Source organism: Pseudarthrobacter sp. 1G09 (assembly GCF_050038305.1).
GTDB lineage: Bacteria > Actinomycetota > Actinomycetes > Actinomycetales > Micrococcaceae > Arthrobacter > Arthrobacter equi.
This window is the reverse complement of sequence record NZ_CP188306.1, coordinates 787,473-897,513: the sequence shown is the minus strand read 5'-3', so window position 1 is coordinate 897,513 and position 110,041 is coordinate 787,473. Positions and strand designations below refer to the sequence as shown.

The 110,041-nt window shown below is 66.4% G+C and carries 109 protein-coding genes, 1 tRNA gene, 1 other RNA gene, 2 pseudogenes and 1 riboswitch (2 of these 114 only partly in view); of the genes and pseudogenes, 54 read left to right on the top strand and 59 right to left on the bottom strand.

Annotation, left to right across the window (positions count from 1 at the left end):
- Positions 1–1,905: the 5' portion of a glycoside hydrolase family 32 protein gene (locus ACP3TD_RS04280; protein ID WP_426765708.1), read on the bottom strand. Its footprint begins 90 nt before the window's first position; the window shows 1,905 of its 1,995 coding nt (coding positions 1–1,905); the start codon lies at positions 1,903–1,905; the stop codon falls past the left edge of the window.
- A 181-nt stretch (positions 1,906–2,086) separates the two neighbouring features.
- Positions 2,087–2,695: a YdeI/OmpD-associated family protein gene (locus tag ACP3TD_RS04275; protein WP_426765707.1), complete on the bottom strand. Its 609-nt coding sequence runs from the start codon at positions 2,693–2,695 to the stop codon at positions 2,087–2,089.
- A gap of 152 nt (positions 2,696–2,847) precedes the next feature.
- Between ACP3TD_RS04275 and ACP3TD_RS04270 the strand changes: the two genes are divergently transcribed.
- The 6 genes from ACP3TD_RS04270 (at position 2,848) to ACP3TD_RS04245 (ending at position 8,572) form a co-directional block, all read left to right on the top strand.
- Positions 2,848–3,582, top strand: a complete 735-nt coding sequence (locus ACP3TD_RS04270) for a VOC family protein (RefSeq protein WP_426765706.1) — start codon at positions 2,848–2,850, stop codon at positions 3,580–3,582.
- 9 nt (positions 3,583–3,591) lie between these two features.
- Positions 3,592–4,131: an NUDIX hydrolase family protein gene (locus tag ACP3TD_RS04265; protein WP_015935952.1), complete on the top strand. Its 540-nt coding sequence runs from the start codon at positions 3,592–3,594 to the stop codon at positions 4,129–4,131.
- Between the two features lie 87 nt (positions 4,132–4,218).
- Complete coding sequence (locus tag ACP3TD_RS04260; RefSeq protein WP_426765705.1) at positions 4,219–5,280, top strand: DUF6707 family protein; 1,062 nt, start codon at positions 4,219–4,221, stop codon at positions 5,278–5,280.
- A gap of 48 nt (positions 5,281–5,328) precedes the next feature.
- The gene (locus tag ACP3TD_RS04255; RefSeq protein WP_426765704.1) at positions 5,329–6,054 is read left to right on the top strand and encodes an SRPBCC family protein; all 726 of its coding nucleotides are present in this window, start codon (positions 5,329–5,331) and stop codon (positions 6,052–6,054) included.
- A 108-nt stretch (positions 6,055–6,162) separates the two neighbouring features.
- A complete protein-coding gene (gene tgt, locus ACP3TD_RS04250) occupies positions 6,163–7,467 on the top strand; it encodes a tRNA guanosine(34) transglycosylase Tgt (protein WP_426765703.1) in 1,305 nt (434 codons plus the stop codon).
- 172 nt (positions 7,468–7,639) lie between these two features.
- Positions 7,640–8,572: a type IV toxin-antitoxin system AbiEi family antitoxin domain-containing protein gene (locus ACP3TD_RS04245; protein ID WP_426765702.1), complete on the top strand. Its 933-nt coding sequence runs from the start codon at positions 7,640–7,642 to the stop codon at positions 8,570–8,572.
- A gap of 108 nt (positions 8,573–8,680) precedes the next feature.
- Here the strand turns inward: ACP3TD_RS04245 and ACP3TD_RS04240 are convergent, their stop codons facing one another.
- Positions 8,681–9,406 carry a queuosine precursor transporter gene (locus ACP3TD_RS04240; RefSeq protein WP_426765701.1) on the bottom strand — a complete coding sequence of 242 codons (726 nt, stop codon included), beginning with the start codon at positions 9,404–9,406 and terminating at the stop codon, positions 8,681–8,683.
- Positions 9,407–9,596: 190 nt separating this feature from the next.
- Here ACP3TD_RS04240 and ACP3TD_RS04235 point away from each other — a divergent pair, with 190 nt between their 5' ends.
- The 4 genes from ACP3TD_RS04235 (at position 9,597) to ACP3TD_RS04220 (ending at position 12,556) form a co-directional block, all read left to right on the top strand.
- A complete protein-coding gene (locus ACP3TD_RS04235; RefSeq protein WP_426765700.1) occupies positions 9,597–10,253 on the top strand; it encodes a TetR/AcrR family transcriptional regulator in 657 nt (218 codons plus the stop codon).
- 41 nt (positions 10,254–10,294) lie between these two features.
- Positions 10,295–11,206, top strand: coding sequence for a TIGR01777 family oxidoreductase (locus tag ACP3TD_RS04230; protein WP_426765699.1), 912 nt, complete (start codon positions 10,295–10,297; stop codon positions 11,204–11,206).
- Complete coding sequence (locus ACP3TD_RS04225) at positions 11,203–11,628, top strand: hypothetical protein (RefSeq protein ID WP_426765698.1); 426 nt, start codon at positions 11,203–11,205, stop codon at positions 11,626–11,628. The genes ACP3TD_RS04230 and ACP3TD_RS04225 overlap by 4 nt, the downstream gene beginning before the upstream one ends.
- 70 nt (positions 11,629–11,698) lie before the next feature.
- Positions 11,699–12,556, top strand: a complete 858-nt coding sequence (locus ACP3TD_RS04220) for a hydroxymethylpyrimidine/phosphomethylpyrimidine kinase (RefSeq protein ID WP_426765697.1) — start codon at positions 11,699–11,701, stop codon at positions 12,554–12,556.
- Between the two features lie 112 nt (positions 12,557–12,668).
- On the opposite strand, the gene ACP3TD_RS04215 is transcribed toward ACP3TD_RS04220, so the two are convergent.
- Together ACP3TD_RS04215 and ACP3TD_RS04210 are read right to left on the bottom strand one after the other, a co-directional pair.
- Complete coding sequence (locus ACP3TD_RS04215; RefSeq protein WP_426765696.1) at positions 12,669–14,417, bottom strand: pyruvate dehydrogenase; 1,749 nt, start codon at positions 14,415–14,417, stop codon at positions 12,669–12,671.
- 170 nt (positions 14,418–14,587) lie between these two features.
- Positions 14,588–15,220 (bottom strand): TetR/AcrR family transcriptional regulator, encoded by a 633-nt coding sequence (locus ACP3TD_RS04210; RefSeq protein WP_426765695.1) that lies wholly within the window; start codon positions 15,218–15,220, stop codon positions 14,588–14,590.
- Positions 15,221–15,319: 99 nt separating this feature from the next.
- Between ACP3TD_RS04210 and ACP3TD_RS04205 the strand changes: the two genes are divergently transcribed.
- Positions 15,320–15,607: a hypothetical protein gene (locus tag ACP3TD_RS04205; protein WP_426765694.1), complete on the top strand. Its 288-nt coding sequence runs from the start codon at positions 15,320–15,322 to the stop codon at positions 15,605–15,607.
- Between the two features lie 161 nt (positions 15,608–15,768).
- Here ACP3TD_RS04205 and ACP3TD_RS04200 read toward each other — a convergent pair whose 3' ends face one another.
- Entirely contained in the window at positions 15,769–17,187 is a 1,419-nt protein-coding gene (locus ACP3TD_RS04200) for an MFS transporter (RefSeq protein WP_426765693.1), read from the bottom strand.
- A 238-nt stretch (positions 17,188–17,425) separates the two neighbouring features.
- On the opposite strand from ACP3TD_RS04200, the gene ACP3TD_RS04195 reads away from it, so the two are divergent.
- The 4 genes from ACP3TD_RS04195 (at position 17,426) to ACP3TD_RS04180 (ending at position 21,242) form a co-directional block, all read left to right on the top strand.
- Positions 17,426–18,094 (top strand): response regulator transcription factor, encoded by a 669-nt coding sequence (locus ACP3TD_RS04195; RefSeq protein WP_426767127.1) that lies wholly within the window; start codon positions 17,426–17,428, stop codon positions 18,092–18,094.
- The gene (locus ACP3TD_RS04190) at positions 18,091–19,533 is read left to right on the top strand and encodes a sensor histidine kinase (RefSeq protein WP_426765692.1); all 1,443 of its coding nucleotides are present in this window, start codon (positions 18,091–18,093) and stop codon (positions 19,531–19,533) included. Before ACP3TD_RS04195 ends, ACP3TD_RS04190 begins: the two co-directional genes overlap by 4 nt.
- The gene (locus ACP3TD_RS04185) at positions 19,520–20,557 is read left to right on the top strand and encodes a TAXI family TRAP transporter solute-binding subunit (protein ID WP_426765691.1); all 1,038 of its coding nucleotides are present in this window, start codon (positions 19,520–19,522) and stop codon (positions 20,555–20,557) included. The genes ACP3TD_RS04190 and ACP3TD_RS04185 overlap by 14 nt, the downstream gene beginning before the upstream one ends.
- 334 nt (positions 20,558–20,891) lie before the next feature.
- Positions 20,892–21,242: a hypothetical protein gene (locus tag ACP3TD_RS04180; RefSeq protein ID WP_426765690.1), complete on the top strand. Its 351-nt coding sequence runs from the start codon at positions 20,892–20,894 to the stop codon at positions 21,240–21,242.
- Between the two features lie 43 nt (positions 21,243–21,285).
- Here ACP3TD_RS04180 and ACP3TD_RS04175 read toward each other — a convergent pair whose 3' ends face one another.
- Positions 21,286–22,770 carry a helix-turn-helix domain-containing protein gene (locus ACP3TD_RS04175; protein ID WP_426765689.1) on the bottom strand — a complete coding sequence of 495 codons (1,485 nt, stop codon included), beginning with the start codon at positions 22,768–22,770 and terminating at the stop codon, positions 21,286–21,288.
- 176 nt (positions 22,771–22,946) lie between these two features.
- Here ACP3TD_RS04175 and aceA point away from each other — a divergent pair, with 176 nt between their 5' ends.
- Positions 22,947–24,263, top strand: coding sequence for an isocitrate lyase (gene aceA, locus ACP3TD_RS04170; protein ID WP_426765688.1), 1,317 nt, complete (start codon positions 22,947–22,949; stop codon positions 24,261–24,263).
- Positions 24,264–24,359: 96 nt separating this feature from the next.
- Positions 24,360–26,012: a malate synthase A gene (aceB, locus tag ACP3TD_RS04165; protein WP_426765687.1), complete on the top strand. Its 1,653-nt coding sequence runs from the start codon at positions 24,360–24,362 to the stop codon at positions 26,010–26,012.
- 139 nt (positions 26,013–26,151) lie between these two features.
- Here aceB and ACP3TD_RS04160 read toward each other — a convergent pair whose 3' ends face one another.
- The gene (locus ACP3TD_RS04160) at positions 26,152–27,348 is read right to left on the bottom strand and encodes a CynX/NimT family MFS transporter (protein WP_426765686.1); all 1,197 of its coding nucleotides are present in this window, start codon (positions 27,346–27,348) and stop codon (positions 26,152–26,154) included.
- 145 nt (positions 27,349–27,493) lie between these two features.
- On the opposite strand from ACP3TD_RS04160, the gene ACP3TD_RS04155 reads away from it, so the two are divergent.
- Positions 27,494–28,453 carry a D-2-hydroxyacid dehydrogenase family protein gene (locus ACP3TD_RS04155; protein WP_426765684.1) on the top strand — a complete coding sequence of 320 codons (960 nt, stop codon included), beginning with the start codon at positions 27,494–27,496 and terminating at the stop codon, positions 28,451–28,453.
- A gap of 15 nt (positions 28,454–28,468) precedes the next feature.
- Positions 28,469–29,002: an N-acetyltransferase family protein gene (locus tag ACP3TD_RS04150; protein WP_426765682.1), complete on the top strand. Its 534-nt coding sequence runs from the start codon at positions 28,469–28,471 to the stop codon at positions 29,000–29,002.
- Between the two features lie 20 nt (positions 29,003–29,022).
- On the opposite strand, the gene ACP3TD_RS04145 is transcribed toward ACP3TD_RS04150, so the two are convergent.
- Both ACP3TD_RS04145 and ACP3TD_RS04140 read right to left on the bottom strand, forming a co-directional pair.
- Positions 29,023–31,203: a glycogen debranching N-terminal domain-containing protein gene (locus ACP3TD_RS04145; protein ID WP_426765680.1), complete on the bottom strand. Its 2,181-nt coding sequence runs from the start codon at positions 31,201–31,203 to the stop codon at positions 29,023–29,025.
- A gap of 53 nt (positions 31,204–31,256) precedes the next feature.
- Positions 31,257–32,318, bottom strand: a complete 1,062-nt coding sequence (locus tag ACP3TD_RS04140) for a glycosyltransferase family 4 protein (RefSeq protein WP_426765678.1) — start codon at positions 32,316–32,318, stop codon at positions 31,257–31,259.
- A 219-nt stretch (positions 32,319–32,537) separates the two neighbouring features.
- Here ACP3TD_RS04140 and ACP3TD_RS04135 point away from each other — a divergent pair, with 219 nt between their 5' ends.
- A complete protein-coding gene (locus ACP3TD_RS04135) occupies positions 32,538–33,236 on the top strand; it encodes a DsbA family oxidoreductase (protein ID WP_426765676.1) in 699 nt (232 codons plus the stop codon).
- Between the two features lie 56 nt (positions 33,237–33,292).
- Positions 33,293–33,943: a TetR/AcrR family transcriptional regulator gene (locus tag ACP3TD_RS04130; protein ID WP_426765674.1), complete on the top strand. Its 651-nt coding sequence runs from the start codon at positions 33,293–33,295 to the stop codon at positions 33,941–33,943.
- Positions 33,944–34,009: 66 nt separating this feature from the next.
- Here the strand turns inward: ACP3TD_RS04130 and ACP3TD_RS04125 are convergent, their stop codons facing one another.
- Together ACP3TD_RS04125 and ACP3TD_RS04120 are read right to left on the bottom strand one after the other, a co-directional pair.
- Positions 34,010–34,687 (bottom strand): LytR C-terminal domain-containing protein, encoded by a 678-nt coding sequence (locus ACP3TD_RS04125; protein ID WP_426765672.1) that lies wholly within the window; start codon positions 34,685–34,687, stop codon positions 34,010–34,012.
- On the bottom strand, positions 34,680–34,979 hold the full coding sequence (locus ACP3TD_RS04120; RefSeq protein WP_171908923.1) for a type II toxin-antitoxin system VapB family antitoxin: 300 nt from the start codon (positions 34,977–34,979) through the stop codon (positions 34,680–34,682). Before ACP3TD_RS04120 ends, ACP3TD_RS04125 begins: the two co-directional genes overlap by 8 nt.
- Positions 34,980–35,126: 147 nt before the next feature.
- Here ACP3TD_RS04120 and ACP3TD_RS04115 point away from each other — a divergent pair, with 147 nt between their 5' ends.
- Positions 35,127–36,056 (top strand): hypothetical protein, encoded by a 930-nt coding sequence (locus ACP3TD_RS04115; protein ID WP_426765670.1) that lies wholly within the window; start codon positions 35,127–35,129, stop codon positions 36,054–36,056.
- A 107-nt stretch (positions 36,057–36,163) separates the two neighbouring features.
- The gene (locus ACP3TD_RS04110; protein WP_426765668.1) at positions 36,164–37,801 is read left to right on the top strand and encodes a stealth family protein; all 1,638 of its coding nucleotides are present in this window, start codon (positions 36,164–36,166) and stop codon (positions 37,799–37,801) included.
- A gap of 67 nt (positions 37,802–37,868) precedes the next feature.
- On the opposite strand, the gene ACP3TD_RS04105 is transcribed toward ACP3TD_RS04110, so the two are convergent.
- The 4 genes and pseudogenes from ACP3TD_RS04105 to ACP3TD_RS04090 form a co-directional block, all read right to left on the bottom strand.
- Positions 37,869–38,798: a phosphodiesterase gene (locus ACP3TD_RS04105; protein WP_426765666.1), complete on the bottom strand. Its 930-nt coding sequence runs from the start codon at positions 38,796–38,798 to the stop codon at positions 37,869–37,871.
- A gap of 164 nt (positions 38,799–38,962) precedes the next feature.
- Positions 38,963–39,475, bottom strand: coding sequence for a glutathione peroxidase (locus ACP3TD_RS04100; RefSeq protein ID WP_045729997.1), 513 nt, complete (start codon positions 39,473–39,475; stop codon positions 38,963–38,965).
- Positions 39,460–40,161 carry a hypothetical protein gene (locus tag ACP3TD_RS04095; RefSeq protein WP_426767320.1) on the bottom strand — a complete coding sequence of 234 codons (702 nt, stop codon included), beginning with the start codon at positions 40,159–40,161 and terminating at the stop codon, positions 39,460–39,462. Before ACP3TD_RS04095 ends, ACP3TD_RS04100 begins: the two co-directional genes overlap by 16 nt.
- Before the next feature lie 113 nt (positions 40,162–40,274).
- Positions 40,275–40,628, bottom strand: a pseudogene (locus ACP3TD_RS04090) (M23 family metallopeptidase); the annotation flags it as partial.
- 633 nt (positions 40,629–41,261) lie between these two features.
- On the opposite strand from ACP3TD_RS04090, the gene ACP3TD_RS04085 reads away from it, so the two are divergent.
- The gene (locus ACP3TD_RS04085; protein ID WP_426765664.1) at positions 41,262–42,182 is read left to right on the top strand and encodes an oxygenase MpaB family protein; all 921 of its coding nucleotides are present in this window, start codon (positions 41,262–41,264) and stop codon (positions 42,180–42,182) included.
- A gap of 81 nt (positions 42,183–42,263) precedes the next feature.
- On the opposite strand, the gene ACP3TD_RS04080 is transcribed toward ACP3TD_RS04085, so the two are convergent.
- Positions 42,264–42,351 (bottom strand) — tRNA-Ser (locus ACP3TD_RS04080).
- 380 nt (positions 42,352–42,731) lie between these two features.
- Between ACP3TD_RS04080 and ffs the strand changes: the two genes are divergently transcribed.
- The 3 genes from ffs (at position 42,732) to recR (ending at position 47,275) form a co-directional block, all read left to right on the top strand.
- Positions 42,732–42,828, top strand: an RNA gene (ffs, locus tag ACP3TD_RS04075) — signal recognition particle sRNA small type.
- Positions 42,829–42,849: 21 nt separating this feature from the next.
- Positions 42,850–46,602 (top strand): DNA polymerase III subunit gamma and tau, encoded by a 3,753-nt coding sequence (locus ACP3TD_RS04070; protein ID WP_426765662.1) that lies wholly within the window; start codon positions 42,850–42,852, stop codon positions 46,600–46,602.
- A 73-nt stretch (positions 46,603–46,675) separates the two neighbouring features.
- Complete coding sequence (gene recR, locus ACP3TD_RS04065; protein ID WP_091718033.1) at positions 46,676–47,275, top strand: recombination mediator RecR; 600 nt, start codon at positions 46,676–46,678, stop codon at positions 47,273–47,275.
- A gap of 73 nt (positions 47,276–47,348) precedes the next feature.
- On the opposite strand, the gene ACP3TD_RS04060 is transcribed toward recR, so the two are convergent.
- The 3 genes from ACP3TD_RS04060 to ACP3TD_RS04050 form a co-directional block, all read right to left on the bottom strand.
- Positions 47,349–48,299 (bottom strand): hypothetical protein, encoded by a 951-nt coding sequence (locus ACP3TD_RS04060; RefSeq protein ID WP_426765659.1) that lies wholly within the window; start codon positions 48,297–48,299, stop codon positions 47,349–47,351.
- A gap of 351 nt (positions 48,300–48,650) precedes the next feature.
- On the bottom strand, positions 48,651–49,784 hold the full coding sequence (locus ACP3TD_RS04055) for an ABC transporter permease (RefSeq protein WP_426765657.1): 1,134 nt from the start codon (positions 49,782–49,784) through the stop codon (positions 48,651–48,653).
- On the bottom strand, positions 49,781–50,740 hold the full coding sequence (locus tag ACP3TD_RS04050; protein WP_426765655.1) for an ABC transporter ATP-binding protein: 960 nt from the start codon (positions 50,738–50,740) through the stop codon (positions 49,781–49,783). The genes ACP3TD_RS04055 and ACP3TD_RS04050 overlap by 4 nt, the downstream gene beginning before the upstream one ends.
- A gap of 206 nt (positions 50,741–50,946) precedes the next feature.
- Here ACP3TD_RS04050 and ACP3TD_RS04045 point away from each other — a divergent pair, with 206 nt between their 5' ends.
- Positions 50,947–52,305, top strand: a complete 1,359-nt coding sequence (locus ACP3TD_RS04045; RefSeq protein WP_091718027.1) for an aspartate kinase — start codon at positions 50,947–50,949, stop codon at positions 52,303–52,305.
- Between the two features lie 102 nt (positions 52,306–52,407).
- Here ACP3TD_RS04045 and ACP3TD_RS04040 read toward each other — a convergent pair whose 3' ends face one another.
- Together ACP3TD_RS04040 and ACP3TD_RS04035 are read right to left on the bottom strand one after the other, a co-directional pair.
- Positions 52,408–52,623: a hypothetical protein gene (locus ACP3TD_RS04040; protein WP_426765653.1), complete on the bottom strand. Its 216-nt coding sequence runs from the start codon at positions 52,621–52,623 to the stop codon at positions 52,408–52,410.
- 164 nt (positions 52,624–52,787) lie between these two features.
- Positions 52,788–53,030 (bottom strand): hypothetical protein, encoded by a 243-nt coding sequence (locus ACP3TD_RS04035; protein WP_015935909.1) that lies wholly within the window; start codon positions 53,028–53,030, stop codon positions 52,788–52,790.
- A 76-nt stretch (positions 53,031–53,106) separates the two neighbouring features.
- On the opposite strand from ACP3TD_RS04035, the gene ACP3TD_RS04030 reads away from it, so the two are divergent.
- The 4 genes from ACP3TD_RS04030 (at position 53,107) to ACP3TD_RS04015 (ending at position 55,567) form a co-directional block, all read left to right on the top strand.
- A complete protein-coding gene (locus ACP3TD_RS04030) occupies positions 53,107–53,574 on the top strand; it encodes a MarR family winged helix-turn-helix transcriptional regulator (protein WP_426765651.1) in 468 nt (155 codons plus the stop codon).
- Between the two features lie 101 nt (positions 53,575–53,675).
- Positions 53,676–54,263: an SSI family serine proteinase inhibitor gene (locus ACP3TD_RS04025; protein ID WP_426765649.1), complete on the top strand. Its 588-nt coding sequence runs from the start codon at positions 53,676–53,678 to the stop codon at positions 54,261–54,263.
- Positions 54,250–55,212: a 3-methyladenine DNA glycosylase gene (locus ACP3TD_RS04020; RefSeq protein ID WP_426765647.1), complete on the top strand. Its 963-nt coding sequence runs from the start codon at positions 54,250–54,252 to the stop codon at positions 55,210–55,212. The genes ACP3TD_RS04025 and ACP3TD_RS04020 overlap by 14 nt, the downstream gene beginning before the upstream one ends.
- Entirely contained in the window at positions 55,190–55,567 is a 378-nt protein-coding gene (locus tag ACP3TD_RS04015; RefSeq protein WP_426765645.1) for a serine protease inhibitor, read from the top strand. The genes ACP3TD_RS04020 and ACP3TD_RS04015 overlap by 23 nt, the downstream gene beginning before the upstream one ends.
- Positions 55,568–55,675: 108 nt before the next feature.
- On the opposite strand, the gene ACP3TD_RS04010 is transcribed toward ACP3TD_RS04015, so the two are convergent.
- Together ACP3TD_RS04010 and ACP3TD_RS04005 are read right to left on the bottom strand one after the other, a co-directional pair.
- Positions 55,676–59,005, bottom strand: a complete 3,330-nt coding sequence (locus tag ACP3TD_RS04010; RefSeq protein WP_426765643.1) for a S8 family serine peptidase — start codon at positions 59,003–59,005, stop codon at positions 55,676–55,678.
- Positions 59,006–59,119: 114 nt separating this feature from the next.
- Positions 59,120–59,305: a hypothetical protein gene (locus ACP3TD_RS04005; RefSeq protein ID WP_426765641.1), complete on the bottom strand. Its 186-nt coding sequence runs from the start codon at positions 59,303–59,305 to the stop codon at positions 59,120–59,122.
- 267 nt (positions 59,306–59,572) lie between these two features.
- Between ACP3TD_RS04005 and purS the strand changes: the two genes are divergently transcribed.
- The 3 genes from purS to purL are packed head-to-tail and all read left to right on the top strand — an operon-like array spanning position 59,573 to position 62,917.
- Positions 59,573–59,824, top strand: a complete 252-nt coding sequence (gene purS, locus ACP3TD_RS04000; protein ID WP_015935902.1) for a phosphoribosylformylglycinamidine synthase subunit PurS — start codon at positions 59,573–59,575, stop codon at positions 59,822–59,824.
- A gap of 1 nt (position 59,825) precedes the next feature.
- Entirely contained in the window at positions 59,826–60,611 is a 786-nt protein-coding gene (gene purQ / locus ACP3TD_RS03995; RefSeq protein ID WP_426765639.1) for a phosphoribosylformylglycinamidine synthase subunit PurQ, read from the top strand.
- Positions 60,608–62,917 carry a phosphoribosylformylglycinamidine synthase subunit PurL gene (purL, locus tag ACP3TD_RS03990; protein ID WP_426765637.1) on the top strand — a complete coding sequence of 770 codons (2,310 nt, stop codon included), beginning with the start codon at positions 60,608–60,610 and terminating at the stop codon, positions 62,915–62,917. The genes purQ and purL overlap by 4 nt, the downstream gene beginning before the upstream one ends.
- 116 nt (positions 62,918–63,033) lie before the next feature.
- Here purL and ACP3TD_RS03985 read toward each other — a convergent pair whose 3' ends face one another.
- From ACP3TD_RS03985 to ACP3TD_RS03970, 4 genes are read right to left on the bottom strand one after another with little or no spacing between them, the layout of a single operon-like run.
- Positions 63,034–63,327 carry a DUF503 domain-containing protein gene (locus tag ACP3TD_RS03985; protein WP_426765635.1) on the bottom strand — a complete coding sequence of 98 codons (294 nt, stop codon included), beginning with the start codon at positions 63,325–63,327 and terminating at the stop codon, positions 63,034–63,036.
- A 15-nt stretch (positions 63,328–63,342) separates the two neighbouring features.
- Positions 63,343–63,663, bottom strand: a complete 321-nt coding sequence (locus ACP3TD_RS03980) for a putative quinol monooxygenase (RefSeq protein WP_426765633.1) — start codon at positions 63,661–63,663, stop codon at positions 63,343–63,345.
- Positions 63,660–64,214 carry a DUF1990 family protein gene (locus ACP3TD_RS03975; RefSeq protein ID WP_426765631.1) on the bottom strand — a complete coding sequence of 185 codons (555 nt, stop codon included), beginning with the start codon at positions 64,212–64,214 and terminating at the stop codon, positions 63,660–63,662. Before ACP3TD_RS03975 ends, ACP3TD_RS03980 begins: the two co-directional genes overlap by 4 nt.
- The gene (locus ACP3TD_RS03970; protein ID WP_426765629.1) at positions 64,207–64,614 is read right to left on the bottom strand and encodes an MmcQ/YjbR family DNA-binding protein; all 408 of its coding nucleotides are present in this window, start codon (positions 64,612–64,614) and stop codon (positions 64,207–64,209) included. The genes ACP3TD_RS03975 and ACP3TD_RS03970 overlap by 8 nt, the downstream gene beginning before the upstream one ends.
- 45 nt (positions 64,615–64,659) lie before the next feature.
- Here ACP3TD_RS03970 and ACP3TD_RS03965 point away from each other — a divergent pair, with 45 nt between their 5' ends.
- On the top strand, positions 64,660–65,691 hold the full coding sequence (locus ACP3TD_RS03965; RefSeq protein ID WP_091717997.1) for an isopenicillin N synthase family dioxygenase: 1,032 nt from the start codon (positions 64,660–64,662) through the stop codon (positions 65,689–65,691).
- Positions 65,692–65,704: 13 nt separating this feature from the next.
- Here ACP3TD_RS03965 and ACP3TD_RS03960 read toward each other — a convergent pair whose 3' ends face one another.
- The 6 genes from ACP3TD_RS03960 to ACP3TD_RS03935 all read right to left on the bottom strand — a co-directional run bounded on the left by ACP3TD_RS03960 (position 65,705) and on the right by ACP3TD_RS03935 (position 71,203).
- A complete protein-coding gene (locus tag ACP3TD_RS03960) occupies positions 65,705–66,130 on the bottom strand; it encodes a CoA-binding protein (protein WP_426765627.1) in 426 nt (141 codons plus the stop codon).
- 45 nt (positions 66,131–66,175) lie between these two features.
- Complete coding sequence (locus ACP3TD_RS03955) at positions 66,176–67,099, bottom strand: hypothetical protein (protein WP_426765625.1); 924 nt, start codon at positions 67,097–67,099, stop codon at positions 66,176–66,178.
- Complete coding sequence (locus ACP3TD_RS03950; protein ID WP_426765623.1) at positions 67,096–67,647, bottom strand: RNA polymerase sigma factor; 552 nt, start codon at positions 67,645–67,647, stop codon at positions 67,096–67,098. Before ACP3TD_RS03950 ends, ACP3TD_RS03955 begins: the two co-directional genes overlap by 4 nt.
- A 308-nt stretch (positions 67,648–67,955) precedes the next feature.
- On the bottom strand, positions 67,956–68,312 hold the full coding sequence (locus ACP3TD_RS03945; protein ID WP_426765619.1) for a DUF1508 domain-containing protein: 357 nt from the start codon (positions 68,310–68,312) through the stop codon (positions 67,956–67,958).
- Between the two features lie 274 nt (positions 68,313–68,586).
- The gene (locus tag ACP3TD_RS03940; protein ID WP_314215561.1) at positions 68,587–69,876 is read right to left on the bottom strand and encodes an adenylosuccinate synthase; all 1,290 of its coding nucleotides are present in this window, start codon (positions 69,874–69,876) and stop codon (positions 68,587–68,589) included.
- Positions 69,877–70,117: 241 nt separating this feature from the next.
- Positions 70,118–71,203 carry a M14 family zinc carboxypeptidase gene (locus ACP3TD_RS03935; protein ID WP_426765616.1) on the bottom strand — a complete coding sequence of 362 codons (1,086 nt, stop codon included), beginning with the start codon at positions 71,201–71,203 and terminating at the stop codon, positions 70,118–70,120.
- Between the two features lie 182 nt (positions 71,204–71,385).
- Positions 71,386–71,491: riboswitch (SAM riboswitch) on the top strand.
- An 11-nt stretch (positions 71,492–71,502) separates the two neighbouring features.
- Between ACP3TD_RS03935 and ACP3TD_RS03930 the strand changes: the two genes are divergently transcribed.
- Together ACP3TD_RS03930 and ACP3TD_RS03925 are read left to right on the top strand one after the other, a co-directional pair.
- Positions 71,503–72,711, top strand: coding sequence for a cobalamin-independent methionine synthase II family protein (locus ACP3TD_RS03930; RefSeq protein ID WP_426765614.1), 1,209 nt, complete (start codon positions 71,503–71,505; stop codon positions 72,709–72,711).
- A gap of 218 nt (positions 72,712–72,929) precedes the next feature.
- Entirely contained in the window at positions 72,930–73,562 is a 633-nt protein-coding gene (locus tag ACP3TD_RS03925; protein ID WP_426765612.1) for a uracil-DNA glycosylase, read from the top strand.
- Positions 73,563–73,753: 191 nt separating this feature from the next.
- Here ACP3TD_RS03925 and ACP3TD_RS03920 read toward each other — a convergent pair whose 3' ends face one another.
- From ACP3TD_RS03920 to ACP3TD_RS03910, 3 genes and pseudogenes are all read right to left on the bottom strand, one after another.
- On the bottom strand, positions 73,754–74,176 hold the full coding sequence (locus ACP3TD_RS03920) for a DUF3151 domain-containing protein (RefSeq protein WP_091717983.1): 423 nt from the start codon (positions 74,174–74,176) through the stop codon (positions 73,754–73,756).
- Positions 74,177–75,199 (bottom strand): annotated as a pseudogene (gene fbaA / locus ACP3TD_RS03915) (class II fructose-bisphosphate aldolase); the annotation flags it as partial.
- Between the two features lie 140 nt (positions 75,200–75,339).
- On the bottom strand, positions 75,340–76,017 hold the full coding sequence (locus ACP3TD_RS03910) for a TrmH family RNA methyltransferase (RefSeq protein WP_426767125.1): 678 nt from the start codon (positions 76,015–76,017) through the stop codon (positions 75,340–75,342).
- Between the two features lie 92 nt (positions 76,018–76,109).
- Here ACP3TD_RS03910 and ACP3TD_RS03905 point away from each other — a divergent pair, with 92 nt between their 5' ends.
- Entirely contained in the window at positions 76,110–76,940 is an 831-nt protein-coding gene (locus ACP3TD_RS03905) for an HAD-IIA family hydrolase (protein ID WP_426765610.1), read from the top strand.
- Here ACP3TD_RS03905 and ACP3TD_RS03900 read toward each other — a convergent pair.
- The 4 genes from ACP3TD_RS03900 to pyrE all read right to left on the bottom strand — a co-directional run bounded on the left by ACP3TD_RS03900 (position 76,937) and on the right by pyrE (position 80,353).
- Entirely contained in the window at positions 76,937–77,977 is a 1,041-nt protein-coding gene (locus tag ACP3TD_RS03900; protein ID WP_426765608.1) for an alpha/beta fold hydrolase, read from the bottom strand. The genes ACP3TD_RS03905 and ACP3TD_RS03900 overlap by 4 nt on opposite strands.
- An 84-nt stretch (positions 77,978–78,061) precedes the next feature.
- Positions 78,062–78,703: a hypothetical protein gene (locus tag ACP3TD_RS03895; protein ID WP_426765606.1), complete on the bottom strand. Its 642-nt coding sequence runs from the start codon at positions 78,701–78,703 to the stop codon at positions 78,062–78,064.
- A 131-nt stretch (positions 78,704–78,834) separates the two neighbouring features.
- Entirely contained in the window at positions 78,835–79,602 is a 768-nt protein-coding gene (locus ACP3TD_RS03890; RefSeq protein WP_426765604.1) for a GAF and ANTAR domain-containing protein, read from the bottom strand.
- A gap of 166 nt (positions 79,603–79,768) precedes the next feature.
- Positions 79,769–80,353 carry an orotate phosphoribosyltransferase gene (gene pyrE / locus ACP3TD_RS03885; RefSeq protein ID WP_426765602.1) on the bottom strand — a complete coding sequence of 195 codons (585 nt, stop codon included), beginning with the start codon at positions 80,351–80,353 and terminating at the stop codon, positions 79,769–79,771.
- Positions 80,354–80,427: 74 nt separating this feature from the next.
- Here pyrE and nadE point away from each other — a divergent pair, with 74 nt between their 5' ends.
- A complete protein-coding gene (gene nadE, locus ACP3TD_RS03880; RefSeq protein WP_426765600.1) occupies positions 80,428–81,282 on the top strand; it encodes an ammonia-dependent NAD(+) synthetase in 855 nt (284 codons plus the stop codon).
- 101 nt (positions 81,283–81,383) lie between these two features.
- Here the strand turns inward: nadE and ACP3TD_RS03875 are convergent, their stop codons facing one another.
- Positions 81,384–82,175, bottom strand: coding sequence for an IclR family transcriptional regulator (locus ACP3TD_RS03875; RefSeq protein WP_426765598.1), 792 nt, complete (start codon positions 82,173–82,175; stop codon positions 81,384–81,386).
- Between the two features lie 175 nt (positions 82,176–82,350).
- On the opposite strand from ACP3TD_RS03875, the gene ACP3TD_RS03870 reads away from it, so the two are divergent.
- The 4 genes from ACP3TD_RS03870 (at position 82,351) to ACP3TD_RS03855 (ending at position 86,499) form a co-directional block, all read left to right on the top strand.
- Positions 82,351–83,067, top strand: a complete 717-nt coding sequence (locus ACP3TD_RS03870; RefSeq protein WP_426765596.1) for a CoA transferase subunit A — start codon at positions 82,351–82,353, stop codon at positions 83,065–83,067.
- Between the two features lie 68 nt (positions 83,068–83,135).
- The gene (locus tag ACP3TD_RS03865; protein ID WP_426765594.1) at positions 83,136–84,575 is read left to right on the top strand and encodes a short-chain fatty acid transporter; all 1,440 of its coding nucleotides are present in this window, start codon (positions 83,136–83,138) and stop codon (positions 84,573–84,575) included.
- A gap of 56 nt (positions 84,576–84,631) precedes the next feature.
- Entirely contained in the window at positions 84,632–85,315 is a 684-nt protein-coding gene (locus ACP3TD_RS03860; RefSeq protein WP_426765592.1) for a CoA transferase subunit B, read from the top strand.
- Positions 85,312–86,499 (top strand): acetyl-CoA acetyltransferase, encoded by a 1,188-nt coding sequence (locus ACP3TD_RS03855; protein WP_426765590.1) that lies wholly within the window; start codon positions 85,312–85,314, stop codon positions 86,497–86,499. Before ACP3TD_RS03860 ends, ACP3TD_RS03855 begins: the two co-directional genes overlap by 4 nt.
- Before the next feature lie 126 nt (positions 86,500–86,625).
- Here the strand turns inward: ACP3TD_RS03855 and ACP3TD_RS03850 are convergent, their stop codons facing one another.
- Positions 86,626–87,339, bottom strand: a complete 714-nt coding sequence (locus ACP3TD_RS03850; protein ID WP_426765588.1) for an ankyrin repeat domain-containing protein — start codon at positions 87,337–87,339, stop codon at positions 86,626–86,628.
- Positions 87,340–87,348: 9 nt separating this feature from the next.
- Positions 87,349–87,918, bottom strand: a complete 570-nt coding sequence (locus ACP3TD_RS03845; protein WP_426765586.1) for a GlcG/HbpS family heme-binding protein — start codon at positions 87,916–87,918, stop codon at positions 87,349–87,351.
- Between the two features lie 197 nt (positions 87,919–88,115).
- Between ACP3TD_RS03845 and ACP3TD_RS03840 the strand changes: the two genes are divergently transcribed.
- The 5 genes from ACP3TD_RS03840 (at position 88,116) to ACP3TD_RS03820 (ending at position 91,598) form a co-directional block, all read left to right on the top strand.
- Positions 88,116–89,318 (top strand): sensor histidine kinase, encoded by a 1,203-nt coding sequence (locus ACP3TD_RS03840; RefSeq protein ID WP_426765584.1) that lies wholly within the window; start codon positions 88,116–88,118, stop codon positions 89,316–89,318.
- Positions 89,315–89,941, top strand: a complete 627-nt coding sequence (locus ACP3TD_RS03835; protein WP_426765582.1) for a response regulator — start codon at positions 89,315–89,317, stop codon at positions 89,939–89,941. Before ACP3TD_RS03840 ends, ACP3TD_RS03835 begins: the two co-directional genes overlap by 4 nt.
- Before the next feature lie 132 nt (positions 89,942–90,073).
- The gene (locus tag ACP3TD_RS03830; protein ID WP_013599688.1) at positions 90,074–90,277 is read left to right on the top strand and encodes a cold-shock protein; all 204 of its coding nucleotides are present in this window, start codon (positions 90,074–90,076) and stop codon (positions 90,275–90,277) included.
- Between the two features lie 136 nt (positions 90,278–90,413).
- Positions 90,414–90,734 carry a hypothetical protein gene (locus tag ACP3TD_RS03825; protein ID WP_426765580.1) on the top strand — a complete coding sequence of 107 codons (321 nt, stop codon included), beginning with the start codon at positions 90,414–90,416 and terminating at the stop codon, positions 90,732–90,734.
- Positions 90,735–90,812: 78 nt separating this feature from the next.
- Entirely contained in the window at positions 90,813–91,598 is a 786-nt protein-coding gene (locus ACP3TD_RS03820; protein WP_426765578.1) for a MerR family transcriptional regulator, read from the top strand.
- Positions 91,599–91,614: 16 nt separating this feature from the next.
- Here the strand turns inward: ACP3TD_RS03820 and ACP3TD_RS03815 are convergent, their stop codons facing one another.
- Positions 91,615–92,805, bottom strand: a complete 1,191-nt coding sequence (locus ACP3TD_RS03815) for an acyl-CoA dehydrogenase family protein (RefSeq protein ID WP_426765576.1) — start codon at positions 92,803–92,805, stop codon at positions 91,615–91,617.
- 66 nt (positions 92,806–92,871) lie between these two features.
- On the opposite strand from ACP3TD_RS03815, the gene ACP3TD_RS03810 reads away from it, so the two are divergent.
- A complete protein-coding gene (locus tag ACP3TD_RS03810) occupies positions 92,872–93,384 on the top strand; it encodes a MarR family winged helix-turn-helix transcriptional regulator (protein ID WP_426765574.1) in 513 nt (170 codons plus the stop codon).
- A 6-nt stretch (positions 93,385–93,390) separates the two neighbouring features.
- On the opposite strand, the gene ACP3TD_RS03805 is transcribed toward ACP3TD_RS03810, so the two are convergent.
- Positions 93,391–94,044 (bottom strand): DedA family protein, encoded by a 654-nt coding sequence (locus ACP3TD_RS03805; RefSeq protein ID WP_426765572.1) that lies wholly within the window; start codon positions 94,042–94,044, stop codon positions 93,391–93,393.
- A gap of 97 nt (positions 94,045–94,141) precedes the next feature.
- Positions 94,142–94,738 (bottom strand): helix-turn-helix domain-containing protein, encoded by a 597-nt coding sequence (locus ACP3TD_RS03800; protein ID WP_426765570.1) that lies wholly within the window; start codon positions 94,736–94,738, stop codon positions 94,142–94,144.
- A 66-nt stretch (positions 94,739–94,804) separates the two neighbouring features.
- On the opposite strand from ACP3TD_RS03800, the gene ACP3TD_RS03795 reads away from it, so the two are divergent.
- The gene (locus ACP3TD_RS03795) at positions 94,805–95,779 is read left to right on the top strand and encodes an NAD(P)/FAD-dependent oxidoreductase (protein WP_426765568.1); all 975 of its coding nucleotides are present in this window, start codon (positions 94,805–94,807) and stop codon (positions 95,777–95,779) included.
- Here the strand turns inward: ACP3TD_RS03795 and ACP3TD_RS03790 are convergent.
- From ACP3TD_RS03790 to ACP3TD_RS03775, 4 genes are read right to left on the bottom strand one after another with little or no spacing between them, the layout of a single operon-like run.
- Positions 95,766–96,542, bottom strand: coding sequence for an enoyl-CoA hydratase (locus tag ACP3TD_RS03790; protein ID WP_426765566.1), 777 nt, complete (start codon positions 96,540–96,542; stop codon positions 95,766–95,768). The two genes, ACP3TD_RS03795 and ACP3TD_RS03790, sit on opposite strands and share 14 nt — an antisense overlap.
- Positions 96,539–97,498, bottom strand: coding sequence for a 3-hydroxyisobutyrate dehydrogenase (mmsB, locus tag ACP3TD_RS03785; protein WP_426765562.1), 960 nt, complete (start codon positions 97,496–97,498; stop codon positions 96,539–96,541). Before mmsB ends, ACP3TD_RS03790 begins: the two co-directional genes overlap by 4 nt.
- Entirely contained in the window at positions 97,491–98,603 is a 1,113-nt protein-coding gene (locus ACP3TD_RS03780) for an enoyl-CoA hydratase/isomerase family protein (RefSeq protein WP_426765560.1), read from the bottom strand. Before ACP3TD_RS03780 ends, mmsB begins: the two co-directional genes overlap by 8 nt.
- Positions 98,603–100,102 (bottom strand): CoA-acylating methylmalonate-semialdehyde dehydrogenase, encoded by a 1,500-nt coding sequence (locus ACP3TD_RS03775; RefSeq protein WP_426765558.1) that lies wholly within the window; start codon positions 100,100–100,102, stop codon positions 98,603–98,605. The genes ACP3TD_RS03780 and ACP3TD_RS03775 overlap by 1 nt, the downstream gene beginning before the upstream one ends.
- A gap of 197 nt (positions 100,103–100,299) precedes the next feature.
- Between ACP3TD_RS03775 and ACP3TD_RS03770 the strand changes: the two genes are divergently transcribed.
- Both ACP3TD_RS03770 and ACP3TD_RS03765 read left to right on the top strand, forming a co-directional pair.
- Positions 100,300–101,106 (top strand): exodeoxyribonuclease III, encoded by an 807-nt coding sequence (locus ACP3TD_RS03770; protein WP_268159479.1) that lies wholly within the window; start codon positions 100,300–100,302, stop codon positions 101,104–101,106.
- Positions 101,107–101,140: 34 nt separating this feature from the next.
- Positions 101,141–102,028 carry a hypothetical protein gene (locus ACP3TD_RS03765; protein ID WP_426765555.1) on the top strand — a complete coding sequence of 296 codons (888 nt, stop codon included), beginning with the start codon at positions 101,141–101,143 and terminating at the stop codon, positions 102,026–102,028.
- A 44-nt stretch (positions 102,029–102,072) separates the two neighbouring features.
- Here ACP3TD_RS03765 and ACP3TD_RS03760 read toward each other — a convergent pair whose 3' ends face one another.
- From ACP3TD_RS03760 to ACP3TD_RS03740, 5 genes are all read right to left on the bottom strand, one after another.
- Complete coding sequence (locus tag ACP3TD_RS03760) at positions 102,073–103,125, bottom strand: LacI family DNA-binding transcriptional regulator (RefSeq protein WP_426765553.1); 1,053 nt, start codon at positions 103,123–103,125, stop codon at positions 102,073–102,075.
- 127 nt (positions 103,126–103,252) lie between these two features.
- Entirely contained in the window at positions 103,253–103,501 is a 249-nt protein-coding gene (locus ACP3TD_RS03755) for a hypothetical protein (RefSeq protein ID WP_426765551.1), read from the bottom strand.
- Positions 103,498–104,394: a carbohydrate ABC transporter permease gene (locus ACP3TD_RS03750; protein ID WP_426765549.1), complete on the bottom strand. Its 897-nt coding sequence runs from the start codon at positions 104,392–104,394 to the stop codon at positions 103,498–103,500. The genes ACP3TD_RS03755 and ACP3TD_RS03750 overlap by 4 nt, the downstream gene beginning before the upstream one ends.
- A complete protein-coding gene (locus ACP3TD_RS03745; RefSeq protein WP_015935848.1) occupies positions 104,391–105,428 on the bottom strand; it encodes a carbohydrate ABC transporter permease in 1,038 nt (345 codons plus the stop codon). The genes ACP3TD_RS03750 and ACP3TD_RS03745 overlap by 4 nt, the downstream gene beginning before the upstream one ends.
- 6 nt (positions 105,429–105,434) lie before the next feature.
- The gene (locus tag ACP3TD_RS03740) at positions 105,435–106,721 is read right to left on the bottom strand and encodes an ABC transporter substrate-binding protein (RefSeq protein WP_426765547.1); all 1,287 of its coding nucleotides are present in this window, start codon (positions 106,719–106,721) and stop codon (positions 105,435–105,437) included.
- Between the two features lie 139 nt (positions 106,722–106,860).
- On the opposite strand from ACP3TD_RS03740, the gene ACP3TD_RS03735 reads away from it, so the two are divergent.
- Positions 106,861–108,702 (top strand): glycoside hydrolase family 13 protein, encoded by a 1,842-nt coding sequence (locus ACP3TD_RS03735; protein WP_426765545.1) that lies wholly within the window; start codon positions 106,861–106,863, stop codon positions 108,700–108,702.
- A gap of 30 nt (positions 108,703–108,732) precedes the next feature.
- Here ACP3TD_RS03735 and ACP3TD_RS03730 read toward each other — a convergent pair whose 3' ends face one another.
- The 3 genes in view from ACP3TD_RS03730 to ACP3TD_RS03720 are tightly spaced (each overlapping or abutting the next) and all read right to left on the bottom strand, a layout consistent with a single transcriptional unit that may run on beyond the window.
- Positions 108,733–109,344, bottom strand: coding sequence for a hypothetical protein (locus tag ACP3TD_RS03730; RefSeq protein WP_426765543.1), 612 nt, complete (start codon positions 109,342–109,344; stop codon positions 108,733–108,735).
- Positions 109,341–109,997, bottom strand: a complete 657-nt coding sequence (locus tag ACP3TD_RS03725; RefSeq protein ID WP_426765541.1) for a hypothetical protein — start codon at positions 109,995–109,997, stop codon at positions 109,341–109,343. Before ACP3TD_RS03725 ends, ACP3TD_RS03730 begins: the two co-directional genes overlap by 4 nt.
- Positions 109,994–110,041: the final stretch of a hypothetical protein gene (locus ACP3TD_RS03720; protein ID WP_426765539.1), read on the bottom strand. The gene runs 330 nt beyond the window's last position; the window shows 48 of its 378 coding nt (coding positions 331–378); its start codon lies off the right edge, out of view; it ends in the stop codon at positions 109,994–109,996. The genes ACP3TD_RS03725 and ACP3TD_RS03720 overlap by 4 nt, the downstream gene beginning before the upstream one ends.

The following is a 110,041-nucleotide window of genomic DNA, read 5'->3' as shown; positions in this document are numbered from 1 at the left end:
CGGCGGGAACACCAGGGACGTCAGCGTCTGCCGGCCCCCGTCCGCGAAAACCTCTACCGAGGACCGGTCCACGTACACGGTCAAGTGCACCGTGTCACTGCCGGAACCCGCTGCCCTTGCAGGCCCGGATGAACCGCCGGCTCCGGTCCGGACCTGGCTGTAGGCCGCGTCCACCTTGGACTCGGCGGTGGCGACAGCATCCCCGTCGCGGGCCACGAACGCCCTGCCTGCCCTGAAGTCGTAGCCCACGGTGGCGTAAGTCTTCCCGGCACTTTGCAGGAGGACCCGGGCTTCCCCCGCTCCGTTGGCGGGCTTTTCCAGCTCAACGTCCACCTTGAACGCGTCGCTCTCCGGAACCGGCAGTGCCTTCCCGGCGCCCAGGCTCCCTGCCGGCACCTCGCCGGCCTCCCCCTCCAGCGACTGCAGCGCCGGGGTGGGTGCCGAGACCAAAGCCGGGCGGCCGCCGTCGGACTCCAAACGGATGTCCCGCACCACGGACGCCGCACCGAACCAGCCTTCCGTGGGCAGGTCCCGGGCGTAGGCCCAGTTGTTCATCCAGCCGATGGCATGCCGGGAGGCCTTGCGCTGGGCGTCCGTCAGGCGGGGATCGTCCCAGGTGACGGCGGCGTAGAAGTCCGCGCCGTCGTCGAGCCACTGGTGGCCGCCCTCCGGCGTGAAGGCCTCCCCGTCAAATCTTCCGGTCCAGTACGCCAGGCCGGTGGTGCGGCCTTCCCCCGCCCCGTTGGCGCCGGCGGCGAGGACCCAGGTGCGCTTGGCGGGGTCCCCGTCCACGTCCATCTGGAAGAAGTCCGGGCATTCCAGAATGCCCATACCGTCCTGCTCGAACGCGGAAACGTACGTCCACTTCTTCAGGTCCGGCGAGGTATAGAAGCCGATCTTGTGGCCTTCGGCGAGCAGCATGAGCCACCGCTTGTTCGCGTCGTCCCACACGATCCGCGGGTCTCGCCAGTGCTCGGCCCCGGGGTTGTCCATGACGGGATTGCCGTCGTAGCTCGTGAAGCTGTAGCCGTTGTCCGTGGAGTAGAACAGCGACTGGCGCTGCACGCCGGCATCCTGCTGCGTGAGGACGGCGATCACGGCGCCCTTGCCGAAGCCTGCGGTGCCCTCGGCGTCCACCACCGCTGAGCCCGTCTCAATGTCGCCCAGTCCGTTGCGGAACTTCCCGATGGCAACGCCCTCGTTCTTCCAGTGCACCAGGTCGGTGCTGGTGGCGTGGAACCACTCGGTGCCGTTCCCTTCCGGGTAGTCGGCGTTGTAGAGGTAGTAGTAGTGCCAGAGCCCGTCCTTGAGGAACGGCCGCTGCGGGTCGTTCATCCAGCGCTGGTCCGGGGCGAGGTGGTAGGCGGGCCGGTAGCCGGGATCCTTCGCCGGGGCCGCGAGCGCGGCGGCGTCGGGCGCCGGGAAAGTCCTGCTGTTGCCCAAATCCGTAAGGAGGGCGTCGCGGGCCTCCGCGCTGATGCAGTCCGGCAACCGGAGACTGCCGGCGTCCGCGGACACCGTGTCCGATGCGCTGCTCCGCAGGTAGACCTTGCCTTCCACCCGCGCCCCGGCTAGCCAGCCTGCGCCGCACTCGATGCTCCGGACATCCTCTGCGCCGTCCGCCGGGACTTCTTCCCCGCGCTCGAACAGCGTTCGGTCATTGCCCTTGAGCCACAGCGTGGCGTAACCGCCGGACCGGTCCTTCGACGCCTCCTGGGCGGCCGCCACCCCGTCCAGCACCCGCCCGGCCGTGGCTTCCGGGCCGGTGCGCGCCTGCCCGGCCAGGACCAGGGAGAGGACCAGCACGACGACGGCCGCCACAGCCACCGCGGCCCACAGGACGGGGCGGCGCTTCACAGCCGTGGCCAGCGCAGGGAGGACAGTACGGGGTGATTCTGGGGGCATGGTTTCAATCCGTCGCTGAACGCGCAAGTGCCGTCCCCCGGGCAGGGGAACGGCACCAGCGCAAGTAAGCCATCAAATTTACCGGTCCGCTGCCCGGAACCCAACTGCGCAGGCATCGCCGCACGTCAGTGGCGTAACGGTTTGGCACCACCTGCTACAGGGACATGGGTCTATGGCCCGCTTAGGGCTGCGGAGCGTCCCCGGGACGCTTCTTCTGCGGGTACGGTGCCTCGCCGCGGGCCAGCATCTCAACGAATCCCGCGATCTTCCGCTCCCGCGTGGCCGCCTGCTTCACCGAGTTGGTCCGGTAGATCAAGGCAAAACGGTTGGTCCTGGTCAGGACATCGAACATCGCCTGCGCTGCCGGAACCGCGGCAATAGCGGCGGCCAGGTCCTCGGGAACTTCGGCCGTGGCCTGCCCGCCGTAGGCGTTGTCCCAGCGGCCATCCGCTTTCGCAGACTCCACGGCCTGCCTGCCGGCCTCGGTCATCCTGCCCGCCTCCTCCAGCCGGGCAATGTGGCCCACATTCCGGGCGGACCAAGGGCTCCGTGGACCCCGGTGGGTCATGCGCTGGAAGGAAGTTTCGTCGTCGCGCCTCCTGCCCTGCCCGTCGATCCAGCCAAAGCACAGGGCCTCGTCCAGCGCCGCGGCATAGTCGAGTTCCGTCACCGTGCCGCCCTTCTTATTCAGCACCAGCCACACCCCCGGGCTGCTCCGATGGTTCTCCTCAAGCCAGGCGCGCCAGGCAGCGGCATCAGGCACCAGCAGTTCGTCGAGTTCAACAGCCATGGCCCTATTGTGCTCCCGCCCTCCGACATCACAGGGCCGGCACCACCGCCCGCGAATGCACCAGCCCAACAGTCACGTCCGCCGGCGCGGCGCCGGCGGGCCCTGTGCCATCATGGGCGTATACCCCCGATTCCGAGCTTAAGGACCCCCAAATGCTCCGCGTCCGCCCCCTGCATTTCACCTCACGCATCGACCACTGGGAACGGTTCCTCACGGCGTTGGGGCTGGTCCTGACCGAAGGGGACGGCGGCTTCCGCGTGTTCGACTCCGCGGCCGGGCGGCTGGCCCTGCACAGCGTCCCCGAGGGAGATCCGCTGGACGGCACCACCACCCTTGGGGTGGAGGTGGGCGACCTTGCGGAATTCGCCCGGCGCACCAATGAGTCCGCGGCAGAGGACGGCAGCACCCCCGCAGAACGGGTCACCGCGGACCACGGTGACGCTTGCCGGATTACCGGGCCGGACGGTTTCAGCTTCCTCGCGGACCCTGCCGGGCACGGCACCCAGGGAGTCGACGCCGATCAGGCGCTGGCCGTCGTCGCGGTCTGGTTCACCCAGGACGCCGACGGCGCCGTCCGGACGCTGCGCCACGTCGGCGCCCGCCCGCGGCCCGTGCCGGACGACGACGAAACCGCCGACTTCACCGCCAAGAACGGTGGAGTCCTGATGGTCCGCCCGGCCACCGGGCCGTCCCGTTCAGGGCTGGGCTTCGAGTACCACGGCGGCCTGGAACCGGTGCGGGAACGGCTCGCCTCCGCGGGGTTCCAGGTGAGCGTGACGGAGGAAGCGTTTGGCAGCACCCTGCACGTGGCCAACCCGGACGCCACCGTGTTCGCCGCCAGCGTGCCCGCCACGGTGTGGATCTCCGAGCGCCGCCCCATGGGGTAGAACTTAACCATGAACGTGCGCACCCCTGACCCGAATCCCGGCTGGCTCTCCGAAGAAGACCTCTTTGAGGCGCGGGGCCGGCTGCCCATGGTTTATGTGGAAGCGGTCCCGGTCAGGCTGGACCCGCTGGGTTACGTCAACGAAGTGGGCACGCTGCTGCAGGCCGACGACGACGGCACCATGGTCCGGTCCCTGGTGTCCGGCCGGGTGATCTACCGGGAAACCATCCGCGCCGCACTGCTGCGGCACATGGAAAAGGACCTGGGCCCCCTCGCGTTCCCGCAGCTGCCCATCAGCCCGGTGCCGTTCACCGTGGCCGAATACTTCCCGGCACCGTCCCAGACCGGTTTTACCGATGAGCGGCAACACGCCGTGTCCCTGGCCTACGTCATCCCGGTCACCGGCGAATGCGAACCGCGCCAGGACGCCCTGGAACTGACATGGATGACCCCTGACGAAGTCCTCAGCCCGGGTGTCCAGCTGGAGTTCAGCGGCGGCCGCGGCGGCCTCATCCGCCAGGCACTGGCTTTCGCGGGCGTCGGCTTCTGACATCCCGCCGGGACGTGGGGGTCCCCGGTTTCAGGCACCCGCCTTTGTAGACTGTAGGGCGGACCGCAAGAGAACTTAAGGACTCCCATGACCGAAACACCGGCCCGGCAATATCGCGAGCAGCAGGCTGGATCACTGACCACCGGCAGCCACATCCTCCTGCCCGGCGGTGAACGGACAGCGGAAATCCACCAGCTGGAGCTGCAGCGGGATGACTTTGGCGTGCCTGCCCTGGTCCTCGCCAGCCTGACCGGAGGGGGAACCCTCCGCATCGCCGCCGGCAGCACAGTCACCCTCGTTGACTCAGCGCACGACGCCGTCACGCACCTTCCGCGGGCCGTTGCCGGCGTTCCGGCTGCCACGGCGGCGGACACCCCGGTGCCGGAGGCCACGCACCCGGCCAGTGCCGCGGCTGGCACGGAACCCGGGCAGGAGCAGCCCGGCGGTGAGCCGGCCACCAACGCCCCGGTGCCCGCCGTCGTCGTACCTCCCCTTCCGGCGGCTCCGCCGGCTGCCAACGGGCCCAGCGAAGAGGAACTGGCGCTGATCCCCACCCCGGACGGCACCCCGGAGTCCGTGGTGGAAGCCGCTGCTGAAGCGCACCCGGATGCCGTGGGCGTCCTGCTGCTGACGGACCGCCTGTCCAAGGGCGTGAACTTCAAGTCGGGCAGCTGCCTGAAGGACCTCACCGACCTCGCGCACGAACTGTTCGTCGCGCTGAAGGACGCGGAGGCAGCGCTGTCCATCGCTGACCTCCTCACGGTCCTGCCCTACGACGGAAACCCCGGGCGCTGGGCATCCGTGGAGGCATCCCTGGCGCTGGCCAGCTACATCTGCCGGCAGGGCGGCCAGGACGAACGCGCGGCGGTGTACGAGAAACTCATCCGCACCCCGGAAAGCCAGGAAACGGATCCGTTCAAGGCCCGGATGGCAGCCAAGGTACGGCAGCGCTCGCTCAACGAGCCCAACCTGTACGACAAGGAAATCTTCCGTTCCATCGACAACTCCAACCACGACGCCGAGCGTGAATGGCGGCTGCTGCGGCTGGAGTCGCTGCTGTTCCTGCGGGCGCACGGCGGGTCCGAAACCATCGGCATGTCCGAGCTGGAGCGCCGGATCGGCAACGAACTTGAGGCCGTCCGCGCCTGAATAAATTAGCCCTACCCGGGCCCCGGACTGAGTTGTAGATTCGGGGCTATGACGAACAATCTCAGCGTAGTGATCAACGCCGATGCACCGCAGGTCTGGAACATGCTGCGTGAACCGTCCCGGGTGGCCCAGTGGCATGGCTGGCAGGCCGAAGACCTTGACGCCGAAATCAAGGAAATCTACTTCGCCGACAATGTGCAGGAAGCACCGGACCACACCAGCCTGACCGTGCACGGCGGCGACATGTTCGAGCTGCATCCCGTGGCCGGCGGGACACGGGTCAACGTCACCCGCGCGGCGCTGGACCACAACTCCGAATGGGCTGCCTGGGACGAGGACATCACCCAGGGGTGGCTCACGTTCCTCCAGCAGCTCCGCTTCGCCCTGGAGCGCCACCCCAATGGCACGCGGCACACACTGTTCCTGCAGCTTCCGGGCGGCCCCGGCTCCGCGATTGAGAAGCTCGGCCTCACCGACGTCCCGGCTCCGGGCGAGGACTACCGCCTCACCCTGGCCACCGGAGAGGAGATCTTCGGAAAGGTCTGGTACCGCAGCAACCACCAGGTGGGGCTCACCGTCCACCACTACGCCGCGCACGGCGAGGGGCTCCTGGTGGTGACGGACCAGCCGGTCATCGAGGACCTGCGGCCCGATGGCGGGTCCATGGTGATTGCCTCCACGTACGGCCTGGGCGCCGCGAAGGTGGACGCCATCCGGTCCTCCTGGGATTCGTGGCGGCAGGCCCAGTACCCCGAATCGGAGCCGGTCAGCTGACGGGCTGGTTGCCGGAAATGCGAGCCCGGCTGAGGCGTTCGGCTGACCGGGCGCTTACCTGCGGGCCCGCTTTGTTGGTGTCGGCCGGTTTGCTGGCACACTGGTACGGTGCCAGCCAACCCCGCCCCCGCAACCACGTCTGATCCTGCGCTTCCCGCGGAGCAGTCCGCATTCTCGTTCACGGTGGGGACCCGGCTAAGTGAATCCTGCCCGCCGTCGGCCGCCCAGGTCTCGGAGAACGTCGGCGAATTCCTGGGCCGCACCGGCACCATCACCACCCCGCACGGCGAGATCCGCACTCCGGCGTTCATCGCCGTCGGGACCAAGGCCACCGTCAAGGCCGTCCTGCCGGAGTCCATGGCGGACCTCGGCGCGCAGGCCCTTTTGGCCAACGCCTACCACCTCTACCTGCAGCCGGGCGCGGACATCCTTGACGAGGCCGGCGGCCTGGGCGCCTTCATGAACTGGGCCGGCCCCACCTTCACCGATTCCGGCGGGTTCCAGGTGATGAGCCTGGGCTCGGGGTTCAAGAAGGTCATCGACATGAAATCCGTTGATGCCTCCGGACCTGACGATGCCGTGGCGCCCGGCAAGGAACGCCTGGCGCACATCGACGATGACGGCGTCTGGTTCAAATCCCACCTCAACGGGGACCGGCACCGCTTCTCCCCCGAGATTTCCATGCAGGTCCAGCACCAGATCGGCGCGGACATCATGTTCGCCTTCGATGAGCTGACCACGCTGCAGAACTCCCGCGGCTACCAGGAGGAGTCGCTGGAGCGCACCCGGCTGTGGGCCGAGAGGTGCATCGCCGAGCACTTCCGGCTGACCGGCGAGCGGGTGGGCAAGCCGTACCAGGCGCTGTTCGGCGTGATCCAGGGCGCCCAGTACGAGGACCTGCGCCGGAAGGCCTGCCGCGACCTGGGGGCCATGCCGTTCGACGGATTCGGGATCGGCGGGGCACTGGAGAAGGAAAACCTGGGCACCATCGTCCGCTGGTGCAACGAGGAACTTCCCGAGGACAAGCCACGCCACCTGCTGGGCATCTCGGAGCCGGATGACATCTTCACGGCCATCGAGAACGGCGCCGACACCTTCGACTGCGTCTCCCCCACCCGCGTCGCCCGCAACTCAGCGTTCTACCACCCCACCGGCCGTTACAACCTGTCCGGCGCCAAGTACAAGCGCGATTTCGGCCCTCTGCAGGACGGCTGTGACTGCTACACCTGCCAGAACTACTCGCGGGCGTACATCCACCACCTGTTCAAGGCCAAGGAAATGGTGTCGGCCACGCTGATCTCCATCCACAACGAGCGGTTCGTCGTGAAGATGGTGGACGACGCCCGCCTGGCCATCGAGTCCGGCACCTTCTTCGACTTCAAGGCCGAAACCCTGGCCAACTACTACTCCTAAGGGCAGTGTCGCGGCCTCCCGCCGTCTCGTGCCAGTGTCTACCCGTTTCGACGGTTCCCTGCTCACTCGACGTGTGTCAACATCGGGCGCGCAGCCAATCGTCGAAACGGCGTTGTCCACACAGCCGCATCCAGCGCTGGGCGGCGGGAGGCATTCCGGCAACGCTTGAACCATGACTGGGATCCCTGCTTTTGGCCAGGCAAATTTCTGGCGGACCGCCGAATTGCTGGAACAGGGTTTGAACGCCCGGGCCATCTCCACGCTGTTGCGCAGCGGGCAGTTGGTCAGGATTCGCCGCGGCTGCTACGCCCGCGGTGACTGGTGGAACGGTTTGACGGAGCCGGATCGCCGTCGTCAACGCGATTACGGCCACGCACACGGAACGCTGACGACGTCGGCAGGAAGTTTTGTCTATAGCCACACCTCGGCCGCTGCCCTACGCCGGCTCCATCTCTGGAACGTCGATGACACAGTTCACCTGACGCAACCGGGCCGCCCTTCCGGAATTTCCCACGGATATGGCGTTGCCGCCCACACGGGGACAATTAACCGACGTGAACTTTCCCTCGTTGACGGCCTGCCGTGCAGCTCGCTGGAACGGACAGTGGTGGACTGCTGCATGATGTTCAACGTCAGGCAGGCGGTAATTCTGGTGGATCACGCCGCCAGGCTCGGCGCAGACGTCCCGCTCCTTCGGGAAAGATGCGCGGCACTGGCAGGCCGCAACGGAGTAGTGGCACTCAGAACGGCTCTTGACCTGGTGGATCCGCGCTCCGAGTCAGCCGGCGAAAGCCTCACCCGCGAACTCATCCACAGGCTGAAACTTCCCACGCCGGACCTTCAGTTTCCGGTGTACACGGCCAGCGGAACCTATCGCTTGGACTTCGCATGGCCTGCCCGCAAGGTGGCACTCGAATTCGACGGCAAGTCCAAGTACTTCGACTTCCATCCAACTGACGAGGTGATCTACAACGAAAGGCAGCGGGAAAAGGCACTCACCGAGGACGGCTGGATCGTACTGCGGATCGAGTGGAAACATCTCTTCAGCGAGGCGGAGTTCAAGTATCGCGTACTGCGCGCGTTCGCCAGAAACTGCGAACCCTGACCTCTACGCCCGTTTCGACGGTTCCCTGCCTACGCGTGGCTTCGGAACATCGAGCATGCAGGGAACCGTCGAATCGGCGGGCCAGGCGGCCGCAGAATCAAGCTGCCTCTAGGAGGCAGCAACCCCGTAGCTCGGTTCGCGCTTCTTGACCCACCCGATAACGAGGGCGGTGACGGGGACGAAGAGGAACTCCACCAGCGTCTTGTAGAGGAACCCCACCAACACGTAGTTGAGGAACATGCCGGCATCGGTGATGCCGATGACGGACGCGGCGATACTGCAGAAAATCAGGGTGTCCACGAATTCACCGGCCCCGGAGGACCCCATCAGCCGGGCCCACAGCGACTTCTCGCCCGTGCGCGCTTTCATCTTCACCAGGATCCACGAGTTGATGGTCTGGCCGGCGAGGAACGCCAGGAGCGAGGCCAGCACGATCTGCGGCACGGGGCCGAGTGCCCCCTCCAGCGCGGACTGTTTGGCGATGCCGTACTCGTCGTCGAACCCGGGCAGGGCGATGATCACCCAGTAGCAGAGGGACGCGAAGACGGACAGTGCGAACGTGGTGAGGATGGCCTTGCGGGCCACCTTGAAGCCATACACCTCGCTGATGACGTCACCCAGGATGTAGGCGAGCGGGAACAGGAAGAAGCCGCCGTCCGTCACGATGGGACCGATCGCCACACCCTTGGATGCACCGATGTTGGACAGGATGAGCACCACCGACATGAAGGCCAGCATGATGCCGAAATACGGCGATCCTATCGAGGCGAATCTCGCAGGGGATCCCGGCGAGATGGTTTGGGGCGCGGCGTTGTGTCCTGGGGCAGCAGGCATGGAGGAGATCCGTTCGGAGTGGTTCGCTCGGCGGCCGCGGAACCGGGCCGCCGGCTGTATTAGCACTGGGGTCAGTCCATTCTCCCATCGCCACCGTCCACGGACGCGCGAGGGGGCACAGCAGAAACTGAACACGTTCAAAAGATGTGCGATACTTATTCTTGAACACGTTCAAATTTGGGGGGAACAATTGGCTGCGAAGAGTGAGCAGACCCGGCAGAAACTGGCAGAAGTTGCCCTGCGGATGTTCCGCGAAATCGGCTTCGAGAAGACCACCATGCGGGCCATCGCGGCCGAGGCAGGCGTCTCTGCCGGCAATGCGTACTACTACTTCGAGTCCAAGGACGACTTGGTCCACGAGCTCTACGTCCAGGTCCAGATGGAGCACGCCGAGCGCGCGGCCGGAGCGCTGGACACCACGGGCGGGCTGGCAGAGCGGCTCAAGGCCGTCCTCCACGCAGGCCTGGACGTCATGGCTCCCTACCACCGGTTCGGCGCCGACTTTGTGGCCACGGCCATCCGCCCCACCTCCCCCGTCAACCCGTTCTCCACAGCCTCCACCCCCGCCCGGGAGGCCTCATTGGAGATTTTCCGGCAGGCCGTGGACGGCGCCCGGCCGGCTGTTCCCAAGAAGCTGCGCGGCGACCTGCCCGAGCTGCTGTGGCTCTGCTACATGGGCGTCACCCTGTTTTGGGTCTACGACACTTCGGACGGACAGCAACGCACCAGGCGGCTGGTGGATGGGGCAGCGCAGCTGATCGCCCGCGGACTGGGGCTGGCCCGCGTTCCAGGCGTAGGCAGGGTCCTGGATGAAGTCCTCAACCTCAGCCGCAGCGTCCGCAGTTAGGCAGGCGGCAACACATCGTGGAAAACCAACAAGGGGGAACAATGCGCAGAACCAAGACGGTGGTACTCGCCGGCGCTTCGGGCTTCATCGGCAGATACGTTCGGTCGCGTTTCGAGCAGGACGGCTGGGACGTACGGACCATCGGGCGCAAGGGAGCGGGGGGTTCCTCGGCAAGCTGGAACGACGACGACGCCCTCACCAGGGTGCTCAACGGCGCCGACCTCGTGGTCAACCTCGCCGGACGCTCGGTGTCCTGCCGGTACAGCGCCCGGAACCGGACCTCGATTCTTGAGTCACGGGTCCGGACCACCGAGGCACTGGGCCGCGCCATCGCCCGGTGCCAGGAACCGCCGTCGACGTGGCTGAACGCCAGTACGGGGACCATCTACCGGGACGCCCGGGACCGGCCGCAAGCCGAGAACGACGGCGAGCCGGGCACCGGATTTTCCGTGGACGTGGCCCGCGCCTGGGAGACCGCACTGGATGCTGCAGCCACGCCGAAAACCCGGAAAATCCCGCTGCGGATCTCTATTGTTCTCGGCCCCGGCGGCGGGGCGCTGCGGCCGCTCGCCAACCTCGCACGGCTGGGCCTGGGCGGACACATGGGCGACGGCAACCAGAAGTTCAGCTGGATCCACGTGGAGGACCTGTACCGGTGCATGCGCTTCCTGCATGCCCGGACGGACATCACCGGACCAGTCAACGTGGCTTCGCCGGACGTGGTGAGCAACCACGAGCTGATGCGACTGGTCCGCCGTGCCTACGGGAAGCGCTTTGGCCTGCCCACCCCCGCGTGGCTCCTGCATGCGGGCGCCGTGTTGATCCGCACCGAAACGGAACTCGTGCTCAAGAGCCGCTGGGTCCTGCCGCAAAAACTCCTGTCAGCCGGGTTCATCTACCGCCAGCCGGAACTGGGCGGGGCGCTCCAGCAGGTTGCCAAGGGACGGGTGTGACCAGGCCGCGCCGCGTGGTCCTGGGTACATCAGCCCTGGCTGCAGGCGCGCTGGCCAGCCTGTTGTGCCTGGCCATCGCATTAGCTGTCACGAACGGCGGCAACTGGTTCCTGCCCACGTTCCTGGCAACCCTTATCTGGGGAGCCATCCCGGCGACGGTCCTCGCCTTCTGCGCCGGGGCGCCGCTGGGAATCCTGCTCCAGCCCGTACGGAACCAGTGGCTGCACGTTGCCGCGTTCGCCGGCCTGGGCGCACTCATCGGCACGGGTCTCGCCGCCTTGAGGCCCTGGTCCGGTTCCAGCGCCGGCTTCATGTTGTCCGCGGCACTCATGATGGGCGGCGCCCTGGCTATCGGCCGCCTGGCTGTTTGGCGGCTGGTCAGTGTGGATCCCGAAGGGCATCAGGACCCCTTGTCGGCCTGAACACGGAAGCGCCGCGTCCCCTGTTCAGCAACACAAGGCAACGCACGACGCCGGATGGCAGGATGGTGGGATGACTTCCGTTTCCACGGGCGCATCGCCCTCCGCCGCCACTCCGGCCGTCGTCCTCACCATTGCAGGGTCCGAAGCTACGGGCGGTGCCGGCGCCCAGGCCGACCTGAAGACCTTCCAGGAACTGGGCGTCTTCGGCATCGCCAACCTGACCTGCATCGTGTCCTTCGACCCGAAGGACAACTGGAACCACCGCTTCGTCCCGGTGGACCAGCAGGTGATCGCCGACCAACTGGAGGCGACGGCGGCGGCGTACGGACCGGCGTCGGGCGCTCCCTCAGTGCTGGACACCGTGAAGATCGGCATGCTGGGCAGCCCGGCCACCATCAGCACCGTGGCCGGCTCCCTGAAGGCCAACGACTTCGGCAACGTGGTGCTGGACCCGGTGCTGATCTGCAAGGGCCAGGAGCCCGGCCATGCCCTCGATACGGACCAGGCACTGAAGGCCGAGATTCTGCCGCTGGCCACCTTCGTGACCCCCAACCACTTTGAGGCAGAATCCCTCAGTGGCTTGGAGATCACCGACGTCGAGTCCCTCAAGGCCGCCGCTGTCCGCATCCACGAACTGAGCGGCGCAGCAGTCCTGGCCAAGGGCGGGGTGCGGCTGGAAGGCCCGGACGCCGTCGACGTCTTCTTTGACGGCGAAACCCTCGAAGTCCTCAGCGCCCCGAAGGTGGGCGAGGTGGCCGTCTCCGGCGCCGGCTGCTCGCTGGCGGCGGCCGTGACCGCCGAACTCGCCAAGGGCGCCACCCCGCTGGAGGCGGCGCGCACAGCCAAGGCGTTCGTGACCGAGGGCATCCGCAACCGCGTGGCCTCCGGTGCACCGTTCGATGCCCTGTGGCAGGGCGGCGCCCGCTAGAGAGCCCCAAAACGCCCCACCACTTTTCGCACGAAAATCCGGAACGCGTCTGCACTCCATGCAGACGCGTTCCGGGTCTAGAGGCGGTATCTGATGGCGCGTCCGGGAGGGGTCAGCGCCGGGGGATGTTCCGCAGGTTGCTGCGGGCCATGCTGACGGCCTCGCCCGCTCCCCTGTTCAGGACCACCTTGGACATGGCCGTGGCAAACCCGATGACCTGCGAGCCTGAGATCTTGGGCGGAATGGACAGCGCCTTGGGATCGGTGATGAGTTCCACCAGCGACGGGCCCGGGTGCGCGAACGCTTCCCGGTAGGCCGCCTCGATCTGCGCGGGATCCGTAACGCGGACAGCATGGAAGCCCAGCGCCTGGGCCACGGCGGCGTAGTTGGCGTCCGGCACGTCCACCCCGAAATCGGGGAGTCCGTCCACCAGCATCTCGAGCTTGACCATGCCCAGGGTGGAGTTGTTGAACACCACCACGTTGACAGGCAGCTTGTAGGCGGCGGCGGTGATGAGCTCACCGAGCAGCATGGACAGCCCGCCGTCACCGGACACAGAGATGACCTGCCGCCCGGGGTACGCCAGCTGCGCGCCGATGGCATGCGGCAGGGCGTTGGCCATGGAGCCGTGCAGGAAGGACCCGATCAGCCGCCGCGTGCCCAGCGGGTTGATGTACCGTGCCGTCCAGACGTTGCACATGCCCGTATCCGCGGTGAAGATGGCGTCCTCTGCGGCTATCTGGTCCAGCAGGGAGGCCGCGTATTCCGGGTGGATGGGCTGCTTCTTCTCCACCTTGCGGGTGTAGGCGCCCACGGCCTTGTTCATCAGCCGGTCGTGCTTCTTGAGCATCTGGTCCAGGAACCGGCGGCTCCTTTTTGCCTTCACCAGGGGCAGCAGGGCGCGCAGGGTTGGCAGCACGTCGCCGTGCACGGCAATGTCGACGTCGGTCCGCCGGCCCAGCCGGTGCGCCACCCGGTCCACCTGCGCAGTCCGGGTGTCCGGCAGGAACTGGTCGTACGGAAAATCGGTGCCCAGGAGGACCAGGAGATCGGCGTCCTCGATGCCCTCGGCGGCGGCGCCGTAGCCCAGCAGCCCGGTCATGCCGATATCGAACGGATTGTCATATTGGACAAAGTCCTTGCCGCGCAGGGAATGGCCGATGGGCGCCTTCGCGAGTTCCGCGAGTGCCATCAGTTCACTGTGGGCACCTTCGACGCCGGCGCCCGCGAAAATGGCGACCTTGCCGGCGTCGTTGATGGCGTCCGCCAGGGCCTGGATGCTGGCCGGGTCCGGGACGAGGCTGGCGGGACGGAAGGTGGCAGGCAGCGGCGTCGGCGCGCTGGCTTCGAGCCCGGCAATGTCGCCGGGAAGGGTCACGACGGCGACTCCGCCCAGTCCCAGCGCGTGCTGGATGGCACTGTGCATGACGCGCGGTGCCTGCTCGGCGGTGCTGACCAGTTCCGAGTAGACCGAGCATTCGTTGAAGAGCCGGTCCGGGTGGGTTTCCTGGAAGAAGCTGCTGCCAATCTGCTTGCTGGGGATGTGGGAAGCGATGGCCAGCACCGGGGCGCCGCTGCGGTTGGCGTCGTACAGCCCGTTGATCAGGTGCAGGTTGCCGGGGCCACAGGAACCGGCGCACACGGCGAGGCGGCCCGTGAGCTGTGCCTCCGCGGCGGCTGCAAAGGCGGCGGCCTCCTCGTGCCGGACGTGGACCCAGTCGATGCCGCCCTTGGCCGAACCGCCGGTTTGCCGGACGGCGTCCACAAGGGGGTTGAGGCTGTCCCCCACGATCCCATAGATCCGCTGCACGCCGGCAGCCTGGAGTTGTTCGATGAGTTGGGTGGCAAGTTCCTTGGCCATGGGTGCAGACTCCCGCGGTGGTGGTGGTGTGCTGACACGCCCCAATATAGTCCGCGCGGCTCACCGGCCCCTGTTAAGTGGCGCCGCCCACCTGCGCGGTGACGGCCGGATTCCGCTTCAGCAGACTTTACCCGGCCTTCAGGCCGGGGCCATGGGGAGTTCTGCCCGCTTCAGTCCGCGGCTGCCGCCACCGCCGGCACAGCGGAGCGGCCTCCTGCGGCGTCCTCCAGCAGGGCGCCGGCCATCAGCGTTGCGGTCCGCACGATGAACGACCGACGGCGGGCGGCCCGGTCCGGGCCGCTGCCCGCCAGGAGCGCGTCGATCTGGGGCAGGACCGGCCACCCGTCGCAGAGGGTGACCACGGTGATCAGCAGGTCTGCTGCGTCTTCGCGGCCCACACCGGGGAGCACCTCCATCACCTGCCCCACCTTGATGGCGCAGTGGTCCGTGCGGGTGGCCCTGCTGACGGTTTCCCTGCCCCGCTCCAGGCCTTCCCAGAACACCAGCCGCGGCAGCACGCCGTCGGTGGTGTGCCGGTCGAAGAGCCTGCCGGCATAGTCGCCAAAGGCCTCAGGACCGTGGCCCTGGATGGGGACCTCTGTCATGACGCGGATCATTTCGGCGGCGAGGACGGCGTCGAACAGCTCATCCTTCTTGCCGAAGTACTGGTAGATGCGCTCCTTGTTGACGCCGGCTGTGGCGGCAATGCGGTCCACCCGTGCACCAGCCAGTCCGTTCGCGCTGAATTCCCCGGTGGCGGCCGCCAGCAGCAGCTCCTTGGTGCGGTCAGTGTTCCAGGCCATGACCCCATTCTACGCAATTCCAACCAGGTAGTTGCAATTGCTGTCCGGCGCGCATATTCTCGGTTCACAGCAAAAGCAACTAACTAGTTGGAGATTTTCATGGAGACCGTTCCCGGCACCGCCGTCCTGACCCCCGCAGCGCCGGCACCGGCCGCGCCGCCGGCCGTACCGTCCGTCCACGTCCGGGCCATCATCACCTGGCTGGCAATCTTTCCGCTGGTGGCCCTGGGCATGATGGCCTCCGCTCCGCTGACCGAGGGGTGGCACCCGGTATTCAAGGCCCTGACGCTCACGCTGGTGGTGGTTCCCACGGCCGTCTATCTGGTGGTTCCCCGCATGATGCGGGCGCACGCATCCTTGGCCGGGCGCCGCGGCGGGCGCAGCTAGGCGCACCGGCAGCACCGGACAGCGCACGACGGCGGTCCCCACCCCGGGCCGCTCACGGCACCTGAGCCTGCCGGCACCGGGGCACGGCCGCCGCGACGCTTAACGACGGCGGCGCCCGTCCCCCTGAGCAGGGAACGGGCGCCGGTGCGTGCTGCGGAAGCTCAGCGCTTGGCGGCAGCCAGGCGATCGTCGTCGTCCGTGCCGGAAGCCGCGCCTGCGTCCCAGGCGTGGCCCTGTTCCTGGTCCAGGTGCGTCGACTTCTTGTTCTTGAGCGCGAAGATGTAAACCAGCAGCGATACCCCGATGGCCACCGTGACGTAGGTGAAGAGCAGTTCCACCTGGCCGGTCTTCTGCAGGGCTGCGCCGATCAGCGGGACGGTGCCGCCGAACATCGAGTTGGCGAGCGCGTAGCCCAGTCCCACGCCGAGCGCTCGGATCGAGGCGGGGAAGAGCTCGGCCTTCACCAGGGCGTTGATGGAGGTGTAGCCCCCCACGATCAGCAGGCCGCCCATCATCAGCAGGAACGCGACCATCGGGTCCTTGGTGCCGGCGAGGGCGGACATCAGCGGCCAGGTGAACAGCACGCCTGTGATGCCGAACCAGAGCAGCAGCGGCTTGCGGCCGATCTTGTCCGAGATGATGCCGTAGACGGGCTGCAGCAGCATGAAGATGAACAGGGCCCAGAAGTTGATGACCGAGGTTGTTTCCTTGGGGATGCCGCTGGTGTTGTTCATGAAGCTGAGGATGAAGTTGGTGTACGTGTAGAACGCCACGGTGCCGCCCAGGGTGACGCCGATGCAGATCAGCAGCGCCCTCCAGTGCTTGGTGAAGAGCAGCTTCAGCGTGCCGGGCTGTGCCTCGCCGGATGATTTGGCGTTTGCGGCGGCTTCCACCTGGCTGGCGGAGACGGTTTCCTCCATGGAACGCCGAAGCCAGAGGACCACCAGGGCGGCCACGCCGCCGATGGCGAACGGAATGCGCCAGCCCCATTCGGTCAGTGCGTCCTTGCCCAGGGCGCTCTGGAGGATCACCAGGACCAGCAGGGCCAGCATCTGGCCGCCGATCAGGGTGACGTACTGGAAGCTGGAGAAGAAGCCACGGCGCTTGGCGGTGGCGGCCTCGGACATGTAGGTGGCACTGGTGCCGTACTCGCCGCCCACGGAGAAGCCCTGCACCAGGCGCGCCAGGACCAGAAGGACCAGGGCCCAGACGCCGATGACGTCCTTGGTGGGCAGGATGGCGATGAAGAAGGAACCGGCGGACATCATGGTCACGCTCAGCGTCAGGGCGGCTTTCCGGCCCCGGCGGTCGGCGAACCGGCCGAAGAACCAGCTGCCGATGGGCCGCATCAGGAAGGTGACGGCGAAGACGGCCATGCCTTCGAGGGCCCCCTGCAGCGGGTCCTTGGAATTGAAGAAGTGCGGCTGGAAGTAGGCCAGGAACGCCGTGTAGATGTAGACGTCGTACCATTCCACCAGGTTTCCGGCGGAGCCCTTGAGAATGTTGCCCACGGCCCGGCGGGTCTGTGCCGCCTCGGACCGGGCTGCCCCCGTCAGCGGCGCTGCTTGTTCGGTGCTCATCATGAACCTTCCTTGGTGTGACGGTCTCCCGAAAGCGCGGAGGACCTCCACCAAACTATGGGTGATCCACGGCACAGCCAATGCGGAAGCGGGTTTCCTAACACTTCCTTAGGAATGGGCAATTCCCCGTTCCCAAGCGCCGGTTCCCCGTGAGGCGGTAATCTCCAAAGGCGGGCTGGTCCCGCACCCTACCCTTGTCCTGCCCCACGCCCCGCCCCCAAAGAGAAGGAACATGGCCATGGAAGTGCTCATCGTCGAGGACGACGACGCCATGGCAGGCGCGCTGGCGGCGGGTGTTGCGACGGCGGGCCACAAGACCACCAGGGTGGCGCGCGGAGCTGACGCCCTGCTGGTCCACCGGGACTTCGAAGTGATCCTCCTGGACCTCGGGCTGCCGGACATGGACGGCCTGGACGTCCTCCGCAAGCTCCGCCAGATCACCGACTGTCCCATCCTCATCCTCACCGCCCGCGACGACGAACGCAGCGTGGTGCTGGGACTTCGCTCCGGCGCTGACGATTATCTGGTCAAACCCGTGAAACTCGTGGAACTGCTGGCACGGATCGAGGCCGTCACCCGCAGGGCCGGGCGCCGCACCGGGAGCGTTCCGGACACCATCGTCCTGGGCGACCTCGACATTGACCTGGGCCGCCGGATCGCATCCAGGGACGGCACTGTCCTGCCGCTGACGGCCACGGAATTCGAACTCCTGGCCCTTCTGGCCCGGCATGCCGGCTCGGTGGTGACCCGGGAGCAGATCCTCGATGCCCTGTGGGGTGATGCGTTCCTGGCCTCGTCCAGGTCCCTGGATGTGCACCTGACCGGGTTGCGGGCCAAACTGCAGAAACCCGGTTTCATCATCAACGTCCGGGGCGTGGGCTACCGGGTGGAGGCGGATCCGGCATGAGGTTGCGGGTCCTTGGCGTCCTCAGCGTGCTGTGCCTGGCGGTGGTGTTCCTGGTGTCCGGGACCATCCTGTCCTCGGCGGCGCGGGAGCTGACGCAGGAGGTCCAGATCAACCGGGTGGCGTCCCTGAACCGGCTGGCCCAGGTGGCCTTCGATGCGGCCGGTGACGGCGATACCGCGCGGCTGCAGCGGGAAATGGACACGTACTCGGCCCTCTATGCCGAGGGGATCGTGGTCCGGCTGCAACAGGAGACGCTCAGCTCGGGAGGGCTCAGTGAATCGCGTCCCGACGTGCAGGACGCGCTGTCCCTGGCCCGGCTGAACGTCAACGGCACCGCACTGGCGCCGTTGGAGCCGCTCCGTTCCGGCTCCGAGGTGATCTTCCGCCCCTTCGGCAGCGCCAACCAGGTGCTGGGCGGCGTGGCCATGGACGTTAATCTCGACGCCGCCAGGACGAAGCTGCAGCAGCGCTGGCTTGTGGTGGGGGCCGCCGCCGTCGCCCTCGCTGCGGTCCTGCTGCTCGCCGCCGCACGCGTGACCGGCTGGGTGCTCCGGCCCGTCCTGCGGCTGAATTCCGCCGTGACCGAGCTGGGCCGCACGGGCCGGGCCGGGCGGCTGCCGGAGGACGGTCCGCCGGAGCTGCGCGAACTGAGCAGGTCCTTCACGGCCATGGCGCGGACGGTCAGCGACAGCATCGAGTCGCAGCGCCAGCTGATCGCCGACACGTCGCATCAGCTGCGGAACCCCATCGGCGCTCTGCGGCTGCGGCTGGACGTCCTCCAGCTTGAACTGAAGACCGAACGGGAACACGACGCCGCCGCCAGTGCCGTGGCCGAGCTGGAGCGGGTGGAGGAGATCCTGGACGACGTCTTGAAGCTGGCCGCCGCCGAGCACCGGGCCAGTGAGGACGCCGTCAGGGCCTTCAACAGCCCGGAGGCCAGGCCCGTTGCTGCGCCGATCGACCCCTACCCCGTCCTGCAGGAGGAAATGGAGCGGGCTGCCCCGGCTGCGGGCCGCGCCGGTGTGCGGCTGGTTCTCGCTCCCCCGCCGCCGTCCCCGGACCTGGTGGCGTGCGAGCCGGCCGAGCTTGCCCAAATGGTGGGCGAGCTCGTGGGCAACGCGGTCAAGTACGCCCCCGGGGCCACGGTCACTGCTTCCGTCAGGGCGGAGTTTTCCACGGTCACGGTGGAAATTTACGACGACGGACCGGGGCTTTCCGAACAGCACCTCGCCCAGGCCTCCACAAGGTTTTGGCGGGCGCCGCAGCACGCCTCGGTCCGGGGTACAGGCCTGGGCATGACGATCGTGGGTGAACTGGCGGCGGCCAACGGTGGCCGACTGGTCCTGGGCACCGCCGCACCGCATGGACTGTCAGCCCGGCTCGAATTTCCTGTTCCGGTCCTGCAGCGCCCCTCCGAAGGCGGGGATGGACGTGGTTGAGGCCAGGGCGTCCGGCCGTACCGGTGCCGGCCTGCCCAGGCGGTCCATCCTGAAAACCGGCGCAGGCCTGGCGGCAGCGGCCCTCATCCCGTCCGTACTGTCCGCCTGCAGCGGGAACCGGCCCGGGCTGCTGACCGTGGCGGGCGGTGAGGCGGGCGGCTTTTACCTTGAGTTTTCCACGCTGCTGGCCGCTTCCCTGGAACGCCACGGTGTGGCCCAAAAAGCTGTAGCCGTGGCCACCGGCGGCAGTTTGGACAACCTGGCGCAATTGCGGGATGGAACGGCCACGCTTGCTGTGTCCCTGGCCGATGCGGTTGCCGACCCTGCTAACGATGCGGGCACAACGGCCGGCGAGGGCGCCGCGCCACTGGCCGCGTTGGGGAAGGTCTACGAAAACTACGTCCATTGCGTGGTGCGGAAAGGCAGCGGCGTCACCGCCCTGTCACAGCTGTCCGGGCGGACCGTGGCAGTGGGCCAGCCGGGTTCGGGGACATCCCTCACCACACCGCGGCTGCTCGCGGCAGCGGGCCTTGGCACCTCGGCGGAGGCCGGGCCGGCGGCGCAAGGCAGCGTCGCCGTCGTAAGCCTGGGCCTGAACGACGGCCTCGCAGCCCTGAAAGCCGGTACGGTGGACGCTTTGTTCTGGTCCGGCGGCGTACCCACGGCAGCCATCTCCGCCGCACAGAGGGAGGTGCCGCTGGCGCTGCTGGACCTCTCGTCCCTGTTGCCGGAGCTGCGCGCCCGGCACGGTGCCCAGTACGACCGCGTGTTCATCCCCGCGGAAAGCTACCCGGGCGTACCCGCCGTCTGGACCGTGGGGGCAGCCAACCTGTTGCTGTGCCGCGCCGACCTGGACGCCGGCACCGTCGAGCGGACCGTCCAGCTGCTGGTGAACCACGCCGGAGAACTGATTCCTCAGTCCAGCCTGGGTGTGCAGTTCCTCAGCCCGGAAACGCTGATCAACACCGCCGGCATCCCGCTGCACCCGGCCGCGGCTGCAGCCTACAGAGCCCTCCACGGCTAGCGGCGCGCGCTCACTCGTGGCGGCACACACCCAAACGCCCGCCCACTGTCCCCAGGAAAGTGAGCGCGCGTCGCGGGGAACCCACCACAACTGAGCGGGTGCTGGATCAGGGTTTCGGTGCCTTATCCACATACGCGCTTCCGGTGATAGCAAGCCGTACCGCGCCCTTCCTACTGTTTGGGATACCCGGACAAAAAGCGAAGCGAGGATCAATGTGGACAGGAATCAGCGCCGACGGGCCGCGCGAACGAACAAGGTGCGGAACCAACCTGGAGACCCATTCAAAGCCGCCATTCCCAGGATGGTTATCCCGTCACCCGGAAACATCCGGGAGTTGGAAGCCCTGACTCCGGACTTCATTTCCTGGTATGCCCAGCGCCAATTCAGTGCAGACATCGAGGAGGTGCTGGAGAGCCTAAAGCTCTTTTTCCGCTTCTACCCTGAGACTGGCGACAACCGGCCCATCACTGCCCTGGATCCAGCGGAGGTGTGCGCAAGGTTGTCGTCCCTCATCACGCATACCCTCTTCGAAGGCGTCATGGCCTCCTACTCCCTGATGCGGTTCCTGGACTTCCTCCATGATGCTGGCCGCTGGTCCGGCAGCCAGGAATCGTTCCTGGTTGTGCACGCCGTCCTGGAGGACATCTCCAACTCCAAGGTGCGCGTAAGGATCAGCTGCTGGTAGATCCCGGAACATGCCACCACCGGAACCGTCGAATGGGTGTAGCTCAGCTCCCCGAGTGGGCCTGCAGGAAGCTGTACACCTCGGTTTCGTCGACGCCGGGGAAGGCGCCGGGCGGCATGGCCGCCAGCAGATGCGAGTGGGCCCGCGCGGAGGGCCAGGCGTTCCCGGCCCACTCCGAAGTCAGGGCGGCCGGCGGACGCTTGCAGCAGTTCGGGTCGGGACAGTTGGAGGTGGCCCGGGCGGTAGTCTCCCGCCCGCGGAACCATTTCACATGCTGGTAGGGCACCCCGATGCTGAGCGAAAACTCGCCGCTGGCGGACCGTTCGGTGCGGGCGGTGCACCAGTACGTGCCCGACGGCGTATCGGTGTACTGGCTGTAGGCACTGAACTTGTCCGGCACATCGAAGACCGCACGTGAGGTCCAGGCCTTGCACGACGGCTGGCCCTCGATGGCACCGGTGTGGTCCTGGGGGAAGTTCACGCCATCGTTCTCGTAGGCCTTGTAGATGATCCCGCTCTGGTGCGTCTTCTGGAAATGCGTGGTGATGCCCAGGTGCTTGGTGGCCAGGTTGGTGAACCGGTGCGCCGCGGTCTCGTAGGAAACGGCGAACGCATCCCGGATGTCCTCCACCGCGATTTCCTTGGCTGCTTTGGCTTTTTGCAAAAATTCCACGGTGGCCTGCTCCGGGAGTAGCAGCGCCGCAGCGAAATAGTTGGTCGCCACCCGCTGGGCCAGGAAGTCTCCGTAGTTGCGGGGCGTTTCGTGGCCCAGGACGTAGTGTCCCAGGGCCTGGAGCAGCACGGACCGGGGATCGTGGTCCTGCCGCTGACTCTGCGTCAGGTAAATTCTGCGGTTCTTCAAATCGGTCACGGACCGGGTGGAATGCGGCAAATCGCTGACGTGGTACAGGGCAAATCCAAGGTGGGCGGCAATGTCCGCAATGACGTGCTGGCTCAGCGGACCGGCGGTGTAGCCCACCTCCCTGAGGACCTTCTGCGCCTCGGCCTCGTACTCCGGGAAGTAGTTGCCACGTTCCCGCATCATGGCCCGCAGTTCACCGTTGGCGCGGCGGGCCTCCTCGGGGGTGGCCACTTGCTCGTTCATCTTCCGTTCGAGTTCGTGCAGCAGGCCTATCTGGGCCTCCAGCACATCCAGCGGAAGCCGCGAACTGATGCGGATTTTCGGCAGGTTGAGGGACTCGTACAGCGGTCCGCGCTGATACCGCTCCAGCTCGATCTCCAGCGCTGCGCGCCGGCTGGGCGGTTCGGCGCCCAGGAGCTGGTCGATGCTGACGTTCAGTGCCGCTGCCAGGTGCTGCAGAAGGGTCAGTTTAGGCTCGCGCTTGCCGTTTTCAATCAGGCTCAGCTGGCTCGGAGCGGTGCCGACGGCGGCACTCAGGTCATCGAGCGTGAGCTTGGCTTGCTTGCGGAGATGGCGGACGCGGCGGCCCAGCGCAATGACGTCCAGCTCCGCTGCGGCGGCGGACGGTGGCTGGGAAACGTCCCTGTTCCAGCTTGAAGGCGACATTTCTGAAGAATACGTGAAGAAGTGCGTTTCTTTCCATAGTTTTCATCTAGAAAGGGGGTTGAAAGTGCTGAAAAGTAGTTCTCACGGAAAGAAACACCGCACCGGAAAAGCCGGTGGGAACCTCAATGACGCGGTTCCCACCTACCCGCTCCGGAGCTCAATCAAGGAGATCAACGATGACTGCAGCATTTGAGCCCACCTCGCAGACGCCCGAAGAGCAGGCCGCCGCCCTGGAGCTCGAGTGGGCCGCCAACCCCCGCTGGGAAGGTGTGACCCGGGACTACTCAGCCTCCGACGTCGTCCGCCTCCGCGGCCGCGTCACCGAAGAGCAGACCCTGGCCCGCCGCGGTGCGGAGAAGCTGTGGAAGCAGCTCACGGAAGAGCACAAGACCGGCGGCTACACCAACGCATTGGGCGCCCTCACCGGCAACCAGGCAGTGCAGCAGGTCAAGGCCGGCCTCCGCGCCATTTACCTCTCCGGCTGGCAGGTGGCGGCCGACGCCAACAACTCCGGCCACACCTACCCGGACCAGTCCCTCTACCCGGCAAACTCCGTCCCCACCGTGGTCCGCCGCATCAACAACGCCCTTCTCCGCGCAGACCAGATCGAATTCTCCGAAGGCATCCAGACCGTTGAGGACTGGCTGGTCCCGATTGTTGCCGACGCCGAAGCCGGCTTCGGTGGCCCGCTGAACGCCTACGAGCTCATGAAATCCATGATCCAGGCCGGCGCCTCCGGCGTGCACTGGGAAGACCAGCTCGCCTCCGAGAAGAAGTGCGGCCACCTCGGCGGCAAGGTCCTCATCCCCACCCAGCAGCACGTCCGCACCCTGAACGCCGCCCGCCTGGCAGCCGACGTCGCCGGAACCCCCACGGTGGTCATTGCCCGCACCGACGCCGAAGCGGCCACCCTGATCACCTCGGATGTGGACGAACGGGACCAGGAATTCATCACCGGCGAGCGCACCGCCGAAGGCTTCTACAAGGTCCGCAACGGCATCGAACCCTGCATTGCCCGCGCCAAGGCCTACGCCCCGTACTCCGACCTCATCTGGATGGAAACGGGCACCCCGGACCTGGAACTGGCCCGCAAGTTCGCGGAGTCCGTCAAGGCGGAGTTCCCGGACCAGATGCTCTCCTACAACTGCTCGCCCTCGTTCAACTGGCGCAAGCACCTGGACGACGCCACCATCGCCAAGTTCCAGCGCGAACTCGGCGCCATGGGCTTCACGTTCCAGTTCATCACCCTGGCCGGATTCCACGCCCTGAACTACTCGATGTTCGATCTCGCCCACGGCTACGCCCGGGAAGGCATGAGCGCCTACGTCGAACTCCAGGAGAAGGAATTCGCCTCCGAATCCCGCGGCTACACCGCAACCAAGCACCAGCGCGAAGTCGGCACCGGCTACTTCGACACCCTCTCCACCGCGCTCAACCCGAACGCGTCCACCCTGGCCCTGGTGGGATCCACCGAAGAGGGCCAGTTCCACTAGTACATACCTCCCCAAGTAAGTAGCAGTAGGTGTCGTTTTGGAGGCTCAAAGCGACACTTACTGCTACCCAGTTGGGACCTTTCAAGGAGAACTCCCATGAACAGCTTCACCGATAGCTTCACGATCAACGGCATCACCATGACTGCCCAGCCCATTTGCCGGCAGGATGAAGTGCTCACGCCGGACGCACTGGCCTTCATTGCCAAGCTGCACCGCGCCACCGCGGAACGCCGGCAGGAACTGCTGCAGGCACGAAGGACCCGCCGCGCCAACATCGCCGCCGGACAGGATCCGAGGTTCCTCCGCGAGACTGAGCACATCCGCAACGACGCATCATGGCGGGTGGCTCCCCCGGCCCCGGGCCTGGAGGACCGCCGGGTGGAAATCACCGGCCCGGTGGACAAGAAGATGACCATTAACGCCCTGAACTCCGGTGCCAAGGTCTGGCTGGCGGACATGGAAGACTCCTCCACCCCCACGTGGCGGAACGTCATCAAGGGCCAGCTGAACCTCACCGACGCCCTGGAACGCCGGATCGACTTCACCAGCGAAGAGGGCAAGGAGTACAGGCTGAAGCCTGCCGGCGACCTGCCCACCATCGTGGTCCGCCCCCGCGGCTGGCACCTGCCCGAAAAGCACATGCTCATCGACGGCACACCCATCGCCGGCGGCATCGTGGACTTCGGCCTGTTCTTCTTCCACAACGCCCGCCGCCTCCTGGCCCAGGGCAAGGGCCCGTACTTCTACCTGCCGAAGATCGAGAACCACCTCGAAGCCCGGCTTTGGAACGACATCTTCATCCTGGCCCAGGACCTGCTCGGCATTCCGCAGGGCACCATCCGCGCCACGGTGCTGATCGAGACCATCACCGCGGCCTTCGAAATGGAGGAGATCCTTTACGAACTGCGGGACCACGCCTCGGGCCTGAACGCCGGCCGCTGGGACTACATCTTCTCCATCATCAAGAACTTCCGCACCCGCGGCCCCCGCTTCGTCCTCCCGGACCGCGGCCAGGTGACCATGACCGCCCCGTTCATGCGCTCCTACACCGAGCAACTGGTCCGGGCCTGCCATAAGCGTGGCGCCATGGCCATCGGCGGCATGGCCGCGGCCGTCCCCAACCGCAAGGATCCCGAAGCCAACGCCAACGCCCTGGAGAAGGTCCGGGCGGACAAGACCCGCGAGGCCGGCGACGGCTTCGACGGCTCCTGGGTGGCCCACCCCGACCTGGTGCCCATCTGCCGTGAAGTGTTCGACGCCGTCCTCGGCGAGCGCTCCAACCAGCTCGGCAAGCTCCGCGAGGACGTCACCCCGGACGACCGCGCCCTCATCGATATCGCATCCCTGCACGGCACCATCACGGAGCAGGGCATCCGCAACAACATCGAAGTGGGCATCCGCTACATCGAGTCCTGGCTCCGCGGCAACGGTGCCGTGGCCATCCACAACCTGATGGAGGACGCCGCCACCGCCGAGATCTCCCGCTCCCAGCTCTGGCAGTGGATCTACGCCCGGGCCATCACCGACCACGGCGAGATCATCACCCACGAATGGGTGGAGGAGCTGCTGGACGGCGAATTCGCCCGGCTGGAACGCTTCGACGGCGACCGTTTCGAGGACGCCCGGGACATCTTCGAGGAAGTCACCCTCGCCACGGAGTTCCCGTCCTTCCTCACCCTCCCGGCCTACGCCCGCTACCTCACCGAAGCCCGTGAGAAGGCCACCGTGGAGGAGCTCGCAGCGGCCTGACCCGCAGCTGCACAGACTTCCGTCTGCCGGGCCGGCACGCCCTTCGCAACAGGCCCCCCGAAATCCGGGGCGCCGGCCCGGCAACGGAACCCCTTTACACGCCCGGGTGTTGAAGGGACGTCCGACGGCGGCCCGCGCCTTAGCGGCCCCGCGGCACCTTGCGGACGGAGAGGGTGGTGCTGACAAAGAAGGTCAGCACCGAGCCGAGGATGACCAGCAGCGCCGGCGTCCACGATTCCGAGGCGTCGTGGACAAAGCCCACCAGTGGCGGGGCAAGCGCGGCGAGGCAGTAGCCCAGGCCCTGAACGGTGGCGGACATCCTGCCGGCCATGGCCTGGTTCCGGGCCAGCCGGATGATGGCGATGAAGATGATGGTGATGCCGCCGCCCTGGGCAATCCCGCCGCAGGTCGACCACAGCCACCACAGCTGTGGCATCAGCAGCAGCCCGGCCGGGACCGCCGTCCACAACACGCCCAAGGTGACCGCCACCGCCGTCGTACTCATGTATTTTGCGGCGAACGGCACGCCGAGCCCGCCCACGATGGCGAGGATCTGGAAGATGGAGGACGCCGCACCGGCTTCCGCGGCGGACATGCCCAGCTCGTCGTGCAGGTAGCTGGGCAGCCAGGCGGTGACCCCGTAGTAGGAGAAGGCCTGGCCGCCGAACCCGGCCGTCAGGCCGAAGGTGATCCAGCCGGTGCCGGCCACCGGCGGGAGCTTGGCCTCGCCGGCGTCCTCGGCAGCGGAGGCGATGAACGCGGTCCGCGGCCCCACTGCCAGCGTCCACACCACGATGGCGGCCACGGCCAGGAAGGCCACCGATGCCAGGGCTGCACGCCAGCCGGTCCATTCAGCCAGCGGCGCCATGGCCACAGACGTCAGGAACGAGCCGATGTTCAAGGCAGCGGTATAGATGCCCATGGCGGTCCCCTGCCGCCAGGGCGAGAAGTCGCGGCGGATGATCAGCGGCACGGCAATGTTGCCCACCGTGATGGCCAGGCCAATGATCACCGTCCCGGCAACCACCAGGGCGGGTCCCCCGGCGGACCGCACCAGCACGCCCGCCAGGACACCCAGGATGGTGAGGCTGACTGCGAACTCGGCGCCGAACTTCCTCGCGGCCAGGGACGCCAGCGGCGAAGCCAGCGAGAAGCAGAGCACGGGAATGCTGGTCAGCAGCCCCAGCACCACAGGGGAGAAATGCAGTTCTGCCTGCATGGGACCCACCAACGGCGCCACGGCCACGAACGGCCCGCGCAGGTTCAGGGCCAGCAGGCCAATGCAGGCGAGCAGGATCCAGCTGCCGGGAATTCGGGAAAGCAGCCGGCCGCTCACCGGGCGGAAAAGGGGAACAGGAAGTCACTCATCACCTTCATTGCTATCACGCCGCGCAGGGCGCAGGTTCCGCAAGGCACCGCGTGACCCCCAGGTTTAGGATGAACCTGCCCCCACCGGACACCGCGAAGGACAGGACACCGCCATGCCGCACCGCCTTGCCATCCTCGACGACTACCAGGATGTGGCCCATGGCTACGCCGACTGGGCGGCCCTGGAAGCAGAAGGGGTCAAAGTTTCCACGTTCCGCGAACCCTTCGCCTCGCAGGATGCGCTGGTCTCGGCGCTCGCCGGCGCCACCATCGTGATCGCCATGCGGGAACGGACCGCCTTCCCGCGCGAGGTGTTCGAGAAACTGCCTGCCCTCGAACTGCTGGTGACCACGGGGATGGCCAACGCCTCCATCGACGTTGCCGCAGCTACGGACCACGGCGTCACGGTCTGCGGAACACCGGGTTCGCCCGCGGCAGCCCCGGAGCTGACCTGGGCGCTGCTGCTGGCCATTGCACGGCACCTTCCGGCCGAGGAAGCCTCGCTGCGGGCGGGCTCCTGGCAGAAGACCGTAGGGGTGGAACTGGCAGGCAAGACCCTGGGCGTGGTGGGGCTGGGCAAGATCGGCCGCCGTATTGCCGGCTACGGCAAGGCCTTCGGCATGGATGTGGTGGCGTGGAGCCAGAACCTCACAGCCGAAGCCGCGGCGGCCGCCGGGGTGCGGCGGGTATCGAAGGAGGAGCTGTTCCGCGTGTCCGACGTCGCCACCCTCCACCTTCGGCTCTCCCCGCGATCGGAGAACACTGTGGGTGAGCGGGAGCTGCGGCTGCTGGGCCCCGAAGGCATCCTGGTCAACACCGCCCGCGGCCCCCTCGTGGACCAGGAAGCGCTGGTCCACGCACTGAACGAAGGCTGGATCCGCGGCGCAGCCCTGGACGTTTTCGACCAGGAACCCCTGCAGGCCGGCCATCCGCTGCTGGCGGCCCCCAACACCGTCCTGTCACCGCACCTTGGCTACGTCACGCAGGAAAGCTACCGGCAGTTCTACGGCGGCGCCTTCGAGGACGTCACCGCCTGGCTGGCGGGCTCCCCCATCCGCACCATCACCGCCTGACCCCGGAGGATACGAATGAGCCACACCATCCGCCGCGCCACCACGGACGACGCCGGCGCGCTGGCTGAGCTGGCGGCCGTCACCTTTCCGCTGGCCTGCCCGCCGTCGTCATCGCCGGAGGACATCGCGGCGCACCTGGCCAACACGCTCAGCGAGGACCACTTCCGGGGCTACCTCGCTGATCCGGACATCACCATCCTGGTACTGGACAGCGGCGACCGGCTCAACGGGTACAGCCTGCTGGTGGACCGGCCGGCGTCGGACCCGGACGTGGCGTCTGCCCTGACACTCACGCCGTCGGTTGAACTCAGCAAGTGCTATGTCCATCCCGAACACCACGGACTGGGGGCCGCCGCCGAACTGATGCATGCCAGCGTGCAGGCTGCCGCCGAGGCTGGCCGGGCCGGGATCTGGCTGGGCGTCAACAGCCAGAATGCCCGCGCCATCCGCTTCTACGGGAAGTCCGGGTTCCGGAAGGTGGGCACCAAGTCCTTCCGGCTGGGCAGCACCGTGGAACACGACTTCGTGCTGGAACGCGCCCTGCCGTAACGGCCTGCGTGCGTAGCTGCCTACGTGCCGGGCTGGTTCAGGCCGGCATGGTCCGAGGCGGCCTCCGGGCTTCCCGGCGGGTACGCCAGTGGCGGGCGCGGCTGGGCCAGGAGCTTCAGTCCCGGGGCCAGGCCGTCGATGCTGCCGCTGGTGCCGTTTGCCGTGATGGTGACCCTGGAAGAATCCAGCAGGACGTTTTCTGCCCTGAACGTGCCCACGGTGTCCGGCAGGATCGGTGCCAGGTGCACCACCCCGCGGGTAAAGACGGGGTCGAAACGGAGGAGGATCCGCGCCAGCTGGACGGGTGCCGCGGCAGCCCACGCCTGCGGCGAACATGCGGTGGGGTATGGCACGGGGCCGGGGAACTCACCGCGGTCAAAGCCGCAGAAGAGTTCGGGCAGCCGGTTGTCGAAGTGTTCGGCTGCCTCGAAGACCCCCAGGGCCACCCGTCTTGCCTCGTCCACGAACCCATAGCGCATCAGGCCGGTGGCCACCATGGCGGTATCGTGCGGCCAGACGGACCCGTTGTGGTAGCTGACGGGGTTGTAGGCGCCCATGTCCGAGGCGAGCGTGCGGATGCCCCAGCCCGTGAACATCTGGGGAGACATCAGGTGCTCCATCACGGACCGCGCCTTGTCCCGGTCCACGATGCCGGAGAAGAGGCAGTGCCCGATGTTGGAGGTCAGGGCGTCCACCGGTCGTTTGTCCTTGTCCAGTGCGACGGCGAAATAGCCTTTGTCCGGCAGCCAGAATTTCTTGTTGAACTCCTCCTTGAAGGCCGCCGCCTTGGCAGCCCAGTGGTGTTCCAGGTCTGAGTCCCCGCCCCAGTGCGCCAGCAGCGAGCGGCCCAGGTAGGCCGAGTAGACGTAGGCCTGCACTTCGCAGAGGGCGATGGGTGGTTCGGCGATGGTCCCGTCGGCGAAGTTGATGCCGTCCCAGGAGTCCTTCCAGCCCTGGTTGACCAGCCCGTGGTCGTTGGGGCGCAGGTACTCCACGAACCCGTCGCCGTCGCGGTCCCCGTATTTCTCTATCCATTCCAGGGCCCGGTCCGCGTGGCTGAGCAGCGGCTGAATCACGTCCTTGGACAGCCCCCAGCGGCTCAGTTCACCGAGGACGGCCACGAACAGAGGGGTGGCGTCGGCGGTGCCGTAGTAGGCCGTGCCGCCGAGGGACAATCCGGCGGTGACCCCCAGCCGGACCTCGTGCGGGATGCGCCCGGGCTCCTCCTCGGAATCGTTGTCCACCTTCTTTCCCTGGATGCCTGCCAGGGTCTGCAGCGTGCCCAAGGCGAGGTTGGGGTTGACCATCAGGCTCATGTAGGAGGTCAGCAGCGAGTCCCTGCCGAACAGTGCCATGAACCAGGGCGCCCCGGCGGCAACGGCCGCCCGGTCCGGATGGTGGGGGTCGAAGATGCGCAGAGCACCCAGGTCGCTTTGGCTGCGGTTGAGCAGGTCCTGCAACCGGGCGTCCTCGACGTGGATCCGCGGGACGCCTTCTTCCCAGTCCAGGTGCCGCCTCACCCCTTCCCGGTGGTGCGGCAGCTGGCCTTCGCGGAAGGGCTGCTCGGGAGCCACACCGTTGACCAGCGGCACAACAATGATGCTGGTGGCCCATTTTCCCCTTGCGGGGACGGTGACGCGGAATCGCAGGCCCTCCAGGGTGACCTCGGCTCCCCGGGCCCCGATGGCGGTTCCCCGCTGCTGGCCGTGCCGCACGGCCTCGATGACAAGTTTCCCGTCGGTTACGGTGCGCGTGGTGTCGTCGCCCCCGGTGGCCCGGCTGCCCTTGACGTCGAACAGGTCTGCCTGGTCCGCCTCCACCAGCAGCTCAATGTCGCAGTCCACGGGCTCGGCGGCGTAGTTTTCCAGGGTGATGTCGTCCTGCATGCCCGGGCCGATATGACGCACGTGCCGGACCACCAGCGGACTGTCGAACCTGCCCCCGGGCCACGTCGCCCTGCCCACAAACGTCGCCTTGAAGGGCTGCGGACGCTGTGCCGTCAGGGGCTCGCGGACCGCACCGTTGATGCGGAGCATCCAACCCGAAATGATGCGGGTGTCCTGGAAGAACGCACCGTTCGTTCCGCCGTCGGACGGGATGTCTCCGCTCCCGGACGAGATGCAGAAGGAAGAGCCTTCCAGGACGGTGACTGATCCGGAATCGGACACGGAGGCTTCGTTGTCGGCGTTCCAGGCGGTCATCAGGGATTCCCCTCTCAGGCGGCGAAGCGCTGCCCGGACAGTCCCGGCAGCCCCTATCGATTCTGGTCCACCGCGGCGTCATGCGGAACCCCTGCCTGAAGCCTCCCGCCAATCAGTTCGGCGTAGAGCCGCAGATGGTCCGCCACCATTCGCTCCGCGCTGAAACGCGCCTGCACCGCACTGCGGCAGGCTCCCCGGTCGAGCCTTGCCGCCGCCGGGACGAAGCCGGCCAGCTGGCCCGCGCCACCCAGGAATCCGGTCCGGCCATGTTCTACGATTTCCGGGGCCGCTCCGACGGGCGTGCCGACCACCGGGGTGCCGGTGGCAAGGGCCTCGATCATGACCAGGCCGAACGGCTCGGACCATTGGATGGGATTGAGGAATGCCACGGCTTCCCCCATGAGGCGGTACTTGGTGGCGTCGTCCACCTCCCCCACAAAGTCCTCGTTGGGGCCCAGCATGGGTTCAACCACGTCCCGGAAGTAGCGCACCTCTTCCGGTTCCCGCATCTTCACCGCGATCTTCAGGTGCATCCCCGACTTCCGGGCGATGCTGATGGCTTCCGTCAGGCCCTTGTCCGGGCAGGACCGGCCCACGAAGCACAGATATCCGCCGCGCCCGGTGCCCACGGGAACCGCCGCGAGGTCCATGCCATGGTGTATCACTCTCGTGACCGGGACTTCGGGAGCGTGCGAGGCCTGGTCGCGGGAGATTGCGACCACGGACGCGGTCCGCGCAATGGCCCGGTAAATGTCGGCGGCCTGGGCATGCAGGGGTCCGTGGATGGTGGTCACTACCGGAACCCCTTCGGGCCGGTGCAGGTACAGCGGTCCGGCAAGGGTGTGGTCGTGGATGATGTCCACGTCCGCCAGCCCCTCATAGGCCCTGGCCACGTGGCTGAGCTCCGACAGGCTGGTGCCCATGCCCGTGTAGTCCGCCGGGCGCATGCCGGGGACAAGTGGCACCGGGCAGGTACTTTCAGTGGGTGCGGCCAGGAGTACCTCGTGGCCGAGTGCGGCGAAGCCCCGGGCAAGGGTGTCCACCACCCGTTCCGTCCCGCCGTACGTTGCCGGTGGAACAGGAATCCATGGTCCTGAAACCAGGCCAATCCGCATCCTGACCTCCCAGGTGAGACGGGCCAGGCTCCCCAGCGGGCCGGGCACCACCCTGCCGCCGTGCACTTTGCTGCGGTGGAGTGATATGGGTTTTACGGTGCCCGCTGCTGGACCCCTGATCAGACTATTGCGCAGGATCCGGCGGCCCACAAGGCCTACCGTGGGGTATCTCACACCCGGGTCCGGAATGGCGGCTGAACCGCGCCGGTTATGCAGTTCATGAAGATCGAGATCTGGTCCGACGTTGCCTGCCCGTGGTGTTTCATCGGCAAGCGCCGCTTCGAGGCGGCCCTGGCCGAGTTCCCGCACCGAGCCGCGGTTGAGGTGCAGTGGCGCAGCTACCAGCTTGATCCCGGCCTCCCCGAGCACTACGACGGCACCGAACTTGAATACCTCAGCACCCGCAAGGGCATGGCGCCGCAGCAGGTCTCCCAGATGTTCGAGCACGTTGCAGAGCAGGCCAAGGGTGAAGGCCTGGAGTATCGGTTCGACAAGGTGGTGGTGGCCAACAGCTTCACCGCGCACCGCCTGATCCACCTGGCTGCGGCCCACGGCAGGCAGGATGCGGCCAAGGAGCGACTGCTCAGCGACCACTTCGAGCATGGCAGGGACATCGGCAGCCGGGAGTACCTCACCGCACTCGGCGGCGACCTGGGCCTTCCGGACGCGGACGTGGAGGCGCTTTTCACCACCGACAAGTATGCCGACGACGTCCGCAATGATTTCGAGGAAGGCCGTGCCCTCGGCATCAGCGGGGTGCCGTTCTTTGTCATCGACCGGAAGTTTGGCCTCTCAGGAGCGCAGCCCGCCGAAACGTTTACCGCTGCCCTCAACCAGGCATGGCAGGACGCCAACCCCCTGGTGCTGGTCAATTCCGGCGACGGCGAAGCCTGCGGCCCGGACGGCTGCAGCGTCTGACCCGGATGCAGGAGCGGCACTCACTGTTTAGTGACACATCGGGGTAAAGTGTCTGTATGCCCAGGATTTCAGCGGCCACCAATGCAGCACAACGCGCCGACACCCAACGCCGCATCCTGACGGCCTTCGGCGAACTGCTCTTCTCGCACGGCCTGCCCGGGCTGACCATGACCGACGTTGCCCGGCACGCCGGCGTGGGGCGAACCGCCGTGTACAACTACTACGCGGACATCGAAGAGCTGCTGATCTCCTACGCGCTGGAGGAGACGGAAAAATTCCTCACGGAGCTGCGGGACGCGCTCAGCCGGCTGGACAATCCGGTGGAGCGGCTGGCCCTGTACGTGCGCGCACAGGTGGAGGACCTTACCCGGCGCCACCTGCCGCCCGGACCCGCCATGGGCGCGGTGCTCTCGCCGTCGTCCTTTGCCAAACTCGCCGACCATGTCGGTGAGCTGAGCATCCTCCTGCAGGGCATCCTCCGTGACGGCATGGACCAGGGCTACCTGCCTGCCGCGGATGTGGGCCAGCAGTCTCAGCTGATCCTGGGGACCCTGTCCTCGAGCGCGGCCAGGGGCAGCGACGAGCCCGCGGAACTGGAAGCACGGGTGGCGCGGACAGTGCGGTTCATCCAGCTGGGCGCCGGCGCAAGGTTCGACGACGGCGGCCGGCCCGTGCGGTTGGCTCCCCTTCGCGCCGTGGCCGGCTGAGTTCCCCCATCACTTCGAGTCCCCAAAAGGCTGGTTTTACAGCCCTATCTGATAGGGCAACGGGCGTCAGGAAGCGGGCGCTGCCGAGGGCATCACGGGCCACATGTCATCGTCCGCCACCCGCCGGCTTTCCCTGGGGCAGCTCAGCGTGCCGGGAGTCTGGTCCACCAGTTCCACCGGCGCAAGAGCCCGGTAATCCTGGGACAGGATGACGTCCACAGTGCCGTCCGTCCGGCTGTCCTGGAAATAGTCCGATCCCGGCAGGTTCCGCTGGACACTGAAGGCTGCGGACTGCCCGGCAGCTCCGGAGATCACGGCGGCAACCCCGCGGTAGCTCGGCTCCGTGTTGCCGACCGTCGCCACCACGAATTTGCGTGCCAGGAAGTCATCCGCCACGGATTTCGCCAGCCCTGGCCTGCTGGTGGAGTTGTAGACGTTGAGGTTGACCTGTTCGTTCGGCCTGTAGTCGAACGTTGCGGCCGGGCAGGCGCTGACGGTCTTCGCGGCGGGCTCCGAAGAGGGGATGCTGAATCTCCCGTTGATGATGGCAAGGGCCGTGATAATGCCCGCTGCGATCAGCCCGATCAGGAGCACCAGGACCACGCCGTGCAGCACCCGGCGCCGTACACGGGCAGTGTCGTCGGCGTTCTGGCCGGCGTCAAACGTGGCACGCAGTTCCTGACCGCTGACCACATGGTGTCCGTGCAGGACGCTGACGTCCTGCGGCTTCTTCTTCCTAGCCATCTATCACCAGGACCCGGGCGTGAATGGCGGTGCGCTGGTGCAGGGCGGTCCGGACCGCGCGGTGCAGCCCGTCCTCCAGGTACAGGGTGCCCTGGTACTGCACCACGTGCGGGAACAGGTCGCCGAAGAACGTGGAGTCCTCGGCCAGCAGTGCCTCCAGGTCCAGGGTGCGCTTGGTGGTTACCAGTTCGTCCAGCCGGACCGGCCGCGGCGGCAGTGAGGCCCAGTCCTTGGGCGTGCTGTAACCATGGTCGGGGTAAGGGCGGCCCTCGCCCACAGCTTTGAATATCACCATGCCACCCTAGGCACCCTGCCGACGGCAGCGGAAGTACCCGGCCGTGCCGCCCCAAGGTTGTAGCCAAACGGTGACCATGTCACACGCGGTGACCTTGAGGCACCCGGAGCGGGGAGTTGACCACCCAACTGAGACAATGGCTCCATGACAGCATCCGAAGCCCCCGCCGTGTCCGTGACCGGAACCCGCCTGCCGTCAACCCCGCCGCTGGCACTCCTGCTCGATGTGGACGGGCCGATAGCCAGTCCGGTCACGCGGGACGTCAAACCGGACATCATCGGAGACCTTGTGGCACTTGCCGCAGCCGGCATCCCCGTCATCTTCAACACCGGACGCTCGGATGCCTTCATCCGCGAGCAGGTCATGGAGCCGATGCTCGCTGCGGGCATCCCGGACGGCACCGTCATCCATGCTGTCTGCGAGAAGGGCGCGGTGTGGTTCAGCTACACCGCTGCGGGACCCGGCCCCGTGCACGTTGACCGCGAACTGGCCGTCCCTGCCGAGTATGGTGACGATATCCGCCGCCTGGTCGCGGAGGACTACAGCGCGCACATGTTCTTCGATGAAACCAAGCGGGCCATGGTGTCCGTGGAGCAGCACATTGAGGTGGCCAGCGCAGACTACCTTGCCGAACAAAAACTCTTTGACGCCGACGCAATGGAGCTGATGGCCCGCCATGGCCTGGGCGTGGTGCGCCTGGACCACCACGCGCCGAATTCCGACGACGACGTGGACTACCGCGTGGACCCCACCATCATCTCCACCGACATTGAGTCGGTGCGGCTGGGCAAGGACCTTGGGGCGAGCCGGGCGGTTGAACTGCTGGCCGCCCAGGGGATCACGCCTGAAGCCTGGCGGACCGTGGGTGATTCCCGGACCGATTACGCCATGGCTGACTGGTTGCACCACAACGACCATCCGGTCAAGCATGTGGACGTCCGTCCCGCTGACGGCGTCCCGGAGAAACCGTACGATATCCTGACGGCCTCGGACCTGGGACTTTCAGATTCGGTCATCCACGACGACGCCGGCGGCGCCTTCCTGCGCAGCTGGCGGGAGGCGCTGGGCGCCTGACCCCGGTTCCTTCCCCGCGGCACCCGGTCCCGGGTGGCCCGCCACATCCCGCTTGACGCGGGCAAGCCGAAGCACGCGAAACAAGCTGTGTCCCCGGCCCAGCTATCATGCAGGTAGAAAGGCTTACTTTGACCAGCACGGAGACAACCATCACAGAAGCACCGGTCCAGGACGAGGTTTACTACGCCGGACAGCCCTCAAGCGAGGAACAGTTCCATTCCGAGGTGACCTCGGCGGAGGCTGAACAGCGGTTCAGGCTCCGCCCCGACGTGATCCGGCACAAGGGCCGCTACGCCGTCGTCAACGACAACAGGACGCCCTACCAGGCCATGGTGGAAGACCTGCTGTTCCTGCGCAACGTGTTGGCCAACGCGGGGCTGGCCTACCTTCTGGTGCGCGGCAACAACGACCGGCCCGTCATCGCGCTGGGCTGGCGGGACCGGAAGAAGCTCCGGGCCGCCCTGGTGGAGGCCTGCCGGGACGAACCTTTCTACTCCATGACCGTTGATGCCAAGAAGAAGACGTCTGTCCTGGTTGCGGACGGCGAGCTCTCCTCCAACCGGCAGGCGCGCATCTTCCGCCTGTACCGGCCCCGCGTGGAACCGGTGGGCGGATTCGAGTTCGGAGCCTCGGCCGGTGTACAGATCGAGCTTTGGTCCTTCGAGGGCGAGCAGATCATCCTGCCCATCGAAAACTCGCTGACACGCCGTACGCTCCTTCGCCAGGACGCTGTCCGCGGAACGGTGGAGCGCTATGGCCACACCTGGCCCACCATCGAGAACATGTTCGCCGACCACGCCAGCGACATCAGCTTCGACGTTGACCTGGTGTTCTCCTGGGTGGACGGCAGCTCGCCCGAGTACATTGCCGCCCGGCGTGCGCAGCAGAAGGACGCCGTCCTGGGCGAAGGCGACGACCACGAGGCCCGGTTCCGGCAGATCGACGAGCTCAAGTACGCGCTGCGGTCTGTGTACATGTTCGCGCCGTGGATCCGCCGCATCTTCATCGCCACAGACTCCCCCGCGCCGGCCTGGCTCGCAGAGCACCCCTCGGTGACCATCGTGCGGAGCGAGGAGTTCTTCTCCGATCCCTCGGTGCTGCCTACCCACAACTCCCAGGCCGTCGAGTGCCAGTTGCACCACATCGACGGGCTCTCGGAGCACTTCCTGTACTCCAACGACGACATGTTCTTCGGCCGGCCGGTCAGCCCGGACCTGTTCTTCACCCCCGGCGGCATCACGAAGTTCATTGAGGCGGAAACCAGGATCGGCCTGGGCGACAACGCCGCGGAACGCAGCGGGTTTGAGAATGCGGCGCGGGTCAACCGCAAGCTGCTGTGGAACAGGTTCGGCCGGATCACCACCCGCCACCTGGAACACACTGCCGCGCCGCTGCGCCGGAGTCTCATCACGCAGATGGAGGAGGAGTTTCCGGAGGAGTTCCGGAAGACCGCCGCCAGCAGGTTCCGGGCAGCCGACAACATTTCTGTGACCAACTCGTTTTACCACTACTACGCGCTGCTGACCGGGCGGGCCGTTACGCAGACCGCAGCCAAGGTGCGCTACGTGGACACCACTATGCGGGCCGGGTTGAACTACCTGCCCAAGCTGCTGTCCAAGCGCAACATGGACTTCTTCTGCCTCAACGACGGCAGTTTCCCGGAAGTCGCCGCCGATGAACGCGCCGAACTGGTCACGGATTTCCTGGAGAAGTACTACCCCATCAAGGCGCCCTGGGAGAAGTAGCACCGCAGTGCCACAGCCCTCGCTGTGGCACTGCCGCTCCGGAGGTCAAAGCAAAGTCAACGCAAAGTCAGCGCCCGGTAGTGGCGCTTGTTTTTGGCGTGGTGCGCTGCTTCGCTGTCTCGGGGATACGGACCCCGGCGGCCTCGAGGCGCCGCGCGGTCTCTTCCGCTGTCACGTGCTCGCCCACCGTCGTCGCGCTTCCCATGGGGACCACCGAGTGGACAATCGTGTGCTCGTACACGTGGACCAGGTTGAATGCCTGGCCGCCGTCCTGCCCCCGCGTGCCGCCCACGGGGACGTTGAGGTCCTGGGTGTAGCAGCTTGCGGAGGCCACCGACACCGGGATCCCGGCGAAGGTGGCGGTGGTGGAATAGTGCAGGTGCCCGGCCAGGATGGTCCGCACATCTGAATTCCGGACCACCGCAGCCAGCGACCCCTGGTCACGAAGTTCCACCAGCACCGACAGGTCCAGCACCGAGGGCACGGGCGGATGGTGCAGGGCAAGGATGGTGCCGTCCGGCGCAGGCGTCTCAAGTTCCCTGGACAGCCACTCCAGCTGGGACCCGCTCAGCTCGCCGTGGTGGTATCCCGGAACGGTGGTGTCCATGGTGATCACGCGCAGGCCGTTAATGAAGTAGCTGTTGTCCACCGGTGCGTCATCGCCGGGCTGGTCCAGCAGGCCCTCGCGGAAGTTGGCACGGTTGTCATGGTTTCCCATGGCCCAGATGACCTCGGCGCCGAGCTCCTCGCAGGCGGGGTCGAGGATCGCGCGAAGCTTGGCATAGGCGCCTGGCTCGCCCTTGTCGGCAAGATCGCCGGTAAAGATGACGGCCTCCGGCCTTGCCCCGGACGCCTTGACCTCTTCAAAGAGCTGCGTCAGGCGGGCTTCGCTGTCAACGACGCCGTACAGGGGCTCCGGCCCTCCCAACAAATGGGAATCGCTCAGGTGGAGTAGGAAGTGGCGTGGCCGGGGATGTTCGGCCTCGATGTGCTCCATTGCTACCTCTGTGGTCGGTGGGAAACGGCGCTTCCCTTGTACCCCTCAGTAATATTTATCCAATCAGACATTTGGCAAACTTTGGGCAAATCGCCGGAGCTGATGTGGAAAAAGCTAAAAGAACTGCGCTTTCTGCAGGGCAAATTCGGGACATAGCCTACATTTCAGCCGAGTGCTTTTTCAATCGCGTCGATGACCTCCGCTGAATCCGGCTCCACGGTGGGTGCGAAACGAGCCACCACGTCGCCCTCGCGGTTCACCAGGAACTTCTCGAAGTTCCACTTCACCAGTCCCGGAAGGATCCCTGTCTTGAACTTGGTCAGTTCGGCGTAGAGCGGGTGCTGGTTTTTGCCGCGCACATCGGCCTTGGTGGTCAACGGGAAGGAGACACCGAAGTTTCGCTCGCAGAACTCTGCGATCTCGCTGTCACTGCCCGGTTCCTGGCCCGCGAACTGGTTGCAGGGGACACCCAGGATCTCGAATCCCCTGTCGCGGAACTTGCCATACAGGGCTTCCAGGCCCGCGTACTGCGGCGTGAAACCACAGTTCGAGGCAACGTTGACTACTAGAACCACGTTCCCCTTGAACCGGGCGAACTCGGTGGTGGTGCCATCATTCAGGGTCAGGTGGATTGGGTACAGGGGTGCCACGCGTTGCGTCCTCAGGTAGTTGTCCATGCCGGTGCTTCGTTGCCAACCCCCCACGGTACTGGTCGCGGCTGCGTGTTTCCTGTACGTGTGAGGGGTTTGGTCCGGCCGGGGCCGAGGAACTCCCGGCCTAGGGGTCCGTTGCAGGCAAGGTGGCGGAGGGCAGCGGCGTTGGGGTCGGCGCGACGGTGGGGGTCAGGGTGGCGGTGGAGGTCGGCCCCGGGCTGGGCACCGCGGACGACGGCGGAGGTGCAGTCGGCGTCATGGCAGGCGACGTCGGAGTGGGCGTAGGAGTGGGCGCCTGTGTGGGGACCGGCGTCGGAGTTGGCACGGGCGTGGAAGTGGGCGTCGGGCTCGGCGACGGAGCGGGTGAAGGCGTGGGCGTTGCCGTAGGTGTTGGTGCTGCTACCGACGGGGTAGGCGTTGGTGTCGGAGTGGGCCTGGGCGAAGTTGTCGGAGTCGGGCTGGGAGTCGCGGCCGGCGCCGACGGGGTAGGCGTTTGAGTCGGACTGGGTGAGGGCGTAGGCGTAGGCGTAGGCGTAGGCGTAGGCGACGGTACCTGGGGAGCACCCGGCGGCGGCAGGACCGTCCCTGTGGGTCCTGTCGTGACCGACGGGAAAGGAGACGGAGACGCCATGGCGGGGGGCGTCGTCGTCGCCGCGGTTTCCTCCTGGCCGGCCGACGGATCCGCTCCCACCCCCAAAGGTATGGTCCACACTGTGGCTCCCGATGAAGCTCCGGCGCCAGGGGCATAGGAAACCGAGGGCTCGGGTGCAGGTCCTCCCAGTGCGCGGAGCGTCATCAGGCTCCAGCCCCGGGGGCTGACGTACCGGCCGTCCACGATCGTTTCAAAGTGCAGGTGGCAACCGGTGGACCACCCTGTGGTGCCCACCCTGGCGATGGCCTGGCCTACCTGCACCATGTCTCCCGCGCGGACGGCAATCGACTCGAGGTGGTTGTAGGTGGTGATGAGGCCGTTACCGTGATCGATTTCCACCCGGTTGCCGCCGCCCCAAGGATGCCAGCCGGCAGCCCGCACCACGCCGGAATCGGCGGCGTAGACGGTGGTGCCACACGGAGCCGCGTAGTCCTGGCCAAGATGGAAATCCCCTGCCGTCCCAGTCAGCGGACTGGTGCGGAACCCGAAGGGAGAGCTGGCATTCAAAAGGGCTAGCGGTGCCATCAGGAAGCCGGCCGGCGGCCTGCCGATGCCCGACAGTTCCATTGACACCGTGGATTGTGAGCCAACTCCCGAGCTGCCCACCTGGGGGCGCGGAAAAGCGACGGCAGCCCCGGGATCAGTAAGGATTGCCGGAGACAGCAGGCCGGGACCAACACGGCCGGACGCCTGGGTGTCCTGGGCAGGTGCACCGGGAAATTGGAAACCGTTCCCCGCACCCGTTAGCAGGTCATTCGCCCCGGGTGTGGCCGCAGTCCGGACGGTGTCGGCTGAACCCGGCCACAGACCGGTGGAAGAAGCACTGAGGTTCACCACACCGAAGGCCACCGCCAAAGCACCTGTAGCAACCAGCGCGCGCGCGGCCGGATGGCTGAAGCGCCGGGCATCTCCGCCCATACCGGTTTCCCCAATGCTTGCCCAATTGACTGGCTCCAGAAGGTAGCCATCCGCGCTTTCATGACGGTACATCTCATGGGACCATACGGGCGGACCAGTGTGAACCCCTAACAACACATTGCGGGGATTATGTGGAAAACCGCAGGCTGGACTGACGCGGGGCACCCAAGCCCTGGTCACCGGCGGGCTGTGCAGGGCAATTTCCTCCCATCGACCGGCGGAACCGGGCAACAATGGGGTATGCGGAGCTTTCTTCGGAAGTGGCAAGGCGAAATCAGGAAGACGTTCACTGGAAGGTCGGACGCCCCTCCGGACTGGGCCGTGCGGCTGGAGGAGGGGGACGACGCCGGATACCACCACCCCGGTTCCGCCGTGTGGGCAGTCCACGGCTCCATGTCCCCTATCGTGGCGGGAATCCGGACGCTCCTGATGCAGGCGCTCCATCCGGGGGCGCTGGCGGGCGTCCACGAGCATTCGAACTTCCGGGAGGACCCGCTGGGCCGCCTTGCCCACACGATCCGCTGGATCTTCACGGTGACATACGGTTCACGGGAAGCCGCCGAAGAAGCCTCGGGCAGGGTCCGCCGCCTGCATGTACCCGTGCGCGGGACCTATGACGGCAACGATGGCCAAGCCCACAGCTACAGCGCCAACGATCCCCACCTTGCCGGCTGGATTCACATCGCCTTCACGGACGCGTTCCTGGCCTCCCACAAAATCTGGGGTGGGCCTGTTCCGGGAGGCCCCGACGCCTACGTCCGTGAGTGGGCCCAGGCCGGCAGGCTGATGGGCGTCGACCGGCCACCGCTGACGGAGGCTGAGATGCGGGCCGAACTGGACCGCTGGTACGAAAGCGGCCAGCTGCGCGCGGACCATCGGGTCGCCGAGACGGTGGAGTTCATCCGAAAGGCTCCATTGCACCCGCTGCTGCGGCCCGGCTATCGTGTTCTCTTTGCCGGGGCCGTGTACAGCCTCGAGCCCCGGTACCGCGAGATGCTAGGGCTCTCTGTCCCGCGGCTGGGCCCCTTCCCGCTGCCGGTGAGGCTGGCGACCAAAGCCGTCCTCGGCGTCGTACGCCTCACGCTTGGTCCCCGTGGACCGAGCGAGATTGCAGCGCGGGCGCGTCTGCTCCGGCTGGGAATGGCAGCACCGGACGCCTGAGCACCGCGCCTTTCAGAATGCCCGCAATCCGGCCAGAACATGCAAAAACCCGGCCCCACACTGTGGGACCGGGTTCCTGGCTGGCGGAGAATGGGGGATTTGAACCCCCGAGGGCGTTAACCCAACACGCGTTCCAGGCGTGCGCCATAGGCCGCTAGGCGAATTCTCCAGCTGCTCTTGAATCAAAAGCAGATACTAGATTACCTGAAGATTCGCGCATCGCCCAATTGGGCCATTTTCCGCGTCCCACCGGCCCGGCTGGCCAGCCATCCACAACGGGCCATACGCCAGAAATGGGCGCCCCCAACGCGCCCATTCCATCGGACACCGTTGAGCTGCCGGGTCCGGCCCGTTCAGCCAGGCCACACAGCTCACAACCTTGAGATTGCCCCAATCGGTGTACATACCTATGATCGCGGCTGTCGACGGGATAAGCAATGAAAATAGCCCCTCCATGCTCGCCAATCCATCCCGGGCAGGCGTGGCGGGCGGAAGATGCGCGGGACCGCTCCCGATTCGAGTCGGGCCCGATGTTCGGGTAAAGTGTCTGACGGCCCCTCATGTGGCGTCATCCTGTTGAACTCCCCCAGGACCGGAAGGTAGCAAGGGTAGACGGGCTCTGGCGGGTGCATGGGGGGTCTTTACTATTCCCCCACAGGGCGGCAGGATGTCGGCCCGGATTGGTAGGGTTTTTCCTGTGACAGTTACTACCGCTCTCTACCGCAGATACCGTCCCGATTCGTTCGCAGACGTTATCGGGCAGGAGCATGTCACCGGACCACTGATGACGGCTTTGCGCAAGAACCGCGTCAACCATGCCTACCTGTTTTCCGGCCCCAGGGGCTGCGGCAAAACCACCTCCGCCCGCATCCTGGCCCGCTGCCTGAACTGTGCCGAAGGCCCCACCGATACCCCCTGCGGCGTCTGCCCCAGCTGTGTTGAACTGGCCCGCGGCGGCTCCGGCTCCCTCGATGTGATCGAGATTGACGCAGCCAGCCACGGCGGTGTGGATGATGCCCGCGACCTCCGTGAACGCGCCACCTACGCCCCTGTCCGCGACCGCTACAAGATCTTCATCATTGACGAAGCGCACATGGTTACCTCGGCCGGCTTCAACGCCCTGCTGAAAATCGTCGAAGAGCCGCCGGAACACATCAAGTTCATCTTCGCCACCACGGAACCGGACAAGGTCATTGGTACCATCCGCTCCCGCACGCACCACTACCCATTCCGCCTGGTTCCGCCCGAGCCGCTGATGGCTTACCTGGAGCTGCTGTGCAACCAGGAGAACGTCCCGGTGGCCCCCGGCGTCCTGTCCCTGGTCATCCGCGCCGGCGGCGGGTCCGTCCGTGATTCCCTTTCCGTCCTGGACCAGCTCATGGCTGGCGCAGGTCCGAACGGGCTCGACTACGAGCTCGCGGTTGCGCTGCTCGGCTACACGCACGCCTCGCTCCTGGACGACGTTGTGGAGGCCGTTGCCGCCTCGGACGCAGCTACCGTTTTCCGCGCGGTGGACCGCGTCATCCAAACCGGGCATGACCCGCGGCGCTTCGTTGAGGACCTTCTGGAGCGTTTCCGCGACCTGATCATCGTCCAAGCCATGCCGGAGAGCGCCCAGGTTATCCTGCGCGGCATGCCGGCGGACCAGATCGCCCGGCTGCAGAACCAGGCCCACAACCTCGGCGCCGCGGAGTTGTCCCGCGCTGCCGATGTCACCAACACGGCGCTGACCGAGATGACAGGTGCCACGTCTCCGCGGCTGCACCTGGAACTGCTCTGCGCCCGGATCCTGTTGCCAAGTTCGGAACAGAATGAACGCGGCATTGCTGCGCGCATCGACCGCGTCGAGCGGCGGCTGAACTACTCCGGGAACGACGCCGGTGCTGCCGCCGGCCAGGGTGCCAGCGCCGCGCTGGGTGCCGGATCGGCACCACACGCCCCTGCAGCGACACCGATTCCGGCGGCAACGCAGGGTGGCGCTGCCGGCGGCGGCCAGGCTTCCGAGCCCCACGCTACCGCTGCCCAGTCCCACATAGCCCAGTCCCCCGCTGCCCAGTCCCCCGCTGAGCAGGCTCCCGCTGAGCAGGCTCATACGGGTCAGGCTCAGGCAACGCAGGCCCCTTCAGTGCAGGACCCTGCGGCCGGAACTCCGGAGCAAACTCCCACGGCTCCCATCACCTCGGTCCAGCCGCAGGCTGGTCCAGATGCACCTTCCCACCGTGCAACAGGGGAATCTTCGCCCCGGACAACTCAAGGCGCTCCGGGTCCAGGAACCGCAGGGGCCGTGGACGGCCGCCCGCCGCTGACTGCCCCGCGCGTGAGCACCAACGACTGGCCCGTGGATCAGCCTGGCAACGAACGCCACCCGGGCAGCAGCGCCTCTCCGGTCCAGCCTGCTGCGGGCCGCCCGGTGCCCGCGTCAGGACCTGCCGCTGCGCTGCAGGGTCCACAAGGCGCTCCGGAGCAGGCTCAGCCCGCTTCGTCCTCCGCAACGCAGGACGCATCCGCCCCGGCCGGTTCAGCACACACGTCGCACGGTCGCGGCGACGCCATTGCCGGCGCCGGCAGCACTGGCAGTGCCGGACAGAACGCGCCACGCGTTACTGCGGCCCCTGGCGCCGGCAGCACTGGCAGTGCCGGACAGAACGCGCCACGCGTTACTGCGGCCCCTGGCGGCCCGGCAGGCATGGGCGACGTTGAAGTCCTTCGCCGTGCGTGGCCAGACGTGCTGCAGACCCTGTCCAAAATCAAGCGCAGCACCTGGGCGCTGGTGGAACCGAACGCCCAGGTCAGCGCCTTCGATGGCAGCGTCCTCACGCTCGCCTTCGCAACCTCCGGTCTAGCCGGTGCCTTCGGGCGGGCGGACCACTCCGACAACCTCCGCCAGGCGATCCACAAAACGGTGGGCATCGACTGCCAGATCAATGCAGTGGCGGCCGGCGCAGGCCAAGCGAGCGCTGAACCAAACCCAAAAGCACCCGCCAGCCAGGTAGCTACGGCCAATGAGGTGCCCACGGCCAGCCAGGTGGCTCCCGCCAACCAGGTAGCTCCGGCCAGCTCAGCCGACGTTGCCTGGGGCCTGGCCCCGGCGCCTACACCTGCACCAGCACCTACACCAGCGACTGAACCTGCCGATGTCGGACGACGTTCAGTCGACAACGCGCCATCCTCGCAGCCAACCCGTACCGGTTCCTCCGCCGTGTCCGCGGGGACCGGCGCAGCGCAGGCGGCCGAACACGCAGAAGTAGTCTCCACGCCGCCGGCGTCGCAGGACCAGGCGCAGGGTGCGCGGGCCGATGTCCCGGCACCGGGCAGCCACGCAGCCGGCAGCCACGCCCCTGGCAACCCCGGCGCTGCCGGCAACCCAAGCGGACCCGCATCCGGCGCAGGCGCACCCAGCAGCGTCCCGGCGCGTTCTGCCGTCAACAGTCCCGCCGGCTCCGCCGCACCTTCAGGTACCAGCGCTGCCGCCGGATTGGACCCCAATGCGGCCCTTGCAGGCGACTACTCCTACTCAGACGACGACTGGGGACCGCCGAGGGACGAGGACGCTCCCCCGCTGGAAGAAGAACCTCCCATGGACTGGGCACCCTCGCCCGCAAAGGGAAGCAATCCGGCGCCAGCACCGGGCCAAACACCGGGGTCCGCACCGGCGCCCGCGTCTTCACAGGCACCTGCGGCATCCCGCGTCGTGGAAGCCCCGCAGCGGCCTTCGGGCCCAGCAGACGGCGTCCACGACCCATGGACGCGGGCTGTGGAACAGGCCCCCGGCGTCTGGGTTGTGGGTACGGAAAGCAACGTGGGAGCCCCTACCGTCGCAGGCGGGGCCAGTGCGGATCTGGACAACCCGTCCAGGCCAGCAGGTGTCACGACTGTAACCAGCACCCCGCACTACGAGCCCGCCACGGCCCAGGTCCCGCCGTCCATCCCCGTTACTCCGGCGGCCGGACCGGCCCGCAGCACCGTTCCAGCGGAAGCACCGTCGGCACCAGTGGCGGCCACAACACCGGCAGCAGCACCGCCGGCACCAGTGGCGGCCACAACACCGGCAGCAGCACCGCCGGCGCCGGCCAGCCCGGAACCACAGCAGGCCCGCGAGTACGCCATGGCATCCTCCGCACCGGCATCCGCACCCTCGCCAGCACTTGCTACCGCCCCAGCGTCTGCCGTTGCCGCCGCAACACGACAAAGCCTCTACCAAAGGCTGTCCAACAGCCCGGAAGCCGAAGCCGGACGTGCCAAGGCCCCCGCACGGGCGGCCGCCGCAGCGGCCACCTATGTGCAGGACATTCCCAGCGCGGACGACGAAACCATCGAGGAGTCCGGCGTCTTCGGACGCGCTGCCGTGGAACGTATTCTGGGCGGAAAGCTGATCGAAGAACGCTCGCCGGACGGCAGCCCCCTGGCTCCGCGCTACTGACGGCGGCCAGTCGCCCAACAAGGCGGCCCTGCCATGACCTGCAAAACAACCAAACCAAGCTAAAGAGGGAATTGTGTACGAAGGTGCGGTCCAGGAGCTTATCGACGAGCTCGGACGCCTTCCGGGAGTCGGTCCCAAGTCGGCGCAGCGGCTGGCATTCCACATCCTCGAAGCAGATCCACAGGATATGAAGCGGCTGGTGGAAGCCATCACCACGGTCAAGGACCGGGTCAAGTTCTGCACGGTCTGCGGCAACGTCACGGAGCAGGAGCTCTGCAACATCTGCCGGGACCCGCGCCGCGATCCTGCCATCATCTGCGTGGTGGAGGAGTCCAAGGATGTCCTCGCGGTGGAGCGTACGCGCTCGTTCCGCGGGCGGTACCACGTGCTGGGCGGAGCCATCAATCCGATTGCCGGCGTCGGCCCCGAACAGCTGCGCATCCGTGAGCTGCTCACCCGGCTGAACGACGGCGCCATCCAGGAAGTCATCATCGCCACCGACCCCAACCTGGAGGGCGAGGCTACAGCCACCTACCTGGCGAGGATGCTCAAGACCATCGGGATTGCCGTCACCAGGTTGGCCTCCGGGCTGCCCGTGGGCGGCGACCTGGAGTACGCGGATGAGGTCACGCTGGGCCGCGCGTTCGAGGGCCGGCGGAACGCCCTAAGCTGACCGCGGGCTTCGGGGCTCGGGGCGCGGGGCGCGGGGCAAGGACATAACGGCAAGTGCAGTGCGCCAGTATCTGTCAGGCAGGCGGACGACGCCGGGACGCCGCCACGTGCGCGCCAACCAACAGGGCGCCGGTCAAACCAGCCTGCAGCAGGAGGCCAGCCGCTGCGAGGGGCGTCCGCGGCGAATCCATGCTCCTCGGTTCCCCGTTGACGCACGGAACCCGGGGGCCGTCGGCCGCGGCCTGCAGTTCCGCAGAAAGCCAGCCGGGCAGTTCCTGCCCCGGCCCCGGTTCACCGGCCAGCATCGTCCACACCACAATGGGGCTCACAGCCGGCAGCCACATGATCCGCTCCGTCCGGTAAACCTCAACGGTTCCGGCCGGGATCTGCGAGCACTCGTAGGCAACGGGGGTACCGTCCGCGGCCCGGTGCACGTTCAGGGCCACAGTAAGCGGTTCTTCGGAGCGGACAGCGGGCACCAGCAGTGCACCGGCAACCAGGGTCCCCGCCACGAGGAACAGGCTGAGCACCCAACCCGCCACCCTCGCCAGGACAGGGCGACCCACCAGGGCGGCCACAGCAACACCCATGGCACCGAACAGGGTCCCTTCCACCGCCGCCAGTCCTGACGAGGTGACAGCGAAGGATCCCGGGCCACCAGAAGCCGCTGCCTGGATGAGAAGGCTGACCAGCACCACCACTACGAACACCAGACCCTGCAGTGCAGTGGCCAGGACGGCGGCAAGATAACCCGAATGAGGCTCTCCGGTCGAGGCTCGCCGCAACTGGCAAGCCATGCCCCAGTGCATCCCCACCAGGGCCGCCGCAGCCGGAAGCAGCGAGGACGCAAGGACGTAGATCAGCAGCGCAGCGGGAACCAAGCCGGACTGATCGCCTTCCGCGGCGGCCGACACCCACACCAGGCCTGCGGCGACGGCCCACGTCGCACACGCTGCGCCCACGGCAATGGCCCAAAAGCGAAGCGAAGCAATACTGCCCCGCCAGGCCACGACTGCCGAAAGCACCGCCGCCCGGAACGCTGGACCGGCCGTTCGCCCGCCGTGGTCGTCGGCGTCATCGGCTTCATCCCAAGCGCCCCTGGGTCTGACTGGTTCCGTGCCCGGAGGGGAAGTGTCCCGGCCGATGGGCTCAAAGAATGGCTCCGGCGCGGGACTTTCGGAAGGTTGCCGCTGATTGGGCATACCGGGTCCGCCTTCCCTGGACAGGCCCCAGCCCCGGAAGTGTCCGGCGGTTGCCGGCCAACTAAGTTACAACTGGTTCAATCGTGGGATACAGGCGCCGGGCTGTCCAGATCCCGACGGGCCGAACCTCGAAAGGTCCCGTCCGGCGGGTTCGGGTTCAGCCCGCCGGCCTGCTCAGGCGATGCGGGTCCCGCGGGCGAGCTTGCGGGCGGGTGTCCGGAGCGAACGCCAGCCGAGCCACATCAGGAGCCCGGACAGCACGATCTGGAGGCCGAGGCCCGCAGGCCACAGCGGGGTCTTTTGCCCCAGGTATGTGGGCTGGACCTTGCCGTTGACGCACGGCATGATCCCCTCCGGCCCGGCCATGGCCTGGCGGGCTGCCTGGCTGATGCCTTCGATCGCGCCGATGGACGTGAAGTTCTGCCGCTCCGTCCTGTCCGGGTACGGAATAGCGTCCGCCACCACCACGAAGGGGTTCATGGCAAGCGTCCAGGCCACCCGCTCGGTATGCAGGGCGGACTGTTCCCGAAGAGGTCCGGAACAGGTGTATCCGGCGTCCATGGGCTCTGACTGCAGCGGCGCGTAGGCACGGTACTGCTGATTGTTGGCCATCACGGTGCCCTGGGTCAGCCCGGTGCCCAGCCCAAAGGAGATGAGGGTGCCAACCACCAGGCCGGCCACCGCCAGGTAGGTCACCACGATGGAAAACAAGGGGCGTCCGGCCAGCGCGGAAATCCCGACGCCGATGGCGCAGACAATGCCCACCTCAACGGCCAGCATCACCAGCGATACCAGTATGTACGCGGGAGTCAGGCCACCCAGCGCCACGCCAATTACCAGGAACGGCGTACTGGCCACCAGGAACGCCAGGGCCGCGGCCCATGCGGCGAAAAACTTTCCCCAAAGGATCTGGCCCGGTTCCAGCAGCGTGACCTGGAGGATGGCCAAGGTGCCGCCCGCCCGGTCACCGTTCACGGCGTTGGCAGACAGTGCCGGTGCCACCAGCAGCGCGAACAGCAGGACGAACGCCAGCACCACTTCAAAGATCAGCGAACCCGGGCCGGTGAATCGTGCTCCGGATACGCCACCGAAGTCGCGCTGGAAGGCATTCGAGGCGCTCCAGCTTGCCCAGGTCAGCCACGTCACCAGTCCGGTCAGTGCGAACCAGATGGCCAGCATGATGTACCAGCCGCGGGACCGGAGCCGCTGCTTCAGCTCCAGGGCCATCACATGCCCGATCCCCGCCATGTAGGGCCCGGGCGCTCCGCGGCGGGCGGCTCCTTCCCGGTTTGCCGTCATGCTGCTCATCGCCGTTCCCCCTCGAGGTTCATGTAGGTCTCCTCCAACGCGCCGACGGCCGGGGCAAAGGAACGGATTCCGACGCCGGCGAGCACCAGGTCCCGCAGGAGCCGCTCCGCCCCGACCTCGTTGTGCAGAACGAGGCTGACGCCCGGCCGGCGGCCTCCCTCGCGGCGGAATTCGAGTCCCAGCCGCTCCAGTTCCGCGGCGAGCGCAGCTGTGTCGGCCGCCGTGATCGCATAACGGCGGCCAGCGGCGACCGCCTCCTCAGTGGTTTGCTGCCGGACCGTGCGTCCGTTGTTGACGAACACCGCACCGTCCGCGATCTCATCCAGTTCGCTGAGGACGTGCGAGGACACCACAACGGCTTTTCCTTCGGCGGCGAGTTGCCGGAGTGTCGTCCGCAGCTCAACGCGGGACCCGGGATCCAGGCCTGAAGCAGGCTCGTCCAGGAGCAGCACCGATGGATCGTGGATGAGTGCGCGCGCCAGGCTCAGCCGCTGCTGCTGCCCGCGGGACAGGACCCTGGCGGGTTGGTCGGCGAGGTCTGCCAGCCGGACACGCTCCAGCATGTCGGTGACCCGCGGGGCGGTCCCGGACGCGGGGAGCCGGTAGAACCTGGCCATCTGGGTCAGGATCTCCCGGGCCGTCAGCGATTCCCACACGCCGAGGGTGTCCGGCATCCAGCCCAGCCGGCTCCGGACCTCCGCGCGGTTCCGGACAGGGTCCAGGCCGCCAACCGTGACGGTGCCCTGGTCCGGGTCCAGCAGCGAGGCCAGCATGAGAAGCAGAGTGGTCTTTCCTGCACCATTGGGGCCGATGAGTGCCGTGACCCTGCCCGCCGGGGCGTGGAAGTCCATATGGTCAACCGCGCGGACGGCGCCAAAGCTGCGGCTTACCCCCCGGGCCGTGATTCCGTCGTCGGGAACCTGCTGCCCGCCAGGCCGTTCCGAGATTATTGCCATAGTGTGCGCACCTGTCCCCCACAGTGTTGCTGCATGCTGATCCTCCGAGCGTACGCCAGCGGCCATGGCCGGGTTGTCGTCCTCCGGGCTGAGATTCGGTCATAATTCAGCGGCGCGGTACGGGCGGCGATAAACTGTCGGAGGATGCCGGGCCGCCCCGCTGCCTGGCTTCCGAAAATCCCATTGATCCGATGAAGGTATGCGCCATGAGTACGCCCACTACCGAAGTGCACAACGCGACGCAGCCGCAGGGCCTGCAGGCCGGCGGTGCGGTAACCAAACAACTCATCGTGCAGAAGTTCGGCGGGTCCTCCGTTGCGGACGCTGACGGCATTAAGCGCGTGGCCGCCAGGGTAGTAAACGCCCAGCAGGCCGGCAACGAGGTTGTTGTGGTGGTCTCCGCCATGGGCGACACCACCGACGAACTCCTGGACCTCGCCGCCCAGGTCACCGACTCCGCCCCTGCCCGCGAGATGGACATGCTTCTCTCCGCTGGCGAACGTATCTCCATGGCCCTCCTGGCCATGGCCATCAACAAGCTTGGCGCGTCCGCGCAGTCCTTTACGGGGTCGCAGGCCGGCATGATCACCGATGGCATCCACGGCAAGGCCCGCATCATCGACGTGGACCCCCACCGCATCCGCACCGCCCTGGACAAGGAAAATATCGCCATTGTGGCCGGTTTCCAGGGCATGAGCCGGAGCACCAACGAAATCACCACCCTGGGCCGCGGCGGCTCGGACACCACAGCGGTGGCCCTGGCTGCGGCACTGGAAGCTGACGTCTGCGAGATCTACACGGATGTGGACGGCATCTACACGGCCGATCCCCGGGTGGTCCCGTCAGCCCAGAAGATCGACACCATTTCCAGCGAGGAGATGCTGGAGCTCGCGGCGTCCGGTGCCAAGATCCTGCACCTCCGGTGCGTCGAGTATGCCCGCCGCTTCGGCGTGCCCCTGCACGTCCGTTCCTCATTCAGCCAGCACGAAGGCACCTGGGTCATCCCCAGCGCCGAAGACAAGATCACCACTCAAGAGGGAGTTGCCTTGGAGCAGCCAATCATCTCCGGCGTTGCGCACGACCGCTCGGAAGCCAAGGTCACCGTTGTGGGCGTTCCGGACATCCCGGGCAAGGCCGCGGCCATCTTCCAGGTCATCGCCGACGCCCATTCCAACATCGACATGATCGTCCAGAACGTGTCCACCCACGGAACCGGCAAGACAGACATCTCGTTCACGCTGCCCATCATTGAGGGCGCCGATGCCCTTGCCGCCCTGCACGCCGCGCAGGACTTGATCGGCTTCGAAACCATCGAGTACAACGAGAAGATCGGCAAGCTTTCCCTGATCGGCGCCGGCATGCGGTCCCACCCGGGCGTTTCGGCCACCTTCTTCAAGGCATTGTCCGACGCCGGCATCAACATCAACATGATCTCCACCTCGGAAATCAGGATTTCCGTAGTCACCCATGCAGACCTGCTGGATGAGGCCGTGCGCGTCATCCACAATGCGTTCGAGCTGGACAGTGACAACGAAGCCACCGTGTATGGCGGCACCGGCCGCTGACCGCCGCAGGCAGACCAAAAGCCGGGCCGCCTTCCATTGATCGATGGAAGACGGCCCGGCTTTTTCATGCTGTGCAGCCTGGGACCTGTCTGCCGGAAGGGTTCAGCCTTCCCGTTCCAGGTCTTCCCGCCGGACGGCGTAGTGGTGGCCTGTTGAGTCGGTTTCCACCACGAAGTGCGAAAGGTCCTCCTCCGAGGCCTGCTCGAAGTCGTCGTGCCTGTGGATCACCGGAGTATCGGCATCAAGCCGGGTCGCTGGACCGAAGAAGAAGCGGAGCCGGTCCGTCATGCTCATAAATCCGCTGAGTACGTGTGCCACTGTTTTCCACCCCCTTCCCCGGTGCGAGGAAATGAGCCCTTGGCTCCACCCGGAGCCGGTGCCCCTCATTTTACGCCGGGAAGGGGTAAAAAGCTCCGGACTATCCGGCGTCACCTCGCGGCTGGGAGCGGCGGCCGATCAGCTAGTGAGGGGCCGCAGGACCGTCAGCGCAGGGATTTGTCGCCCGGGTCCTTCGGCACCACGTAGGTGCTTCCGTCCGGCCGGGTGATGGTTTCCCATTGCTGGCTTTCAGCCTCGCGCTGAGCGAGCAGCCGGCGGTTTTCCTCTGTCATGGCGTGGCCGAGGGCGGAGCGGTTGGCCGGCCCGAAGACGGCCCGCAATTTGCCGGTGGCCCGCATGAACCGCTGGGAAGCGTTGCCCCTGTCTTCAGTGTTGCGCCTGGCCATGAACTTTCCTTCCATCTGACATCCTGCCTACCAAAAGTGTACGCTAACTATTAGTGCACTAACAGTTGGAGGACCAATGACCACCGCAGCCGCCCCGGACGCCCGCGAAGACGACCTGCTCCTGGAGCACCAGTTGTGCTTCGCCCTGACCGTGGCTTCCCGCAGCGTCGTAGGCGCCTACAAACCCGTCCTCGAAAAACTGAACCTGACGCACCCGCAGTACCTCGTCATGCTCGCACTTTGGGAAACCAGTCCCCGCACCGTCAGGAACATCAGCGAAGCCCTGGCCCAGGAACCGGCCACCATTTCACCGCTGCTGCGCCGCCTTGAAGCGGCCGGATACATCACCCGGCAACGTGCCGACGGGAACGAACGTGCCCTGTCGGTGGAACTCACGCCGAAGGGCGCCACCCTCCGGCAGGAGGCGCTTAAGGTTCCCGGCACCATGATGGACCGGCTGGGACTGACCCGCGGGCAGGTCACCGAACTGCACGCCAGCATGATGGCGCTCATCGCCGCCACATCCGGCAGCACGGAGTCATAGGCAGGGCAGCACACTCCCCTCCAGTGCACGGGCCTGGACCAGCGCAGCCCGCGGGACAAGCCGGGGAAGTTAGAATCGAGGCATGAATGAGGCGTCGGACCATGCGTAACGTGCGGCTTCACCTAGCGGCCCTTGCCGTCACCGCGGGGCTGCTCTCCGCCTGCACCGGTGGCCCGGACGGCGGCAACCCGCCGCCCTCGTCCACGTCCCCGGCTCAGTCGCCAACCTCCTCCGCCACGTCTTCGGCAACCGCGCCTCCGTCAACAGCCACTCCGTCCCCGGATACCGAAACGTCAGTTCCGGCCCCGCCGCCCGCTTCCCCGTCCGCGCTGCCTGCCGGGCCTGGCCAGGGCAATGCCGAGCTCGCCATCACTGTCATTCCGGCTGAAGGCCAAGCCGCGGTCAATTACACGCTGGTGTGCGATGCCGGAGTGCCGGCAGGCGAAAGCAGCCACCCGACGGCTGACGCCGCCTGCGCCGCCCTCAAACGGAATGCGGCCCTGCTGAACCCGGGGCCCCGCACGGCCCAGGCCTGCACCCAGCAATATGGCGGACCGGAAAAGGCGACCGTGACCGGAGTGGTTGACGGAACCGCCGTCGAAGCATCCTTCGCCCGCACGGACGGTTGCGAGATCAGCGCCTGGGACGCCGCGAAAGACATTTTGGGACGCGCCGGTGGAGCAACTTAAGCTCCTGGCGGCCAACGAGTGGCGGGCGAGGGAGGAGGCCCACCAGTTGCGCGTCGGCGGCTACGCCGACCCCTATTTGGAGCGAAGGTCCGCCGGACGGAAACACCCGGTGGAGGACTTCCTCTTCACCTACTACACGCAAAAACCGGGTCAGCTTCGCCGCTGGCACCCGGGCGCCGGAACGGTCCTGGCGGGCAGCGCGGGCGAGGCCCGGCGCGGTTGGAAGCACTACCGGGTGCTCGACGACGGCGAATTGGCTGTGCTCGGCCTGCCCGCGGGCAGCACGGCGGTCACCTTCGACCGGGCCGCCTTCCTGGCCGACCGTGCGGACGCGGTGGCATTTGCTGAGATCATCCTGCGCGGAACCGCGGCAAGGCCTGCCCAGTTCGGCTGCTTTGGCCTGCACGAATGGGCCATGGTGTACCGCCAGGACAAGTTCAACCTGCGCCACGAATACCTGAAACTTCGCCTGGATTCGGAGGGAACCGACCAGGTGGTGGAGGATCACCGCATCCGCTGTACGCACTTTGATGCGTTCCGCTTCTATACTCCTGATGCGTTGCCGCTCAATGAGCACCTGCCTACCCGGGACTCCCAACGGCACATGGAGCAGCCCGGCTGCCTGCATGCCAACATGGACCTCTACAAGTGGGCCTACAAGCTGCTTCCGGCACTTCCGAGCGAGCTGGTCATGGACTGCTTCGAGCTGTCGTGGCGGATCCGCGCCATGGATATGCAGGCTTCCCCCTACGACCTCGCAGACTGGGGCTACCCGCCCATCCGGATCGAGACCGCCGATGGAAAGGCCGACTACGTTGCCCGGCAGCGTGGCTTTGCCCAGGAAGCCGCAACACTTCGGGGCCGGCTGGCAGCGTCTTTGGCGGACGCCACAGGTCTGGCCACCAGGTCCGCGAAAGGAGAAAGCCATGGAGAACAAGGCGCAGCCTGATCCCGGATCCGTCCACCTGGTAATCAACCTCAGCGAAACGCCTGACGGCCCGCACCATAAATTCACCCTGCAGGCCAGCCACGGCAAGGTGTCCCCGGGCTCGACCGTACCGGACCCGCAGGCCGCCCTCGATGCCGTCCTGAAACACGGACCTGCGATCTTCTTCCCTGAACCCGGGCCGCCGCGCCTGTGTACCCAGCAGTATGGCGGGCCCCAGCAGGCCGTCGTTACGGGGACGTTCCGCGGCAGGCGCGTTCACACCACGCTGTCCCTGACCGATGGCTGCGAGATTTCCCGGTGGCGGGCACTTGCGCCACTGCTGGGCGGAACTGCCGGAGGGGCCGGCAGCACGTAGGCGGACGGTTACCCGGCCCAAGACAAGGATGGCCGGCGGATCGCAGTCGATCCGCCGGCCATCGGTTGTCCGGTTATTCAGGCTCCGGGCCTCTTGGGAGGCTGGTGCCTAGATTCCCAGGTTGGAGCTCCCCGATTCGTCCTGGAACTCCTTCTTCTTCTTTTCCTTCTTTACTTTGTCCTTCTTGTCCTTCTTGCCGGGATCCGTCTGCTCGTCATCCGGGACCACAGCGCCGGCACCCGGGGTTACCACCACCGAGACAAAGGTGGGGGTGGCACCGCCTGAGTAATTGACCCGGCCAATGTAGGAGCCCGGTTCAAGGTTTTGCCACGACAACGTCACGTCACCGGCAGTGCCGTTCGCCAGCCTAAGCGGGTTGGGGCTGACCGAGGCGTTGCCCATGTTGGCACCCAGGACCGCGGCATCCAAGGATGCCTTGGTGGGCTGGCCGTTAGGGCTGGCGTAGAGGTTGGCGAACATTGTGTACACGCCGGCCTTGGGGTTGCTGACGGACACCGATTCGCTGGCGGACACCGTCTGGGAGGCGAGCTGCTTGCCGTCCGGGGTGACCACCAGGAGATCGAAGTCAGCGTTCTCGTCGGAGGAGAAGACGGAGAACTTGGCCAGCGGCGAACCCGCGGCCACCGTCACCTGCTTCATGGCGTTGGAGGTATTGTTCGCCAGGGCCAGCGGCCCGGGGACCAGTTCCACGGCAGTTGAATCCGCCTTGGACAGGCCGTCCACCGTCATGCTGACCGGTGCATTGGTGCCGGACACCACGGGAATCTTCCCTTGGCCGGTCCCGCCCGCTGAGCTGAAGGCGGCATTCGCCGGCGCCACTACGGACTGCGGACGGACCGCTACCGGTGAAGCGACGTTCTTGCCGGCACCCTGCCAGACCAGGCTGCCCATGGCGAACTGGCCCGTGGGGGCGGAGGCGTTTTCAAACTTGACCTTGAACGTCCGCTTTTCGCCCACCGCGCTGAAGTTCAGGATCGAGGGGGTCACCGTGACCTTGACGCCCGGCACATTCACCTGGGCGCGGTACAGGCCGGGGGTCAGCGCCGTCACCGTGCGGGTCACCTCGGTCCTGCCGGTCAGCGAACCGAGTGCAAACGAGGCCACATTCATGTCACGCGGCGCCGTGGTCCCCAGATCCGGGATGCCAAGGTCCAGTCCGGTTCCCTGGATGAACTTCAAGTAGTCGGTCTCATTGGCGTCGTACACCAGGCCCGGGTCCAGGACCTTGGCGACTGACACCTGGCCGGCGCCGGTTGCGAAGACATCCGTGTTACGGCTGCCGTCCGCGTTCTTGACGTCCGTAGCGGTGGTCATCATGGCTGACTTGACCGTGGCGGGTGACCAGGTGGGGTTCTTCCCCAGGACCAGCGCTCCGAAGCCTGCCACGTGCGGAGCCGCCATCGATGTGCCGGACATCATGCCGAACTGGGCGCCGGCTTCACCGATGGGTGAAACGCCGGCCAGCACGGCGACGCCGGGAGCGGCGACGTCCGGCTTCAGCAGGTCTGAGTCGGTGGCCAGCAGCGGGCCGCGTGAGGAGAACCCGGCGATCTGCGGCTGGGGCTCCTGCGGCAGGCCGGTGGTGTCCTTGTTCACCAGCGCGGCTTTGATGGCGGGGTTGGCCGCCAGCTTGTCCTTGATCTGCTGCGTTGCCGGCGGATTCACGTGGACGGTGGGTACGGCGTGCTGGTCCACGTCCTCGGAGGACGGGGTGACGTTGACGAGGATCATGCCGACGCCGCCGGTGCGCTTGACCTCGGCGCTCTTGGCCACGCGGTCAACAACGCCCCTGTCACAGACAACGATCTTGCCGGCCACTTTGGCGGGGTCCAGTGTGTTCGGTCCGCAGAGCTCGGGGCTTGCGGCTCCTGCTGCTGCAGCCGATGCTGCGAGGACCAGGGGGCTGGCCGGGACGTTGTTGGCCATCAGGCTGGCACCGCGGTACTTGCTGCCGTCCTCGAATTCAACAGTTCCCTGCAACTCGGTGGAGAAGGACGAGGCAGCGACAGTGGTGAGCCAGGGTGCGCCGTGGTTGACGGTGCTGGCCGTGGGGCCACTGTTGCCTGCGGATGCGGAAACGAAGACTCCGGCTGAAGCGGCGGAGAGGAAAGCCAGGGCAACCGGGTCCGTGGTGGTGGAGGTGCTGCCCGAAATGGAGTAGTTCAGGACATCCACGCCGTCCAGGATCGCCTGGTTGATGGCGGCCACCGATGCGGAGCTGTAGCAGCCACCGGTGTTGGGGTCGGTGTCGTCCCAGCAGACCTTGTAGATGGAGAGCTTGGCGGCCGGAGCGACCCCGCCGGTGATGCCCATATCGCGGCCGCCCAGGTTGGCCCGGACGTTTGCGTTTCCGGCTGCGGTACTGGCGGTGTGGGTGCCGTGGCTTCCGACGTCAACGGGAGAAAGCACTTCCTCTGGGGCACGATTGGCCTCCGGGACGTACTTCTTGAAATCGTCGGCGAAGTAGCGGGCGCTGAGGACCTTGGAGTTGCAGGCGCTGCCGTCAAAGGCTGCCCCGGTGCCTTCGCCCTTTTGGCATTCGCCCACGAACGTGTCGCCGTCTGACTTCAACATGGCGATCTTGCCGTCTGCTGTCCGGTAGGGCACGCCCACCTCGGGGTTTCCGGCCAGGGGCTTGACGTCGGTTCCTGCGAAGAAGGGGCTGGAGGGGGTGTAGCCGGAGTCGATGACTCCCACCACAACGCCCTTGCCGGCGTTCTCCGTGCCACCGAAGGATGTGTTCCAGATGCCTTGCGGGCCGGAGAGCTGGAGGAAATCGGTGGTGGAGTAGTCCGGTGCGTTCTCGGTGTCCGGCGCCACCATGAGGACCTTCGGGTCCTTGGCCAGCTTCAGCGCCTGGTCTGCGGAGAGGTCCGCGGCGAAGCCGTTGATGGCGGCGGTGAAGTTGCGTTTGATCTGGACACTTTCGTCCTTGGCAATCTCGCGCTGCTGCGTTTCGAGATGCTGCTGGTAGCGCTGCACCTCCGGCCGCCCGGCGTCGAGCTTCTTTCCGCTCTGGGGTTTCGTAGCGCTCAGGTCGCCGGTGCCGCCTGCATAGGTGGCTGCGGGCTTCTCCGCCAGCACCACGATGTACCTGCCGGCCTGGTAGTCCTTGGGATCAAGGTTTTTCTGCTGGACCGACGGAACCTGCCCCGTGGCGGGGGCTGCCGTGGCCGGCACGGCTGCCACTGAACCAAGAAGCAGCGGAATCCCGACGGAGAACGCTGCAGCCCTCCGGAATCCGCCGCCCCCTGCAGGGCTCTTTCCTGTTAATTTCACGTGCACCCTTTCACGATGAACCGGCCTGTCAGGATTAGAGGGCCGGAAATGACCGGCTTGGTACAGGGAATTACAGGTTTTGTAATTCGATAAGACCAGCCGGTTCACAGAGTACAGACTGATAGCCGAATATGACATAGGGCACATACGGCGAATTTTCGCCAGTCATATACAGCGCTGGCGGGGGCCCGGACGGACAGCCCGGTAAGCCCTGCCTGTCAGGAGCAGGGCGCAGGAATCGGCGGCAGGACGCTACTGCCGGGGGGTCCGGACCACGTCGCTGATCCATTGCCGGGTCTTCTCGTCCACCGGTCCGGCCGTGCGGGTTTCCCGGGCGCGGCGGTCGGCTTTGATCTTCTGGAAGACCATCCGGCCCAGGCCGGCAAATACGGCCACGGCCATCACTGGCAAAAGGACGGACTTCGAATTCTCTGCCATCCCGTCATCCTAGTGAAGGGTCCGTTTCAACTCCATAGCGGGAATGGCTGGAAGCGCCGGATTCCCCTTTTGCGGGCCCCGCCGTGACGTGGATCTACCGAATACAGGGTGGGGCCGCCGGGCCGGTAGAATGATAGGGCAAGCTCGCGGAGCGCCCGTCCACAAAGTCTGGAACACTGCCCTACAGTGTGCCCCCAACACCGGTACGGCGTGAGACGGCATCACTCCGCTGCGCCCTTACCCAAGCTCACGCACAGGAGTTGCCGGATGCCCCGGATCGTTGTTGACGTCATGCCCAAGCCCGAGATTCTTGACCCCCAGGGAAAGGCGATCGTCGGCGCTCTTCCCCGCCTCGGCTTCACCAGCTTCAGCTCTGTCCGCCAGGGCAAGCGCTTCGAACTGACCGTGGACGGCGAGGTGACGGAGGAGATCCTGGCCCAGGCCCGCGACGCCGCAGAAACCCTCCTGTCCAACCCCGTGATCGAGGACGTCGTCAACGTCGAGGTCGTCGAGGCCTGAGATGACTGAACTTCCCCTGATCGGCGAGGCCATCGCCGTCGCGGCGGAGCCGCGCCTCGCCGGCGCCCGGATCGGCGTCGTTACCTTCCCCGGCACCCTTGATGACCGGGACGCGGCCCGCGCCGTGCGCCTGGCCGGTGCCACCGCCGTCGAACTCTGGCACGGCGACACCGAACTCGGTGACGTGGACGCCGTCGTGATTCCCGGAGGGTTCTCCTACGGCGACTACCTCCGTGCCGGCGCCATCGCAAGGTTCGCGCCACTGATGTCCAAGATCATCGACGCCGCCAACAGTGACGCCAAGCTGCCCGTCCTGGGCATTTGCAACGGCTTCCAGATCCTCACTGAGTCGCACCTGCTGCCCGGCTCGATGATCAAGAATGACCACCTGAAGTTCCTCTGCCGCGACCAGATCCTGCGCGTCGAGAACAGCAACACTGCCTGGACCCTGGACTACGAAGCGGGCCAGGAGATCACCATCCCGCTGAAGAACCAGGATGGCCAGTACATCGCGGACGACAGGACCCTGGACGCCCTGGAGGCCGAGGGCCGCGTCGTCTTCCGTTACGTGGGCTTCAACCCGAACGGCTCCCGCCGGGACATCGCCGGCATCTCCAATGCCGCCGGCAACGTGGTGGGCCTCATGCCGCACCCGGAGCACGCCGTGGAACCGGGCTTCGGCCCCGAGGCTGCGTTCTCCCGCGAGACGGGTGCCGGCGGGTCCGACACAGACGGACTCGGCTTCTTCACCTCCGTACTGAACAAGATTGTGGGAGGCGACAAGTGACCACCGAAACCACCAAGAAGTTCAACATCGACACCGTCGAGAACGCTGCCAAGACTCCGGACACTGAGCTGCCCTGGGTCGAGCTTGGCCTGAAGCAGAACGAGTTCGACGAAATCGTCAAGGTCCTGGGCCGCCGCCCCACCGGCGCCGAACTGGCCATGTACTCCGTCATGTGGAGCGAGCACTGCTCCTACAAGTCCTCCAAGAACCACCTGCGCCAGTTTGGCGAAAAGGTCACCGAGGAAATGAAGAAGGACATGCTGGTAGGCATCGGCGAAAACGCCGGCGTCACCAACCTGGGGGACGGCTGGGCCGTGACCTTCAAGATCGAATCGCACAACTCGCCGTCGTTCGTTGAGCCCTACCAGGGCGCGGCCACCGGCATCGGCGGCATTGTCCGCGACATCATCTCCATGGGTGCACGCCCCGTTGCCGTCATGGACCCGCTGCGCTTCGGCGCCATCGACCACCCGGACACCGCCCGCGTCATGCACGGCGCCGTGGCGGGCATCGGCGGCTACGGCAACTCGCTGGGCCTGCCGAACATCGGCGGCGAGATGGTGTTCGACTCCGTCTACCAGGGCAACCCGCTGGTCAACGCCCTTGCTGTGGGCGTCATGCGCCACGAGGACATCCGCCTCGCCAACGCTTCCGGCAAGGGCAACAAGGTGGTCCTGTTCGGTGCACGCACCGGCGGCGACGGAATCGGCGGCGCTTCCGTGCTGGCCTCCGAATCCTTTGATGACACCAAACCGTCCAAGCGTCCCGCCGTCCAGGTGGGCGACCCGTTCGCCGAAAAGGTGCTCATCGAGTGCTGCCTTGAGCTGTTCAAGGGCTCCCTGGTGGAGGGCATCCAGGACCTCGGCGCGGCAGGTATCTCCTGCGCCACGTCCGAGCTCGCTTCCAACGGCGACGGCGGCATGCAGGTTGAGCTGACCTCCGTCCTGCTGCGCGACCCGACGCTGACCCCGGGCGAGATCCTGATGTCCGAGTCGCAGGAACGCATGATGGCCGTTGTGACGCCGGAGAACGTGGAAGCGTTCGAGGCCGTCATGGACAAGTGGGCCGTGGAGTACTCCTGGCTGGGCGAGGTCACCGACACCGGCCGCCTGATCATCACCTGGGAAGGCGACGTGATTGTCGACGTCGATCCCCGCACCGTGGCGCACGACGGCCCGGTCTACGACCGCCCGTTTGCCCGCCCCGAGTGGCAGGATTCCGTGCAGGCAGACACCTTCACGGGCTCCGTGCAGGATGCCGGCCGCCCGGCCGCACCCGCCGAGCTGGCCAAGGCTGTGACGGAACTCGTGGCATCGCCGAACATGTGCTCGAAGTCCTGGATCACCAACCAGTACGACCGGTACGTGGGCGGCAACACCTCCATGGCCTTCCCGGACGACGCCGGTGTGGTCCGCGTTGACGAGGAAACCGGCCTGGGCGTTGCCCTGGCCACCGACGCCAACGGCCGCTACACCTACCTCGATCCCTACCACGGTGCACAGTTGGCCCTGGCCGAGGCGTACCGGAACGTTGCCACCGCAGGTGCCATCCCCATGGCCGTCAGCGACTGCCTGAACTTCGGCTCCCCCGAGGACCCCGATGTCATGTGGCAGCTGGCCGAAGCCATCCGCGGCCTGTCCGACGCCTGCCAGGTGCTCGGCATCCCCGTCACCGGCGGCAACGTCTCGCTGTACAACCAGACGGGTACCACCCCCATCCACCCCTCCCCCGTGGTGGCGGTCCTGGGCAAGCTCGACGACGTTGCCCGCCGCACGCCGTCGGGCTGGCGTGAGGATGGCCAGGCCATCTACCTCCTGGGCACCACCGCTGCCGAGCTGGACGGCTCTGAGTGGGCCAACATGCGCGGCCACCTGGGCGGCCAGCCGCCGAAGGTGGACCTTGAGACCGAGCGCGCACTGGGTGAGATCCTGATCAACGCCTCCCGCGACGGCATGATCGACGCCGCACACGACCTCTCCGAGGGTGGCCTCGCTGCCGTGCTGGTGGAGTCCTCGCTGCGCTACGGCGTCGGCGCGCGGATTGCGCTGCAGGATGTCATGGACCGCGATGGCGTGGACCTGTTCACGGCACTGTTCTCCGAATCCCAGGGACGCGCCGTCGTGGGCGTTCCCCGCTCGGAGGAAGTGCGCTTCACGGACATGTGCACCGCCCGCGGCTTCGCGCACACCCGCATCGGCGTGGTGGACGCTGCCAGCGGCGCCCTGGAAATCAACGGCGTGGAGAGCCTGTCCCTCGACGCCCTCCGCGAAGCCCACGAGGGGACGCTGCCGAAGTACTTCGGCTGATCCTCCCCACCGCCACCCTCGCCTCGCAAGCTCGGCCAGCGCACCTTGGCGGCGTGGGCCCAGCCAGCAGTTTGAGCCCGTCGAAACCCTTGCAGGTTTCGACGGGCTCAACCCGCTTAATCCTCGCTGTGCAGGTCCCGGCGGCGGGCGCTGAGCAGCTCGATTTCCGGGCGGCCCGCCACGAAACGTTCGACGGCGTCAAGCACCTCCACGAGGTGCGCGCGGTCGGCTGCCACCAGGCCGGCGCCCATCCTGGTGCGGCGGTACTGGTCGTGGTCCCCCACCTCGGCCACCGAGACGTCGAACCGGCGTTTTAGTTCGGCAAGGAGCGGCCTGATAACGGACCGTTTCTCCTTCAGGCTTTGGACGTCGCCCAGGAGGATGTCGAACTCAATCCAGCCGACCCACATGGCTGCGGTCCTTCCCTAGCCGATGGTGAGCTCGCCCATGCGGTCCCAGCCGTCGCCGTCGAGCTGGCGGCTGACGATGCGGGGAGTTTCGGCGAGGGCCTGCGGCATGTCCGCCATGGCCTTCCTGAAGTGAGGGCTGTTCACGTGGTCCCCGGCGGCGTCGTCCTTGAACGCCTCGACAAGGACGTATTCGTTGGGGTCGTCCAGGCTGCGGGACCAGTCGAACCAGAGGTTTCCCGGCTCCTGCCGGGTCGCTGTGGTGAAGTCCGCCACCAGGTCCGGCCAGCGCTCCGACCATTCCGGTTTGACCTTGAATTTGACGACGATAAAGATCACTGGGATGTTCCTTCCGCGGCGAGTGTGCGTGCCCCTTCAATGTACCGGGAAGTAACGTACCGCTGGGCTGCCCGGGTCACCAGTCCGCCGGTGGCGTAGAACCAGTTAGCCGGCTTGCTGAAGGCACGGATCCGGAGGTAGACCGCACCCGAGGCGTCGATGACCGCTTCAAAGGATTCTTCACCGCGGGCGGGATGTCCCGGAAGTGTCCCGTAGCCAAACCCCGCCGACTGCGGCACCTTATCCGGGGACGGCTCCTGGACCCAGACCACCTCACACGGCGCGTTCAGCCGGACCGGGCCGACGCCGAACCCGCTGACCACCCGTACGCCCGGCCATGCCCGTGGGGACTCCGCCCGGACACGGAGGCCTGCGCGCCGCTGCAGTTCCCACCCAAGGATGCCATCCGCGATGCGACGGAACAGCGGCAGCCCCGATCCCAGGCGCACCTCCTCCACGACGCTGGAGTACCCCGCCGGCGTCGTACCCTGCCTTGTACTTCCAACACCCGGATAGTTCAGGCAGCCGCGGGCCGCCCGTGCCTCATTCACCCGAACGTCCGAGGCGTGCCCATCCAAGCTGTTCCTGCTGCTTGCGGCTCAGGCCCGCAACCACCAGGTCATAGGAGTCCTCCACCATGTCCCGCACCATGTCCTCCGGCAGGGACCCGTCCAGACGGACACCGTTCCAGTGCGTCTTGTTCATGTGCCAGGCCCCCTCAATGGCGGCGTGCGCGGCCCGCAGCTGAACCGCCAGGGACGGATCGCATTTGAGGTTCACGTAGAAATCGCCGGGATCCATGGATGACAGTGCGAACAGCTTCGCCTCATGCCGGGTTCCACCGGCTATGTGTGCACGGACCTTGAAGACGGCAATCTCCGGTCCGAACGGGTAGTCCTCGAAGGCACCGGGGAATGAGAGGCAGATTTTTCGCAGCAGGGCGGGGTCCATGAACGAAGCCTATAAAGCGCATCCCCACGGTGCTAGTCTGCGAGGATGTCACACGACCAGGGAGCCATACCTGTTCTGGATTTGAGTACCGCACGCCAGCCCTACGGGACCTTCAGTCCGGAATTCATCGAGCAGCTGCGGCATGCCACCCATGACGTGGGCTTCTTCCAAATCACCGGTTACGGGGGTTCGCCAGGGCAGGCGGACCAGCTCCTTGACGCCGTCCGGCGGTTCTTCAACCTTCCCCTCGAAGAACGGATGAAGCTGGACAACCGGCTTTCTCCGCACTTCCGCGGCTACACCCGGATGGGAACCGAAGTGACGCAGGGGCGGGCGGATGCGCGCGAGCAGATCGACTACTCCCCCGAGCGCCCGCCCGTGGACAGCTATCCGCCGGACCAGCCGTACTGGCTTCTGCAGGGACCCAACCAGTGGCCCGACGAAGCGTTCCCTGAACTAAAGCCGGCAGCCATGGCCTGGGCGGAACTGATGTCCGGGGTGGGGATGGAACTGCTGCGCGCCATTGCCGTGACGCTGCAACAGCCCGAGGACTATTTCGACGAACCCTTCCGGGAAGCACCGGCATGGATGGGAAAACTGGTCCATTATGTTGGCGGCGTCGTCAAGGAGGCCGGTGACCAGGGCGTAGGGTCCCATGCGGACTACGGGTTCGTGACGCTCCTGCTCCAGGACGATGTTGGAGGCCTGGAAGTAAAACCGCCGGGGACCTCGGAATGGCTTCCGGTGGAGCCCCTTCCCGGGGCATTGGTGGTGAACCTCGGCGAAATGCTGGAAGTAGCCACCGAGGGGTACCTTGCGGCCACGATCCACCGCGTGCAGGCACCGCCCCCGGGCGTGGACCGCTACTCGGTGCCGTTCTTCTGGTCGCCCCGCCTGGACTCGGTTATCCAGCCCGTTCCGCTGGCCCCGGAGTTGAAGGCAGCCGCACGCGGCATCACTGACGATCCCAGCAACCCGCTGCTCGCGTCCTTTGGACTCAATATGCTCAAGGGCAGGATGCGGGCACACCCGGACGTCACCGAGCGGCACTACCCGGACCTCCTGAAGCGGGGCTAGTCTCGCGCAAGGCTCAGAGTTTGAACTTCCAGGCCTGCTGGGCCGGGCAGGAGTTCATCACAACGTCCAGGCCGGCGGCCCTGGCGCGTTCCGCGGCGGCTTCATCGATGACGCCCAGCTGAAGCCAGACAGCCTTGGCGCCGACGGCGATCGCCTCGTCCACTACCTTGCCCACCCTCTCCGAGTTCACAAAGCAATCCACGACGTCGATGGGCTGCTTTTCCGCCGGAATCTCCGCCAGGGTGCGGTACCCCGGTTCGCCGTGCACGGTATCGCCGGCAAGGTTGACGGGGATGATGTCCATGCCCAGCTGGTCCCGGATGAACAAGGATACGTCGTAGGCGGAGCGCCACTCGTTGGTGGTCAGGCCGACGATGGCCCATCGCCCTTTGGTCCGCATAAGGCGTTCAATAACTGCAGGATCGTTGGTGTGGCCCATGCCATCAGCCTAACCCGGGCCACTGACTACCGGGCCGATGGACAGCTATTTGCCACCGGGAGCGGTTACGCGGCCATTTCCTGAACCTGCCCCTTGCCCGGAGCCTGCCCAGCCGGGTTTTTCCGGTGCGGCCCTTCCCGGTCCGGTGTCAGCGGCTTCTTTTGATCCCGCCATCCCCCGCCCGGCACTGTTCTCCAATGCACGTCCCGGGTCTCCGGGATCGTTTTGGTCCTGGCCGCGAACGGCGCGTCCGGGCGAGCCTTCGTCCGGCGCCTGCTTCTTGTCCGCGTTCCCGGACGCAGCCGTGTCCCGCGTCGATCCCCCGCCGATGTGGCTGCTCGGCCCGTCCGGCTGTCCTGATGGTTTGGCTGCGGGCGGGCAGATGCCCACAGGAGTTGCCGCGGTTTGCTTCGGGCTTCCACATTCGGGTCTTCCAGCAGAACCAGCCAAACCTTCGCCGTCCGGCCGCAGTTCTTTGCCCTGGGGAGTGCCGGCGCCCTGCGGGGTTCGGGCGGAATCAGAGGCGGAGATGGCTGCGGGAAGCGATTCCGGAGTTTGGTCTGCAGGGACCGCCACTCCACGGTATTGGGGAGTCGGCGCTGCCGTTGCGCCGTGGGTGATGGCCCAATCCGGCGACCAGTCCCCGAGCAAGTGCTGTACGGACGCTGCACTGCTGCCCGGTGCGCTGCCGGCCGTTGCGGCTACGCCGCCAATACCCAGCCCCATTCCCGCAAGCACTGCAAGTCCCACCACAGTGGGACGGTGACGGTTGGAGCGACGGCGGCGGGCCAGTTCGTCCCCTCCGCCGGCCAGCAGCCGGGCAAGTTCTCCGGAAGGTTCGGGAACGGGAAGCGACGCGAGGGAGCCGATCGATTCGAGTGCGCTTCGAAGTGCGGCGTCGTCCGGGTGGCCTGCGTCCGTGAGGACTTCATCGACCAGTTCGTGCAGCCTGCTTTCGGGTGTGCTCATGGCCGCAGGTACTCCTTCACTGCCGCAACTTCGCGCAGTTTGAGGATGCCGCGCCGTTGCAGCTGCTTCACCGCTCCTGCGCTCTTCCCTATGGCTTCGGCGGTTTGTTCGACGGTGAGCCCGGCAACCAGCCGCAGCGACAACACTTCCCGCTGTTCTTCGTGAAGTGATTCCAACAAACCCACGATTTCTCCAGGGGCTATCCGTTCCAGCGCTTCCTGTTCAGCGGACGGGTTCTCCCGCCCGTCCAGTTCAGGTTCGAAGGGAAGCTTGGCCGGGGTGCGGCTCTGCCGCCGGTGGTCGTCAACCATGCGGGCGTGCGCCACCGAGAAGATGAACGTGCGCAGGCCTGCGCTGCCGCCGGTCACTGAGTTCAGCCGTGGCAGCACAGAAAGGAAGACCTCCTGCATTGCTGCCTCCGGATCCTCGGCTCCACGGGCTTTGAAATAGCCCAATACCTGCGACGCATACGTCCGGTAGACGATGCCGAAGGCTGAAGAACCAGTATCTGGATGTCGCAGGGACTCGTCTGTCAGTGCATCGGTCACGGACGTGGTGCCTTTGGTCGGTGCGGGGATGGCAGGGCAGGAAAGGCCCGTTGCCGGAATGCCTTTGCCCGCCTACTTTACCCCGCAGTAACCACCGCGCACCGGACCGCCACGTGCACTGCCGGTTCCGGCCGTGCGCAGCTGTCCGGTGCTGCCGGAGAGTTAAAGAGCCGGCCTGGAACGTGATGGGGGACAAGTTCCAGGCCGGCGCTACATAAAGGTAATCGTCCCCGGGCGACGAAAGGTTACGCCTTTTTCAGGAAAGTTTTTGGCCGTGGGCTGCTGTCCGGGACGGAGTGTCAGCAACCTCAGTTGGCCAGTTCCGCCCGGCTACGGCGCAAGTCCCAGTGTCCGGGGGCGGCATGGCGGCGCATGCTCTTGGCCGTGGCAATAGCATGAAGCCTGGCCGCCGCCCGCTCATCGAGGATGGGTTCGGTGGCGGGAGCTGCTGCGGCAACGGTCACGGCCGGCGGTTGAGCTCCGGCAGGGCACAGGTCCGTCACCAAACCGGTCCCGGCGCACTCCCGGACCGCGGCGATCCCCGCAGCGACGGCCGCTTTGTCATTGAAGGCCTGCGAGACCGCCATCACCGCCCCGTCCACGCCCAGAAGCCTGAACCTGAACTTGGACTGGGGATCAAGGAAAACTTCGAACTTGCCCGCCATGGCGCACTTCCTTCCGGTTGTGAGCGGTCTTCCGGACGGCATCTCCGCCGATGGTCCGGCCAGCGCGTGGCCGCGCCTGTCCCGCAAAAGGTGGACGTGCTTGCCAGGCAGTCCTCGAATGCTGTCCCAAAAGTCTGGCTGTCCGGGCTGTACGCCCACAAGGCACTGAAGGTAAACCCTGTGTAAATTGAGCTGCCCCGCGCCAGGCCCGAAACGAACAAGCGGCGGCCACCCGCAAAGGTGTCCCGCCGCCGTCGTAATTCCCTACGAACCGTCAGTCGTTGATGAGGTCGTTCACCACGATGGTCTGGTCCCTGTCCGGGCCCACGCCAATGGCGGAGAAACGCGTTCCCGACAGCTTCTCCAGCGCCAGGACGTAGTTGCGTGCGTTCTCCGGCAGGTCTGCCAGGGTGCGGGCAGCCGTGATGTCCTCGGTCCAGCCGTCGAAGTACTCGAAGATGGGCTTGGCGTGGTGGAACTCGGTCTGCGTCATCGGCATCTCGTCGTGCCGGACGCCGTCAACGTCGTAGGCCACGCACACCGGGATCTGTTCGATGCCGGTGAGGACGTCCAGCTTGGTGACGAAGTAATCCGTGAAGCCGTTGACGCGGGACGCGTGGCGGGCCAGGACGGCGTCGTACCAGCCGCAGCGGCGGGGGCGCCCCGTGTTGACGCCGAACTCGCCGCCGGTCTTCTGCAGGTAAACGCCCATCTCATCAAACAGTTCGGTGGGGAACGGGCCTGCACCCACGCGGGTGGTGTAGGCCTTGATGATGCCGATGGAGCGGGAAATGCGGGTAGGGCCGATGCCCGAGCCCACAGATGCGCCGCCCGCGGTGGGGTTCGAGGAGGTGACGAACGGGTACGTGCCGTGGTCGACGTCGAGGAAGGTTGCCTGTCCGCCTTCCATCAGCACTACCTTGCCCTCGTCCAGGGCAGTGTTCAGCACCAGGGTGCTGTCGATGACCAGCGGGCGGAGCCGCTCGGCGAAGGACAGGAAGTATTCGACGATCTCATCGACCACAACGCTGCGGCGGTTGTAGATCTTGACCAGGACCTCGTTCTTCTGGTGCAGCGAGCCCTCCACCTTCTGGCGAAGGATGGACTCGTCGAAGACGTCCTGGACGCGGATGCCCAGGCGGGCCACCTTGTCCATGTAGGCGGGGCCGATGCCACGACCGGTGGTGCCGATGGCGCGCTTGCCCAGGAAGCGTTCGGTGACTTTGTCCAGGACCTGGTGGTACGGGGCCACGAGGTGGGCGTTTGCGGAGACGCGAAGCTTGGACGTATCCGCGCCGCGTGCCTGCAGGCCTTCGATTTCCTGGAAGAGGGCCTCAAGGTTGACCACGCAGCCGTTGCCAATGATAGGGACTGCGTTGGGGCTAAGAATGCCTGCCGGAAGCAGCTTGAGTTCGTACTTTTCACCGCCTACGACGACGGTGTGCCCGGCGTTGTTGCCGCCGTTGGGTTTGACGACATAGTCAACACGGCCGCCCAGAAGATCTGTGGCCTTGCCTTTTCCTTCGTCGCCCCACTGGGCTCCTACGATCACAATTGCTGGCATGGGATCCTCCCCCATTCGTTCGGGCCGGCCGGGCGCCACAGCGTGGCGGTCCTGGTTCAGCGCCGTTCATGAGAATGCCCCGAGTGGACCGGCTCCCGCCGTTCCGCAGGCGGATTGGCGAACGCGTTGGCCCCGGGGCCCTTACCACCCAAGTTTAGCCGATAGTGCACTTTGACCACTCGCTGGGACGTCCCGGTGCTTTACGCGCGGTAAAGAACCGGGACGTCCCGTCCTGCTGCGGTTACTCGTCGTCGGCCTCGCCCGCCGGGCGGGAGGTCTGCTCGGCGAGGGTGTCCCAGAAGGAGGTATCGGCGTCGGCTATTGAACCGTCCGCGATGGCGGCGGCGGTGGACGTCAGCGTGGTGACGGTCTGCTTGATCAGGTAGCCGTTGCTGCGTTGCCCCAGCGCGTAGCCGTCGAGGTAGTGGTCCGACATGCCGCGCATCTCAAAGAGCAGGGTGGCGATGCCGTATTCCACCGAGATGCCGTTGCGGCTGATGGTCTCGGCGCTGCCGCCCTGGTACTTGCCGAGGTGGCCCCAGCCGGTGGAGTCGACGTTGTCGAAGACGACGGCGCCAAGCTGCTTGGACTTTTCGACGACGGCGGGATCGGCGTTGGGGGTGGTGGGGTACAGGATGGACCCGGAGACGAGTTTGCCGTCGCGCTCTGCCCGGGTGCCCTGGTGGTGCAGGTCGATCATGTAGTCGACCCGGTATTTGCGCATCACGTTGTTGTGCAGGGCCTGGGTTTCCGGCTGGATCTTGGCTATGTGGTCCCGGTTCAGGTCCACGCCCTTGGCGTTGAAGCGGGTCATGTTGCGGTCACCCTTGGCGATGTAGTCCTCCAGGGAGAAGTCGACGTCACCCATGGCGCCGTCCGCGTTGAGCATCGGAACCACCAGGATGTTCACGCCTTTGAGGATGTCCGCCGATTTTCCGGTGCCCAGGTGCTTGACGAACTCCAGTGCTCCCTCTGTGGTCAGCTGCTCATTGCCGTGCTGCTGGGTCAGGTAGAGGATGGTGGGCTTGGCCGGGTCGGAGATGTACTTGACCAGGTGGATATCGCGGCCCTTGACCGTTTTGCCGATGACCTCAAGTTCCATGGCCGGCTGCTTGGCGTCCTGGTCCTTCAGGAACGACACCATCTGGTCATAGGTGGCCAGCTTCGAGGTGGTGATCTGGCCGTTGCCACCGTAGTTGGGGCCCTCCCCCACAGCGATGGCTGGAGCGGGAGCGGCGACAACCGCCAGTGCAAGGGCCCCTGAAACGGCAAGGGTCCTAAAAGTAGCCAGGGATTTCTTCACGTGCGTTACCTCTTTCGAGTGCATTGAGTGCGTCCAGCGGCCATGTCCCCCATTGCGCGCTGTGACAACAGCCAATCAAGCTGATTGAAACCTGTCAATGGAATCGACAAATCCTGGGAAACCTATGACTGCTTGCTTTAGCGCAAAGCAAGTCAGATCGTGAAACCGACTTGCCCCACCTTTGGCGGGTGGGCTTGAGTGGAAGTGACCCATCCGGAGCGGCTGAGAGACCTGGCTCAGTGACGCCGCAGCAACCTGTACAGCAGGGAGGTCTCCCTGCCCCGAAGGTGCTACTGCCAGGACCGATGGAAAGGAACTCCACCGTGCCCCAGAACACCGACCACATCCGCGCCACCCACGCAGGCTCATTGCCGCGGACGCCGGAACTCATCGCTGCGAACGCCGCCAAGGAGGCTGACGGGATCACGCCGGAGTTCCTGGAACTCCTCGAAGCCTCCGTGGTTGACGTCGTCCAGCGCCAAAAAGACCTTGGCATCGACATTCCCAACGACGGAGAGTACGGCCACACGATGGCCAGCTCTGTTGACTACGGGGCGTGGTGGAACTACTCCTTCGCGCGGCTCGGCGGTTTGGAGCCGACCGATGTGGACCGCTGGGCAGACTCCGAGGTCCGGCGTTCGTCGCCCGGGAACGTCGTCCTCACCTCCTTCCCTGACCGGCGGGACCGCCAGCAGTTCAACGACGCCTACAACGACCCGTCGTCGGGAATCCTGGCCCACCGGAAGAGCGTCGCCCAGCCCAGGATTGCCGGCCCCTTGACCTACACCGGCCAGGACCTCGTGGCCTCGGACGTCACCAACCTGAAGACGGGACTCGCCAAAGCAGGGCTGACGGAGGGCTTCATAGCGTCCCTCTCCCCCGGCTCATGCGCACGGGTGGCCAACGGGTATTACAAGTCCGACGAGGAACTCGTCTACGCCTGCGCCGACGCCATGCGGGAGGAATACAAGGCCATCATCGACGCCGGCCTGACCGTCCAGCTCGACGACCCGTCCCTTGCCGAAAGCTGGGACCAGATCAATCCAGAACCGGCGCTGGAGGACTACCTGAAGTTCATCCAGCTGCGGGTTGAGGCCACCAACTGGGCGCTGCGGGACCTCCCTCAGGAGCAGATCCGGCTGCACGTGTGCTGGGGCTCCTGGCACGGCCCGCACACCACGGACATCCCCTTCGCAGACATCCTCGGCTCCGTCCTGCAGGTCAACGCCGGCGCATACTCCTTCGAGGCAGCAAACGTCCGGCACGAACATGAGTGGCGGGTCTGGGAGGACACGAAACTCCCCGAGGGCAAGGTGATCATTCCGGGCGTCGTCTCCCACGCCACCAACGTGGTGGAGCACCCGGACCTGGTGGCGGACAGGATTGTGCGTTTCGCTGATGTAGTCGGCCGGGAAAATGTCATCGCCTCCACCGACTGCGGCCTGGGCGGGCGCGTCCACCCGCAGATCGCCTACGCAAAACTGGAAGCTCTGGGCGAAGGTGCGCGCCGGGCCACGAAGCGGCTCTGGTAGCCCGCCGCCGCAGAAACACCGGAAGGACGAAACCCCGGGTGTGCATCCGGTCACCGGAATACGCGCAACCGGCGTTTCGCTTCCCGAGGCTTGCTAAACTGGGGAAGGCCGGGTTGACCGGCCCACCCCAAACACACCGCCGATGTAGAGTTGCGCCTTCACGCGCCCTCCTCCGCAGGCGGAGGCACCGCCAATCCCCGCAGGAGACCCAGCACCATATGACCGCCCTTGCACCAGAATCCCTTCACGAACAGCTCCTGAACCGCCGCTACGAGCCCAGCGTCGCCGCCGTCAACGAGCTGTGCGATTCCCTGCAGGACACCAAGCCGGGCACGGTGGTGCCTTACGTCGACCCCATGCACGACGTTGATGAATGCCGCATCATCAGCCTGTTCTCCAACATCGGTGAGGCGGACGGCTCCGGCTTCATCACCGCCGGCGACCAGGACGCTGCCACCCGCATGCTCGGTATCCAGTGGAAGCTGGGGCTGCGGCCCGAGTACGTCATGCCGTGGAACGTCCACCCCTGGCACGTCCCGGGCGAACCGAACGGCAAGTTCACCCCGGACCAGATCCAGGCCGGCCTCAAGCCGCTGCTCAAGTTCCTCGCCCTCGTCCCGCGCGCTTCAGTCATCGTGGCGCACGGCACCGAAGCCAACCGGCTGGCCAACGCACTCCTGAAGACCGAGGTGCCGCTGCTGTGGCGTCGCGGCCTGAAGACCTACAAAGTGCGCTCCCTCAGCGGCCGCGCCTTCGCCGGTTCCCCTGCGCGCCAGGAGGAGTACCTCCAGGACATGCGCGTGGCCTATGCAGATGCCATGGCCCGCACAGGGCTGCAGAAAGCGGTCTAATCCTCCAAGGAGTACGACGGCGGGCGGTCACCTTTCCCAAAGAAAGGTGACCGCCCGCCGTCGTTCCCCACCCGCTCCCTAACCTCGCAAGCTCGGCCAGGGAACCCTGCGCGCGTGGGCCCATATGAAGGGGCCTCCGCCGCCGAGGGTTCCCTGGCTGAGCGCAGCGAAGCTAGGGAGGCGGTGGGGATCTATTTGCCCTCGATGGCCGCCTTGGCCGCGGGGTCGGAATCGTTGAGGAACTTCTCGATCCGCTCCGGTTCGTCGGCTTCACCGATGGCCGAAGAGGCCCGCCCCAGCGAGTAGAGCGCCCGCAGGAACCCGCGGTTGGGCTCGTGCTCCCAGGGAATGGGGCCCACGCCGCGCCAGCCGTTGCGGCGCAGCGAGTCCAGCCCGCGATGGTAGCCAACGCGGGCGTAGGCGTAGGAATCTATGGTGCGTCCCTCCGCCCAGGCCTCCTCGGCAAGGATGGCCCACAGCAGTGACGACGTGGGGTTCTTCGCCACGAGGTCAACGGCTTCCTGGCCGAGCGCCAGGTGCTGGTAGATCTCGGATTCTGCCGGCAGGAGCGTTGGCTCCGGCCCCATCAGGTTCCTGCGGAACTCATCCGACATTTAGAAAGTCTTTCCGGCTGAACCGAGCTGCTTGGTGGCTTCCACAACGCGGGCAGCGAGGCCGGCTTCGGCGGAGGCGCCCCAGACGCGGGGATCGTAGGTCTTCTTGTTGCCCACTTCGCCGTCCACCTTCAGGACGCCGTCGTAGTTGCGGAACATGTGGTCCGCCACCGGGCGGGTGTAGGCGTACTGGGTATCCGTGTCGATGTTCATCTTGATGGTGCCGTAGGACACGGCGTCGGCGATCTCCTGGTCCGAGGAGCCGGAGCCGCCGTGGAACACGAGGTCGAACGGGCTGTCCTTGCCGATCTTCGCGCCAACCTGCGCCTGGATGTCCTTGAGGATCTCCGGGCGGAGCTTAACGCCACCGGGCTTGTAGACACCGTGGACGTTGCCGAAGGTCAGGGCCGTGATGTAGCGGCCGTTCTCGCCGGAGCCCAGGGCTTCAATGGTGGCCAGGGCGTCCTCGACGGTGGTGTACAGCTTCTCGTTGATCTCGTTCTCGACGCCGTCTTCCTCGCCACCCACGGTGCCGATTTCAACTTCGAGGATCATCTTGGCAGCCGCCGTGCGGGCCAGCAGCTCGCGGGCGATGCGCAGGTTGTCCTGGAGGGTTTCGGCGGAGCCGTCCCACATATGGGAGTTGAAGATCGGGTTGCGGCCGGCTTTGACCTCGGCCTCGGAGGCTGCGAGCAGGGGCAGGACGAAGCCATCCAGCTTGTCCTTGGGGCAGTGGTCCGTGTGCAGGGCGATGTTGACGCCGTAGTTCTTGGCCACTTCACGGGCGAAGGCCGCGAAGCCCAGGGAACCGGCCACCATGTCCTTGGTGGAGGCGCCGGACCAGTAGGCGGCACCGCCGGTAGAGACCTGGACGATGCCGTCGGACTCAGCCTCGGCGAAGCCGCGCAGGGCCGCGTTCAGCGTCTGCGAGGACGTGACGTTCACTGCCGGGAAAGCGAATCCGCCCGCCTTCGCACGGTCGATCATTTCGGAGTAGATCTCTGGGGTTGCAATGGGCATGCTGACTCCTCTGCTGAGTTTCGTCTGTGGGTTGGAAGACCCTCAAGTAGACCGCTTACGGCTAGGCACCATCCTAGCGATATCCGCCACACCGCCGAGTTTCTGGTCGGCAGTCGGTAACACTGGCTGACGGGTCGCCGCAGTCAGCCCTGGACGTGCTGGTTGAAGACGTGGCGGCGGACCCACGCGTGCATGGCGATCGCTGCGGCGGAGGCGGCGTTGATGGAACGGGTGGAACCAAACTGTTCGATGGACAGCGTGGCTTCGGCAGCTTCATGGACCTCCGGCGTCAGGCCCGGGCCTTCCTGCCCGAACACCAGCACGCAGTCGCGGGGCAGCTCATAGGTCTCCAGCGGCACAGAGTCCGGGAAGATGTCGATGCCGATGATCGCCAGCCCCTCCCCTTGCGCCCACTGGACGAAATCCTCCACCGTGGGATGGTGGCGGACGTGCTGGTAGCGGTCGGTGACCATGGCTCCGCGCCGGTTCCACCGCCGTCGCCCGATGATGTGCACCTCTTTGGCGAGGAACGCGTTGGCGGTGCGCACCACTGTGCCGATGTTGAGGTCGTGCTGCCAGTTTTCGATGGCCACATGGAAGTTGTGCCGCCGCGAATCCAGTTCCGCCACGATCGCCTCGTGCTTCCAGTAGCGGTATTTGTCCAGCACGTTGCGCCGGTCGCCGTCCGCCAGCAGGTCAGGATCCCAGTGGTCACCTTCGGGCAGTTCGCCTTCCCAGGGCCCGACGCCGACCTCCGCCCTGGGTGCCCCGGCTTCCGTTGCGTCGGCTTCTTCGGGCGAGTGGTGCGGCGCGTCTGACATCCCGGGCGTTTGGTTCACCCCTCAACACTAGACTGGACCATTGGGCAATCATCACGGCCCTTCATCACAGGCGTCGACACTCGGAGGCAGGCATGGCAGAAGCGGACAAGGTCAAGGACGCACCGGCGGTGTACCGCAGCGGCCAGGACATTGAGTGCTGGCTGACAGACATGGACGGTGTCCTGGTCCACGAAAACCAGGCGGTGCCGGGCGCCGCTGAGCTCATCCAGCGATGGGTGGACACGTCCAAGCGCTTCCTGGTCCTGACCAACAACTCGATCTTCACGCCCCGCGACCTTGCGGCCCGGCTGCGTGCGTCCGGCCTGGAGATCCCCGAAGAGAACATCTGGACGTCGGCGCTGGCCACGGCCCAGTTCCTGAAGGACCAGGTGCAGGGCTCAGGGTCCGGCAACCGCGCGTACACCATCGGCGAAGCAGGACTGACGACGGCGCTGCACGAGGCCGGCTTCATCCTCACCGACCAGGATCCGGACTTCGTTGTGCTGGGCGAGACGCGCACCTATTCCTTCGAAGCGATCACCATGGCCATCCGCCTCATCCTCGCCGGTGCCCGCTTCATCGCCACCAACCCGGACGCCACGGGCCCGTCCAAGGACGGTCCCATGCCGGCCACGGGAGCCATCGCGGCGCTGATCACCAAAGCCACGGGACGGGAACCCTACATTGTGGGCAAGCCCAACCCGATGATGTTCCGCTCGGCCATGAACCAGATCGACGCCCATTCCGAAACCACGGCAATGATTGGCGACCGGATGGACACGGACATCATCGCCGGTATGGAAGCCGGGCTGCACACCGTCCTGGTACTGACCGGCATCACGCAGCGGGACGAGATCGCTTCCTACCCCTTCCGGCCCAACCAGGTCCTGAACTCTGTGGCGGACCTGAAGAACCAGCTCTAGAACACTGTCACCCGGGAGCCGCCGGCCGGCAGCGGGAATTGCTCGTCCAGCAGTCCGTCCAGCAGCGGCCGGTAGATGTGCGGGTTCCACTGCGGGCTGGCGTGCGCGGGTGCGGCTCCGGTGGTCTGGAGTCCGGTGGAGACCATGTTGTCCTTGAACGCCACCGCCCACGCTTCCACCGCTGATTCGTAGCGCACGGTGCGGTCTTTGGGGTTGCCCAGGTAGGCCATCTTCGCGGTCCCGATCTTCCCTGCAAAGCGGGTCCCGTCGAAGTGGTAGATGTAGGCGGATTCCGTCTGGATCAGCACGCTTGACGGTGCGATGGGCGAGAGCTGCTCCAGGGTCTGGTCGAGGATCTGGCGCCAGCTGCGCTCGTCCTTGTGGATGACCCGTTCGCCCAGCTCGTAGCCGCCACGGAGGGTGGACGGGAACCGGAAGCCGCGCTCGTAAAGGAACACCACGCCGTCGAACCAGCTCTGGTCCAGGACGTCGTGCTTGCTGTACGGGCTGGAGTCCAGCACCACGAACTGGACCTGCACGCCGTGGATCTCCAGGAGCCGGGCCGCCACCTGCGTGGCCACCATGCCGCCGAAACTGTGCCCGTAGAAGAACAGCTTCCCGATCTTCTGCTCACGGACGTACTCGATGACGGCGATCACGATGTCGTCGATGTCCAGGCCCTGGTTGGAATACCCGACGGCGGCGAGCCGGGCCCGCTTGTTCAAGGAACCACGGAGGGAGTTCAGGATCCACTGGGCCTCCTCCCAGCTGGTCTTGTATCCCGGGAACAGGAACCAACTGGCGTCCGGGTAGTAGGCGTCGGCAAAGTCGTCCGGAACGGGCAGGATCTTGTCCGTCCGGCGCTGCGACTGCACCTCCCTGGTCAGCAGCATGTCCGCGGCAAGTACCCCGGAAGCACCCGTCGCGGTAAAGAAGCTGCGCCGGGAAAAACGTTTGAGGGCAGCGGCTTGTGACAGCAGCCGGGCTGCGGTTGCCCCGCCCCGGCCCTGCGGATCAACCTTCCCCTCATACGGCACGCCTCTACCGTAGGCACAACTGAAGAGTCCGCCGCAAGAAGCCTTGCATAACCATTCAGTGACTGCCCTGCGCCGGGCCGGCCCTCAGCTGGCGGCCTGGCCCTCCGCTGCCGGGAAGGGAGCCTCCGGATCCTGTTGGCGGCGGCCGAGCTCGCGTCCGATGTCCTTGTAGCGCCCCAGGAGGTCCGAGCCGGGGAAGGCCCCGGGGTGGTCCAGCAGGGCAAAGAGGGTATCGCTGGCGGCGAGGAGTTCCTGTTCTGAGTAGTCCATCAGTTGCCGGCCGAACAACTCCTCAAGCGCGGCGTCCGGCGCTACCTGGTGCCCCTCGCCGAAGGGCCTGCCATGGTGTGGGTGGCTGGCGTCGTCGTCGACGATATGCAGTGGCTGCACCTGCTGGGCAGGCTCGGCACCGGCCAGGCGTGCGCCCGACAGCCTGTCGTGTGAACCCGTGAGGTGAAGCGAAACACCCGAGCCGTAGATGCCCGGCAGGGTGTTGGCGTCCATCGTGTTCAGGTCACTGCGAAGTCCGGCCAACGCACTGGATTCGACCAGTGCGGCCTGCGAAAGGTCGACGCGGATGTGGGCACGGATGCCCATGCGCCGGACGCGCCGGATGATGTGGACAAGGTCCGGCCGGGAATCGTGGGTGAGGCTTCCGCGGACGTCGATCCTGACGATATCAGCGGGGACGTCGAGGTTGACGAGCGCATTAAGAGAGCGGTCCATAGGTACTCCAAAAGAGGTTCTATGGCCGACGGCTCAACCTCGGCCAGCGTATCCCCGATGGTGTGCAGGCACAACCTGCGTTCCAGGGCCCGCTTCAGCGCCTCCTCAGGCTGCCCGCCCGGGCGGCCTGCCTAGGCGGACTGTTCAGGCCTGCGGCTGCCGGGTTCCTGGTAGAACGTACGCGTGCCGGTGCCGCCGACGGAATCAACCAGCGATTTAGCGATATCCCGCAACTTTGTATTGCTGTTACTGGAAGCCTCGGTGAGGATCCTGACGGCCGCTTCCTGGCTGCACCGGTTCTGCGCCATCACGATTCCGATGGCGATATCGATGATGGTGCGCGATTCCAGGGTTGCCCGGAGGTTCGCTGCGCTGTCCGTATGGAGGGAGAAGCGCACGGCCAGCCGCAGGGCCTGGGAAATCTCCCTCGTGTAGCCGCGGGCCTTCGCGGTGGCCCGCTCGTCGAATTTGTGCGGGACATCCGAGTACAGGTTGAGTGCCGCCTTCGCGTCGCCCTGCAGGTTGAAGGGCAGCGACAACACGGAACGCAGCCCATAGGAAGCCACAGCTGAGGCATACTCCGGGCCCCACCGGTCTTCATCAAACAGGTCCGGGACGTGGATTTCCCGTTCTTCCTGGGCCGCGGTCAGGCAGGGACCCTGGGACAGCGAATACTGGATTTCATCCACTTCCCGGGCGGAGTCGCTGCTCCAGCCGATCGTGGCGGCCTTCCTGTCACGAAGCAGAGTGATGCCGCACAGTGCATCATCGCCCAGCCCGGCTACCTGGTGCGCCGAGAAACGCGCGAGCTCATTGAGGAACTCTTCAAAATCCGAGCTGTCCAGGATCAGGTCCTGGACAGTCTCAGTGACGCTCAAAGGCTGGTCCGAAGTGGGCATGGGCAGGTCTCCAAGGGGTACATAAGGGGCTTAGGAGAATATTAGGTCAGCGGCCGGTCCGGACCAAGTGAGTTGGCCCGATCGCTTCGGCGCTACCCCTCCCCATCCCCGCCCGGCCAGCCAGCCGGCGCCAGCCCGGGCTGCGGGCCGGGCCGGCGGTTGGGACCTAGTCGAGGCCCAGTTCGTCCTTGCCGAACGCGAAGAGGTAAGGCACTCCGGTTTCGGCTTCGATCTTTTCCTTGGCGCCGGTGTCGCGGTCCACGATCACTGCCACGGCCACAACGTTGCCGCCGGCTTTGCGGACGCCCTCGACGGCGGTCAGTGCGGATCCGCCGGTGGTGGACGTATCCTCGAGGACCAGCACGTTCCGGCCCTCCACCGAGGGGCCTTCCACCTGGCGTCCCATGCCGTAGGACTTCTGGGCCTTGCGGACCACAAAGGCGTCCACGGTGCGGCCGGCGTCCACCGCAGCGTGCATGACGGCGGTGCCCACGGGGTCGGCCCCCATGGTCAGGCCACCTGCGCACTCAAAGCCGATGCCGGCGTCGTCCGCCATCTTCAGCATGACCTGGCCCACCAGCTTGGACGCCTCGTGGTGCAGGGTGATGCGGCGAAGGTCGATGTAGTAGTCCGCCTCCGCGCCGCTGGAGAGGATGACCTTGCCGCGGACCACGGCAAGTTCGTTGATGAGTTCGAGCAGTCGGGCGCGGGCGGCTGCAGAGTCCACTGCAGTCTCACTGGGGGAAGTCATGGGTTCCAGTTTAGTGGGGCCAGGCCGGTGCGGTTGCTTGAGCAGGGTTGCCGCCGCTGGCTAGTGTGGACCACATGCGCGAACTCCAGGCCACCATCATTGAAGAAATGGGCGTGCAGCCCCGGATCGACCCCGCAGGGGAGGTGCGCAAACGCGTCACATTCCTCAAGGATTACCTCAAAGCCACAGGTACCAAGGGCTTTGTTCTGGGAATCTCAGGAGGTCTCGATTCTTCGCTGGCCGGAAAGCTGGCACAGCAGGCAGTCGAAGAGCTCGAGGCGGAAGGCGTCGAAGCCAACTTCGTGGCCGTCCGCCTGCCCTACGGCGTGCAGCACGATGAGGAAGATGCCCAGGCCGCCCTGGACTTCATCAAGGCCAAGACCGAGTGGACCTTCAACATTTCCGCGGCCGTGGACGGCTTCGAGGACGAGTTCAAAAAGACCGCCGGCTCTGAGATCTCCGACTTCCACAAGGGCAACACGAAGGCCCGCACCCGGATGATCGCCCAGTATGCGCTGGCCGGGGAATTCAATTACCTGGTGATCGGCACGGACCACGGGGCGGAATCCGTCACCGGGTTCTTCACCAAGTATGGCGACGGCGGCGCGGACATCCTGCCCCTGTTCGGTTTGAACAAGCGGCAGAACCGGGCCCTGCTGGCCGAGCTCGGCGCCCCGGCACGCGTCTGGGAAAAGGTGCCCACCGCCGACCTGCTGGACGACCGGCCGGGCCGCACGGATGAGGACGAGCTGGGCCTCAGCTACGACCAGATTGACGACTACCTCGAAGGCCGCGAGGTTCCCGACGCCGTCGCCGAATCCATCGAGCAGAAGTACCTGCGCACGCGCCACAAGCGCACAGTCCCCGTCACCGTCTTTGATACGTGGTGGAAGGGCGAAGGCCCGGTAGAGCCCCGCGCCGGACTGTAGCGGCGCCCCCGCTGATCTTCCCCTGCTTGCGGGGATCACGACGGCGCGCCTCCCCACAAAGCCGGCGCGCCGTCGTCGTACGTGGGCAAAGCCGGGGAGACTCAGCGGGCCGCGGCACCTTCTCCCCCGCCCAGCTGCTGGGTGATCCGGTGGGCCTCCGCCATAAGGAGGCCGCCCAGCTCTTCCTGCCGCTCGGGCTTGAAGCGCGTCTCAATGCCTGTCAGGGACAGCGCCCAGGCAGGCTTGCCGGACCTGTCGAACACCGCTGCGCCCATCCCCCAGCTGCCTTCAAGGACCAGACCGGGGTTCACTGAGTAGCCGGTCAGCCTGGTGCGTTCAAGGTTCTCCCGGACGATGCCGGCGGTGTGCCCGGCCGCGAAGGTTCCCGCGTGGGCCCCCCAGTCCGTCAGGATCCCTTCCCGTTCCCCCTCGGGAAGGAAAGCCATGATGGCTGTTCCCGCGGACGCCACCCCCAAGGGAAACCGCACGCCCTCGTGCAGCACGAAGGAACGGACCGGGAAACTGCCTTCCTCCCGCAACAGGCAGACCGTTTCCATGCCGCGGCGGATGGAGAAGAAAGCGCTCTCACCCGTGGCTTCGGCCAACCGCCGGAGGCTGGGCCGGGCGATGTCCTCCATGGGGAACCTGGCGGAGGCCACTGAACCCAGCAGCAGCATTTCTGGGCCCAGCACCCAGTTGCCGTTAGCGGGATCATGGTCCAGCAGGCCCTCGGCAGCCATGGATGACAGGAGCCTGTGCACCGTGGGCCGGGTGAGTCCCGATTCGCGGACAATACCGGCCAGCGGCATGCCCCCGGTGCTGCGGCCAACCAGCCGCAGCAGGCTTGCGAGGCGGCTGACCACCTGGGCGCCCTGCACGGGAGAATTGCTCATTAATGTCCCATTCGTCCATATTGTGGATACTTTCTTATTCTTCGTCCACAGTATAGAACGCAGGCTGAAATCGGTGATTTTCCGCCTTGACGGGCCTGAGACGAGGACCGTAGTCTCCATACCCAGAAGCTGAGTCCACAAAGTGGACTGACCATCTCGATGAGGAGACACACCCATGAGCAAAATCCAGGACTCCGCGGCAGCCGCCCTGGAAGGCGCCCTGCAGGACGGCATCACCCTCGCCGTTGGCGGCTTCGGGCTCAGCGGCATTCCGGCAGACCTGATCGAAGCCGTCCGTGACTCCGGCGTGCAGAACCTCACCGTGGTCTCCAACAACATGGGCGTGGACGGCAAGGGCCTGGGCATCCTCATCGAAGCCGGGCAGGTCCACAAGGTGATTGCCTCCTACGTGGGGGAAAACAAGCTCTTCGCCGAGCAGTACCTTGCCGGAAAGCTGGAGGTTGAATTCACGCCCCAGGGCACCCTGGCGGAGCGGCTCCGGGCCGGAGGAGCGGGCATCCCGGCGTTCTACACGAAGACCGGTGTGGGCACGTTGGTAGCGGAAGGAAAGCCGCTGGAAGTATTCGACGGCGAAACGTACGTCCGCGAGCGCGCCATCGTTGCCGATGTGGCACTTGTCCACGCCCACACCGCCGACACGGACGGCAACCTCGTCTACCGCTACACGGCCCGGAATTTCAATCCCGTGGTGGCTACGGCCGGCAAGCTGACCATCGCCGAAGCTGAAGTGATCGTGCAGCCCGGAGAAGTGGATCCCAACCATGTGGTCACCCCGGGTGTCTTCGTCCAGCGCCTGGTGCAGGCAACCAATCGCGTGAAGGACATCGAGCAGCGGACGGTGCGGCCGCGCACCGGCCTTGTGTCCGCCTGACCGGCGCCGGCACCCGCAGCAACCGCCCGCAACTCAATGGCCCGTAACTCAATGGAGAGCACACAACAATGAACACCGCGCAGATTCAAGACGAGGATGTCCGCCAGAAGGGCTTGGCCCGGATGGCGGAAAGTCTCGCGGGATGGACGCAGAAGTGGTTCCCGGACGCCTACATCTTTGCCCTCGCCGGCGTCGTCCTGGTCGCCATTGCCGCCCTGGCCATCGGGGCTTCCCCCAAGGCCGTGGTGGACTCCTTCGGCAACGGGTTCTGGGACCTCACCGCCTTCACCCTGCAGATGGCCATGGTGGTGCTCACCGGCTATGTGGTGGCCACGTCCCCGCCCGTTGCCCGGCTGATCAACCGCCTGGCCGTCATTCCAGGATCCGCCCGTGCGGCGGTGAGCTTCGTGGCCGTCATGTCCATGTCCGTCTCGTTCATCAACTGGGGCTTGAGCCTGATCTTCGGCGGCCTCCTGGCCCGGGCCATCGCCCGGCGTTCGGACCTCACGGTCGACTACCGCGCCCTCGGTGCGGCCGCTTTCATGGGACTGGGTGCAGTGTGGGCTCTGGGGCTGTCCTCCTCGGCCGCGCAACTGCAGGCAACAAAGGCGTCGATTCCGCCGGCGCTGCTGCAGATCACCGGGGTCCTGGACTTCGGCACCACCATCTTCACGTGGCAGTCACTGCTGACGCTGGTGATCCTCATGCTCCTCACCACCGTGATCGCGCACTTCTCGGCTCCCACGGGAAAAGCCATCCGGACGGCCGAGGATATGGGCGTGGACCTGGACGACGAACCCGAGGCTCCCGCCGAAAAATCGCGACCGGGTGAATGGCTCGAGTACAGCCGGATCCTGCCCATCATCGCCGGTGTTCTGACCCTGGGATGGCTGGTCTCCCAACTGCTCACGCTGCCCATCCTCACCGTGGTCAGCTCGCTGAACGGCTACCTGCTGGTGTTCCTGATGCTGGGCCTGGTGCTGCACGGTACTCCCCGGAAGTTCCTGCAGGCGGTCACCAAGGCCGTGCCCGCCACCGCCGGCATCCTGGTCCAGTTCCCGCTCTACGCAGCCATGGCCGCCATCCTCACGAAGGCCGCCGGGGCTGACGGGCTCACCGTCTCGGAGCACCTGGCCCACTTCTTCACAAGCATCGGCAGCAACGGCGCATTCGCGGTGGTCATCGCGCTCTACACGGCCTTCCTGGGCATGTTCGTTCCGTCCGGCGGTGGCAAGTGGCTGGTGGAGGCGCCGTACGTGATGCAGTCCGCCACGGACGTCAACATGAACCTGGGCTGGACGGTGCAGATCTACAACATGGCCGAGGCCCTGCCCAACCTCATCAACCCCTTCTTCATGCTGCCCCTGCTGGCCGTGCTGGGGCTGCGCGCCCGGGACCTGGTGGGCTTCACCTTCCAGCAGTTCCTGTTCCACCTGCCGGTGGTCCTGCTGCTGGCCTGGCTGCTGGGAATGACCTTCGAGTTTGTTCCGCCGGTCATTCCCAAATAGCCGTCCCCGGGCGGCACCCCCAAACAACCGACAAGACACTGAGAATCGAGAAAACCATGGCCTGGACCAGGGATGAAATGGCTGCGATCGCGGCAGAGGAACTGAACGACGGCGACTACGTCAACCTGGGCATCGGCATCCCCACGCTGGTGGCCAACAACCTGCCCGACGGCGTGCGGGTGGTCCTGCAGAGCGAGAACGGACTCCTGGGCATGGGGCCCTTCCCCTATGAGGGCGAGGAGGACGCGGACCTCATCAACGCCGGCAAGCAGACCGTCACGGTGCTTCCCGGCGGCAGTATCTTCGACTCCGCCACGTCGTTTGGCATGATCCGCGGCGGCCACGTGAAGGTGGCTATTCTCGGCGCCATGCAGGTCTCCGGCAACGGCGACCTGGCCAACTGGACCATCCCGGGCAAGATGGTCAAGGGCATGGGCGGGGCCATGGACCTGGTGGCCGGGACGCCCCGGGTTGTGGTCCTCACTGAGCACAACGCCAAGGACGGCACGGCGAAGATCGTCCGCGAATGCACGCTCCCCCTGACCGGCCTCAGCTGCGTGGACCGGATCATCAGCGACCTTGCGGTCTTCGACCTGGTGAAGGACGGCGAAGGAACGGGCGACGGCGGGCGGCAGCTCACGCTGACCCGGCTGGCGCCGGGGGTCACCGTGGAGGACATCAGAGAGAAAACGGACGCGGATTTCGAAGTCCGGCTTGAGAACGAGGAAGTGGCGGCATGAGCCTGAAGGAACAGTTTGGCAAAGATGTCCTGATCACCGGGTGGGGCCACAGCAGGTTCGGAAAGCTCACCGATGACACCCTGGAATCACTGATCGTGCAGGTGGCCACCGATGCCAGCGCGGGTGTTGAGCCCGGACAGATCGATGAAATCTATGTGGGCCAGTTCAACTCCGGCATGATGCCGCTGGCGTTCCCGTCGTCGCTGGCTTTGCAGGTTTCCCCGGAACTGGCCAATGTCCCGTCCACCCGCGTGGAAAACGCGTGCGCCTCGGGTTCGGCAGCGTTCCAGCAGGGCACTAAGTCGCTGCTGGCGGGCACCGCCAAAACCGTCCTGGTGATCGGCGCCGAAAAGATGACCCACGCCGGGGCTGACGTGGTGGGCGCGGGCCTGCTCGGCGCCGATTACGACATGGCAGGCAAGGCCTCGACTACCGGCTTCACCGGGCTGTTCGCCGACGTGGCGAAGCACTACGCCAAGCGCTACGACCCGGCCGGGAACCTCGGGGATGTGCTGGGCAGCATCGCCGCCAAGAACCACCGCAACGGCGTGGACAACCCCTACGCCCAGCTCCGGAAGGACCTCGGCGAAAAGTTCTGCCAGACCGTCTCGGACAAGAACCCCATGGTGGCGGACCCGCTGCGCCGCACGGACTGTTCCCCCGTCTCGGACGGAGCGGCCGCCGTCGTGCTCTCCACCTCCCCCACGGCAGGCGCCAACCCTGCCGTGCGGCTCGCCGGGTTTGGCCAGGCCAACGATTTCTTCCCGGCCGCGCGCCGCGACCCCACGGCCTTCGAAGCCACCAGGGTCTCGTGGCAGCGCGCCCTGGCGATGGCCGGCGTCGGGATCGAAAGCCTGGACCTGGCCGAAGTCCACGACTGCTTCACCATCGCCGAACTGCTCATGTACGAGGCCATGGGACTGACCGAACCCGGCCAGGGTGCCCGCGCGCTCGAGGAAGGGTGGGTGTTCAAGGACGGGAAGCTGCCGGTCAACGTCTCCGGCGGCCTGAAGTCCAAGGGACACCCCGTGGGTGCCACCGGCGTCTCGCAGCACGTGCTCGCGGCCATGCAGCTGACCGGCACCGCCGGCGACATGCAGCTCGCGGCACCGCGCCGGGCAGCGATCCAGAACATGGGGGGCGTGGGCATCGCCAACTACGTCAGCATCCTCGAGGCCGTCTGAGCTGAGTGGCCGCTGAATCTCCCCGGCTTCCGAGCCCGACGGCGGCGCGTCGCACCGAGAGTGCGGCGCGCCGTCGTCGTTATCCGGCAAAGATGGGCAAACTCGGCGGTTCGGCAACCCGATAGCTTAGCCCCGGCTCCGGATCAGGGCGGCGATCTCCGCAAAGCCCAGCCGTTCGGCGTTCTGCAGCGCAGTCCGGCCCTCCGGGTCCCGGATACCCGGGTCCCCACCGGCCTCCAGCAGCAACCGCACCACTTCCTGCTGCCGGGGACCGCCATTGTTCAGGAGGATGGCTTCCTGCATGGCCGTCCAGCCCAGGTTGTTCACGTGGTTGACGGGTACGCCGGCGGCAACCAGGATCTTCACCGTCTCCACATGCCCATGCTCGCTGGCCGGAATCAGGGCAGTCCCGCCGTAGCGGTTGATGCTGGAAACGTCCGCGCCGGCCCCCAGGGTCAGCTGCAGTACCTCGTTGAAGCCTTCGGCGCCGGCATAGAGGAAGGCCGAGTCCTGGATTGAGTCCTTGGCATTGACGTTGCCGCCCCGGCCCACCAGGTCGCGGACCAGCGCCACGTTGTTGGCCTTGGCGGCAGCAATCAGTTCCTGGTCCAGTGCCGCCTGGGCTTCGGCGGGGAGTGTTGCCGGGGTGGCCGCCGGCCCTGAAGCAGGAGGGTCGGTTTCGGCGTCGACGGTTCCGCTGGGGACCGAAGTGCTGGGTGAAGGGGCGGCCGACGCCGGTCCGCCGGATGGTGCCGGAGCAGGGCTTTGGCACGCCGTCAGGGTGAGGGCCAGGGCACCGACGGCCAGCAAGCCCTGGGCACCTAAGCCAGTGCGCCTCATACGGGCAGCCTACTTTCCGGCGGGGGCGCCCGCGATGGCTGCAGCTCCGGCGGTGGCGCAGGCCTCGTCCAGGGCGCCGTCCGATGCACCGCCAACCCCGACGCCGGCCACTGAAACCCCATTGACCTTGAGCGGGATGCCGCCGGCCAGGAACAGGGTGCCGGGGAGGTCTGCAATGGACGGACCGTTGCCGTTGATCCGCTTGGCCAGCTCACTGGTGGGCGTACCAAACGCGGCTGCGGTGTAGGCCTTCTGCTTGGCGGCTTCGATGGTGTGCTCCGCTGCATTGTCTCCGCGGAGGAGTGCCTGCACTGTGCCGAACCGGTCCACCACGGCAACGGTGACGAACGGGAGCTTGTCCGCCTGGCACTTGGCCAGGGCGGCGTTCACGGCAGCGGCGGAGGCCCCCACGGAGATGCGGTTCTGCTGGACGACAGTTTCCGGCGCAGGCTGGACGTCCACGGCCGGAACGGCCGCCGGCGCAGGAACTGTTCCTGCGTTGGCCGCGGCCGTGACTCCGGCGGTGAGGACCAGGGCACCGGCTGCGGCGGCGGCAAGGGCTGTGCGGGACTTCTTCATGGTGGCTCCTTGGGTTAGGCAGGCGATCGCTGCGAACACGTCAATCCTTCCGGCCAGCGCCCCGCCTGCCATCGGGCCCTTGTATGGTCCCTGCTGCGACCAAAGGACAGCCGCATCAGCCAAATGGATGAGAGACCCGGCCTGCCCGCCGGCAATAGCATGGAAGGGCAGCGATCCCCCACCAGACCGGAAATTCCATGACAGCCCCAGGCCCCGACCAGTCCGCGAGTCCTGCCCGGCTGCCCCGGCTGGGCAGCATCGACACCGCGGTCCATGCGGGATTCGCCGTCCTCCTGGTGGCGTCGACCGTTCGGTACGTCATGCGCCACCCGCCCGCGGACAACGTGCTGGTCCTGTGCCTCGCCGCGGCAGCTTCCCTGCTCTACGCGGGCGTTGCGGTGCTTGCCCGGCGCGGGCTGCCTGGACTGGCGTGGATGTCCGCCCTGGTGGCCGTCTGGGCGGTGCTGGTGATCGCAGCACCCAGCTTTGCCTGGTGCTCCTTCGCCCTGTTCTTCCTCTGCCGTGCCGCGATCAGCGGTGTTGCCGCCTACGTTGCCGCGGGCATCATTGCCGTTGCCACGGCGGCCGGGCTCTTCAGGCTCAGCGGGGGCACGGACCTGGCCATGCTGCTGGGCCCCCTGGCCGTGGGGGTGATGCTGACCCTCATCCATGACCGGATCCGCAACGACGCCGAGGAGCAGCGGCGGCTGCACGCCGAGGTGTCCACCGCGCAGGGGCAGCTGGCCGCGAGCGAACGGCGGGCGGGCACCATTGCCGAGCGGGAGCGGGTTTCCCGCGAAATCCACGACACCGTAACCCAGGGCCTGGCCAGCAGCCTGCTGTTGCTTGAGGCCGCCGGGCGCACCTGGCCCGCGCCTGCCGCCCACGCGGACCTGCGGCAGGCCACTTCACTGCTGCGGGACAACCTGGCCGAAACCCGAAGCCTGGTCCATGACCTTGCCTCCCCCGGACTCGAAGGCTCGCCCCTGCAGGAGGCCCTGCTGACGGCCGCCCGCCGCTACATTCCCGACGCCCGGCTCCTCGTCACCGGCGAACTCCGGCCGGTGGCGGCAGACATCCGGCACACCCTGCTGCGCGTGGTCCAAAGTGCAGCGTCCAACGTGCGGCTCCATGCCTCCGCAACCACAACCACCGTGACCCTCGGGTTCCTGCCGGACGCCGTCACCCTGGACGTGTACGACGACGGCGCCGGCTTTGATCCGGCGGCGGCAGCACCGCCGTCGGACGCCGGAGGCTACGGCCTGCGGGCCATGCGGCAGCGCGTGGAACAGCTTGGCGGGACGTTCTCGGTGGAAAGCGCCCCGGGCGAGGGCACCATCGTGGCGGCGCAACTCCCCGCTGGCCCGTCAGATGCCTCAACGGAAGGAAGCCAGGCATGAGTGCCATTACCGTACTCCTGGTGGATGACCACCTGGTGGTCCGGACCGGGCTGCGCGCCCTGCTGGGCACCCAGCCGGACATCGACGTGGTGGCTGACGCCGCGTCCGGCGAGGAAGCCCTGGAGCTGGTGCGGGAGCTCTCGCCCGGCGTCGTGGTCATGGACCTCGCCATGGGCGGCGGCATGGACGGCATCGAAGCCATCCGGCGCATCCGCAGGATCAACAGCAGGCAGGCCATCCTGGTGTTCACTACCTACGATTCGGACGCGGACATTGTGCGTGCCGTGGACGCCGGCGCCATGGGTTACCTGCTGAAGGACGCCGCGCCGGAGGAGATCTTCTCGGCTGTCCGCGGGGCGGTACAGGGCAGGAGCGTGATGAGCCCGCCGGTGGCTTCGCGGCTCTTCCAGCAACTCCGCAATCCGGAGGAGATCCTCACTCCACGCGAGGCGGAGCTGCTGAGCCTGCTCACCCAGGGGCTCAGCAACCGCGAACTCGGCCAACGCCTTTTCATCTCGGAAGCCACCGTCAAAACCCACCTGGCCCACATCTATTCGAAGCTGGGAGTGGAAACCCGGGCCGCCGCTGTTGCCACCGCCATCCGCCGTGAGGGCATGCGCTGACGCGGGTTTTGTGGCGTTTACCCTTGCCAACAGGGCGTTTAGCCCCGTACGTTGGGATTGCGGGGGACGTTCTTCGCACACCCCGGGCTGAAATCCGGGGAGAGAATCAGAGTTACATGAAGGAATGCAGCCATGGCAACAGGCACAGTTAAATGGTTCAACGCCGAAAAGGGTTTTGGCTTCATTGCCCCCGATGACGGGTCCGCTGACGTTTTCGCACACTACTCGGCAATCGCCAGCAGCGGTTACCGCTCACTGGACGAGAACCAGAAGGTCGAATTCGACGTGACCCAGGGCCCCAAGGGTCCGCAGGCAGAGAACATCCGCCCGCTCTAAGTCTTACGGCCGGCCCGGTTTCCCGGGCCAGCCCCGGCAGCGGCCCCGCCAACCTCGTGTTGGCGGGGCCGCTGTTTTAGTTGTGCCTTCCGGCGGCCCCACCCCCGACGTCCGGTGCTTTGGGGATAATTGACCCATGACCGGCAAGGAAGAGGACAGGGATCCCTGGGAAGAGTTCGACAGGCTCGGTCCCGCAATGCCGGACCGTGTCCCCGGCCAGCCCGGTGGCGAGCCCCACGGCTTCGGTTTCCGCACCGGCGTGCGCAGCGCCCGCGTCGCTGTCGGCTTTGCTGTCTACGCCCTGGCCCTGGGCACCATCCTGGTCCTGACCGGCTGCGTGTTCTTCGTTGCCCGCCAGCAATGGCTGCTGGCAGGACTCATGGTCCTGATTGAGGCCGTCTTCGTCTTTTCGTTTACCCGGCTGATGGCCCAGGCGCGCCACCGCCGCACCCGCTGACCGCCCGTGAGTCCCTTGGCGGTTTCCTTTCTTGATTTCCCTTGACCTTGACGCTGCGTCAACCCCTACGCTCAAAGCATGGAAGCAACCGGGGAGGACAGGGCCAGCGGCTGGCCCATCCAGGACGTGGCCAGAATGGCTGGAACCACCAGCCGTACCCTCCGCCACTACGACGACATTGGGCTGCTGAAGCCCACCAGTGTGGGCAGCAACGGCTACCGCTACTACGACGGCGGAGCCCTCCTGCAGCTGCAGCGGATCCTGCTCCTTCGGGAGCTGGGCCTGGGCCTGCCGGCCATCGCCGACGTCTTCCAGCACCAGACGGAACCTGTCCGGGCGCTGACCCGGCACCTTGAGTGGCTGGGCCAGGAACAGGAACGCCTGGCCCGGCAAGTCCGGTCCGTCCGCCAGACCATCGAAACAGTGCAACAAGGAGGAGAGCTCGTGGCAGAGAAGATGTTTGATGGCTTCGACCATACGCAATACAAAGATGAAGTTGAAGAGCGGTGGGGAAAGGACGCCTACGCGAAGGGCGACTCGTGGTGGCGGGGCATGGACGAGGCCGAAAAGCGGGAGTGGAAGTCCCGCTCCGAAGGACTGGGCCGGGATTGGCTGGCAGCAGCAGGCTCCGGGGTGGCCCCAGACGGCGACGAAGCCCAGGACTTGGCCGCCCGGCATGTGGCCTGGCTCCGCTCCATCCCGGGAACACCAGCGGCCGAGGCCGGCGGGGACATCAAAGGCTACGTCACCGGCCTGGCGGACATGTACGTGGCAGATCCACGGTTCGCCGCCAACTACGGGGGCGGGGCCGGCGCCACCTTTGTTCGGGACGCTCTGCGGACCTACGCGGACCGGAACCTGTAGCAGTTCCGCGGGCGGCCTAGGTGAATGCCTGGATTCCCGTAACGGCCCTTCCAACCAGCAACGAGTTGATCTCGTAAGTGCCCTCGTACGTGTACAGGATCTCGGCGTCAGCGAAAAGTTTGGCCATCTCATGGTCGGTGGTGATTCCGTTGCCGCCCAGCAGCGAGCGACCCATCGCCACCGAGGCCCTGGCAAGCCTGGTGGTGGTGGCCTTGGCCATGGCCGCCTGAGCCATCTCCAGCAGCCCGTCTTCCTGGAGCCGGGCCAGCTGCACCATCAGGGCCAATGAAGAGGCAGCGTTCCCAAGGATGTCCGCGAGCTGCTGCTGGACCAGCTGGAAACCCGCCAGTTCCCTGCCGAACTGGCGGCGGTCCAGCGTGTAGCTGCGGGCCACATCGAAGGCAGCGAACTGGATACCGGCGGCCTGCCAGCCCACCCAGGCCCGGGAGTCCCGGAGCAACGCGTTGGCCGAGGCGAAGCTTGATGCCCCGGGAAGGAGGTTGGCCGCCGGCAGGCGCACGTCCTCGAGCTTGATATCGGCATTCTGCATGATCCGCAAGCCGATCTTGTGTTCAATCCTGATGGCGGAGTAGCCGGGCCGGTCCGTCTCCACGAGGAAGCATTTAAGCTGCCCGTCTGCCGTGTCCCGGGCCCAGACCAGGGCGACGTCGGCAACGGTCCCGCTGCCGATCCAGCGTTTGGCGCCGTTGAGGACCCACTCGCCGCCGTCCCGCCGGGCGGTTGTTTCGAGCCCGCGGGAGATGTCTGAGCCGTGGCCGGGCTCCGTGAGGGCGAAAGCTCCCAGTTGCGCAAAGGTCCTCAGTCCGGGGAGCCACCGCCGCTTCTGTTCATCGGATCCCAAGTGGTGGATGGTGCCAACGATGAGTTCGTTATGGATTCCGGCCAGTGCGGAGAGCGATACGTCGGCCCTGGCCAGTTCCACGTACATGAGGCCTTTGAACAGGGCGGAGCTGCCGTCCAGCTGCAACTCCCCCAGCCCGCGGGCGCCCATCCCGGCCACTACATCGCGCGGGAACTCTTCCCGGTTCCAGTAGCCGATGGAGGCCTGCCTGACGGTGGTCTGCAGGTAGTTCCGGATGTCCGCGTACCTGGCCTGTTCCGTGGGCGGAAGGAGCCGCACAATGTGCAGGAGGTCCGCGTCCGGATAGGGAATCTCCGCCGGGCCGTCATGGGAGTGTCCGGGCATAACGCCTCCCTTCCAAACGGTTGGATGTCCTAGTATATTCACAGGATTTCCGGAAAGGGGCTGGCTATGGGCACACCGTTATCCCGGGATCCGATCGCCGAGGCCCGGCGGAACTGGGAGGACCACGGCTGGTCCGATGTCGCAGCACCCATGGCCGCCATCACGGCGATTATGCGGACCCAGCAGATCCTCCTGGCCAGGATCGAATCCGCCCTCAAGCCCTTTGGCCTGACGTTTGCCCGTTACGAACTGCTGGCCCTCTTGAGTTTCGCCCGGAAGGGTGCCCTGCCGATGAATAAGGCAAGCGCCCTGCTTCAGGTCCACCCGACGTCGGTCACCAATGCCGTGGACCGGTTGGAGCGCGCGGGCCTGGTGGCCCGCTCACCGCACCCCACCGACGGCCGCACCACCCTGGTGGGGCTCACCCCGGAAGGCCTTACTGTGGCTCAGCGTTCGACGGCGGCCCTCAACAGCCAGGTTTTCAACAAGCCGGGATTTACGCCAGAGGATGTGGACGAGCTGATCCGGATCCTGGGCGACTTCCGCAGGGGCTCGGGTGACTTCGAGGACAGTCCCTGACTGCTGTCAGCGGCTTACCTTGGCCCGCTTCATCCGGCGGACCACCAGCCAGGCCAGGGTGATGGCGAGGGCGGCGTAGACGGCGTAGTTCAGGTACTTCGAGTAGCCCTCAATCAGGTGGTACTGCGTTCCCAGCAGGTACCCAAACCCAATCAGCGCTCCGTTCCACAGTGCGCTGCCAGCCAGGGTAAAGGCGGAAAAGGTGACGAGCGGCATCGCGGCGGCCCCGGCAGGAAGCGAGATCAGGCTGCGGACGCCGGGCAGGAGCCTGCCAAAAAAGATCGAGGACTTACCGTGCCGGGTGAACCAGCCTGCAGCCTTTTCGAAGTCCTCACGATCTACCAGTGGCAGCTTCGACAGGCCGCGGATGGACCGTTCCAGCCCCAGCTTGGCGCCGAGCCAGTACAGGAGAAGCGCTCCGAGGTAGGCACCCAGCGTACTGGTGACGAGGATGAGCCCCAGGTTCAAGGAGCCCTGCTTGGCCAGATATCCGGCCAGCGGAAGGATCACTTCGCTGGGAATGGGCGGGACTACGGTTTCGGCGAGGGTGAAGGCGCCAACGCCCCATTCACCAAGGTTTTCTATCACCTGGGCCGCTGCACCCACCAGGCCGCCCAGGCCCTCCGCTGCACCCGTTCCATCTGCCGCTGTTGCCCACATAGGCTGCTCCCCCGATTTCCACTGCGTTCCGCGAACGTATCCCTGCTGGTCCTGTCTACCGTACGGACCTGAACGCCCGCTGGCAGCGCGGCGGGCGCTACGTCCCCTGGGATTTTCCGGCCGCCGGGCGGGCCCGGATGTGCATGCGCTCGCCCTGGGAGCCGAACAGGCTCAGGAACTCCACGGCCTGGCCGTCGGCCCGGCCGAACCAGTGCGGCACCCGGGTATCGAACTCCACTGCTTCGCCCGCCCCCAGGACCAGGTCCCGGGCGCCCAGGACCATCCGCAGCTTGCCGTTCAGCACGTAAAGCCATTCGTAGCCCTCGTGGACCTGCGGGTTGGGTTCCTCCACCGGCCCGGCGGGAACGATGTGCTTGTAGGCCTGGATGCCGCCGGGCTTGCGGGTGAGCGGAATGATGGTCATGCCGTACGCAGTGATGGGCCTCAGGTGGACGCGGGGGTCACCCGTGGCCGGGGCGCCGACCAACTCGTCGAGGGGTACCTGGTAGGCCTGCGCGAGAGGAAGCAGGAGTTCGAGGTTGGGCCGCCGCTGGCCCGATTCGAGCCTGGAAAGCGTGCTGACGGAGATACCGGTGGCGGCTGCGAGCGCCGTCAGCGTGACGTCCCTGCGCAGGCGTAAAGCCTTCAGCCGCGGGCCAACGGCGGCGAGGACGTCGTCGAGGTTTTCATCCATCCGAAAATTTTGCCATACCGGCAAAATACTTTGCCAGAACTTCGGAGCGGGAAAGACGATGGATGCATGACTGAACAGAACTCCTTTTACGATGTGCTGGTGGTTGGCGGCGGGGCCGCCGGCCTGAGCGCTGCGCTGATGCTGGGCCGGACCCGGCGGCGGGTGGCGGTGGTGGACAGCGGTGAGCCCCGCAATGCCCCGGCGCACGGCGTGCACGGATTCCTGTCACGCGACGGGATCAGCCCGGCAGAACTCCTCGCCACTGCCCGCGACCAGGCGCGGCGCTATGGCGCGGACATCATCAACGGCACGGTGGTGGCTGCGGGAGGCGGCGTGGAGCAGGGCTTCGAGGCAACGCTCGACGACGGCAGGCGGCTTCGCGGGCGACGGCTCCTGATCACCACGGGCCTGGTAGACGAACTGCCGGAAATCCCGGGCCTGCGCGAGCGTTGGGGCCGGGACGTGCTGCACTGTCCGTTCTGCCATGGCTGGGAAGTCCGGGACCAGTCCATCGGCATAGTGGGCACCGGCCCGTGGTCTGTGCACCAGGCCCTGCTGTTCCGGCAATGGAGCAGCAACATCACCCTGTGCCTCAATGACGTGGTGGAGCCCTCCGGAGACGAACTCGAGCAATTGGCGGCCCGCGGCGTCAAGGTGGTTCCCGGCGCCGTCGAGACCGTCCGGGTCCACGGCGATGCCCTCAAGGCCGTGGTGCTGGCGGGCGGCCCGGAGGTGGCCGTGGACGCCGTCGCGGTGGGTACCCGGGTGCACGCCCGCCTTGACGCGTTCAGCGGCCTTGGCCTGGCGGCGGTTCCGCATCCAATGGGCATCGGGGACTACCTGGAAACCGATGCCGAAGGCGCAACGACGGTGCCCGGTGTCTGGGCCGCCGGCAACGTCACGGACATGAGGGCACAGGTCCTGGCATCCGCCGCTGCAGCGTCGTGGACCGCCGTGATGATCAACAACTCCCTGATGGCCGAGGAGATGGACCGCGACCTCGCCGCCTACCGGGAGTCACTGGCCGTCACCGGTGCTTGAACTCCGGTTCGCGCTTTTCCGTGAACGCCGCCATGCCTTCCTTCTGGTCCTCGGTGGCGAACAGGGAGTGGAAGAGCCGGCGCTCGAACACGACCCCCTGGGCCAGCCCGGTTTCGAAGGCGGCGTTCACGGCCTCCTTGGCAGCCATCGCCACCGGCTTTGACTTGCCGGCAATAACTTCGGCGGCTTTGAGGGCCTCGGCCACCACGTCCTCGGCGGGTACCACGCGGGACACCAGGCCGGACCGCTCGGCCTCCTCGGCCCCAATGAACCGCCCGGTGAGGATCAGGTCCATGGCCTTGGCCTTGCCCACAGCGCGGGTAAGCCGCTGCGAGCCGCCCATGCCGGGAAGGACTCCGAGGTTGATTTCGGGTTGGCCGAACTTGGCATTGTCACCGGCGATGAGGAGATCGCACATCATGGCCAGTTCGCAGCCGCCACCCAGGGCAAAGCCGGATACAGCAGCAATGGTGGGGATACGGAGCCGGGTGAAGTCCTCCCAGCCGCGGAACCAGTCCGCGGCGTACATGTCCATGTAGCCCTGGGCGGCCATCTCCTTGATGTCCGCGCCGGCCGCGAAGGCCTTCCCGGAGCCGGTGATCACCACGGCGCCGGTTCCGGGGTCGGCGTCCATGGCGCTGACGGCGTCCACCAGTTCCTCCATGGTGGCTTTATTCAGTGCATTCAGCGCTTGGGGCCGGTTAAGCGTCACCAGCCCCACCCTGCCGCGCTGTTCCACCAGGATGTTGGCGTACTCCGTCATTCAGGACTCCCGTCGTCGTGCGCTGTTGCGGTCTTGTGCGGCGCCGTGCCGGACTTTTCGCGGATGTCGTTGATGATCGCGGAAAAGTCCTGGCCGGCGCCGCCTTCCGCGGCAAACGTACCGTAGATTTCTGCGGCAAGCGGGCCCATCCGGCCGGCCACCCCGGTGCTGTGCAGGGCGTTGAGGGCAAGGTTGAGGTCCTTGGCCATCAGCGCGCCGGCGAATCCCGGCTGGTAATCGCGGTTGGCCGGGCTGGTGGGAACCGGGCCGGGCACCGGGCAGTTGGTGGTCAGGGCCCAGCATTGCCCGGACGCGGCGGAGGCGACATCGAACAGCGCCTGGTGGCTCAGCCCCAGCTTCTCGCCGAGGACAAAGGCCTCGCTGACGGCGATCATTGAGACGCCCAGGATCAGGTTGTTGCAAACCTTCGCCGCCTGGCCGGCCCCGTGGGCTCCGCAGTGGACGATGCGCTTGCCCATGACGTCGAGGAGCGGCCTGACGGCGTGGAAGTCGTCCTCTTCACCGCCCACCATGAAGGTGAGCGTTCCGGCCTCCGCGCCCACCACGCCGCCGGACACGGGAGCATCCACGGACCGGTGCCCGGCGTCGAGCGCCAGCTGCGCCGCCTCCCTGGCTTCGTCGACGTTGATGGTGGAGCAATCCAGGAACATGGTTCCGGGTGCTGCCAGGGCCAGCAGGCCCGGCTGGCCACCGGTACCGCGGTAGGCCTCCAGGACGTGCCGGCCGCTGGGGAACATAGTGAGCACCACGTCCGCGTCCGGCACGGCCTCGGCAACACTTCCGACCACCGGCACGCCGGCGGAGCGGGCCGCGTCCAGGGCCGCCGGCACCACGTCGTACCCGGCCACCCGGTGCCCGGCCCTGACCAGGTTCACCGCCATCGGTCCGCCCATGTGGCCGAGCCCCAGGAACGCCACGGTGTAGGTGTCAGGCATTGTCCGCCTCCTCTTGTTGTGCCGCCTCCGGCCCATGCTCCGGACCTGCTCCGAGGTCCAGTTCCCTGCTGCCGAGCGGCCTGAAAAAGCGTTCAACCTGCTCCGGCGATACCTCCGCCAGGGTGGGCGGCTTCCAGTGCGGGGTGCGGTCCTTGTCCACCACCTGCGCCCGGATGCCTTCGCGGAAATCGGGTGCCGCCAGAAACCGCAGGCCCACCCGGTACTCCTGCTCCAGCGCCCGGTCCAGCGGCATCCCCGCGACGCGCCGCAGCGACGCCAGGGTGACCTTGACGGAGGTGGGGGACTTCGCCTCGATGGTGTCCGCGGCGTGTGACGCATCGGCGCTGCCGTCTCCGGTCCAGGCCCGCAGCCGCCCCACGATCGCCTCCGCGTCTGCGGAGTCGTAGCAGCTGTCGATCCACTGCCGCTGCCCGGCAAGTCCGGACGGCGGCGGGTCCACGGCAAAGCGTCCGACGGCGTCTTCCGGGGTTTCGTTTTCCAGCGCTGCCGTGAGTTCGTCGAGCCTGACGGACGGAACGTAGTGGTCCGCCAGGCCAAGGAACAGTGCGTCCGCACCGTCGAGGTGGGCGCCGGTGAGGGCTGCATGGGTTCCCGCCTCCCCTGGTGCGCCGGCCAGCAAAAGCGTCCCGCCGACGTCGGGCGCAAACCCAATGGTTGTCTCCGGCATGCCGGTCCTGGTCCGCTCGGTGACCACGCGGACCGAGCCGTGTGCCGAGATTCCCACGCCGCCACCCAACACCAGCCCGTCCATCAGCGCGACGTAGGGCTTCGGGTACCGGGAGATCAGGTAATTCAGCCGGTACTCGGCCTGCCAGAAGTCCGCGGTATCGTCTCCGCCGCGGAGAATGTCGCGGTAGATCGCCACGATATCTCCCCCGGCGCACAAACCCCGGCCGCCGGCGCCCTGCACCAGGACCGTGCTGACGCTGCCGTCCTCCGCCCATTCGGTGAGCTGCCGCAGCAGTGCCTCCACCATCCCGGCGGTGAGTGCGTTGACCGCCTTGGGCCGGTTGAGCGTTGCCACCGCCAGCCGGCCGCGCCGGGTGAAGAGCACTTCCGCTGCAGGAGCGGCCGTTTCCGTCATCAGCTTCCTTCCGGCATCACGAAGCTGGCTCCGTGGCGTATTCCCGAGGGCCACCGTGTGGTGACCGTTTTGGTCTTGGTGTAGAAGCGGAAGGCGTCCGCGCCGTGCTGGTTGAGGTCCCCGAATCCGGAGGCCTTCCAGCCGCCGAACGTGTAATAGGCCAACGGCACCGGAATGGGGACATTGACCCCCACCATGCCCACATCCACCCTGGTAGCGAAGTCCCGGGCGGAGTCGCCGTCACGCGTGAAGATGGCCACGCCGTTGCCGAACGGATTATCGGTACAGAGCCGGAGAGCGTCGTCGTAGGTGGCGGCGCGGACAACGCTGAGTACCGGGCCGAAGATTTCGTTGCGGTAGATGGCCATGTCCGGGGTGACGTGGTCGAAGAGCGTCGGGCCCACCCAGAAGCCGCCGGGGTAGCCGTCGACGGTAAGGCCTCGTCCGTCGGCGAGGAGGGTGGCGCCATCCTCCACGCCGGAACTGACAAGCCCCTCGATGCGGTCCTTCGCGGCTGCGGACACCACTGGCCCGAAGTCCGAGTCTCGGTCCAGGCTGTGGCCTACCGTAAGCTTCCGGACGCGTTCGTCCAGCCGGGCCACCAGCCGGTTGGCAGTGTCCTCCCCCACCGGCACGGCCACGGAAATAGCCATGCAGCGCTCGCCTGCCGAGCCGTAGCCTGAACCGATGAGGGCATCCGCCGCCTGGTCCATGTCGGCATCCGGCATCACCACCATGTGGTTCTTGGCCCCGCCGAAGCACTGGGCCCGCTTTCCATGGGCGGCCGCCGTGGCGTAGATGTACTGGGCGATGGGTGTGGAGCCCACGAAACCGACTGCTTTCACGCGGGGATCCTCAAGGAGGGCGTCCACGGCTTCCTTGTCCCCGTTCACCACGCTGAAGACACCATCAGGAACACCCGCTTCGGAGAACAGTTCCGCGAGCCGCAGCGGCACCGAGGGGTCCCGTTCCGAGGGTTTAAGCACGAAGGCGTTGCCGGCGGCGAGGGCAGGGCCGGACTTCCAGAGCGGGATCATCGCAGGAAAGTTGAAGGGGGTGATCCCGGCGACGACGCCCAGCGGCTGCCGCAGCGAGTGGATGTCGATCCCCTGGCCGGCGTCGCTGGAGAACTCGCCTTTGAGCAGGTGAGGCGCTCCGGCGGCAAACTCCACCACCTCCAGGCCGCGTTGGACGTCACCGATGGAGTCGGCCAGGGTCTTGCCGTGTTCAGACGACAGCAGCCTGGCCAGTTCGTCCATGTTCCGGTTCACCAGGTCTACGAACTTCAGCAGGATCCGGCCCCGCCGCTGGGGGTTCAGTGCCGCCCATTCCGGCTGCGCCTCCGCGGCGGCAGCCACCGCGGACTGCACTTCGTCCCGGTCCGCGAGCGGCAGGCGTGCCTGCACGTCGCCGGTGCACGGGTCAAAAACGTCACCAAACCGTCCGGAGGTTCCGCCGGTGTGGCGGCCGCCGATGTAGTGGGTAAGCTCGCGCACCATGGCTGGATGCCCCTTCGCATGTGATCCGGCTGTTAGTGACCCAGGTCATTGTGGTTGCGAATATACTCGGACTTCCTACTAAATTCCATCGCGCCTGCCGGGGCTCTTCGCTGTGCTCCGCTGTACCGGGCTGACCGCCGCGCAGGCTTTACCGGCGGCTTTACCTGCGGTGCGGCAGCCACGGTAAGTTAGGAGGCGTGAAGATAGCTACCTGGAATGTGAACTCGCTCCGTGCCCGCGCCGACCGTGTTGAAGCCTGGCTCCAGCGCAGCGACTGCGACGTCCTGGCCATCCAGGAAACGAAGTGCAAGGACGACAACTTTCCCTGGGAGCTCTTCGAACGCATGGGCTACGAGGTGGCCCACTTCGGCGTGAACCAGTGGAACGGTGTAGCCATCGCCTCCCGGGTGGGGCTGGAGGACGTGGAGCGCACGTTCCTGGACCAGCCGGCCTTCGGTAAGGCGGGCAAGGACCCCGTGCAGGAAGCCCGCGCCATGGCCGCCACCTGCGGCGGCGTCCGGATCTGGAGCCTTTACATCCCCAACGGCCGCTCCCTGGATGACGAACACATGCCCTACAAGCTCAAGTGGCTCGAGAGCCTGAAGACCCACGCCCAGGGCCTGGTGACGGAAAATCCCGAGGCCCAGGTGGCACTGATGGGTGACTGGAACATCGCCCCCTTCGACGACGACGTCTGGGACATCGACCTCTTCGTCAACAATCGGTACACCCACGTCAGCCCGCCCGAGCGTGCCGCCTTCCACGCCTTCGAGACGGCCGGCTTCACCGACGTCGTCCGGCCGTACACCCCCGGCCCCGGCGTCTACACCTACTGGGACTACACCCAGCTGCGCTTCCCCAAGAAGGAAGGCATGCGGATCGACTTCGTCCTGGCCTCGAAGGCTTTGGCCGCCCGGGTCACCGGCGCCTCCATCGACCGGGAAGAGCGCAAAGGCAAGGGCGCATCGGACCACGCCCCCGTCCTGGTGGAACTGGCGGACTGATGACAACGCCCTGGACCCAGCCAAGGAGACCGCAGTGACGGGCAACCTCTACCGGGGCCAGGCAGGCCTGCCGTTTTCCTCCACCCTCCGCGTTTACGAGCCCTTGGACGCCTTCCCGCAGGAACAGCGAAAAGCCATCCAGGCGGCCGGGGCGCGCACTGCCTCACGTGCCGCCGTCGAAAACGCCGAACTCCTCGCCTCGCTGGGACGCATCACCCGCCCCGGCGGTGATCCGTTTCCCACCGGCCGCACCGATCTGGTGCGGGTCACCGCAGCCCCAGCCGCCCAGCCCGGGGGGACCGCTGACGGCGGCCCGGAGTCCGAGCCTGACCTTTTGTACTGCCCCAGCCAGCTGGTGCTCCGTGCCGGGCTGGCCGCGAATGCACTGATGGAAGGGATCCACGGCCCGCTCGCGGAACTGCTGATCCCCGAAGAACAGCGGGACAGGCACCAGGAACGCATCGACCTGGTCAAGGCGCGGGACGGTTCCACCCGGGTCCACACCAGGGCGTCCACGTGGGGCATCCCCTTCAGCTGGTTTTCGCTGTTCATGGAGTCGGACCACAAGGACGTAGTGGAGGCCGCCGGCCGGATCGTCACCGTCCGGGTGTGGGCGTCGATTACCGATGCGCTGGAACGCGCCCGTTACGCCGTCGCCAACCTTGCGCTGGCCGCCCCGGACCTCGACATGCTGGATGACCTTGCGCAGCTGACCGAATGGCTGGAGCAGTTCCATGTGGAATCGATGATTGAACTGGACTACGGATCCGTGGCGGACAAGGTCTACCCGGACGATTCCCCCACGGACATCAGGCTCGGCATCGAATGCCTTGCTGAGGGCGATATGACCGGCGCGGCTGCGGCCTACCGGCGCCTGGCCTCGCGCTGGATCCCCATCCGGCAGTTGGCCCGCGCCTCCTGAGTTCCTGCGCCCATACCCGTCCGGGCGTTCCGGCCGGGGACCGGTCAAGGCAGGGGCGGCGCCGTGGTCCTTCGGACCATCAGTTCGTGGGGCGCGACGGCGGACTGCACCGCGCCTTCCTGCCCGTCCAGTTCATCGAGAAGCATCTTGGTGGCCAGCTCCGCCTGCTCGTCCGGCCGCTGCCCCACGGTGGTCAGGCCCATGGCTTCGGCGAAGTCGTGGTTGTCGATGCCCACTACTGACAGGTCCGCCGGTACGTTGACGCCAAGGCGGGCGGCCTCAAAGATGACGCCCATGGCCATCTCGTCCGAAGCGCAGAAGATTGCAGTGGGTTTGGCCTCGGACCCGGACCACAGCCGCCGGAAGGCTTCCTGCCCGCTGCGGACCGTGAAATCTCCCCATTGGTCCCATTCCGGGCGGATCTTCAGGCCGGCGGCCGTCATCACGTCCCTGAAGGCAAGGATGCGGACCCGGGGAACATCGAAATTCAAGTCCGTTTCGTCGTCCCCATGGAGGAGGGCGATGTCCCGGTGGCCGAGGTCGATCAGATGCCGGACAGCTGTGGACGCAGCCGCGTAATCATCGATGCCGATGTAGGCGCACTCCTCGACGTGGCCACCCACCACCACCAGGGGGATGTCGATTTTTTGCAGGTGGTCCAGCTCTTCCGGGGTCAGCGCCATGCAAAGGACCAGCAGGGCGTCGATCTGCTTGTAGACCATGGTCTTGCTGAAGAGCCGTTCCCGGTTGCTGCCGTGGCCGCCCAGGTTGAACAGCGAGAGGTTGTACTGCCGGGCATGGAGTTCCCGGTCGGCCCCCTCGATGGCCTTGGAAAAGAACCATCGGCTCACGAACGGGGCCAGCACACCGATGGTTTTGGTCCTCCCTGTGGCGAGCCCCGAGGCCGAGGACGACGCCACGTAACCGAGGTTTCCTGCGACTTCCAGGATCTTCTCTCGGGTGGCCGGCGAGACCCTGGGAAGGCCCCGTACGGCCCGGGACACCGTGGCAGTTGATACACCGGCTGCGGCGGCAACGTCCTCGATACTGACACCGTTATGGCCGCCCCGCTGGGATCTCTCTGTTGTGCGTGCCACGGTGTCCCCTCAATAACTCCTTGCAGCGTAAGGCTGTCCGCCCTGCGTTACCCCCAAGACTTCGTATTTTCGCATTCTGCGTGGATGCGGTGTTAACCGCGCAGGACATAGGCCGTTCTGTGGCCGGCTACCTGCGGCCCGGAAGTTTCCTGCGGAGGCGGATCATGCCGTAGAGCGCCAGGAGGGTTGCCAGCAAGCCCAAGGCCCAGCCCAGGGCGGGTTGCGCTGTCACTTCCATCCAGACGGTGACCACCAGCAGGACCAGGGCCCAGAAGCCGAGGAACCCGATGATGATGTCGAAGTCTTCGCCCGAACGGACGCGGCGGCGGGTGCTTCCCGCTCCCGGAGCCCGGGAGCGGGAAGCGTCGCCCATCACTTGACTGCACCTGCCGTCAGGCCGGCAACAATCTTGCGCTGGAAGACCAGCACCAGGATCACCAGCGGGATGGTGACGATGGTGCCCGCGGCCATGATGGCCGTGTAGGGGATCTGGTTCGGCTGCGCACCTGCGAAGCTGGCGATGGCAACGGTAACCGGCTGGGTCCGTTCGTTCGACAGCTGGCTGGCAATCAGGAATTCATTCCAGGAGGAGATGAACGCCAGGATGGCCGTCGTGAAAATGGCCGGAGCCGCCAGCGGCATGATCACCTTGCGGAACGCCTGTCCCTGCGTGCAACCATCCACGCGTGCAGACTCCTCCAACTCCCAGGGCATCTCACGGAAGAAGGACGTCAGCGTATAGACGGTCAGCGGCAGGACGAACGAGATGTTCGGAATGATCAGCGCCTGGTAGGTACCCATCCAGCCAATGTTGGTAAAGAGCTGGAACAGCGGGGTGATCAGGGCAACACCGGGGAACATGGAAGCACCCAGGATGAAGCCCAGTACCAGGTACTTGAACCGGAAATTGAGCCGGGCCAGCGCGTACGCGGCAAAAACGCCGATGACGAGCGACACCACCGTGACAGTGACGCCAATGATGATGCTGTTCAGCAACGCCTGGCCGAACTTGTTGCCAAACGAGGTGTCGAACGCGGTGAGGAAGTTATCCAGCGTCACGTGGGTTGGCCACGGCGTCGTGTCGTAGGTGAAACCCACTTCGCGGAACGCCGTCACCACCATCCAGTAGGCGGGCGCCAGGCACCAGATCAGGATGACGGCGGCACTGATGTATGTCCTGGCGCTCGCCCACCTTTCCCGGGTTTGGGCGGTCTTGCGCGCGGCGTTCTGGTCCAGCCGCACCCCGGCGGGAGCACTTGCGGTTGTCATTTCTTCCCCTTACCGGTTGCGCCGCTTTGTTCCACCACATTGGCGCCCAGGAACCGGACGAAAATGAACGCCACCAGGAAGATGATGATGAACGTAATGGTGGACAACGCCGCCGCAGAGTTGAACCCTTGCCTGATCTGGTTGATCACCAGGATGGACAGAGTGGTGGTGTTGTTGGCACCGCCCGTGAGGATGTACGGCAGGTCGAACATCCTCAGCGCGTCAAGGGTACGGAACAGGATGGCGACCATCAGCGCGGGCTTGACCAGTGGCAGCGTAATCAGGCGGAAGCGCTGCCAGGCACTGGCCCCGTCCACCTTTGATGCCTCGTAGACTTCGGCGGGAATCATCTGCAGGCCTGCCAGGATCAGCAGCGCCATGAAAGGCGTGGTTTTCCAGGTATCGGCGATGATGACTGCCCACTTGGCGGGCCACTCACTGCCCGTCCACAGAATGGAGACGTTGAACAGCTTGTTGATAATGCCGTTGAAGTCGAACATGAACAGCCACAGCTGCGCGGTGACGGCGGTGGGAATGGCCCAGGGCACCAGGACGGCTGCGCGGACCAGGCTGCGGCCCTTGAAGGTCCGTGCCATGATCATGGCCATCCAGAAGCCCAGAACGGTCTCCAAGGCGACGGTCACCACGGTGAAGAAGAAGGTGGTGGCTGTCGCGGACCAGAACTGGCCTCCGAGAGTCCCCGGCGGGCAAGCAACTGTTCCGCCACCCTGGGCGGCACACTGCTGCCCCAACCAATTCACGTAGTTCTGGATGCCGGCAGAGCCGCCGTCCGTGAAAAGACCCGTGACGGGATCCAACCCGGCGTCCTTCTGGAAGGACATCACGATCGCGCTGATGATCGGGTACACGATCACGATGGCCAGCGCGACGACAGTCGGAGCAAGCAGCCAGGTGGCCCACCTGCCCTGGCTGGCAATCCTGTTGTCTTCACCTACCCCTTTGGGCCCGTGGTGGGCCGGGGCGGCGCCCGACGCCGGTTGCTTAACCGGCGTCGGGCCCAATTCGGTAGCCATGGCTTTTTACGATCCTGCGCCGGCGGTCTCGATGGACTTCTGCATGTCGGAGAGCGCATCCTTGGCGGGCTTTTCACCCTTCAGCGCCGCGTAGGCGTTGTCCTGGATGGCCTTGGTGACTGCAGGGTAGAAGGGCGTTACCGGCCGGGGAACAGCGTTCTCGATGGAGGTCTTGAGCACCGGCAGGTACGGCAGCTTGGCAACCAGTTCCTGGTCCTCGTACAGGTCACCGAGCACCGGGGCCAGCGAACCCTGGGTTGCGAAGAACTTCTGCTGCTCTTCTTCAACCAGGAACTTCACGAAGTCCAGGGACGTGGCCTTGTGGTCGGAGTAGACGCTGACGGCTGCGCTGTGGCCACCGAGGGAGGAAGCGCCTGGGCCGTCTTTGCCCGGGAGGGCTGCCATGCCCAGAACGTCCTTGACCTTGGAGGAACCTTCAGTGGTTGCGAGGTTGTAGACGTACGGCCAGTTGCGCAGGAACAGGAGCTTTCCGTCCTGGAAGGCGCGGCGGCTTTCCTCTTCCTGGTAGGTGATGGCTTCAGCCGGGATGTTGCCGTCCTTGAAAGCCTCCACCAGATTGTTCAGGCCCGCTTCGGCCTCGGGGGTGTTCAGGTTCGGCTTGCCGTCCTTGTCGAGAACGGATCCACCGGCGGAGTTGATGGCTTCCGAGGCGTTGACGGTAAGGCCCTCATACTGCTTGAACTGTCCGGCGTAGCAGCCCATGTTGTTCTGCTTGGCGATGGAGCACATGCCCATCATCTCGTCCCAGGTCTTGGGCGGTGTGGGGACCAAATCCTTGCGGTAGTAGAGGATGCCGCCATCGGAGGAGACCGGAGCTGCGTAGAGGGTGCCCTTGTAGGAGCCTGCCTCGATGGTGGGCTCCAGCATGCCCTTGGTGTCGATGGCCATCTTGTCCTTGAGCGGCTGCAGCCAGCCCTTGGCGGCGAACTCGGCCGTCCAAACGACGTCCACGCTGGCTACGTCATAGTCCGCGTTCTTTGCCTGGAAGTTCTGCACCAGGTCATCGTGCTGCTGGTCGGCGTTGTCGGTCTGCTCCTTGAAGGTGACCTTTTCGTCCGGGTGCGCGGCATTCCACTTTTCGATCAGCGGACGGACGACGTTGCTGTTGTCCTTGCCCTGCACGTACGTGATGGGGCCCCGGCTGTCGAGGTTGGCTTCAGCGTCGCTGCCGCCGCCCGAAGTTCCGCCACCTCCTCCGCCGGCACAGGCGGACAGGGAAAGGGCCAGAACGCCGGCCGCGGCAACCGGCAGAAGGAATCTAGGGGTTTTCATTGGCTTGAAGCTCCTCGCTGAGAGACAAGTAAGTCGACAGTGCGGTTGTTGGTGAGGTTGATGTGGTGCCTGTCACACTAGTAAGGTTGCTGCCGTTGATGCAAGCGTTTACATCAAAAAGTTACCTAAGGGGAACCAAATGTCCAACCCGTCCGTTCAAGGCCCCCGGAGCAGCAGCCGCGACTGGTGGGCCGACGCTGTGGTTTACCAGGTATATCCCCGCTCCTTCGCGGACGCTAACGGCGACGGAATGGGTGATCTCCGCGGCGTGACCGCCCACTTGCCGTACCTGGAGCGGTTGGGAGTGGACGCTGTCTGGCTCTCCCCTTTCTATAAGTCACCCCAGGCTGACGGCGGCTACGACGTGGCCGACTACCGCCAGGTGGACCCCCTGTTCGGATCCCTGGCCGACTTCGACAGCATGTTGCAGGATGCTCACGGGCGGGGCCTGAAGGTCATCGTTGACCTGGTTCCGAACCACACCTCGGATGAGCACCTGTGGTTCCGGGAAGCGCTGGCGGCGCCGCCGGGGTCCGCTCAGAGGGACAGGTACATCTTCCGGCCGGGCAAGGACTCCGAGCCGGGGTCCGGGGACGGCAACAGGCCGCCCAACAACTGGAAGTCGATCTTTGGCGGCCCGGCCTGGACCCGAATCACCGACGCCGGCGGCCAGGACGGCCAGTGGTACCTCCACCTTTTCGACACCAAGCAGCCGGACCTGAACTGGGACAACGCCGAGGTCCAGGAAGAGATGCGGTCCGTCCTGCGGTTCTGGCTGGACCGGGGTGTGGACGGCTTCCGGGTGGACGTTGCCCACGGACTCGTCAAGGAGGCCGGCTTGCCCGACTGGGACGGGGTGGCTGCCATGGTGGAGGGCACTGCCCCACACCGGGACCCCCTGCTACCGGGCGAGGCCCCCGGTGCCCACAGCGACGCCGAAGAACCGCACCGTGCAGTATCGCCGGTGTATCCGCCGTCGCCCTTCTTCGACCAGGAAGGTGTCCACGCGATCTACCGCGACTGGCACAAGGTGCTGTCCGGGTACGGTCCCGACCGCATGCTCGTGGCCGAAGCCTGGGTTGAACCGGCGGAACGGCTGGCCCGCTACGTCCGCAAGGACGAGATGCAGCAGGCGTTCAACTTCGACTTCCTGCTGGCCGGGTGGGACGCGGAGCGGATGGCGGCAGCCATCGATACCTCCCTGGCGGCCGCGGCCACCGTAGGAGCACCGTGCACCTGGGTGCTCAGCAACCACGACACCGTCCGGCACACCACCCGCTTTGGCCTGCCCGATCCCACATCGTTTACCAAAGGCATCGGCCCGGACGACGAACAGCCGGACGCATCCTTGGGACTGGCGCGGGCCCGGGCCGCCACGCTGGTGTCGCTGGCCCTTCCCGGCTCGGCCTACCTGTACCAGGGCGAAGAACTTGGCCTGCCGGAGCACACCACGCTTCCCGCCGGGGCACGGCAGGATCCCACGTTCTTTCGCACAAGGGGCGCGGAAACAGGCAGGGACGGCTGCCGGGTGCCGTTGCCGTGGACCGCCGGGGCTCCGGGCTTCGGATTCTCGGACCCTGCTGAGAACGCCGCGGAACCCTGGTTGCCGCAGCCGGACAGCTTCGGTCCGCATGCAGCGGATGTGCAGGACGGTGTTGAAGGGTCAACGCTGGAGCTGTACCGCGCCGCCCTGGCTTTCCGGGCGGCGGAGAAACTGGGTGCTGGCCCCGTCGTATGGGCAGAAGCCCATTCACCGGAGAGCGGCCTGCTGGCCTTCACCAACGGGGACGTGCTGGTGGTTGCGAACATGGGATTCGCCAGCGCCCCGGTGCCTGGCGGCTACGCCGTGGCGGTGTCCAGCGGGCCGGAGCCGCGGGCAGAGTGGGCAGACATGCAGGAGATTCCCGTGGACTGCACCGTGTACCTGCAGAAGACAACCACACTTCATCCGGGGAAGGCCCAGGGCCAGCAGCATGGCTAGGCCCGGCTAAGCCCACCCAGGAACAGTGCGTCAGCGGACCCGCTCGGCCCTGCCGAAGCGGGTCCGTGCCCCGGCGCCGATATGGATGAGGACGGGAGTCTTCCTTCCCACCACCGCGTCAAGGGCATCAACCAGCCCGGAGACTTCGGCGGCCAGAAGATGCGGCGCCACCCCCAGGCGGGGCAGCAGCCGGATCCTCAGCGTCGGGGTGCCTTTGACGTCGTAGGTGGTCACGCTGGACGAGGCGAGATCCGGGCGGCCGGCGAGCGCCTGCTTGAGCGCCTGTTCGGCCACTCCCGCGCCGATCCGGACATCGCCCGGGACTTCCCCGGGATCATATTCGGATGCCAGGAGGTTCGACCGGCCCTTACCCTGCTGGGCCACCCAGGCAACCATCAGTCCGATCAGGACCAGCAGGACCAATGCCACCACCATCCACAGCCAGCTTTCCGTCCGCCCGGGGAACCGGGTGGCGTTGAAGGCATCGTTGGCGGTGCCCCAGGCTGCCGCGGACCAGGAATGCCACCACACTGCGACGGCGGGAACGGTGGCCAGCAGGACCAGCAGGAGGCCAACCGCCAGCAGTTTCAGGCCGAGCAGCGTCAGGAGGATCCGGTTCAGGGCGGTTGGTGTGCTGTTCATGCCCCCACCACCCCGGACGGTGCCACGTTAATACGGACTTCCGGTGCTGGATCGAGCGCCATCTGCTCCACTTCCTCCCGGACGGCGGCCAGGACCGCGTCCCCCTCGACGGGCACCCCAGACGTTGGCCGGACGTTCACTATGACCTGGCGCTGCGAGACCACCACCATGACCTGCTCCGGCGTAACGTTTGCGGCCAGCCGTGCCCGGCGGGCCAGCGACGAAGCGATCACTTCGTCGTCAATGACGACGGCGGGACGACCGGATTCGAGCCAGCCGCCGGCGAGCGTGTGCCTGGCGCGGCGTCCCGGAGCCACGCCGTTGAGGAAAAAGACCAGCCCCACCATGGCAAGGACGGCGCCGATGGCACCCAGCAGCAGGGGTGAAATCCCGGCGGGAAGCGCCGTCAGCCGCTCTGCGGCGACCTGGGGTTCGATCAGCCAGGGCGGCTGGCCAATGGCGTGCACCGCAGCCTCCAGCAGCCCGTACCCGGCCAGCGCCATGACCACCACAGCGGCAACGATGGCGACGCCGGCACGCGTCGAACGTGTTTCCCGGCGCACGATCCGGGCCATGTCCGGGCTCCGGCCATTGTGGCGTCCGCCCCTGCCGACGCGGGCGTCGCTGCCCCGTGTCTCCACGCTGCCGCTCACTGCACCCGACCTCCTTCGCTGATCCTTGCCCCGCTGATCCTGAT

What these genes read in the sequence shown, in the direction of transcription:
- ACP3TD_RS04275 (WP_426765707.1), bottom strand. Translation starts at nt 2,695, where the DNA reads ATGGCTGTTGAACTCGACGAACTGCTGGTGCCTGATGCCGCTGCCTGG.
- ACP3TD_RS04270 (WP_426765706.1), top strand. Translation starts at nt 2,848, where the DNA reads ATGCTCCGCGTCCGCCCCCTGCATTTCACCTCACGCATCGACCACTGG.
- ACP3TD_RS04265 (WP_015935952.1), top strand. Translation starts at nt 3,592, where the DNA reads ATGAACGTGCGCACCCCTGACCCGAATCCCGGCTGGCTCTCCGAAGAA.
- ACP3TD_RS04260 (WP_426765705.1), top strand. Translation starts at nt 4,219, where the DNA reads ATGACCGAAACACCGGCCCGGCAATATCGCGAGCAGCAGGCTGGATCA.
- ACP3TD_RS04255 (WP_426765704.1), top strand. Translation starts at nt 5,329, where the DNA reads ATGACGAACAATCTCAGCGTAGTGATCAACGCCGATGCACCGCAGGTC.
- ACP3TD_RS04245 (WP_426765702.1), top strand. Translation starts at nt 7,640, where the DNA reads ATGACTGGGATCCCTGCTTTTGGCCAGGCAAATTTCTGGCGGACCGCC.
- ACP3TD_RS04240 (WP_426765701.1), bottom strand. Translation starts at nt 9,406, where the DNA reads ATGCCTGCTGCCCCAGGACACAACGCCGCGCCCCAAACCATCTCGCCG.
- ACP3TD_RS04230 (WP_426765699.1), top strand. Translation starts at nt 10,295, where the DNA reads ATGCGCAGAACCAAGACGGTGGTACTCGCCGGCGCTTCGGGCTTCATC.
- ACP3TD_RS04220 (WP_426765697.1), top strand. Translation starts at nt 11,699, where the DNA reads ATGACTTCCGTTTCCACGGGCGCATCGCCCTCCGCCGCCACTCCGGCC.
- ACP3TD_RS04215 (WP_426765696.1), bottom strand. Translation starts at nt 14,417, where the DNA reads ATGGCCAAGGAACTTGCCACCCAACTCATCGAACAACTCCAGGCTGCC.
- ACP3TD_RS04210 (WP_426765695.1), bottom strand. Translation starts at nt 15,220, where the DNA reads ATGGCCTGGAACACTGACCGCACCAAGGAGCTGCTGCTGGCGGCCGCC.
- ACP3TD_RS04205 (WP_426765694.1), top strand. Translation starts at nt 15,320, where the DNA reads ATGGAGACCGTTCCCGGCACCGCCGTCCTGACCCCCGCAGCGCCGGCA.
- ACP3TD_RS04200 (WP_426765693.1), bottom strand. Translation starts at nt 17,187, where the DNA reads ATGAGCACCGAACAAGCAGCGCCGCTGACGGGGGCAGCCCGGTCCGAG.
- ACP3TD_RS04195 (WP_426767127.1), top strand. Translation starts at nt 17,426, where the DNA reads ATGGAAGTGCTCATCGTCGAGGACGACGACGCCATGGCAGGCGCGCTG.
- ACP3TD_RS04190 (WP_426765692.1), top strand. Translation starts at nt 18,091, where the DNA reads ATGAGGTTGCGGGTCCTTGGCGTCCTCAGCGTGCTGTGCCTGGCGGTG.
- ACP3TD_RS04185 (WP_426765691.1), top strand. Translation starts at nt 19,520, where the DNA reads ATGGACGTGGTTGAGGCCAGGGCGTCCGGCCGTACCGGTGCCGGCCTG.
- ACP3TD_RS04175 (WP_426765689.1), bottom strand. Translation starts at nt 22,770, where the DNA reads ATGTCGCCTTCAAGCTGGAACAGGGACGTTTCCCAGCCACCGTCCGCC.
- aceA (WP_426765688.1), top strand. Translation starts at nt 22,947, where the DNA reads ATGACTGCAGCATTTGAGCCCACCTCGCAGACGCCCGAAGAGCAGGCC.
- aceB (WP_426765687.1), top strand. Translation starts at nt 24,360, where the DNA reads ATGAACAGCTTCACCGATAGCTTCACGATCAACGGCATCACCATGACT.
- ACP3TD_RS04155 (WP_426765684.1), top strand. Translation starts at nt 27,494, where the DNA reads ATGCCGCACCGCCTTGCCATCCTCGACGACTACCAGGATGTGGCCCAT.
- ACP3TD_RS04150 (WP_426765682.1), top strand. Translation starts at nt 28,469, where the DNA reads ATGAGCCACACCATCCGCCGCGCCACCACGGACGACGCCGGCGCGCTG.
- ACP3TD_RS04145 (WP_426765680.1), bottom strand. Translation starts at nt 31,203, where the DNA reads ATGACCGCCTGGAACGCCGACAACGAAGCCTCCGTGTCCGATTCCGGA.
- ACP3TD_RS04140 (WP_426765678.1), bottom strand. Translation starts at nt 32,318, where the DNA reads ATGCGGATTGGCCTGGTTTCAGGACCATGGATTCCTGTTCCACCGGCA.
- ACP3TD_RS04135 (WP_426765676.1), top strand. Translation starts at nt 32,538, where the DNA reads ATGAAGATCGAGATCTGGTCCGACGTTGCCTGCCCGTGGTGTTTCATC.
- ACP3TD_RS04130 (WP_426765674.1), top strand. Translation starts at nt 33,293, where the DNA reads ATGCCCAGGATTTCAGCGGCCACCAATGCAGCACAACGCGCCGACACC.
- ACP3TD_RS04125 (WP_426765672.1), bottom strand. Translation starts at nt 34,687, where the DNA reads ATGGCTAGGAAGAAGAAGCCGCAGGACGTCAGCGTCCTGCACGGACAC.
- ACP3TD_RS04115 (WP_426765670.1), top strand. Translation starts at nt 35,127, where the DNA reads ATGACAGCATCCGAAGCCCCCGCCGTGTCCGTGACCGGAACCCGCCTG.
- ACP3TD_RS04110 (WP_426765668.1), top strand. Translation starts at nt 36,164, where the DNA reads ATGCAGGTAGAAAGGCTTACTTTGACCAGCACGGAGACAACCATCACA.
- ACP3TD_RS04105 (WP_426765666.1), bottom strand. Translation starts at nt 38,798, where the DNA reads ATGGAGCACATCGAGGCCGAACATCCCCGGCCACGCCACTTCCTACTC.
- ACP3TD_RS04100 (WP_045729997.1), bottom strand. Translation starts at nt 39,475, where the DNA reads ATGGACAACTACCTGAGGACGCAACGCGTGGCACCCCTGTACCCAATC.
- ACP3TD_RS04085 (WP_426765664.1), top strand. Translation starts at nt 41,262, where the DNA reads ATGCGGAGCTTTCTTCGGAAGTGGCAAGGCGAAATCAGGAAGACGTTC.
- ACP3TD_RS04070 (WP_426765662.1), top strand. Translation starts at nt 42,850, where the DNA reads ATGTCGGCCCGGATTGGTAGGGTTTTTCCTGTGACAGTTACTACCGCT.
- ACP3TD_RS04055 (WP_426765657.1), bottom strand. Translation starts at nt 49,784, where the DNA reads ATGAGCAGCATGACGGCAAACCGGGAAGGAGCCGCCCGCCGCGGAGCG.
- ACP3TD_RS04050 (WP_426765655.1), bottom strand. Translation starts at nt 50,740, where the DNA reads ATGGCAATAATCTCGGAACGGCCTGGCGGGCAGCAGGTTCCCGACGAC.
- ACP3TD_RS04045 (WP_091718027.1), top strand. Translation starts at nt 50,947, where the DNA reads ATGAGTACGCCCACTACCGAAGTGCACAACGCGACGCAGCCGCAGGGC.
- ACP3TD_RS04035 (WP_015935909.1), bottom strand. Translation starts at nt 53,030, where the DNA reads ATGGCCAGGCGCAACACTGAAGACAGGGGCAACGCTTCCCAGCGGTTC.
- ACP3TD_RS04030 (WP_426765651.1), top strand. Translation starts at nt 53,107, where the DNA reads ATGACCACCGCAGCCGCCCCGGACGCCCGCGAAGACGACCTGCTCCTG.
- ACP3TD_RS04025 (WP_426765649.1), top strand. Translation starts at nt 53,676, where the DNA reads ATGCGTAACGTGCGGCTTCACCTAGCGGCCCTTGCCGTCACCGCGGGG.
- ACP3TD_RS04015 (WP_426765645.1), top strand. Translation starts at nt 55,190, where the DNA reads ATGGAGAACAAGGCGCAGCCTGATCCCGGATCCGTCCACCTGGTAATC.
- ACP3TD_RS04010 (WP_426765643.1), bottom strand. Translation starts at nt 59,005, where the DNA reads ATGTCATATTCGGCTATCAGTCTGTACTCTGTGAACCGGCTGGTCTTA.
- ACP3TD_RS04005 (WP_426765641.1), bottom strand. Translation starts at nt 59,305, where the DNA reads ATGGCAGAGAATTCGAAGTCCGTCCTTTTGCCAGTGATGGCCGTGGCC.
- purS (WP_015935902.1), top strand. Translation starts at nt 59,573, where the DNA reads ATGCCCCGGATCGTTGTTGACGTCATGCCCAAGCCCGAGATTCTTGAC.
- purQ (WP_426765639.1), top strand. Translation starts at nt 59,826, where the DNA reads ATGACTGAACTTCCCCTGATCGGCGAGGCCATCGCCGTCGCGGCGGAG.
- ACP3TD_RS03985 (WP_426765635.1), bottom strand. Translation starts at nt 63,327, where the DNA reads ATGTGGGTCGGCTGGATTGAGTTCGACATCCTCCTGGGCGACGTCCAA.
- ACP3TD_RS03970 (WP_426765629.1), bottom strand. Translation starts at nt 64,614, where the DNA reads ATGGACCCCGCCCTGCTGCGAAAAATCTGCCTCTCATTCCCCGGTGCC.
- ACP3TD_RS03965 (WP_091717997.1), top strand. Translation starts at nt 64,660, where the DNA reads ATGTCACACGACCAGGGAGCCATACCTGTTCTGGATTTGAGTACCGCA.
- ACP3TD_RS03960 (WP_426765627.1), bottom strand. Translation starts at nt 66,130, where the DNA reads ATGGGCCACACCAACGATCCTGCAGTTATTGAACGCCTTATGCGGACC.
- ACP3TD_RS03955 (WP_426765625.1), bottom strand. Translation starts at nt 67,099, where the DNA reads ATGAGCACACCCGAAAGCAGGCTGCACGAACTGGTCGATGAAGTCCTC.
- ACP3TD_RS03945 (WP_426765619.1), bottom strand. Translation starts at nt 68,312, where the DNA reads ATGGCGGGCAAGTTCGAAGTTTTCCTTGATCCCCAGTCCAAGTTCAGG.
- ACP3TD_RS03940 (WP_314215561.1), bottom strand. Translation starts at nt 69,876, where the DNA reads ATGCCAGCAATTGTGATCGTAGGAGCCCAGTGGGGCGACGAAGGAAAA.
- ACP3TD_RS03935 (WP_426765616.1), bottom strand. Translation starts at nt 71,203, where the DNA reads ATGCACTCGAAAGAGGTAACGCACGTGAAGAAATCCCTGGCTACTTTT.
- ACP3TD_RS03925 (WP_426765612.1), top strand. Translation starts at nt 72,930, where the DNA reads ATGACCGCCCTTGCACCAGAATCCCTTCACGAACAGCTCCTGAACCGC.
- ACP3TD_RS03920 (WP_091717983.1), bottom strand. Translation starts at nt 74,176, where the DNA reads ATGTCGGATGAGTTCCGCAGGAACCTGATGGGGCCGGAGCCAACGCTC.
- ACP3TD_RS03910 (WP_426767125.1), bottom strand. Translation starts at nt 76,017, where the DNA reads ATGTCAGACGCGCCGCACCACTCGCCCGAAGAAGCCGACGCAACGGAA.
- ACP3TD_RS03905 (WP_426765610.1), top strand. Translation starts at nt 76,110, where the DNA reads ATGGCAGAAGCGGACAAGGTCAAGGACGCACCGGCGGTGTACCGCAGC.
- ACP3TD_RS03895 (WP_426765606.1), bottom strand. Translation starts at nt 78,703, where the DNA reads ATGGACCGCTCTCTTAATGCGCTCGTCAACCTCGACGTCCCCGCTGAT.
- ACP3TD_RS03890 (WP_426765604.1), bottom strand. Translation starts at nt 79,602, where the DNA reads ATGCCCACTTCGGACCAGCCTTTGAGCGTCACTGAGACTGTCCAGGAC.
- pyrE (WP_426765602.1), bottom strand. Translation starts at nt 80,353, where the DNA reads ATGACTTCCCCCAGTGAGACTGCAGTGGACTCTGCAGCCGCCCGCGCC.
- nadE (WP_426765600.1), top strand. Translation starts at nt 80,428, where the DNA reads ATGCGCGAACTCCAGGCCACCATCATTGAAGAAATGGGCGTGCAGCCC.
- ACP3TD_RS03875 (WP_426765598.1), bottom strand. Translation starts at nt 82,175, where the DNA reads ATGAGCAATTCTCCCGTGCAGGGCGCCCAGGTGGTCAGCCGCCTCGCA.
- ACP3TD_RS03870 (WP_426765596.1), top strand. Translation starts at nt 82,351, where the DNA reads ATGAGCAAAATCCAGGACTCCGCGGCAGCCGCCCTGGAAGGCGCCCTG.
- ACP3TD_RS03865 (WP_426765594.1), top strand. Translation starts at nt 83,136, where the DNA reads ATGAACACCGCGCAGATTCAAGACGAGGATGTCCGCCAGAAGGGCTTG.
- ACP3TD_RS03860 (WP_426765592.1), top strand. Translation starts at nt 84,632, where the DNA reads ATGGCCTGGACCAGGGATGAAATGGCTGCGATCGCGGCAGAGGAACTG.
- ACP3TD_RS03855 (WP_426765590.1), top strand. Translation starts at nt 85,312, where the DNA reads ATGAGCCTGAAGGAACAGTTTGGCAAAGATGTCCTGATCACCGGGTGG.
- ACP3TD_RS03850 (WP_426765588.1), bottom strand. Translation starts at nt 87,339, where the DNA reads ATGAGGCGCACTGGCTTAGGTGCCCAGGGCTTGCTGGCCGTCGGTGCC.
- ACP3TD_RS03845 (WP_426765586.1), bottom strand. Translation starts at nt 87,918, where the DNA reads ATGAAGAAGTCCCGCACAGCCCTTGCCGCCGCCGCAGCCGGTGCCCTG.
- ACP3TD_RS03840 (WP_426765584.1), top strand. Translation starts at nt 88,116, where the DNA reads ATGACAGCCCCAGGCCCCGACCAGTCCGCGAGTCCTGCCCGGCTGCCC.
- ACP3TD_RS03835 (WP_426765582.1), top strand. Translation starts at nt 89,315, where the DNA reads ATGAGTGCCATTACCGTACTCCTGGTGGATGACCACCTGGTGGTCCGG.
- ACP3TD_RS03830 (WP_013599688.1), top strand. Translation starts at nt 90,074, where the DNA reads ATGGCAACAGGCACAGTTAAATGGTTCAACGCCGAAAAGGGTTTTGGC.
- ACP3TD_RS03825 (WP_426765580.1), top strand. Translation starts at nt 90,414, where the DNA reads ATGACCGGCAAGGAAGAGGACAGGGATCCCTGGGAAGAGTTCGACAGG.
- ACP3TD_RS03820 (WP_426765578.1), top strand. Translation starts at nt 90,813, where the DNA reads ATGGAAGCAACCGGGGAGGACAGGGCCAGCGGCTGGCCCATCCAGGAC.
- ACP3TD_RS03815 (WP_426765576.1), bottom strand. Translation starts at nt 92,805, where the DNA reads ATGCCCGGACACTCCCATGACGGCCCGGCGGAGATTCCCTATCCGGAC.
- ACP3TD_RS03810 (WP_426765574.1), top strand. Translation starts at nt 92,872, where the DNA reads ATGGGCACACCGTTATCCCGGGATCCGATCGCCGAGGCCCGGCGGAAC.
- ACP3TD_RS03805 (WP_426765572.1), bottom strand. Translation starts at nt 94,044, where the DNA reads ATGTGGGCAACAGCGGCAGATGGAACGGGTGCAGCGGAGGGCCTGGGC.
- ACP3TD_RS03800 (WP_426765570.1), bottom strand. Translation starts at nt 94,738, where the DNA reads ATGGATGAAAACCTCGACGACGTCCTCGCCGCCGTTGGCCCGCGGCTG.
- ACP3TD_RS03795 (WP_426765568.1), top strand. Translation starts at nt 94,805, where the DNA reads ATGACTGAACAGAACTCCTTTTACGATGTGCTGGTGGTTGGCGGCGGG.
- ACP3TD_RS03790 (WP_426765566.1), bottom strand. Translation starts at nt 96,542, where the DNA reads ATGACGGAGTACGCCAACATCCTGGTGGAACAGCGCGGCAGGGTGGGG.
- mmsB (WP_426765562.1), bottom strand. Translation starts at nt 97,498, where the DNA reads ATGCCTGACACCTACACCGTGGCGTTCCTGGGGCTCGGCCACATGGGC.
- ACP3TD_RS03780 (WP_426765560.1), bottom strand. Translation starts at nt 98,603, where the DNA reads ATGACGGAAACGGCCGCTCCTGCAGCGGAAGTGCTCTTCACCCGGCGC.
- ACP3TD_RS03775 (WP_426765558.1), bottom strand. Translation starts at nt 100,102, where the DNA reads ATGGTGCGCGAGCTTACCCACTACATCGGCGGCCGCCACACCGGCGGA.
- ACP3TD_RS03750 (WP_426765549.1), bottom strand. Translation starts at nt 104,394, where the DNA reads ATGACAACCGCAAGTGCTCCCGCCGGGGTGCGGCTGGACCAGAACGCC.
- ACP3TD_RS03745 (WP_015935848.1), bottom strand. Translation starts at nt 105,428, where the DNA reads ATGGCTACCGAATTGGGCCCGACGCCGGTTAAGCAACCGGCGTCGGGC.
- ACP3TD_RS03740 (WP_426765547.1), bottom strand. Translation starts at nt 106,721, where the DNA reads ATGAAAACCCCTAGATTCCTTCTGCCGGTTGCCGCGGCCGGCGTTCTG.
- ACP3TD_RS03735 (WP_426765545.1), top strand. Translation starts at nt 106,861, where the DNA reads ATGTCCAACCCGTCCGTTCAAGGCCCCCGGAGCAGCAGCCGCGACTGG.
- ACP3TD_RS03730 (WP_426765543.1), bottom strand. Translation starts at nt 109,344, where the DNA reads ATGAACAGCACACCAACCGCCCTGAACCGGATCCTCCTGACGCTGCTC.